The sequence below is a fragment of the Stieleria mannarensis genome, from assembly GCF_014154935.1.
GTDB lineage: Bacteria > Planctomycetota > Planctomycetia > Pirellulales > Pirellulaceae > Stieleria > Stieleria mannarensis.
In genome coordinates this window covers 1-115,343 of the sequence record NZ_JACEHH010000015.1, presented here as the reverse complement: position 1 = coordinate 115,343, position 115,343 = coordinate 1, and the positions used below count along the sequence as shown (strand labels likewise).

General features: G+C 60.3%; 79 protein-coding genes and 1 pseudogene (1 of these 80 running past the window's edge). 44 read left to right on the top strand and 36 right to left on the bottom strand.

Annotation, left to right across the window (positions count from 1 at the left end; genetic code table 11):
• A protein-coding gene (locus tag H1B37_RS12345) for an outer membrane protein assembly factor BamB family protein (RefSeq protein ID WP_182866963.1) crosses the window boundary here: on the top strand, positions 1-7 show its 3' portion. The gene continues 1,676 nt to the left of window position 1, outside the view; the window shows 7 of its 1,683 coding nt (coding positions 1,677-1,683); its start codon lies off the left edge, out of view; its stop codon occupies positions 5-7.
• Positions 8-371: 364 nt separating this feature from the next.
• Here the strand turns inward: H1B37_RS12345 and H1B37_RS12340 are convergent, their stop codons facing one another.
• Both H1B37_RS12340 and H1B37_RS12335 read right to left on the bottom strand, forming a co-directional pair.
• Positions 372-1,553, bottom strand: a complete 1,182-nt coding sequence (locus H1B37_RS12340) for a serine hydrolase domain-containing protein (RefSeq protein WP_182866962.1) — start codon at positions 1,551-1,553, stop codon at positions 372-374.
• Positions 1,554-1,906: 353 nt separating this feature from the next.
• Positions 1,907-2,800 (bottom strand): phosphatidylserine decarboxylase, encoded by an 894-nt coding sequence (locus H1B37_RS12335; RefSeq protein WP_182866961.1) that lies wholly within the window; start codon positions 2,798-2,800, stop codon positions 1,907-1,909.
• A 420-nt stretch (positions 2,801-3,220) separates the two neighbouring features.
• Between H1B37_RS12335 and H1B37_RS12330 the strand changes: the two genes are divergently transcribed.
• The 6 genes from H1B37_RS12330 to H1B37_RS12305 all read left to right on the top strand — a co-directional run bounded on the left by H1B37_RS12330 (position 3,221) and on the right by H1B37_RS12305 (position 11,357).
• Positions 3,221-4,063 carry an alpha/beta hydrolase gene (locus H1B37_RS12330; protein WP_182866960.1) on the top strand — a complete coding sequence of 281 codons (843 nt, stop codon included), beginning with the start codon at positions 3,221-3,223 and terminating at the stop codon, positions 4,061-4,063.
• Positions 4,064-4,145: 82 nt separating this feature from the next.
• Complete coding sequence (locus H1B37_RS12325) at positions 4,146-4,628, top strand: GTP pyrophosphokinase (protein WP_182866959.1); 483 nt, start codon at positions 4,146-4,148, stop codon at positions 4,626-4,628.
• Positions 4,629-4,789: 161 nt separating this feature from the next.
• Entirely contained in the window at positions 4,790-5,788 is a 999-nt protein-coding gene (locus H1B37_RS12320; protein ID WP_286177672.1) for a glycosyltransferase family 2 protein, read from the top strand.
• The gene (locus H1B37_RS12315) at positions 5,785-7,353 is read left to right on the top strand and encodes a hypothetical protein (protein WP_286177671.1); all 1,569 of its coding nucleotides are present in this window, start codon (positions 5,785-5,787) and stop codon (positions 7,351-7,353) included. The genes H1B37_RS12320 and H1B37_RS12315 overlap by 4 nt, the downstream gene beginning before the upstream one ends.
• 140 nt (positions 7,354-7,493) lie before the next feature.
• Positions 7,494-10,808, top strand: coding sequence for an AsmA family protein (locus H1B37_RS12310; protein WP_182866957.1), 3,315 nt, complete (start codon positions 7,494-7,496; stop codon positions 10,806-10,808).
• A gap of 183 nt (positions 10,809-10,991) precedes the next feature.
• The gene (locus H1B37_RS12305; protein ID WP_182866956.1) at positions 10,992-11,357 is read left to right on the top strand and encodes a DUF2200 domain-containing protein; all 366 of its coding nucleotides are present in this window, start codon (positions 10,992-10,994) and stop codon (positions 11,355-11,357) included.
• A 37-nt stretch (positions 11,358-11,394) separates the two neighbouring features.
• On the opposite strand, the gene H1B37_RS12300 is transcribed toward H1B37_RS12305, so the two are convergent.
• A complete protein-coding gene (locus H1B37_RS12300; protein WP_182866955.1) occupies positions 11,395-12,303 on the bottom strand; it encodes a diacylglycerol/lipid kinase family protein in 909 nt (302 codons plus the stop codon).
• A gap of 236 nt (positions 12,304-12,539) precedes the next feature.
• Between H1B37_RS12300 and H1B37_RS12295 the strand changes: the two genes are divergently transcribed.
• The 5 genes from H1B37_RS12295 (at position 12,540) to H1B37_RS12275 (ending at position 19,682) form a co-directional block, all read left to right on the top strand.
• Entirely contained in the window at positions 12,540-14,000 is a 1,461-nt protein-coding gene (locus H1B37_RS12295) for a BamA/OMP85 family outer membrane protein (protein WP_182866954.1), read from the top strand.
• Between the two features lie 77 nt (positions 14,001-14,077).
• Positions 14,078-15,730 (top strand): BamA/TamA family outer membrane protein, encoded by a 1,653-nt coding sequence (locus tag H1B37_RS12290; protein WP_182866953.1) that lies wholly within the window; start codon positions 14,078-14,080, stop codon positions 15,728-15,730.
• Positions 15,731-15,732: 2 nt separating this feature from the next.
• A complete protein-coding gene (locus H1B37_RS12285) occupies positions 15,733-17,037 on the top strand; it encodes an SMI1/KNR4 family protein (protein WP_182866952.1) in 1,305 nt (434 codons plus the stop codon).
• A gap of 310 nt (positions 17,038-17,347) precedes the next feature.
• A complete protein-coding gene (locus H1B37_RS12280) occupies positions 17,348-18,592 on the top strand; it encodes an SHD1 domain-containing protein (RefSeq protein WP_182866951.1) in 1,245 nt (414 codons plus the stop codon).
• Positions 18,593-18,803: 211 nt separating this feature from the next.
• Positions 18,804-19,682: a hypothetical protein gene (locus tag H1B37_RS12275; RefSeq protein ID WP_182866950.1), complete on the top strand. Its 879-nt coding sequence runs from the start codon at positions 18,804-18,806 to the stop codon at positions 19,680-19,682.
• Positions 19,683-19,742: 60 nt separating this feature from the next.
• Here H1B37_RS12275 and H1B37_RS12270 read toward each other — a convergent pair whose 3' ends face one another.
• From H1B37_RS12270 to H1B37_RS12255, 4 genes are all read right to left on the bottom strand, one after another.
• Positions 19,743-20,168, bottom strand: coding sequence for a hypothetical protein (locus H1B37_RS12270; protein WP_182866949.1), 426 nt, complete (start codon positions 20,166-20,168; stop codon positions 19,743-19,745).
• Positions 20,165-21,265: a hypothetical protein gene (locus tag H1B37_RS12265; protein ID WP_182866948.1), complete on the bottom strand. Its 1,101-nt coding sequence runs from the start codon at positions 21,263-21,265 to the stop codon at positions 20,165-20,167. Before H1B37_RS12265 ends, H1B37_RS12270 begins: the two co-directional genes overlap by 4 nt.
• A 1-nt stretch (position 21,266) precedes the next feature.
• Complete coding sequence (locus tag H1B37_RS12260) at positions 21,267-21,542, bottom strand: DNA-directed RNA polymerase subunit alpha C-terminal domain-containing protein (protein ID WP_147867038.1); 276 nt, start codon at positions 21,540-21,542, stop codon at positions 21,267-21,269.
• Between the two features lie 454 nt (positions 21,543-21,996).
• Positions 21,997-26,457 carry a DUF4332 domain-containing protein gene (locus tag H1B37_RS12255; RefSeq protein WP_182866947.1) on the bottom strand — a complete coding sequence of 1,487 codons (4,461 nt, stop codon included), beginning with the start codon at positions 26,455-26,457 and terminating at the stop codon, positions 21,997-21,999.
• 339 nt (positions 26,458-26,796) lie between these two features.
• Between H1B37_RS12255 and H1B37_RS12250 the strand changes: the two genes are divergently transcribed.
• Both H1B37_RS12250 and alaS read left to right on the top strand, forming a co-directional pair.
• Complete coding sequence (locus tag H1B37_RS12250) at positions 26,797-27,741, top strand: hypothetical protein (RefSeq protein ID WP_182866946.1); 945 nt, start codon at positions 26,797-26,799, stop codon at positions 27,739-27,741.
• A 78-nt stretch (positions 27,742-27,819) separates the two neighbouring features.
• A complete protein-coding gene (gene alaS / locus H1B37_RS12245) occupies positions 27,820-30,651 on the top strand; it encodes an alanine--tRNA ligase (RefSeq protein WP_182866945.1) in 2,832 nt (943 codons plus the stop codon).
• A 72-nt stretch (positions 30,652-30,723) separates the two neighbouring features.
• Here alaS and H1B37_RS12240 read toward each other — a convergent pair whose 3' ends face one another.
• Positions 30,724-31,416 (bottom strand): NAD-dependent deacylase, encoded by a 693-nt coding sequence (locus tag H1B37_RS12240; RefSeq protein ID WP_182866944.1) that lies wholly within the window; start codon positions 31,414-31,416, stop codon positions 30,724-30,726.
• A 45-nt stretch (positions 31,417-31,461) separates the two neighbouring features.
• The gene (locus H1B37_RS12235; RefSeq protein ID WP_182866943.1) at positions 31,462-35,010 is read right to left on the bottom strand and encodes a PPi-type phosphoenolpyruvate carboxykinase family protein; all 3,549 of its coding nucleotides are present in this window, start codon (positions 35,008-35,010) and stop codon (positions 31,462-31,464) included.
• A 443-nt stretch (positions 35,011-35,453) separates the two neighbouring features.
• On the opposite strand from H1B37_RS12235, the gene H1B37_RS12230 reads away from it, so the two are divergent.
• The gene (locus tag H1B37_RS12230) at positions 35,454-37,913 is read left to right on the top strand and encodes a c-type cytochrome (protein WP_353620825.1); all 2,460 of its coding nucleotides are present in this window, start codon (positions 35,454-35,456) and stop codon (positions 37,911-37,913) included.
• A 253-nt stretch (positions 37,914-38,166) separates the two neighbouring features.
• On the opposite strand, the gene H1B37_RS12225 is transcribed toward H1B37_RS12230, so the two are convergent.
• Positions 38,167-38,766: a DUF456 family protein gene (locus H1B37_RS12225; protein ID WP_182866941.1), complete on the bottom strand. Its 600-nt coding sequence runs from the start codon at positions 38,764-38,766 to the stop codon at positions 38,167-38,169.
• Between the two features lie 172 nt (positions 38,767-38,938).
• Here H1B37_RS12225 and H1B37_RS33785 point away from each other — a divergent pair, with 172 nt between their 5' ends.
• From H1B37_RS33785 to H1B37_RS12210, 4 genes are all read left to right on the top strand, one after another.
• Positions 38,939-39,061, top strand: a complete 123-nt coding sequence (locus H1B37_RS33785; RefSeq protein ID WP_286177670.1) for a hypothetical protein — start codon at positions 38,939-38,941, stop codon at positions 39,059-39,061.
• Positions 39,062-39,196: 135 nt separating this feature from the next.
• Positions 39,197-39,784 (top strand): flavin reductase, encoded by a 588-nt coding sequence (locus H1B37_RS12220; protein ID WP_220498174.1) that lies wholly within the window; start codon positions 39,197-39,199, stop codon positions 39,782-39,784.
• Positions 39,781-41,028 (top strand): M20 family metallopeptidase, encoded by a 1,248-nt coding sequence (locus H1B37_RS12215; protein ID WP_220498173.1) that lies wholly within the window; start codon positions 39,781-39,783, stop codon positions 41,026-41,028. Before H1B37_RS12220 ends, H1B37_RS12215 begins: the two co-directional genes overlap by 4 nt.
• Before the next feature lie 42 nt (positions 41,029-41,070).
• Complete coding sequence (locus H1B37_RS12210) at positions 41,071-42,084, top strand: hypothetical protein (RefSeq protein ID WP_182866939.1); 1,014 nt, start codon at positions 41,071-41,073, stop codon at positions 42,082-42,084.
• A 163-nt stretch (positions 42,085-42,247) separates the two neighbouring features.
• Here the strand turns inward: H1B37_RS12210 and H1B37_RS12200 are convergent, their stop codons facing one another.
• The 5 genes from H1B37_RS12200 to H1B37_RS12180 all read right to left on the bottom strand — a co-directional run bounded on the left by H1B37_RS12200 (position 42,248) and on the right by H1B37_RS12180 (position 48,327).
• The gene (locus H1B37_RS12200) at positions 42,248-43,210 is read right to left on the bottom strand and encodes a CHAD domain-containing protein (protein ID WP_182866937.1); all 963 of its coding nucleotides are present in this window, start codon (positions 43,208-43,210) and stop codon (positions 42,248-42,250) included.
• 455 nt (positions 43,211-43,665) lie between these two features.
• Positions 43,666-44,100 carry a globin family protein gene (locus H1B37_RS12195; protein WP_182866936.1) on the bottom strand — a complete coding sequence of 145 codons (435 nt, stop codon included), beginning with the start codon at positions 44,098-44,100 and terminating at the stop codon, positions 43,666-43,668.
• 65 nt (positions 44,101-44,165) lie between these two features.
• Complete coding sequence (locus H1B37_RS12190) at positions 44,166-44,780, bottom strand: Tll0287-like domain-containing protein (RefSeq protein WP_182866935.1); 615 nt, start codon at positions 44,778-44,780, stop codon at positions 44,166-44,168.
• A 62-nt stretch (positions 44,781-44,842) separates the two neighbouring features.
• Positions 44,843-46,276: a cytochrome c3 family protein gene (locus H1B37_RS12185; protein WP_286177669.1), complete on the bottom strand. Its 1,434-nt coding sequence runs from the start codon at positions 46,274-46,276 to the stop codon at positions 44,843-44,845.
• 2 nt (positions 46,277-46,278) lie between these two features.
• Complete coding sequence (locus H1B37_RS12180; RefSeq protein WP_182866934.1) at positions 46,279-48,327, bottom strand: FAD-dependent oxidoreductase; 2,049 nt, start codon at positions 48,325-48,327, stop codon at positions 46,279-46,281.
• A gap of 471 nt (positions 48,328-48,798) precedes the next feature.
• Here H1B37_RS12180 and H1B37_RS12175 point away from each other — a divergent pair, with 471 nt between their 5' ends.
• The 4 genes from H1B37_RS12175 (at position 48,799) to H1B37_RS12160 (ending at position 57,810) form a co-directional block, all read left to right on the top strand.
• Positions 48,799-50,136, top strand: a complete 1,338-nt coding sequence (locus tag H1B37_RS12175) for a L,D-transpeptidase (RefSeq protein WP_353620824.1) — start codon at positions 48,799-48,801, stop codon at positions 50,134-50,136.
• 102 nt (positions 50,137-50,238) lie between these two features.
• On the top strand, positions 50,239-50,796 hold the full coding sequence (pyrE, locus tag H1B37_RS12170) for an orotate phosphoribosyltransferase (protein WP_147867175.1): 558 nt from the start codon (positions 50,239-50,241) through the stop codon (positions 50,794-50,796).
• Positions 50,796-51,458 carry a DUF8091 domain-containing protein gene (locus H1B37_RS12165; protein WP_182866933.1) on the top strand — a complete coding sequence of 221 codons (663 nt, stop codon included), beginning with the start codon at positions 50,796-50,798 and terminating at the stop codon, positions 51,456-51,458. The genes pyrE and H1B37_RS12165 overlap by 1 nt, the downstream gene beginning before the upstream one ends.
• A gap of 331 nt (positions 51,459-51,789) precedes the next feature.
• The gene (locus H1B37_RS12160; RefSeq protein ID WP_182866932.1) at positions 51,790-57,810 is read left to right on the top strand and encodes a hypothetical protein; all 6,021 of its coding nucleotides are present in this window, start codon (positions 51,790-51,792) and stop codon (positions 57,808-57,810) included.
• Between the two features lie 389 nt (positions 57,811-58,199).
• Here the strand turns inward: H1B37_RS12160 and H1B37_RS12155 are convergent, their stop codons facing one another.
• The 3 genes from H1B37_RS12155 to H1B37_RS12145 all read right to left on the bottom strand — a co-directional run bounded on the left by H1B37_RS12155 (position 58,200) and on the right by H1B37_RS12145 (position 64,642).
• Entirely contained in the window at positions 58,200-59,678 is a 1,479-nt protein-coding gene (locus tag H1B37_RS12155; RefSeq protein WP_353620823.1) for a hypothetical protein, read from the bottom strand.
• A 107-nt stretch (positions 59,679-59,785) separates the two neighbouring features.
• Positions 59,786-60,511, bottom strand: a complete 726-nt coding sequence (locus tag H1B37_RS12150) for a hypothetical protein (protein ID WP_220498172.1) — start codon at positions 60,509-60,511, stop codon at positions 59,786-59,788.
• Positions 60,512-60,865: 354 nt separating this feature from the next.
• The gene (locus tag H1B37_RS12145) at positions 60,866-64,642 is read right to left on the bottom strand and encodes an outer membrane protein assembly factor BamB family protein (protein ID WP_182866930.1); all 3,777 of its coding nucleotides are present in this window, start codon (positions 64,640-64,642) and stop codon (positions 60,866-60,868) included.
• Positions 64,643-64,921: 279 nt separating this feature from the next.
• On the opposite strand from H1B37_RS12145, the gene H1B37_RS12140 reads away from it, so the two are divergent.
• Positions 64,922-66,352 carry a mechanosensitive ion channel family protein gene (locus H1B37_RS12140; RefSeq protein ID WP_286177667.1) on the top strand — a complete coding sequence of 477 codons (1,431 nt, stop codon included), beginning with the start codon at positions 64,922-64,924 and terminating at the stop codon, positions 66,350-66,352.
• 456 nt (positions 66,353-66,808) lie between these two features.
• Here H1B37_RS12140 and H1B37_RS12135 read toward each other — a convergent pair whose 3' ends face one another.
• A complete protein-coding gene (locus H1B37_RS12135) occupies positions 66,809-68,290 on the bottom strand; it encodes a hypothetical protein (protein ID WP_182866929.1) in 1,482 nt (493 codons plus the stop codon).
• Positions 68,291-68,765: 475 nt separating this feature from the next.
• On the opposite strand from H1B37_RS12135, the gene rbp reads away from it, so the two are divergent.
• The 3 genes from rbp to H1B37_RS12120 all read left to right on the top strand — a co-directional run bounded on the left by rbp (position 68,766) and on the right by H1B37_RS12120 (position 71,004).
• Positions 68,766-69,029, top strand: coding sequence for an RNA-binding regulator (rbp, locus tag H1B37_RS12130; protein WP_182866928.1), 264 nt, complete (start codon positions 68,766-68,768; stop codon positions 69,027-69,029).
• Between the two features lie 104 nt (positions 69,030-69,133).
• Positions 69,134-70,291: a zinc metalloprotease gene (locus tag H1B37_RS12125; protein WP_182866927.1), complete on the top strand. Its 1,158-nt coding sequence runs from the start codon at positions 69,134-69,136 to the stop codon at positions 70,289-70,291.
• A gap of 302 nt (positions 70,292-70,593) precedes the next feature.
• Positions 70,594-71,004, top strand: a complete 411-nt coding sequence (locus H1B37_RS12120) for a hypothetical protein (protein WP_182866926.1) — start codon at positions 70,594-70,596, stop codon at positions 71,002-71,004.
• Between the two features lie 239 nt (positions 71,005-71,243).
• Here the strand turns inward: H1B37_RS12120 and H1B37_RS12115 are convergent, their stop codons facing one another.
• The 5 genes from H1B37_RS12115 to H1B37_RS12095 form a co-directional block, all read right to left on the bottom strand.
• The gene (locus tag H1B37_RS12115; protein ID WP_182866925.1) at positions 71,244-72,392 is read right to left on the bottom strand and encodes a hypothetical protein; all 1,149 of its coding nucleotides are present in this window, start codon (positions 72,390-72,392) and stop codon (positions 71,244-71,246) included.
• Positions 72,393-72,528: 136 nt separating this feature from the next.
• Entirely contained in the window at positions 72,529-72,987 is a 459-nt protein-coding gene (locus tag H1B37_RS12110) for a DUF3750 domain-containing protein (RefSeq protein ID WP_182866924.1), read from the bottom strand.
• On the bottom strand, positions 72,971-73,996 hold the full coding sequence (locus H1B37_RS12105) for a DNA polymerase III subunit (RefSeq protein WP_182866923.1): 1,026 nt from the start codon (positions 73,994-73,996) through the stop codon (positions 72,971-72,973). Before H1B37_RS12105 ends, H1B37_RS12110 begins: the two co-directional genes overlap by 17 nt.
• Positions 73,993-74,574, bottom strand: a complete 582-nt coding sequence (gene rpiB, locus H1B37_RS12100) for a ribose 5-phosphate isomerase B (protein WP_182866922.1) — start codon at positions 74,572-74,574, stop codon at positions 73,993-73,995. The genes H1B37_RS12105 and rpiB overlap by 4 nt, the downstream gene beginning before the upstream one ends.
• A complete protein-coding gene (locus H1B37_RS12095) occupies positions 74,574-75,719 on the bottom strand; it encodes an L-threonylcarbamoyladenylate synthase (protein ID WP_182866921.1) in 1,146 nt (381 codons plus the stop codon). The genes rpiB and H1B37_RS12095 overlap by 1 nt, the downstream gene beginning before the upstream one ends.
• 234 nt (positions 75,720-75,953) lie before the next feature.
• On the opposite strand from H1B37_RS12095, the gene H1B37_RS12090 reads away from it, so the two are divergent.
• The gene (locus H1B37_RS12090) at positions 75,954-77,009 is read left to right on the top strand and encodes an NHL repeat-containing protein (protein ID WP_286177666.1); all 1,056 of its coding nucleotides are present in this window, start codon (positions 75,954-75,956) and stop codon (positions 77,007-77,009) included.
• 19 nt (positions 77,010-77,028) lie between these two features.
• Here the strand turns inward: H1B37_RS12090 and mdh are convergent, their stop codons facing one another.
• Positions 77,029-77,976 (bottom strand): malate dehydrogenase, encoded by a 948-nt coding sequence (mdh, locus tag H1B37_RS12085; RefSeq protein WP_182866920.1) that lies wholly within the window; start codon positions 77,974-77,976, stop codon positions 77,029-77,031.
• 308 nt (positions 77,977-78,284) lie between these two features.
• On the opposite strand from mdh, the gene H1B37_RS12080 reads away from it, so the two are divergent.
• The 5 genes and pseudogenes from H1B37_RS12080 to H1B37_RS34370 all read left to right on the top strand — a co-directional run.
• On the top strand, positions 78,285-79,778 hold the full coding sequence (locus tag H1B37_RS12080) for an outer membrane protein assembly factor BamB family protein (RefSeq protein ID WP_182866919.1): 1,494 nt from the start codon (positions 78,285-78,287) through the stop codon (positions 79,776-79,778).
• Positions 79,779-79,828: 50 nt separating this feature from the next.
• The gene (locus tag H1B37_RS12075; RefSeq protein ID WP_182866918.1) at positions 79,829-80,113 is read left to right on the top strand and encodes a hypothetical protein; all 285 of its coding nucleotides are present in this window, start codon (positions 79,829-79,831) and stop codon (positions 80,111-80,113) included.
• Positions 80,114-80,162: 49 nt separating this feature from the next.
• Positions 80,163-80,432, top strand: a complete 270-nt coding sequence (locus H1B37_RS12070; protein WP_182866917.1) for a hypothetical protein — start codon at positions 80,163-80,165, stop codon at positions 80,430-80,432.
• Positions 80,392-80,676: a hypothetical protein gene (locus tag H1B37_RS12065; protein ID WP_182866916.1), complete on the top strand. Its 285-nt coding sequence runs from the start codon at positions 80,392-80,394 to the stop codon at positions 80,674-80,676. Before H1B37_RS12070 ends, H1B37_RS12065 begins: the two co-directional genes overlap by 41 nt.
• 120 nt (positions 80,677-80,796) lie before the next feature.
• Positions 80,797-81,180 (top strand): annotated as a pseudogene (locus H1B37_RS34370) (protein kinase domain-containing protein); the annotation flags it as partial.
• 164 nt (positions 81,181-81,344) lie between these two features.
• On the opposite strand, the gene H1B37_RS33780 reads toward H1B37_RS34370, so the two are convergent.
• The 3 genes from H1B37_RS33780 to H1B37_RS12055 all read right to left on the bottom strand — a co-directional run bounded on the left by H1B37_RS33780 (position 81,345) and on the right by H1B37_RS12055 (position 84,632).
• A complete protein-coding gene (locus tag H1B37_RS33780; RefSeq protein WP_286177665.1) occupies positions 81,345-81,578 on the bottom strand; it encodes a hypothetical protein in 234 nt (77 codons plus the stop codon).
• A gap of 70 nt (positions 81,579-81,648) precedes the next feature.
• Positions 81,649-82,935: a hypothetical protein gene (locus H1B37_RS33775; protein ID WP_286177664.1), complete on the bottom strand. Its 1,287-nt coding sequence runs from the start codon at positions 82,933-82,935 to the stop codon at positions 81,649-81,651.
• 254 nt (positions 82,936-83,189) lie between these two features.
• Positions 83,190-84,632, bottom strand: a complete 1,443-nt coding sequence (locus H1B37_RS12055) for a hypothetical protein (protein ID WP_182866914.1) — start codon at positions 84,630-84,632, stop codon at positions 83,190-83,192.
• A 105-nt stretch (positions 84,633-84,737) separates the two neighbouring features.
• On the opposite strand from H1B37_RS12055, the gene H1B37_RS12050 reads away from it, so the two are divergent.
• The 3 genes from H1B37_RS12050 (at position 84,738) to H1B37_RS12040 (ending at position 89,960) form a co-directional block, all read left to right on the top strand.
• On the top strand, positions 84,738-87,803 hold the full coding sequence (locus H1B37_RS12050) for a hypothetical protein (RefSeq protein WP_182866913.1): 3,066 nt from the start codon (positions 84,738-84,740) through the stop codon (positions 87,801-87,803).
• 108 nt (positions 87,804-87,911) lie between these two features.
• A complete protein-coding gene (locus H1B37_RS12045; RefSeq protein ID WP_182866912.1) occupies positions 87,912-88,952 on the top strand; it encodes a tetratricopeptide repeat protein in 1,041 nt (346 codons plus the stop codon).
• 132 nt (positions 88,953-89,084) lie between these two features.
• Positions 89,085-89,960, top strand: coding sequence for a hypothetical protein (locus H1B37_RS12040; RefSeq protein ID WP_182866911.1), 876 nt, complete (start codon positions 89,085-89,087; stop codon positions 89,958-89,960).
• A 158-nt stretch (positions 89,961-90,118) separates the two neighbouring features.
• Here the strand turns inward: H1B37_RS12040 and H1B37_RS12035 are convergent, their stop codons facing one another.
• Both H1B37_RS12035 and H1B37_RS12030 read right to left on the bottom strand, forming a co-directional pair.
• On the bottom strand, positions 90,119-91,228 hold the full coding sequence (locus tag H1B37_RS12035; protein WP_286177663.1) for a hypothetical protein: 1,110 nt from the start codon (positions 91,226-91,228) through the stop codon (positions 90,119-90,121).
• 105 nt (positions 91,229-91,333) lie between these two features.
• On the bottom strand, positions 91,334-92,860 hold the full coding sequence (locus H1B37_RS12030) for an SDR family oxidoreductase (protein WP_182866910.1): 1,527 nt from the start codon (positions 92,858-92,860) through the stop codon (positions 91,334-91,336).
• Positions 92,861-93,292: 432 nt separating this feature from the next.
• Between H1B37_RS12030 and H1B37_RS12025 the strand changes: the two genes are divergently transcribed.
• Positions 93,293-98,101 (top strand): S8 family serine peptidase, encoded by a 4,809-nt coding sequence (locus H1B37_RS12025; protein WP_182866909.1) that lies wholly within the window; start codon positions 93,293-93,295, stop codon positions 98,099-98,101.
• Between the two features lie 54 nt (positions 98,102-98,155).
• Here H1B37_RS12025 and H1B37_RS12020 read toward each other — a convergent pair whose 3' ends face one another.
• Positions 98,156-99,055 (bottom strand): response regulator, encoded by a 900-nt coding sequence (locus H1B37_RS12020; protein ID WP_182866908.1) that lies wholly within the window; start codon positions 99,053-99,055, stop codon positions 98,156-98,158.
• A gap of 317 nt (positions 99,056-99,372) precedes the next feature.
• Here H1B37_RS12020 and H1B37_RS12015 point away from each other — a divergent pair, with 317 nt between their 5' ends.
• Positions 99,373-100,374, top strand: a complete 1,002-nt coding sequence (locus H1B37_RS12015; protein ID WP_182866907.1) for a protein-tyrosine phosphatase family protein — start codon at positions 99,373-99,375, stop codon at positions 100,372-100,374.
• Positions 100,375-100,458: 84 nt separating this feature from the next.
• On the opposite strand, the gene H1B37_RS12010 is transcribed toward H1B37_RS12015, so the two are convergent.
• A complete protein-coding gene (locus tag H1B37_RS12010) occupies positions 100,459-101,601 on the bottom strand; it encodes an alpha/beta fold hydrolase (protein ID WP_182866906.1) in 1,143 nt (380 codons plus the stop codon).
• A 160-nt stretch (positions 101,602-101,761) separates the two neighbouring features.
• Between H1B37_RS12010 and H1B37_RS12005 the strand changes: the two genes are divergently transcribed.
• The 3 genes from H1B37_RS12005 to H1B37_RS11995 all read left to right on the top strand — a co-directional run bounded on the left by H1B37_RS12005 (position 101,762) and on the right by H1B37_RS11995 (position 104,930).
• The gene (locus H1B37_RS12005) at positions 101,762-102,805 is read left to right on the top strand and encodes an N-acetyltransferase DgcN family protein (RefSeq protein WP_286177662.1); all 1,044 of its coding nucleotides are present in this window, start codon (positions 101,762-101,764) and stop codon (positions 102,803-102,805) included.
• A complete protein-coding gene (locus H1B37_RS12000; RefSeq protein WP_182866905.1) occupies positions 102,802-103,869 on the top strand; it encodes a dipeptide epimerase in 1,068 nt (355 codons plus the stop codon). The genes H1B37_RS12005 and H1B37_RS12000 overlap by 4 nt, the downstream gene beginning before the upstream one ends.
• A gap of 227 nt (positions 103,870-104,096) precedes the next feature.
• Positions 104,097-104,930 carry a universal stress protein gene (locus H1B37_RS11995; protein ID WP_182866904.1) on the top strand — a complete coding sequence of 278 codons (834 nt, stop codon included), beginning with the start codon at positions 104,097-104,099 and terminating at the stop codon, positions 104,928-104,930.
• Positions 104,931-105,266: 336 nt separating this feature from the next.
• Here the strand turns inward: H1B37_RS11995 and H1B37_RS11990 are convergent, their stop codons facing one another.
• Complete coding sequence (locus H1B37_RS11990; RefSeq protein ID WP_182866903.1) at positions 105,267-105,818, bottom strand: STAS domain-containing protein; 552 nt, start codon at positions 105,816-105,818, stop codon at positions 105,267-105,269.
• A 127-nt stretch (positions 105,819-105,945) separates the two neighbouring features.
• The gene (locus tag H1B37_RS11985) at positions 105,946-108,612 is read right to left on the bottom strand and encodes a c-type cytochrome (protein ID WP_286177661.1); all 2,667 of its coding nucleotides are present in this window, start codon (positions 108,610-108,612) and stop codon (positions 105,946-105,948) included.
• A 692-nt stretch (positions 108,613-109,304) separates the two neighbouring features.
• On the opposite strand from H1B37_RS11985, the gene H1B37_RS11980 reads away from it, so the two are divergent.
• Positions 109,305-111,818, top strand: a complete 2,514-nt coding sequence (locus H1B37_RS11980) for a polysaccharide biosynthesis tyrosine autokinase (RefSeq protein ID WP_182866902.1) — start codon at positions 109,305-109,307, stop codon at positions 111,816-111,818.
• 81 nt (positions 111,819-111,899) lie between these two features.
• Here the strand turns inward: H1B37_RS11980 and H1B37_RS11975 are convergent, their stop codons facing one another.
• Positions 111,900-112,280, bottom strand: a complete 381-nt coding sequence (locus tag H1B37_RS11975) for a hypothetical protein (protein ID WP_182866901.1) — start codon at positions 112,278-112,280, stop codon at positions 111,900-111,902.
• A gap of 279 nt (positions 112,281-112,559) precedes the next feature.
• Between H1B37_RS11975 and H1B37_RS11970 the strand changes: the two genes are divergently transcribed.
• A complete protein-coding gene (locus H1B37_RS11970) occupies positions 112,560-113,279 on the top strand; it encodes a hypothetical protein (protein WP_182866900.1) in 720 nt (239 codons plus the stop codon).
• 435 nt (positions 113,280-113,714) lie between these two features.
• Complete coding sequence (locus H1B37_RS11965) at positions 113,715-114,269, top strand: hypothetical protein (RefSeq protein WP_182866899.1); 555 nt, start codon at positions 113,715-113,717, stop codon at positions 114,267-114,269.
• A gap of 86 nt (positions 114,270-114,355) precedes the next feature.
• On the opposite strand, the gene H1B37_RS11960 is transcribed toward H1B37_RS11965, so the two are convergent.
• Positions 114,356-115,343 (bottom strand): AarF/UbiB family protein (locus H1B37_RS11960; protein ID WP_182866898.1); only part of this gene is annotated, 988 nt, incomplete at its 5' end.

Below are 115,343 nucleotides of genomic sequence, written 5' to 3'. Positions count from 1 at the left end.
GAAGTGAACGTCAGCTGTTGCAGCGGTAGCGGAAGCCGCCAAGGCTTTCGTTTCCAGGAGCGGACAAACCACTTGGTAGACTGTCAATTTAGTCTAATCACACGGCTGGATCAGCCGTGTCGCGCGAGCGGGCGGGCCTCAAACACCAAGAAGGCCTCCAGCACCAAGTAAACGTGCTAGCCCGTAGGCTTGCGCAAAACGGCTGATTCAATCGGTCCGCTTTGTGCTTTAGTGCTGCCGACAACTTTCGCCAGCCGCGGGCCCTCTCTGGCGTTTGCTTGCTGCGCAAACGCCGTCTCTCCCCGAGGGAGAGAATTCAGTTTGGTTTGAAACTTTTGGCGAGTTCCAATGCGATCGGCCCGCGAATCGGATCACTGCACCGCGTTGCTGGCGGCTTGTTGAAATGACTTGCGAACGTCGGATCCGTCGCTGTTGCCCATTTTCGTCCGCTGGATCATCAGCACGTAAATCGTCTCGGTCTTCGGGTCGACCCAGCCTTGCGTTCCGAACGCGCCGCCGTGTCCAAACGTGCCCGGCGACAACATCTCAGTCACACCTTGAGGTTGACGCACGATGCACCAGCCCAATCCCCAGCAGTTGCCGGGGGTGAAACCGGTTTCCAGATCCCCGGTTTGCGGCGACGTCATTTGGGCGACCGAATCGGCCGAGACGATTCGCTGTTTGCGAAGTTTGCCTTGATTGAGCACCATTTGATAGAAGCGAAACATGTCACGCGCTGTGGCGAACAAGCCACCCGACGGATTGGGCGCCGTCACGTCAGCCGGGTCGGAAATCCGGTTGCCGACCGCCACCAGCGATTTGCCGTCCTCGCTTGGACCGTACAAGGTTGCGATCCGCCGCTGTTGTTTTTGATCGGGAAAGAACGTCGTGGACGTCATCTGGCAGGGGCCGAAGATCCGCTCTTGAAGAAATTCTTGCAGCGGTTGCCCCGAGACGATTTCGATGATTCGGCCGGCCACGTTCAGCCCCGGGCTGTACTGCCACTTGGTGCCCGGCTGGAACGCCAGCGGTCGCTCGGCCAGTTCGTTGACCGCTTCCTCGAGTGATCCTTGAAACACTTGGTCGCCGGCCAGCCCAGCGGTGTGCGTGATGGCATCTTTGATCGTGATTTCACGTTCGGGGGCGGATCCATCCTTCAGCTTGACATCCTTGAACTCCGGGATGTACTTGCTGACCTTGTCATCGACGTTCAACTTGCCTTCCTCTTGCAAGATCATCACCGCGGTCGCGACGATCGGCTTGGTCATCGAAGCGATCGAAAACATCGTGAACGGCCGCATCTCTTTTTGCTTTTCGATGTCTGCCAATCCGACCGCCCCCAGATGAACGATCTTGCCTTGGTGGCCGACCAGGGTGACGGCACCGGAGAGGGTTCCTTGGTCGACAAAGGTTTGCATCGCCGCGTCGATCTCGGCGATCACCGGCGGTGGCGTGCGGTCGGCCTGCTTCGTCGCCGCTGCGTCTTGTCCGCTTAACGTCGACACAAAACTAAGAACCAAGGCCAAACAAGACAGTGAGGTGGTGCGAATCATCGGAGGACTCGTGATGGGGCGGAAGGAAGGTTCGTGGGGAAGGCTCCCGAACGGATCGACATTGTAGCCCGATGACGCGCGATGCGGTCAGCGGAGCGCTTCTCGAAAGGGAGGAGGTTTCTTGGTGTGCGTGGACCTGGGGTTACGCCCAGATTCGCTGGGGCTCATCCGGTCTCACCCCAGGCTAAGTTGTAAATCGCCGTTGGCGAACCGAGCGTAGTGATCTTTGATGACCCGCGGAACAAAAGCAACTGAATCCATCAGTAATACAATCGATGTCCCAAGCAGCGAGACGCGACCACCCGGAAGGGCCGTCGTACATCCGAAACGAGGTCCCATTAGCCGCGCGTCACTTACAGAATCGTTCCGAGGTGGTCGCCCATGCGGGCGTACAGCTCGCGTTGCTGGGCCGAGTTTCTCTGCAAATCGTCATCGAACACCACGCGACCGGGCTCGAAGATCGTGATGGTCGATGATCCGCCGAAACGGAAGTAACCCTTTTCGTCTCCCTTGGAAACCGATTCCCCTTCGGTGTACGTTTGACAGATCCCGCCGACGCAGGTCGCACCGATCTCCAGCAGCAAGACCTCACCGAGTGTCTTCGTCTTCAACACCGTGATCGCGCGTTTGTTGGTCGCCAGGATCTGGATGTTTTGGCACAGTGCGATCGGGTTGACCGAATACAGCGGTCCGTTGATCAAACGGGCCGGCCCGGGGCGGCCGCCGACGGGAAAGTGGAAGCGGTGGTAATCGACCGGGCAAAGTCGCGACAGCAGCAGGCTGCCGGATGCATACCGCCGCGTCAATGCCGGGTCATCTAGCAAGGTCTCCAGATCGAACATTTCCCCTTTGACAAACAATCCTTCGCACTTTGACAAATCGGGCACGCACAGGTGGCGTCCGTCGGCCGGGAAGACGATCGAGTTGGGCTGGGAATCGATCGGGCGCGCGGACGGTTTTAATTTGCGAAAAAAGAATTCGTTGAAGCTGGCGAATTCGTCGGGCGTGCGGGCGAATTCGTCGGCGTCCAAGCCGTATTCCGCGATAAACGGGGCGATCTTTTCACGCGTCTTGGCTTGGTCCATCCGCCAGCCATACCAATGGGAAAACCAGGCGCGTTTGACGATTCCCGCCAAGGCGAGTTTGCCGCCGATGGTTCCGTAGGTCCAGCGAAGTGCTTTGTCGCCATAGACTTTTTCGACGCACAATTCGTTTCGGTAGCGGTCGTGGTAGACGATTTCATCCATGTCGAATTTCGTGACGAGTAATTGAAGGAGAGCTGCATTCCGGCGGGAACCGTCGCGACAGTCGGTCGTGCGTTTTCTAACCGCTGAATTAACGGGAGTTTACGACTTCACCCTCCCTGGCAGGGAGGGTCGAAGGCGAGGGACGAACCTGAGGGGAGGAGCGAGCCAGGGATTGATGCGGCCGGTGGACGAAGATTGTTCGGTAATTCACCGTTCTACCTCCCCTCGCTGCGCTCGACCCTCCTGCCAGGAGGGTGAATTCCAAAAAACAGGGAAGCATCGCACGGATGCTTCCATAGGTTGACATGCCGGGGCGAGTTTGACGAGTCGGCGGGACAATCGTGTGTAAGATGGTGCGTCGGGCGATACAATCGCAACCGATCCTCCGCTTCCTTTCTCACTTCCCCACTGCGTTCTGTCATGAATCATCGCCCCTGGATCGTTGTCTGTTTGCTGGCCTTGTTACCGTCACCGCTGGGATTTGCCGCCGACGCCAAACCGCAGCCCGATGAGACGGTCGTCTACAAAACGATTGATGACGTCTCGTTGTCGATGCACGTGTTTAAACCGACCGAGTCGGACGCCGAAACGCCGCGCGCCGCGATCGTCTTCTTCTTCGGCGGCGGATGGAACGGCGGCACCCCCAGTCAGTTTTACGGCCAAAGTCGTGCGTTGGCCGACCTGGGGATGGTCGCGATGTGCGCCGAGTACCGCGTGAAAAAGACGCACGGCACGCCGCCGAAGACCTGTGTGGCCGATGGCAAGTCCGCCATCCGCTGGGCCCGCAAGAACGCGTCACGTTACGGTATCGACCCGAATCGAATCGCCGCCGGTGGCGGTTCGGCCGGCGGGCATGTGGCGGCGGCGACCGCGACCGTCGATGCCTTTGACGATCCCGCCGATGACACGTCGGTCAGCTGCCGCCCCGACGCACTGGTGCTGTTCAACCCCGTCTATGACAACGGTCCGGACGGCTACGGCTATGACCGCGTCCAAGACTATTGGAAAGACATTTCGCCGCTGCACAACTTAAGCAAAAACACGCCGCCGACGATCGTGTTCCTGGGAACCAAGGACAAATTGATTCCCGTGGCGACCGGCCGAGCGTTCAAGTCGAACCTTGACCAGCTGGGCGTCCGCAATGAATTGCACCTGTACCAAGATGCCGCCCACGGTTTCTTTAACAAAGGCGAACCGTATGCCGACACGTTGGCCAAGTCGATCACGTTTCTAAAATCGCTTGGGTTTGTCGAGGGACAGTGAAGGGTGCGGGTAAGGTAGGATGAGAGTGGGCCAGGTCCATCGAAATTCACTTGCAATCGGCTCATCAACCTGCTTGAAGACCATGTCAGCTACCCTGGAAGACGCCATCGCTTTGGCGGCCACGCACTTTGCCGGAGTCACCGACAAATCGGGACAACCCTACCTCTTGCATTGCATCCGGGTGATGATGGGGGTGGACGATTTAGAAGCGAAAATGGTCGGCGTGATGCACGATCTGGTCGAAGACACGGCGGTCACGTTGGATGATCTTCGATCCGCCGGGTTCAGCGCCGCCGTCGTCCGCGGAGTCGATCTGATGACGCACCGCAGCGAAGTGTCCTACGCGGATTACGTCGTTGGATTGAAACCACACGATCTGGCGCGTCAAGTCAAGCTGTCCGACTTGCGCGACAACATGTCTCCGGACCGAGTTCTGCTTCGCGATGAGAAGTTCTCCAGCGATCTTGGTCGAGTCGGAAAGTACATTTCGACCTATCGGTTTTTAACCGATCAATTCGACGAGGTGACGTACCGAAAGCTGATGTCCCAGACGGAGTCGATTTGAAGCTTGGGCCGTGCCGCTGCTTCGCCTCCGGGACGCTCTGCCATCGGTGGGGCTGATTCGTAGCGAGGTTTCGACAACGGGTCCCACGACAATCCCATCGAATTTCTGCTAGGATGCCGCGTTCATCATCCCCCAGGCCAGACGCGTGTGAGACAGCTTTGATGAACGGTTTTCCGGGATCGGCGACGTTCGTGATCCCCACCATGGACGAACAAGATACGGTGGAGACGTTGGTCGAAAAGATTGACGCCGCGTGTGGGGGCATCGGACTGCCCCACGACGTGCTGTTCATCGATGACGGTTCGACCGACCAGACGTGGTCACGGATCGAGGCACTCGCCGAGCAACACGATCACGTCCGCGGGATCCGATTCCGGCGAAATTTCGGCAAAGCGGCCGCGCTTTCGGCCGGGTTCGCCCAAGCCACCGGCGATGTCGTGTTCACCATGGACGCCGATCTGCAAGATGATCCGGTGGAAATCCCCGCGTTCATCGACAAACTGAACGAAGGCTATGATGTCGTCAGCGGATGGAAGCAGAAACGCAAGGACGCGCTCGACAAGACGCTGCCCAGCAAGGTCTTCAACTGGCTGGTCAGCCGGATGACCGGTGTGCACTTGCATGACCACAATTGCGGCTTCAAAGCTTATCGCGGGCCGGTCACCAAAGACGTGACCTTGTACGGCGAACGACACCGATTCGTGCCCGTGTTGGCCGCCGCCCGGGGCTGGCGAATCGCCGAGATCCCGGTCGTGCACCATGCCCGCCAGTTCGGCCAATCCAAATACGGCGTCTCGCGGTTGGCCAAAGGGTTCCTGGACTTGTTGTCGATCTTTTTCCTGACAACGTTCGGCAAACGACCGTTCCATTTCGTCGGGGCGATCGGATTGCTGTTCTTTTTGACCGGAGGCTTCGGGCTGGTCTACTTGGCGGCGATGTGGGTGATCTCGCGTCAATTGGAATCGATGACCGACGTCGACCTGCATGCCTCGGCACTGTTTTATTACTGTATTACCGCGCTGCTGTTGGGCGCCCAAATGTTCTTGGCCGGCTTGCTGGCCGAATTGATCGTGTCGTTGTCGGATCAATCCAAGACTCCGTACAGCATCTTGCAAGACACCCAGTCGTCGCGTGAATCGACCGAGCGGTGCCCGTCATGACGAACCACGACGACCAGGAATTTTCAGTTGCCACCGTCTACACGCTGTTGATCGTGATCGCGTTGTCGGTCGTCTCCGGCCGGATCGCAACCGTCATCAGCCGCGAAGGCGACACACCGTTTCTGAGTGCCAACGACCGGTCCCGCTGGTGCACGATTGCCGCGTTGGTCGAAAACGGAACCTACCGAATCGATCCGTTTCTAGAGCGTCGCGGGATCAAACAGAATCGCCGCCCGTGGGCGACGATCGACTTGGTGCGGCATCAGGGACGCGACGGCCAAATGCACTACTACAGCAGCAAACCGCCGCTGTTGCCGACCCTGTATGCCGGCGTCTACTGGTGCGTTTCCCGCACCGTGGGGATGTGGCTGAGCGATTACCCGATCTATGTCGGCCGAATCGTGTTGTGGTTGGTCAACGTCCCGACCCTGTTCGTATTCTTGCTGTGTACGATTCTGGCGATCGACCGGGTCACGCGGTCGATTTGGGCGAAGTGTTTTTTGGCCGCATCGGTCTGCTTTGGCACGATGCTGTTGCCATTCACGATCGCCCTGAACAACCATCTGCCGGCCGCCGCCTCGGCAGCGGTCGTGCTGTACGTCTTTGTTCGATCGCTGGACACGGCGACCGGGCACCGCTGGTGGTTGCTGGCCGGACTGGCTGGCGGATTCACCGCGGCCAACGAGTTGCCGGCGTTGTCGATGACAGTCTTCTGGGCCGGGCTATTGCTGTGGGTCCGGCGTCCGGCCCTGCCAGCCTACGGTGCCGGCGTGCTGGTCGTCGCCGCCGCGTTCTTTGCAACCAACTGGATCGCCCACCAAAGCCTGCGGCCGCCGTACATGCATCGCGGCGACGGAGACTTGATCGCGACGCTGGGCCCATCCGACCCGGGCGTTGAACAAGTGCGATCGGCGCTGCAGAAACAGTCTCTGGCGACCGAGCAATCGAACATCCAAATCGGCCCCTCTCGAGTGCCCCAGCGATCCAGGGTGGTCGTCGATGGGAAACAACAATTCGGCCTGATCCAAGTCGACGACGGACCGGCGCAGCTGCGGTACTGGGACGACTGGTACGATTATCCGTCCAGCTACTGGGTCGACGGGAAACGCCGCGGAGTGGACGTCGGCGAGCCCTCGCGGTGGGTCTATGCGGCCAACATGACGGTGGGCCACTACGGCATCTTTTCGCTGACACCGATCTGGTTGCTGATGCCGGTCGGATTGATGGGATTGCTAGCATCACGATCGAAGGAACAGCGTCTGTTGCTAGCAGCGATCGCGTTGGCGACGGTCGTGTGCGCGGTGTTTTATGTGTTGCGTCCGGAGATCGACCGCAATTATGGCGGCGTCAGCGTGTGTTTCCGCTGGATGTTGTGGTTCGCTCCGCTGTGGCTGTTCGCCATCGCCGGTCCTGTCGAGTGGCTCTCTGGCCGCCTTTGGGGGCGGTGGCTGGGGCTCGTTTTGCTAGCGGCCAGTGTGACATCGATGTCGATCTCGCTGGGCGGACCCTGGCAGTCTCCCTGGCTTTACCGTTTTTGGCACTATTTGGGCTGGATCGCCCCCTAAAACCCGGCGTACCATCGCAGGGTCGGACGGATGACGATCCGCCGACTCAGGATCGCTTGCTAGCTGGAGCTTGAAATTCTTTGAGCGGCACGGACGCCGAATCGAACCACCGCACACCATCCGGGAACTCCTCTCGATGGATGGTCGTTGCGCTATTGATTGCGGCGATCGTTTTCATATTTCGCTTCATCGCTCCCCAAACCGTCGGTGAACAGGTCCGGCGTCACGTCGAGCAGACGTTTCGCGATCACTATCCCGATCTGCAGATTTCGATCGGACGGGGTCGGGTGGAACCGAACATCGGATTGATTCTGGACGACATCCGCATCGCGTTGCCCGAGGCGTCGGGATCGGGTGTGGCGCGAGCGGGGCGGACGTTCAGCGAGCGTCTGGGGATCGCCACGGATGCGTCACGCCAGCTGGTCCAGATCGGCCAGATCGTGGTCGTGGCCAGTGCGGACGTTTCGAAGTTGTGGGAGCAAGAAAACCCACTGGTCACACGTCGAATTGTCGTCAGCGGAGTTCGCGCAAACGCGTGGCTGGATCGTGACGGCCACGTGTCGCTGGAATCGCTGTGGCCGTTGCCGAAGTTTGGCGAGGTCGCGTGCCCCCGGGTGGAAGTTCGCGACGCAAAGATCGTGTTGTCCAACGAATCGGTCGACGCGCGCCCGATCGAAATCGACCTCGCCCAAGCGGTGATCTTGAACCACGTCGATGACGGAACCAATTTGACCGCCGACGATCACGAGCGGAATTCGGGCGATGGGCAATCAGCGGGTTTGCCATCGACGACCATCAGCATCAACGGGTCGGCGGCGTTTGCCGAACATTTTGCCGCGCAGGTGACGACCCGCAACGGACAGACCGATGTGCGAGCGGAGGTGCGTGGCGGCAAGTTGACGGGGGATCTGATCGACCGATTGCCGGCGATGCTTCAAGCGAAACTTCGGCCGCTTCGTGGGCTGGAACTTGTTGCCGACACGACCGCGATCGCGCGGGTCCGGCCCGGCGAGCCGATCAATTTTGCCACCCGCAGCCGGATTCACGACGGTCGTTTCCGGCATCCGAAATCATCGATGCCGGTCAAGCAGATTCGCGGCGTCTTGAGCTGCCGACCGCAGGGGGCTCAGCTCGAATCGTGCCAAGCCTTTTGGGGCGATGCACGGATCAAGCTGGACGGATACACGGTCGGCTACTCGACGCCATTGGAAGCCCACTTGGACGTGTCGGCATACAACGTGATGTTGGATCAACGCTTGGCCGCCGTGATCCCCGAACGACTGGAAAGTGGATGGAAAAAGTTCGAGCCACGGGGATTGGTCGATGTCACCAAGGCGCACCTGGACATCCTGGGGGACCGAATCGAAACCACCGCCGAAGTGACCTGCAAGGGCGTCGATCTGAATTACGAAAAATTCCCCTACCCGGTCCGACAGATCACCGGCAACCTGACCATCGAAGATCACCGGGTGAAGACGCAATTGGTCAGCGGCCGGGTCGGCGGCCAGCTGATGCAATGCGTATTTGACCTGCCGCTCCGGCCGGAGACGAAACAACCACGCGTGTTTTCGGCGGCGATGGCAGGGCCGATCGCCATTGATGGCGAATTGCTAAACGCGTTGTCGCCGCGCGGCAGCGAGGTGACCAAGCTGGAACAATTCATTCGCTCGCTGAACCCGCTGGGGGCGGTGCATTTGGTCCGCGGCACGTTGCGAACCGACGCCGAGGGGGTCAAACACCAAGACGTGGAATTGAAAGTCAGCGATGCGACGCTGCGGTTCGACGGATTCCCGTACCCGTTGTACAACGTCGCCGGCGACGTGCGTGTGATCGACGACCAAGTGACGCTGTCCGGGTTTCAAGGCTCCAACGCCAACGGCGGGTTGATTCGCTGTGAAGGCGACTACCAGATCCCGCCCCGCGAGGGCCAAGCGGAGACCGGGCCACCGATGATGACACCCCCGGTGATGCCGTCGCTGGTCTTGAATTTCGACGCGACGCGAATCTCACTCGACGAGGCGCTGCGGAGTTCGCTGCCGCTGCCGTCACAACAAACCTGGGACGCCCTGGCACCGAGCGGTGTGCTCGATTCGTTAAAAATCAAACTCGTCCGTGATGCCCCCAAGGGACCGCTAAAACTGAACGTTGCCGCCCATCAATACGATGCCAAGCGGATCGGATCGGATACCCTGCGATTGCAACCGATTGCCTTGCCGTACCGGTTGGACATCGTCGAAGCGGCGGTTCGCTACGAAGGCGGCCGGGTGATGATCGATGCCGTGCGCGCCGAACACGGTCGGTCACAGGTTTCCGCCGACGGCGGCTGTTGGCGGCTCGACGACGGACGCTGGTTGCTGAGCGTCGACGTCCACAACGGCAGCCGCTTGATCCCCGACGCCGAACTGATCAACGCGCTGCCGCAGCAGATGCGTGGTGCGATGCGGGGGCTGAACCTTCGCGGACCGGTCGGCGTCAGCGGGCTGACCGAAACGCTGCTCAGCGACGACCGCCATCCCGATCCGGTCTTCGGCTGGGACCTGCAACTGCAATTGGAAGGCAACCGGATCGGGGACGTCGGTCCGGTGCACGGGCTGAGGGGAGAATTGTCGATCAAGGGCCGCAAGGACGCGCGAGAAATCGCCGCCGAAGGTCAGGTTCGGATCGATTCGTTGCACGTCAATGATCTGCAAATCACTCACCTGCGAGGACCGTTCCAAGTCCGCGACGATCGGCTGCGGCTAGGCGGCATCGGCCACGACGGCCAATTCCAACACCCGATCGAAGGCCGCTTGTTCGACGGGACGATTCGTATGGACGGTGACGTGACGCTGTCCGATGCCAGCTTCAACGTCCGCCTGGCACTGATCCAAGCCAAGCTGCCCGTCCTGTTGGCCGAATTGGGGCACGGCAACAGCGATCTGACCGGGACACTTGTCGGCAGCACGAACCTGGAAGGCGTGCTGGGAACCACCGATCTGCTCCGCGGCCAAGGACACGCCGTCGTCACCGATGCCAACCTGTACGAGGTGCCCGTGCTGATGCAGCTGTTGAACGTGTTGTCGATCACGCCGACCGAAGACGTTGCGTTTACCAACGCCGACGTTTTCTTCCGGCTCAGCGAAAACGAACTCTATTTCGACGACCTGAAACTCTGGGGCAGCTTGATCGCACTACACGGCAAAGGAACGCTGGATCGACGCCGCGAGTTGGACCTGACCTTCAACACCCGAGTTTCGCCTCGCAATACCTTCACGCGTATCCTCCGACCGCTGATGGACCAACGCTACACCTTGTGGACGGTCGACGTGTCGGGACCGCTGGATAACCCCAGTATCGAACGCCGTGCCCTGGACGGCGTCGGCCAAACCATCGAACGGCTGTTCCAAGGCATGAACGGCTCGCCGGACGCCAACCGCCAGGACCGCTCCGCCGGCGTCGGACGGATGCTGCAGTAGTGGCATCCGGGGAGCCGGCGAAATGATTTCGCCGTGTCAGCGGGAATCGCGGAGTGAGGTTTCAAGTTTCAAGCTTCATCATTCTGCCCCGAATCATTCTGCCATCCCTCCGCTGGTTTCCAGAATTGCTCTATAAACGGGATCCGATGTGTGTGGTCAATCCTCATTGAACGAGAACTCCAGATGAGCAACAAAGGCAATCAGGACGAGCGAATCGCAAAGATGACGTTCGCTTCGGTTTACCCGCACTATCTGGCGAAGGTTGAAAGGAAAGGCCGGACGAAAGAGGAGCTGCATCAGGTGATCAAGTGGCTGACAGGGCTGAACGAGCGGTCGCTGCAAAAGCACATCAAGGACAAAACGAGTTTTGAGCAGTTCTTTCAGGCTGCGAAGATCAACTCAAACGCACACCTGATCACGGGAGTGATCTGCGGACACCGCGTGGAAGAGATCGAAAACCCGTTGACGCAGCAAGTCCGGTACTTGGACAAGTTGGTCGACGAACTGGCCAAGGGGCGAAAGATGGAAAAAATCCTTCGCGGCACGTAGGCTTCGGTTCGCTTTCAGAGAGCGTGAAACCTGAAACCTAGAACGTGGAACTCGGCACCAACACCCTCACCCGTCGGGGCAAGACCTTGATTTCCAGCGGCAGACGTCCGGCGTAGTCTCCGTCCAGTTCATAGGCGACGCGCTGGTCGGATTCGATTCGCAGGTGTGTCGCTTGGTGGTGCTCGACACCGGCGAACCGTCGGTGCCGACCGGAGGCGACGCCGAACAGATAGCCCAACCCGCGGATCAGGCCGCGCCCGGCGAAGGTGATCAGGTCCAGGGTTCCGTCGTCCCCGAGCGCCGCCGGATGAATTCGCAGCCCCGCGGCGTAACAAGGCAGATTGAACGCCATCGCCCATCCGACCTGACGCTGGTGGATGATTTCGCCCGATTCGTCCAGAGCGGTGACGCTCAGCAGCGGAAATCGGTAGGCCCGACAGGTTTGCCAGATCGGTTTCAGGTAGCTGGCACGCCGGATGTGTCCCTTGCGTCGCAAATGCAAGCGGCGGACGACTTCGGCGTCGAACCCGGCCGTGGCCATGATCAGGAACAATCGCCCGTTGGCTTGTCCGGCATCGAATTGGATCGTGCACCCGTTGGTCAGTGTTTCCAGAACCGCTTCGGCCGCGTTGGATTGGCCCAGGTATCTGGCCAACAGATTCTCGGTCCCCATCGGCATCGGCAGCAGGGGCGTGTCGGGAAACGTGTGCGATGCGACCAGACTGATCGTCCCGTCACCGCCGGCGGCGATCACGGTGGGTTGTGAAACACCGGTTTCACGGCGGCCGGCCACCAGGGAATGCAACGTATGGGAGCACGAGAGGCTTTGACACCTGATCCCGGCGGCGGCCAGCATTTCGGCCAGTCGGGGCAGTTGTTCGCGTGCCGCACCGCTGCCGGCTTTCGGGCTGGTAAACAAAATCACGTCCGATGTCGTCACTTTCACTGCTCCCTTCGTGTGGAGTTCCCCGTCAATCGACACTCTTTGTCGCATCATTCTTCGCCAATTCCTATCAGATTCACGCAAGATGCCGGGGGAATCTGCCTTGTCGCGGCACTCGCGACATTGGTACCACCCTTTCAAGCCACGAATCGCGCGAGCTGTAAAGATTTCGTGTGGTGGTCAACTGACGCTCCACGGATGGATCGCGTTTTCCTCGTCGAACGGTTTGCTTTCGTCTTATGACACTACGATTCACTACGCACGGACGCCACCAGAGAGACCATCGGGCCGGCCAGTCCGCACCGGTTGCGACGGCGCCCCTGATCCTCGCCTTGATCGCCGGATTGGCGTTTTCGCTTCCCGCCGCGGCTCAAATGGGCGGCGGCATGGGGGGCATGGGCGGCGGCGGAGGCCCACAGAGCGGCGGCCCGGCCGGGCCGGCCGAACGCCCCAAGTTCCGCGACCACGTTCACAACCAAGACGCCTTGCCGATCGGCCGCGAACACGGCGACAAGGTCGTCAGCAGTGTTCGCATCGTCGGCAACCGGACGCTCAGCGAACATGAGATCCTGCAGAAGATGCAGACCAAGAAGGGGCGTTTTTTCAGCCGTGAAGTCTTGCTCGGCGACGTCCACCGGTTGAACGAAATGCGTTCCTTCGATCACGTCACCTTTAAAACCAAGGAGACCGACGCCGGAGTCGACGTCTCGTTCATCGTCCATGAACGCCCCCTGATCACCGCGGTTGCGTTTCATGGCAACAACCGAGTCAATGACCGTGACCTGAAAGGCCGCGCCGGATTGGAAGTCAAAGATCCGCTCAGCGAGTTCTCGGTCGAATCGGCCCGCCGGCGTCTGATCGATTACTACAAAGGCGAAGGGTTCAACCAAGTCGCGATCACAACGACCATCGGCTACAAGGACAAACCGGGCATGGTGATCTTTCGGATCAATGAAGGCCCCAAGGAACGCATCAACAGTATCCGCGTGATCGGCAACACGTTGCTGAGCGAGGCCCGACTGAAAAAGCTGATCAAGAGCCGCGGCCCGTTTCTCAAACTCGGCTATTACACCTTCAACGTCGCCGACATGACCAAGATCGATCGCGACGTCGACATCCTGGCGGCGACCTATCACAACCTGGGCTACCTGACCGCGACGGTCGGCCGCCGGATCTCGTACAGCGAAGACGGTAAGTGGATCGACGTGACCTTTGTAGTCAACGAAGGCAACCGCTTTAAAATCAACAGCGTGCAATTGATCGGCAACCAGTTCGTCACCGAAGATTCGCTGCGTCAACGATTGGAACTGAAGGCCGGTGACATGTTCGACGGCACGATCTTGAAACGTGACGTCGGCGAGATCGTCTACGGCTACGGCGAATTGGGATTCATCTACGCCGATGTCCAACCCAAGACGGTGATGCGTGACGAAGAGAACACGGTCGATTTGGTTTACCAGATCGAAGAAGGCGATCGCTGGAAGATCGGCGAAATCCGCGTCAACATCGAAGGCGAACCGCACCTGATGCGTGAAACCGTGATGCTGAACATGTTGGAGATGCGCGAAGGCGACTTCATCGACCGCCGATTGTTGGAGATCGGACGCCGCAGAATGTCCAACAGCCAATTGTTGGAAACCAATCCGCAAATCGCCGACCCACCGGACATCATCGTCGACCCGCGGGAGGATGCGTTTTGATGAAACGGCCTTTTCCCCCTGAAACCGACGGCATCCTTTCACGACCTACACCGACACCCGCAATCGAATCACCCCGAATGGAATCGAACGATTTGCCGAAACGATTGGCTCCACGAGCCGTCATCAACGTTCCGATGACGCGCGGAGTGGCGGCGCGGTTGACGGTGCTCGCCGGCATCCTGCTGATCAGCGCATCACCAGCGGCGGCGCAGTACAACCCGTACGGAACCGGCGCCGCCGCGGGAACCTACACGCCCACGCAACAGGCGTATGCGACACAGCAACCGGGCTACGCGGGTACCCAACAAGCTTACGCGGGTACCCAACAAGCTTACGCGGGTACCCAACAAGCTTACGCGGGTACCCAACAAGCTTACGCGGGTACCCAACAAGCTTACGCGGGTACCCAACAAGCTTACGCGGGGGCGCCACAAGTCGCACCGCCGCAAGCCACCGCCACCGGGCAACCTGTCCAACAGACCTCGTTTCCGCCGACTCAATTCGGACCGCGACAACGAACGCTGATGCCCGGCCAATCGGTGCCCGGCAGCGGCACGGCGTTTCCGCCGATCGGCACCGACCCGGTGTACACGCCCAACGTTCGGGTCGCGGACTTGATCGTCAACGGTTTCCCCGCGCGGACCGGACGGATCATGTTCGGCGGTGCGGTCAACAGTGACGCGGGCGTCACGGGGCAGATCACGATCGACGAACGCAACTTTGACATCATGCGTTGGCCGCGGTCATTCCGAGACCTATTCGGCGGGACGGCGTTTCGCGGTGCGGGACAAACGTTTCGCTTGGAAGCGGCACCGGGCAGCGACTTCGATCGCTACAGTCTGCAGTTCGCCGACCCGAACCTGTTCGGTTACCTGCCGATCAGTTTTTCCGCCAGCGGCTTTCTGTACGACCGCCGCTACGACGATTGGGACGAAAACCGTCTCGGCGGCCGGCTTTCACTCGGCTACCGAATCACGCCCGACCTGTCGCTGGCGGTCGGAATCAGCGGCCAAAATGTCGACCTGAGCAACATTCGTGCACTCAACACCGGCATCCTGTCCCCCGGCGATGCGGCCGAGTATCAAGAATTGACCGATGCCCAAGGCGACAACGAACTGTACAGCGGCAGCATCACGTTGACGCACAACACCCGCGACAGCCCGATTCAGCCCAGCCAGGGACACTACTTTCAATTTCAATTCGAGGAGACGTTCGGCGATTACGACTACTCGCGAATCGAGCTGGAGTACCGCAAGTACTGGTTGCTGGCATCGCGAGCCGACGGAAGTGGGAAACAAACATTTTCTTACAGCACGCAAATCGGGTTCAGCGGCAACGACACGCCGATCTTTGAAAACTTCTTCGCCGGCGGTTATGCGACGCTGCGAGGCTTTGATTTTCGCGGTGCAGGCCCCGTGGTGGGCGGTACGGGCGGAAATCCCTTCATTGGCGTCGGTGGTGAATTCCAATTCCTCAATTCCGTCGAGTACATGTTTCCGATCACGGCCGACGATGCCTTCCGTGGGGTCGCATTTTGTGACTTTGGTACCGTCGAAAGCAGTGTTAAACTGGATTCCGACTCGTTTCGTGTCGCTCCCGGTTTGGGATTGCGTGTCGCGATCCCGGCGCTCGGGCCGGCCCCGCTCGCGTTCGACTTCGCCTACCCGGTCAACAAGTCAGACTTTGATAACGAGCGTGTGTTCAGCTTTTACATGAGTATGATTCGCTAACCTTGCCACCACTTTCTCAACCATCCGCCGCCTCGGGGTCTTGGAGCGACCAGATCCAAGCGAGGTTTCGATGCGTCCTGTCCGACGACTTGGTGCGATGGTTCGACAACGAAATCTGGCGTTTCGCAGACGGCAGCGGCGGGAATCGATTCGCATCGGCGATCGCGCCCGCCGAGCTGATCGACGACGCCCCGTCGGCGATCTGGCCGGCGCTGATGCCCTGCGATTTTCTGCCGATCCTGACCAACACGATGGGCGACTGGCTGTGCATCCGCATGGCCGCCGACAATACCGCGGCGCAGGTCGTTCACTGGTATCACGGCGGTGGCGACTGGATCCCGTGGGGAGACTCGTTGGCCGAAGCGATTTATTTCGACCACGTCCGGCACCGGCTTCCCGGCAGCGGCCGCGACCACGCGATCTCCGCGGGCTCTGCGGTCGATGACGACGATGGGGCCTGCGAGCAACTGAACCGCTGGGCGCTTGGCCGATTGGAACACCGCTCGGTGCGCGAGCTTGAACCACTGCGTGGGGCCGAGTTGGCCGACGAAATGGTCCGTCGCGGCATCTGCCAGCCCGCGGTGCTGTGCCAATTGGTGATCGACGCGCTTGAGAATCCGTTCCTAAGCGACGACGCCGTTCGAGCCTTGAAGGTCGACGATGCCGAACAAGTCCAACGGGCGTTGTTTGACAATCGACTGATGGACCGGCAATGGATCGATCAGTTGTTCACGTCCGACGTCTCGCACCAACAAGTCCTGGATCAACAAAACTGGGACGCTGTCGCCCAGCATTGTCGTCGCGCGATCCAGATCGCACCGGATTTGGGATGGGGCTGGGATTTGCTGGGGTACAGTCAGGAACGATCCGGGAATCTCGCCGCGGCGATCGAGCATTACCGTCGCGGTCTAGAGTGCTCCATTTTCACCGACCAGACCGTGCGTGTGCGGACTCACGGGTTTAGCGGCGAAGGCCAAAAATTCGCCGCCGCGCGACTGATGAAGCTTGGCTACCAGCCGACCGATCCGATCGAAAAGAATTATTTCCAACGGCTAGGCATCGCGTGTGCCAGCGAACGACGCGATCAAATCCGTGAGCATTTTGCATCGCTCGCCCGACAGGCCGCACCGGCGAAAGCCCATGAGCTGTGGGTCCGCGCGGGGTGGGACATGGGCGCCGAACCGATGCTCGCCTTCGCCGAATTGCTCGAACAGATCGCGATCAGCGCCGACGCGGCCGGAAGGGCCGCCCAAGGCGAACTGGCTCGAACGCACCGCAATTGCTTCCGCGACCGCTACGGGATCTGAAGTGGCGATATTCTCTCCCTCGGGGAGAGACGGCGTTTGCGCAGCAAGCAAACGCCAGAGAGGGTTCGCGGGGCAAGTGTCGCTTGCCGAGAACCGACCCTCCCCTCGCTGCGCTCGACCCTCCCTGCCAGGGAGGGTGAAGTCTTAACTCAGCGTCTGTCGTGCGATCAAACGCCGTCCAGCCCCCCTGACGCCGTTTCTCCTATAATGGCGCCCCGATCGTCGCTCCATCCGGCCTGTCACTCTCGTCCCGGCATTCCGCGTGGTTTGCGATCCCGCCATTTCCGCTCTCAAAACTTAGCGACTCACCATGAAGCGTCCCCTTCCTTTGCTGTTCGCACTGCCACTGTTCCTGCTGGCAATCCCTCAACACCTCCACGCGGAAACCTGGACGGACAACACCGGACAATTCCAAATCGATGCCGAATACGTGGGTGTTGAGGGCCGGTCGGTCGTGTTGAGGCTGGCCGACGGTTCGACCAAAAAGGTGCCGATTGACCGATTGAGCGACGCCAGTCGCAATCGAGCCAAGGAGTTGTACGAGGCGGCGAAACAAAACCCGGCGGCGGCCAAGCCGGCGATGAACGCGACGCCAAGTGCGACGCCCCGATCCTCGTCGGCCGCCAAGCAACACGACTTCGCACCCGCCGTCCCATCCGTCCCGCCGATGCCGGCGTTTCCCGAAAACGGATCGCTGCAGCAGACCGTTGATTTCGTTGTCCAGCAGGTCCTGGCCGGACACCCCGAAGTCATCTGGTACGCGTTGCCCGCCGATGTTCGCCGTGAAGTCGATAGTGCCGAAGTCCGCACGGCAATGCGTCCGAGTATCGAAATGCAGGTGCAGGCTCAAAAACCGATCGAGGACGTGGCCAACAAGGTCTGTGAAATCCTGATCCGCAAGAAACCGTTCATTCTCAACACGCCGATGTTGAAGATGGCGCCGCCGCAAGTGATGCAGATGGTCCAGCCGCTTTATGATCCGGCCACTGGCTTGATTTACGAACTGGTGCAGTGTGCCTTTCATTCACAGATGGCGGTCGACCAATCGGTCACCGCTTACGTCGATCACTACGGCCCTCGGATCGGCGGCCACCTGCACGCATTGGTCCAATCCGCCCCGCCCGGGATGATCGAACAATTCACCAGCAAGATCGTTGTTGATCAAATCGATGATTCCAGTGGAACGATCACCGTACCCAAACAGGACGGCGGCACGACCGTCGTTGAGCTGGTCGCCTACAACGGACGTTGGGTGCCGAAGGAGTTCGTGGCAAAGTGGAAAGAGAAGGGCGGCACGATGGCCGAAGGGTTGGCTGAAGAATTCGAGAACAATCAGGAGGCACTTCAAGCCTCACAACAACAGATGGCCCAGGCGACCGGAATGATCTCGGCGATGGCCAATCAGTTCCTCCAGCCCATGCTCGACGCGACGAATCAACAAGAGTTCGACGCCGCGCTGACGCAAGCCGTGATGACCGCCACCATGATGCAAAATCAAGCCGCCCCCGGCCTGGGCCCCGCCCCCGGAGCCCGCAACCCGGCATTCGGGCAGTAGCAACCGTTTCCGAATATGAAGTGCGACTCACCCGCCGCCGACTGCGGGGCCGCGGATCGTGCGCCTCATGGGACCAAGAGGGCCTCTCTGTCGTCTTCGTCCTCTCTGTTCGATCGAACAATCCTTGCACTTCGTTGGCGAACCGACTACAAAATAGACGTAACGCCTATTTTGACAGTCCTCCTTTGATCCCCCGATCCGGAGCGTGACGATGTCGCCGAGAATCCAAACGCTGCTGTTGCTCGCCATGATCCTGACCATCGCGCCGGTGGCCGGGCAAGTGGCGGGCCAGGACGACGTGCCGACGTCGGATCAACGGGAACGTTGGGCCGAGGTGTACCGCGAAGAAGCCGCCGCGTACGAGATGATTCGCCGCGGTGACGACGCGGAGGTGTTGCAGCTGGTCCCAACGCCCATCCTGACCTTCACCAACCCGGTTCGTGTCCGCGACACTCATGGGGCGGCGTTCGTCTGGACCAGCGACGGGCGGCCGGAGGTGGTCGGTGCGATTTGGTCGGTCGTCTCACCGGACGATTCGACGCGGCGGCGATTGTCGCATGAGTTCCATTCGTTGTCCCTGGCCCCGATTCACTCCCAGCACGAACGGCGTCAAAGCCCGCGCGGGATCGTCCCGGACTGGATCACCGAGCAACCGGGGATCCGTCCGGCAAAGATTCCCGGCGGCCCACCACCGGCACCCTCGGTGAACCTGCGATTGACGCAGATGCGTCGGTTGGCCAGAGATTTTCAGGCGATCATTCCGTCGGGGTTGCCCGATGGTCAAGGATCGCTGCGATTGCTCGCTCAACCGCTTTATCGCTACCAGAGCCAGCGACACCAGGTCATCGATGGGGCGGTGTTTGCGTTTGTGATGGGGACCGACCCCGAATTGATCCTGTTGATCGAAGCGGTCGAGTCGACCGAGGGGCCGCAGTGGCGTTTCGCGGCGGCACAATTGAGCAATTTACCGCTCCAGCTCGATTACAAGGGCAGCCGGGTCTGGGAGTGTGACCGCGCCGTGCCGTACGTGGGAGATCAACCGCACTTCATGTATTGGGGTGTCTCGTCGCGCGAGCGCGTGATTCAATAAGAGGCGGTCGGGGCGTTTGTGCGGCCCGTGAAGGTCCGCGGCCGAAGACTTCAATGCGTGCTACTTTCCGGGCCGGCTCCGTCGTTCGTCGCCGACGACGATCGCGGTGCCGTTTTGGATCGAATTGGGTGCGACCAGGTAAAACGGCTGGTCGGTGACGATCTCGCGTCCGTCGTTGAGGAACAACCGCATCCGGACACACCAACGCAGTCGGATCAGCCGGCCGTGATAACTGAGCGGCGTGGCCGGCAGCAGACAGACCAAGGGATGCTTGTCGGCCAGCCCGAACCGCCGGATCTGCTCTGCTTCGTAGCGCTGGAAATGATGCACGTGCAGATCCGTGTCGCCCTTGCCTTCGGTGTACCACAGTACCGAGACCTCGATCGCATTGAGCGCATCCAGGGTGACCCGCGAGACGCGCCACGTCGCGGTCAGTTCCCGTCCACCTTCGTAGATGCCGTCCTCGCGGCACAATGAAACACTCACCGCGGGTTGCGTTTCGGAGGCAAGCCGGGTGGGTGAACGACGACGGGATAGCTTCGGCAGAACGATGGCCACGGACGGGCTTCTCCAGAGACAATCACTTTCCACCTGACGGCATTGTGCGAGGCGACAAAGGAATGCATCACATTGGATGGAAGGTCTAAAGTGAATTGTTGTTCCCAAGGTGCCTGCGGGTCAACTCGTACATCGCGTTCGGCACACAATTCTTGCGTGAAAACTTCGTAACGCTCCACTCGGACATCCGTCCCCTGACGGTACACCGTTTCTTCCTCGCAGGCGACGCGCACGTGCAGTCGACGCAGTCGCAAACGCCCCGATTGGGACACAAACAGGCGATATTTGCAGCCTGGGTAGAGTGGGTGGTCGCTGATTTCAACGATCGTCGGCCCGATCCCCGCCGAGCGACGCAGTTGAGCCAAGAAGTAGCGAAACGACCAGTAACCGATCCCGCCGAACGGAATCAGCAGCCCCGTCAAAATATAACGCGGGCTGGAATGCCAAAATCCGAGCACCACGACGGCCAGCAAGACGAACCAAACCGCGTTCCAGAGCAACGCCAACAGCGCCGGCCCGACCAAGTCGTTGCCCGACGTCGTCTCGGCCGCCAATCGGTACGTCAGCCGCTCGCCCGGACTGTCGGTGAGCGCGTTGCCGCGCGGTACCGATGGCATCTTTTCGATGTCAGTGGACGAGGGGACGATGATCTCGATCGACGAAGCCCGTTTGGCCAGTGCCGAGCGCCGCTCGTTGCTGGCCCCCACACGCACCAAGCGGTAAATCAAACCGCCAGCCCCCGAACCGATCGCGGCAAACCCCAGAATGCCAAAAATCCAGCTCGCCAGTCCGCCGCCCTCAAGCTCCGGCGGCGTGACATCCTCGGGCTGGATTTTCGTCAGCTCTTTGAGTGTTTCCAGCTGGTCCCAGGACGACAGCTGGCTGATCACCACCAACGACACGACAAACACGCCGACCAAGAAAACGCCGCTGTAAAACGCGGTTTCCCAAAGCAGGCTGCGGAGCTCCGTGCCGATGAAACGCTTTCCCCGTTTCTTGCTCCAGGGTCGAAGAAAGCGCGCCATATCAGCGGGGTTGCTGTGGTCGACGACTCGGGCGATAGAATCCCAATTCTTCCAACGCCGCATACACCTCGCCGAGTGTCTTTTCGCCGAAATTACTGATCGACAGCAACCGCTTGGGCGTCGCGCCCAACAGGTCACGGACCGTCAAAATTCCGGTTTCTTCCAGACAGTTCGTCGTGCGAACCGAAAGGCCCATCTCAGCAATACTCAAATCCAAACGCTCTTTACGCAGACGAGCTTCCTCGTCGGCACGGCTTAGCGGAATTCTGGTGCTCATTCCAAACTCCTTTTGGTCGGGCAAATGAAGGGTGGCAAGATTTGCCGAGAGCGTAAGCGATGATCCGCCAGTTGGCAAAGAGTTGTGATCGAAAATTCACCGTTTTGCGGGAATCACTCGCGCAGCGTGGCAACCACTAAATGCTAGCATCTGGTCGGCGCGGAAGTCGCCACGGCTTTCAGCGCGATGTAGCGGAAGTCGCCAAGACTTTCGGCACGGGCGAGATCAGAACGAAACGCTTGGCGCGTTCCGCTACGGGCAACTGGCGGCAGAACGAAACGCTTGGCGCGTTCCGCTACGGGCAACTGGCGGCAGAACGAAACGCTTGGCGCGTTCCGCTACAGGCAACTGGCGGCAGAACGAAACGCTTGGCGCGTTCCGCTACAGGCAACTGGCGGCAGAACGAAACGCTTGGCGCGTTCCGCTACGGGGAGGCCATTTGACCGCACAACACCTACGCGGCCACCAACTCTCGGCTAAGTCCGGCGTATTGAACCCACTCGGTGATCTCCTCCAGATCCGGCAACTGTCCGCCGCGGAGGATTCGCTGGCCTTCGTTGCTGCGGGCGATCGGGTCGATCAACTCCAGCAGGTCGCCGGGGTCATATTCGGCGACTTCTTCGGGCGTCGTGATGTCGGCGGCGACCAACAGTTGTGCATCGTGTCCACGCAGCATGGGGATCCGGCACACCAGGATCGCTTGATTTTGCCAGGCCGTGATCACGTCGGCGTCGATCCGGCGGCGATTCAACCGCTCGGCCAACTCCGCCGCGTCGGCACAAATTAAATCGTCGACGGTCAGGATGTCGACCGCTTCCAGCCGCTCGGCCATCCGCGACCCGATCGACGGTGCATCCACGACCGGGCTTTCACGCTGGAGGTAAAAGCGAAGCTCCAGTTCATCGGCTTCGGTCCGCTGCGATCGCGATTCGCGTCGGCTTTGACGCTGCGAACGTGTTTCATCGCCAGATCCGGTTGCGGCCGAATCATGTCGCCGTTCCGATCGACGTCGCTGACCCGATGACCTTTCCGATGCAGCCCGAGGTCCGCTACGGCGTGAGCGCTGGGGCGCGTCGTCACGCCGGCGGCTCGAGCGCCGTCCGCGGTCCGACTCAATGTCGCTTGCCGAATCCTCGTTGGCTGCCCGCATGCCGTTACCGACGCCATTGCCACCAGAGCGACCAGCCAGGTTTCCCCGACGCTCGGATCGGCCGGCCGAACGTCGCGTGGATCGGTTTCGATTGGAACTGGCTCGGACCACTTGGCCGTGATCATCGACGAATTCGTATTCGTAACGATCGTTATCCAATTTTTCCTCGATCGCTTTCCCGTCGCGGTGTTGGCGGACGACGCGACCGTTGACCGTTTGCCGGTCCGCCATCACACCGAGCGGATTGTCATCGGTGTTCACGTTGGCTGCCGCAATCCAGCTGGTGATACGCGAAAGTTCGTAGCTTGTCCCGCTGAGCAGGATCCGCTGTCCGCGTTCGGTCGCCAGAAAGGCCTCGACACGATCGAGCAGATCGACCGGATCGATCGACGACAGGTGGCCGGCGTCGGCGATTCCACATCCGACCAGCACCCGCGCGTCAAACCCACGCAGCTGGGGAACGTGGCAAACCAGACGGCTTTCCGCCTGCCAGCGCCGAATCGTTGCCGCCGTCACGCCGGCAAGCCCCAGCGAATCGGCCAGCCGATTGGGGTCCTGGTTCATCAAGTGGTTGATGTGAGTGACTTGCAGTCGGCGGAGACGTGCCGCGGCGACCGCATCGATCGAGGGTGCTTGATCGATCGGACTGTCGACGGTCAGGAAAAACGGCGACGCCGCAGGTCGCTGACCCGATTGCATTTTGGAACCGTCTTTCGCCGGTCGGGGACCGCGGTCATTCGCGGCCGGCATCGAATGTGTCGCCGGCGCGGTGGTGTACGAATCGGCAAAGTAATAGCCGTCGTGCCAGTGCCCCGAGTCGGTCCCCGATTCGATGAAGGGCGGGCGCGCCGCAGCGGGAAATCCGGCAGCGGATTCGGGACCGGCACCGTATGCCGCTGCATGCACTGCATGCGCTGGGTGAGAGGCAGCGTAGGTCGCCACATCGGCGTAAGGCGAGATCCCGTAGGCCTCCTGCCAGATCGTGTCCAGGTTGCGATTGATATCGGCCAGCGATGCACCGATCGGCAACTGATCGAAATACTGGTCGTGATAGCGATCGACAAAGGCGTCGCTATGGGGCAGTGGGTCGGATGCATCCGGCGGCAGGTGCGACGTGGCGTGCGGCCCGGTGTAGCCTTCCGGCGAAAAATGTGGACTCCACAGCGGGCGGTGTTGGTGTTGAACCCGTTGCCCATGAATTGTGAACACTTGGCCTCCGTGGCGTCCCACTTGATCTGCGAACGCCGAATCGCTGGCCAGCAAAATGGCTTGCCGACCGTTTTTGGTGAAGTCGTCCAGGGCCGCCAGTACGGCAAGGTTGATCGGCTGGGACGCGTCGATGCCGTGGTCGCCCATCGGTTCTGGCACCAATTCGCGTGGCAATTCACGCACCAATTCGCGCACCAATTCGCGCACCAATTCGCGGTGCAGTTCGATCACCAGCGGGATCGCCCGACCGGTTCGGGCCAGCAGATCGGATGCGGCCATGCGAAGTGCCAACGCCGCCAACGCGCGGTCGACGGCGGGGCAGGCCGCTTCGTCGCGGCCATCGATTTTGGCAAATCCGAGGTGCGACGCGGCGGCGACTTGATCAGGAGCGGTGGTGAAATCGGCGTTGCTCCAATCCAATCGCGCCAGTCGGCCGCCGGAAAGTCGCACCAGCCACTGACTCGCCTCGTCGGCCAGTGGTGACCCGGAACGGGCCGCGGCATGGGGCACGCCGAGTGTCTTGATCAATTCGGCACGTCGACGTTTCAGCCATTGCACGCGCGGCGATTCGGTCGCCACCGGCACCGCAGGTTGCTCCAACATTCGTAGTTCCGCCAGCGTGGCGTCGATCACCGCTTGCAGCCGGACCGGATCGGCCCCGAGACCGCCGAGCGGAAGTTCACCCAGGTCGGGTGATCCGAGCACGGGATCCAGCGCGGTGCCGACGTTCGGGGCGGCGTCGAATTGGTGCACCGTCTGACGCCGCAACTGTGCCGCACGGGCCAGACATCGATCCAGTTGCGCGGTGACTTGCTCCAATTCTCGGCTGCGTGCGAGCGATTCGCCGTCAAGGTGGTTGATGTACCAGGCCGACCAGGTTTGCCGGTGGTAGGTGTCATCCAACCAAGACGGATAACGCACCAATTCGGCCAGCTGGCGGTTGCGAACCAAACCTTCGCGATAGGCCAGCAACCGCTCGATCGTCGCGATCACCCACTGCTCGCTGCGTCGCAAGTCGTACACGTCGTGTTCTCGGCGCATTGCAATCGCCCGTTCTGCGGCACGGGTTTGTTCGACGTGTGCGGCAAACCGGAATCCTTGGCGGCGAACATTTTGCAGGTCTTCGCGAATCGCACGCAAGGATTGCACCAAGGATCCGCCGCCGCGATAGGCCAGATCGCTCGGCAGGTCGCGATACCAAGCCGAGGCGGGCGAATGCGGTTGATCGTAGCGTGCGGCCAGCCAATCGACTTGTCGCACGATTGCTTCGATACGCAGGTCGATCTCGTCCGGCCAACGCGTCGCGCGGCCGTCGGCGGCAAACGCGCCCCATAACGGCATCATCGACGGATCGGCGGCATGGTGGTCCAGCGTCGACAGAAAGTGATGCATGCGCTGGCGACGCAGCACGTGCTCGGACATCGGCAACGTGCCCGGTTCGGCGTACGCTCGGCTAAAATCCCCGCGGAGTGCATCCGAAGTGATGACCTCGCGCAAACCCGACAGCTCGGTCATCACGCGTCGCCAACGCGTGATTTGGGCGTCGACATCGATCAGCTTGCGACGCAGTTGGGCATCCATTTCAAACGCCGTGGCCGGCGTGACCGCCGCAGCGCCGGCCAGATCGGCGTGGGCATGGCGGGCATAGGGCGATGCGGTGATCGGCGCGGTGTAGCGGCCCCGATTGCGATCGGATTGCAGGTGCGCAAGCCAGCGAGAAAGCTCGCTGTGGCGGACACGCAGCTGCCAGATTTGATCGTGAAGCTCGGCCAATTCGCCCTCGACCGGCCAGCCGGTGGCAGTCGGCTGTGTCGAACGCAGTTGTGCGGTTCGCAGCTGTTCCAGCCGCGACTGCAGGTAGCGGCGGCGGGCCGCGATCGATTCTTGTTCACGCGGATCGACGAATCCGGAGGCGTTCCCCGAGCCGTCGGTGGACAGTTCCAGCGAGGCCAATTCCGTTTCGATCCGTGCCAATTCGTCGCGCATCGCCCGCCGCGACGTCTGTCGGTCGGCGGTTTCGGCTGGCGAGAGTCCGCTGACGGCCGATCGGCCGACCGGCAAACCGGCGAACAGGGCCGGGTCGCCGAGTCCGCTGCGCAGACACGCGCTGATGACGCGTGAAACACTGGTCACGGCGGTGTCGGTCAGGATGCCGTCGACGATCGACTCGGGAATCCGAATCGATTCCAGGGCACGCGTCGCATCGGTCGAGTCGGCGATCCCGTTGATCCAGCTGCCGTGCAGCCAATCGAATCGGTGTGCCGATTCGCCGCGGGATTCGAATTCGATCGTGCGGCGTCCGCTGGAGGTCCCGTCGTGCTCGCGGCGGCAGTGGATTTTTCCGTTGCGATCGGCCCAGACCACGCGGCCGGCCGAAGAACTCATCATGCCCAGCGGGTATTCGCGACGAATCAACGAGTCGCGAACGAACCGGACGATCGCGGTTTTCCCAGACCCCTCGGGGGCGCAAATCACGTTCAACGATTCTGAAAACGGCCCCAGCTCGACACGAGTCAGGGGGCCGTGGGTGTCGATATCGATCCGGTCCAACAACATGGTCGGGCTCCTCCTTGGCCACAGCAACAATACAGTTTCAGTTGCCCGATCGACGTCCAAATCTCATTTCGGCGATTGCGGGGATCAAGCAGCTGGGATGCGGGATCGGGGAACTTTAGTGAAAGTCGTGTTTCACGAAAAGAGGAATCTGCCGCGGGCTTGGGTTGACGCGGATACCGGAAAAATCGTAGTCCCGAGGGCGTGAAACGACGTTTCGCCTTGGCCGCCAGCGCCGCCCCGAATCGTTTGTGGAGCTCAATCGGGTAATCCGTAGTGGACGACGCGAGGAGTCCTCGCAGCTGGCAATCCGAATCCGCCATTTTTTGCCCCATGCCGCGAATGTCCACTTTGCGACCAATTCGAATTCCTGGCCCGCATCGCCGAAGTCGCCATCGGAAGTCCTGCCGACGTCATTTTCATCTGGCAATCCCGCTGATTTTCGCCCTCGCGATCCTGCCGGTCGGATGCGCGTCGTGGTCCAGCTGGTCGGGACATGACGATTCCCGTTCGTCGGACCGTGGCGGCCCCGCGCTGCCGCTGAAGAAAATCACCCGTACGATCGAGCTGGAAACCCGTTTCGTTCAGATCCGCTTCGATCCGGCCGATCCCGACCAGCTGCAATCGATGTGGCAATGGGTCGACGAGACCGTGTTGTCACCGGAGACCCGAACGGTGCTTCGCCACAACGGTCTGCGGATCGGCAAGGCGGCCCAGCCGGAGCGTCTGGTCGGCAAACTGGACGCGTTGCAATCGGCCCAGCCGCCCGACGTCGTGGCCGATTTCCTGAGCTCGGTGGCGGTTTCCAGCCATCAATCCGAAGGCACCAAGACGATCCCGATGCGATTGGGAAAACGCTATGAATTGCCAGTGCGGCTGCCGGTCCAGGGCGACCAAGTGGTCATCGTCCATGATGATCCCCAGCCGATCGGCCGGACCCTGCGCGACCCCCAGTTCTTGCTGGCCGTGAGGCCCCAGTCCGGCGGGGCGGCCTCGCAAATCCGTCTGCGGGTGCGTCCGGAGATCCAGCACGGGGACATGCGACAGGATTGGGTCCAAGGCGACGCGGCGTTGCGGATCGATGTCCGCCGTCAATCCTGGTCGCTCGATTCGATGGAATTCGAGCTTTCCGGCGGCGAAGGCGACCTGTTTGTCGTCTCCGAAACCACCGACCGAAAGGGGCTTGGCAGGGAGATGTTCGGGGGCAAAAACGTCGATCAAATGGAGCAACAAACCGTGTTGCTGATCCGGATCGCCAACGTCCCCACCCCGGCCGAAAAGCTGTGACGCTCCGGCTACGAGAAATCGGGTCCATCCGATATCATCGGCAGCACTGCACTCCTTTCTATCTCCGTGCGTTGACCCATGAAAACCGACGAACTCCGCGAAAAATATCTCGAATTCTTTGAAACCAAGGGCTGCGTCCGGAAGCCCAGCGACGTCTTGGTCCCCACCTGGGACCCCTCGGTCCTGTTCACGCCGGCCGGGATGAACCAGTTCAAGGATCACTTTTTGGGCAAGGTGAAACTCGATTTCACCCGCGCGACGACCTGCCAAAAATGCCTCCGCACCGGCGACATCGACAACGTCGGACGCACCGCCTTTCACCACACCTTTTTCGAAATGCTGGGGAATTTCTCCTTCGGCGACTACTTCAAAAAGGAAGCCATCGCGTGGGCCTGGGAGTTCCTGACGGCCAAAAAGTGGCTGGCGATCGACCCCGCCAAGCTGTCCGTGACGGTCTACAAGGACGACGACGAAGCCTACGGGATTTGGAAGGAATCGATCGGGTTGCCCGATGACCGCATCGTCCGCATGGACGAAGACGAAAATTTTTGGCCCGCCTCGGCTCCCAGCGAAGGCCCCGACGGGGTCTGCGGCCCGTGCAGCGAAATCTATTATCACCTGGACGACGGCAGCGACGTCGAAATCTGGAACCTGGTGTTCACCCAGTTCAATCGCGTCGGCGATCCGCCGGACAACCTGAAACCCCTGCCCAGCCAAAACATCGACACCGGCATGGGCCTGGAACGAACCGCCAGCGTGTTGCAAGGCGTTTCGACCAACTTCCATATCGATTCGCTGCGGCCGATCGTCGATGCCGCGGCCGATGTCGTCGGCGTGCACTATGACGCCGACAGCGACAACGGACGACGGCTGCGTCGGATCACCGACCACGCCCGCGCCTGTGCGTTTTCGATCCACGAAAACGTCTACCCGGGACGCGACAAGGCAAAGTATGTCGTCCGCCGACTGATCCGTCGCGCCGTGCTGGACGGTTACCAAATGGATCTCCGCGAACCGTTCTTGCACAAACTGGTTCCCGCGGTCGCCGAGGCCAGCCATGCGGCCTATCCCGAACTGGGCGAAACCATCGCGCGGGTCAGCGAAGTCATCGAGTCCGAGGAGAAAGCGTTCTTCGGGACCATCGACGGGGGGATGAAACGCATCGGACAACTGTTCGAGGAAATGAACGAAGAGGACGCGGTGATGGTCCCCGGCAAAGAAGCCGCGGAATTGAACACCACCTACGGCGTCCCGCCGGAACTGTTGCAGACCCTTGCGGCCGAAAAGAATTTCACCTTCGATTGGCCGGGCTATCGCGACGCGATGCACGAACACGCGATCGCCAGCGGTGCCGGCCAAGTCGAATTGTTCCAAACCGGGCCGCTGGAAACGCTCAAAGAAGCACTGCGGGAAACCCCGTTCGTCGGTTACGACACCACCGAAGCGACCGCGACGGTCAAAGGCATCATCACCGGCGACGGTAAAGACAAAGATGATGAAGGACAATTGCTCAGCCACATCGGCCGCCCCGGCGACGCCGAGTTCCGCCTGGTGCTCAGCGAGTCGCCGTTTTATGGCGAATCCGGCGGCCAGATCGGCGACACCGGCGTGATCGAGTCGGATGATTTTAAGTTCGTCGTCCACGACACGCAAAAACACGGCGGGTTGATCGTCCACCACGGCAAGCTGGCCAAGGGTGAAATCAAAGAAGGCGCAACCTGCACGGCGACCGTCGATTCCGAGCGCCGCGGCGCGCTGGCTCGCGCCCACTCCGCAACCCACATCCTGCACCACGCCTTGCACACCAACATCGGCGACCACGCCCAACAACAGGGCAGCAAGGTCGAAGAGGATCGGCTGCGGTTCGATTTCACCAACCAAAAACCGATCCCCGACGACGTGCTGGTCAAGATCGAAAGCGACGTGATGACGCGGATCGGTGAGAACGCCGCGGTCTCCTGGCAAATCGTGCCGCTGGCCGAAGCCCGCAAGGCCGGCGCGATGATGCTGTTCGGGGAAAAGTACCCCGACCCGGTGCGGATGGTTTCCATCGGCGATTACAGCAAGGAACTGTGCGCCGGCACCCACGTCGCCAATTCCGGCAGCGTCGAAACATTCGAATTGATGGCCGAAGAAAGCGTCTCGGCCGGCACCCGACGGATCGTCGCGTTGACCGGAAGCCGCGCCCTGGAGCATCGTCAGCAAACGCAGACATTGCTCAGCGAGATCGCCGAGCGACTCGGCACCGATGCCGCCCATGCCGGCGGCGCGGTCGAGCAATTGGCCGGTGAAATCAGGCAACTGAAAAAAGAACTCACCAGCGGCAAACCCACCGAGCATGCCGAAACGTTCGCGGTCGCCAAAGACTGCGCCGCCGGCGACGTCAGCGACTATCCGGCGGTGCGGGCCAGCGTTCGCGAAATCACGCGTCGGTTGAACGTGTCGCAGGAAGAAGTGCTGGGGCGAATCGATGCCATGTTGGCCGATCGCGCCGGCTTGATCACACAGCTGAAACAAGCGACCGCCGGCGGAAAGATCACCGCGGACGACTTGATCGGCAAGGGCGAAAAGGTCGGCGAGGACTTGATCGTCGTCGCCGAAGTCCCCGGGGCCAACCCGAACGTGATGCGTGGCTGGATCGATCAAATCCGCAAGAAGTCTGCCGGCGGTTCGGCCGTGTTGCTGGGAACCGTTCAAGGCGACAAGGTCGTGCTGGTCGGAGGGCTCAGCCACACGCTGGTCGACAAGGGCTTGAAAGCCGGCCAGTGGGTCGGAGCGGCCGCCAAGATGGTCGGCGGTGGCGGCGGCGGTCGACCCGACATGGCCCAAGCCGGCGGTAAAGACCCCAGCAAACTGCCCGAGGCGCTCGACGCCGCCAAGACCGCGATGCGAGAGCAGCTGGGCGCGTGATCCGAGGCCGCGAAAAGCGAGCAGGAATGAATGGCACGGGCTTAAGCCGTCTCGGCCTCGCGGGCGGGAAACCTACTCCAGCGATTCCAAGAATTTCGGCACTTCGATCGACGCCTTGCCCCGAATGGTCAAGTCGAATCGATCGCTTTGGGGCGTGTGATCGAGATTGATTTCCACCCGTCGGCAATGCGGATCGGTGGCGGCGACGATGCCGGCCGCAGGGTAAACGACGGCCGAGGTGCCGATGGCCAGGAACAAGTCGCAGTCTTCGGCGAAGGCGGCGATGCGTTCCAGTCCCAGCGGCATTTCACCGAACCAGACGACGTGGGGCCGCAGCGTGCCGACCAAGTCGGGCTCTGTCGGATGAGGCGTTTGGACACTCAAATCGCCGCGCCAATCGAACAGATCACCCGTCAGCATGCAGCGCGCTTTGAGCAACTCTCCGTGCATCGGCAACACGTTTCGGCTGCCGGCACGCTGATGCAGGTCATCGATGTTCTGAGTCACCAGCAAGAATTCGCCGTCATGACGTTTTTCGAATTCCGCCAACGCGACGTGCGCCGCGTTGGGTTGAACCGATTCGTTCTGCAAAGCCTTGCGTCGGGCGTTGTAGAACTGGTGGACCAGATCCGGGTTTCGCGCAAACGCCTGCGGCGTCGCGACGTCTTCGAACCGATGGCCTTCCCACAACCCGTCCTCACCGCGAAACGTGGGGATCCCGGATTCGGCGGAGATCCCGGCACCGGTGAGGACCAGAACTTTCATCGTGGCAGTTTCCTTGCGTGACAGGTTGCTTGCCTGACCGGGCCGTCAAACGCCGGCCAGGCGATCGGCCATGACGGGATCGTCTGCGGCCACCCGCATCGGATCGGCGCCGATCGTTCCGACCAAGCTGTCCAGGTAGGTCGATGATTCGGCTTGGGCCAGTCGCTCTTTGGCGTACGCCAAGCGTTCATCCAGATCCAGATTGATGCTGGGGCGGTCACCGTCCAGGCTTTCGATGGCCCCTTCGATTCGGTCGATGCAATCGGTCCAGTGTTGGATGTCGCGTTGTTGTTGTTCAACCAGGCGACGTCGATACCAGTCGCTTTGCAGCATGTTTTCCAACGTGAACAGGTTCCGGACCTCCGGATCGTCGATCGTTTTCCCCTCGTATTTGCCGGTGGCCAAGATGCTGACGATCGCGCGGAGCGGCGGGCATGCCAGTTCATACCCACCGTCTTCCATGTACACCTTGGCGACCCTGGCTTGGGCTTCGGCGATGTGCAGGATTCCGTCGGCGAACGAATCGGGATCTTGAAGCTCCGGTTTCAGGATGTCTTCGGTAAACACCTTGCTGGGGTTGTCGAACACGCGCGCCATGTAGGTGCGGACGAATCGTTTGGTGATTCGATAACCGAGCCGGCTGGCGGGAATGTCCACGCCGTTGTGGGTGAAGTCTTCGACCGGTTCCAGCATCCCGTTGTCGATCATGTGCTGCGGGGACCGCTCTTCGGGGGTCAACCGGCACCAGACTTCGGGAACCAGCAACGAGATGTCGTGTCCGACTTCGAAACGCGGTCCGATGTGTCCGGCCGCGGTGCTGAATCCCCCCAGCCCGGTCAGGATCATCGACACGATCATGTTGTTCATGTCGGTCGACGGCATCAGTGCGTTGAAGGGGCCCTTGGTCAGCGCGCCTTCGCTGCCGGCACCGGTGGTGCTGGGGCTTTTGCCGGTCAAGGAACAGAGGTAATCCATCACCAGCTCGGGCAGCTCTTGATAATGCAGCGGCGAGTAAACGGCCAACGATCGGATCCGTTTTTCCGGCTCCGGCGGATTGTTTCGTCGTCCGCCCAGGACCGCTCCGACCGGAATGTGAATCGGTTCGTCCGGTCCCAGGCCCCGGTTGAACTGAATGCCGCGTCGGGCCACATAGGTATCGCGGGCGAACACCATGTCGGGGCGGTCTTGCAAGTAGCGAGGGTTCTTCGTCTGTTTGCCGTCGACCAGTCGCGGGTTGGAGGTGCTGACGACATAGCTGTCATCTTGCTCATAGGCTTTCTTGAGCAGATCGGCCATCGGTCCGGTGAACTTGTCGAACTCGATCGCGTCACGCACGATCTCGCCGACTTCGCTGTGGGTCAGCGGCTGGAAATTGCTGATGAAGTTGGCCGGGCGAGACAAATCCCATTCGGTTTGTTTGTCCAATCCGCGGTGGATGGCATCGTCCGGGCGTTGGAACAAGCGGTACTCGCAGTTTTCGATGAACTTGTAACTGGTCGCCGGCACGACACTGTCACCGAGGTTTTCGATCATGCGAGCCGGGACGACGGTGCTGGCGCTGATGTCGTCTTCACGCTGCACCTTTGCCGCCGGCAGGAAATCCTGGCGCACCTTGAAGGTTCGCCAACGTTTCTCGTCCAATCCCACACGAAGGTAGGTTCCCACCAGGGCTCGATCGCCGATCTTCAGTTCGTGGCCCGGGGATCCGTTGACGATGTCCACGCCGAATCGGTCTTTCCAATTGTCCGCTTCGCCTTCCTTGGTGAACCGTTTGATGATCAACGCCATCGAATAAACACGCTCGGGGATGTCCCGGAGCCACTGATTGTACTGGTCGTTGTAATCCGGCGACGGGGTCAGCAGTTTGATCACGCTGCCCAGACTACGTGCCGAACTCAACACGCTGCGGCTCGGTCGATCGGTATAGTCGGTCCGCCCGGTGTAGCTGTCCGACCAGCGGTTGGAATAATCTTTTCCGAAGATCTCGTCCAGTTTCGCAAAGTCATCGTCGCGGTCGCCGACGAAGATCGGCCCGTACAGCATGTAGTCTCGCAAACTCTTGCTGATCTCGCTTTTACCGCCACCACTGACGGTGCAGGGTTTGTGGCAGAAAACGCCTTCGCCGACCGTCCCGACCAACCGCCACGAAGGCGCGTTGGGGTGCTTTTCCAGCCGGATCTTGTAACCGCTCGGCGCGATGTAGATCTGGTCGGGCGACAAGGGAATGCGGTGCTCCTGGTCGTCACGCGTCCATTTGATGCACCGCTCTTCCAACGTGACCTTGGCGTTTTCGGGAATGTAGATGATCGAATCGTCATTGCGATCGACGCCGTAGCCCTCGGGTTTGGCGTCGACAAACTCGGCATAGTCACGGGCGACGTCATCAAACGTCCGCCCGTTGTGACGCTGGCTATCGATTTGGAATTCTTCACCCAGCGAATACGACGCGAATGCGAGTGCACCGCCGGCGTGCTCTTCCTCCGATCGCCCCATCAGGTTGCAGGCATAGCTGATTTGGGTTTTGACCTCTTTCTTGCAATACCCGTAGTAGTTGTCCGCGATCAGCGTGACGACCACGCCACGACGGTCGCGGCAAGTCAACTTGAACGCCGTGCCGTTGTTGTAGCATTCCGATTCGTCGCTCCAGCACATGCCGTCGCGGCGCTGACGTTCCGATGCGCTGCTTTCGTGGGGCAGGCCGAGTTCCTTTTTGGTGATCTTGGTCAGGTGCGGCGCCAGGATCACGCAACCGGTGTGTCCGGTCCACGATTTCACGTCCAGCCCGGCGTCGTTTTCGGGAATCAGCGGGTCGCCACCGTTGCCGAAAATCGATTCGACAAAGTCAAGGTTGCTGACCAGACTGGCCGGCGCAAAGAACCGTGTCTCCATCGTCAACGCGTTGGTGAACCCGGGGACGGCCGGGCAGACCAGCGGACGCATCAACAGCGAGACCCAGGTGTGGGCCGGATGTTTCAGCTGGCTGGTGTAGGGCAGCAGCGTCAGATCCTCCGGCGGTGACATCGCCGCACGGAACAATTTGACAAACACGCCTTTGGGCACCGCTCGCTTGTCACCGGGGATCGGCAACCCGCCTTGGACGACATGAAATGTCCCCGCCGTCGTGCGGCGATCGGCACGCGGGTTGTTCAGCACCCCGTTGGTGCAGCGATACGAGCTGACCAAGTCTGTTTCGAACGAGTCACCGTTGATCGGCAAACTCAATTTGCGCGCCATCCCATGACGATCCAACGTCAGCGTACGCGAGGGCAAATGCAGCTGGCCGCCCCGAAGTTCGTCGGCAAAGTAACCGTTGAGAAATGATTCAATGCGCGTGTCGACGGGAACACGATGCGATGCCAACAGACGCGACTTCTCACGGATGCTTTCCAAAATCCCGCTCGAGAACTTGGTCATCGCATTGCCGAGTTCATCGTCCACGCGGAGCAACCCGGCCGCCGCCAGTTGCAAGACCAAGTACGTGCGCAGATTGTCGCGCTCGGCCGGGTCGGTCGCGATCGACTTGTCCCAACCAACGGCACGTTGCAATTGATCAACGTCATGAAACAGAGAGAGATTTTCACGAAGAAGAGACATAAAAATCTGGGTGGTTGGAGACATTACGGAGACACAACACCGCAAGCGTAGCTTATGCGTAACTGCTCACTTTCGGTGTCAGCGACACGAACCGACCGCGCCTGTACATCCTTAGCCTGGGTTTGACAAGCTGCACGTCAATGCCCGTGCTTCCTAGCGTTGCCGAACCGACCGTTGTGCCGCTATGATGGCGTGATAATCGCCTCGCGCCCACGGGGGTGCAGCCTCCACCCGCCTGGAAGCTGTTCACAAGATGTGTCGGAACTCGGATGGCGTGCGGACGGAAATGCCGACGGTGCTTGCCCCCTGATGATCCGCGGTCCAGGCGGTTGCTTCCCCACCCCAGCTGTCTCCCCTCATTTTGGATTGGATTGACCGTGATGTTCTTCACGTCCCGCGTGTGCCCGACCCTCGTTGCCGCGGCAATGATTCTTTGCTCCGCTGTGTCCCCTTTCCCACACGTCGCCCGGGCGGATCTGGGGGTGACGCCGCCCGATCAATTCAGCGTCCCGGCCGGGTTTGAGGTTCAATTGGTGTACGAAGTCCCCTTCGACACCCAAGGATCGTGGGTCAGTTTGACTGTCGACCCCAAGGGACGACTGGTCGCGTCGGACCAGGAAGGCAGCCTGTATCGAATCGACGTCTCGGCGGACCAGCCGAGCGTCGAGAAACTGGAGGTCGAAATCGGATCGGCGCAGGGGCTGTTGTTCGCCTTTGACGCCTTGTACGTCAACGTCAACGGACGCCCGCAAAACAAGAACGGTGTCTATCGGTTGACCGACACCGATGACGACGACCAGTTCGATCAAATCGATTTCGTCTTGCCGCTCCCGGGTGGTGGTGAGCACGGTCCGCACGCGTTGATCCTGTCCCAGGACGGGAAACGGATCATCACCTGTGGCGGCAACATGACCAAGTTGCCCACGACGATCGCGCGCAGCCGTGTCCCCCAAGTCTGGGACGAAGACCACTTGCTGGGACGCATGCCCGACGCGCGCGGTCATGCGGCTGACCGCATGGCGCCCGGCGGCTGGATCGGGTCGTTCCTGCCCGACGGCAGCGACTTTGAATTGATCGCAACCGGGTTCCGCAATGAATATGACATCGCGCTCAACGACCAAGGCGAACTGTTCACCTATGACGCGGACATGGAATGGGACGTCGGCACGCCCTGGTACCGTCCCACGCGGATCAATCACGTGATCAGTGGCGGCGAGTTCGGGTGGCGAAACGGAACGGGCAAGTGGCCGGAATACTACCCCGATTCCTTCGGTGCGGCCGTCGACATCGGCCCCGGTTCTCCGACCGGGATCTGTTTCGGATATGGAACGAAGTACCCGCCCAAGTATCGCGACGCGCTGTTCATCGCCGATTGGAGTTATGGCAACATTCACGCGGTTCATTTGACTCCCGACGGCAGCTCCTACACCGGCAGCTATGAAACCTTTGCCACCGCCGCACCGTTGCCGGTGACCGACATGGTCGTCCGGCCCCAAGACGGCGCGTTGTACTTTGCCGTCGGCGGCCGCAAGACCCAAAGCGGTTTGTACCGGATCGTGTACCGTGGCGATGCAGACGCATCCGATCGGACCGATTCCCGCGACGAGAAAACACAGCGTCTGGTCGCGCTGCGAAAACAACTCGAATCCCTGCACGTCGGTAATGCCGACAAGAAAGCCGTGGGATTGGCGATTCGAAACCTCGCCCATCAAGACCGCGCGATTCGATTCGCCGCCCGCGTCGCATTGGAACATCAACCGACCATGCGTTGGAAACGACGAATCGCCAAGATCGGGCAACCGCAAGCCCGCGCCCTTGCCGTCATCGCCCTGGCACGAACCGGCACCCCCGACGACCAGACGCTCGCCTTTGACGCCCTGGCCGAGATCGACTGGGAGGATCTATCGGTGGAGGGTCGGATCGCGCTGCTGCGTGCCTATTCCCTTGTAGCGATCCGCCTGGGTGAATTCGACGAAACACAGGCCGATACCGTTCGCGGGCAGATCCAAGGCGTCTTTCCGACCGGAAACGATCACGTCGACCGAGAACTGGCGCAGATGCTGGTGTACCTTCGATCGCCGGGATCGACCGGGAAGATCGTTCAGGAAATGCGGCGTGCCCCCAGCCAAGAGAATCAAATCTTCTATGCGTTGACGCTTCGCGAAGCGGACCAGGGCTGGAACGAAGCTCTGTACCGAGACTACTTCGGTTGGTTCAACGACGTTCAATCGGCGCGTGGCGGCATGTCCTTTGGCGGTTTCATTGCCAACATCAAATCGGCCGCGTTGGCCAATGTGCCGGCAGCGGTGCAAGAGAAACTGGCCGAGGTTTTGAAACCCCAGCCGGTCCAAAGCGTCCAGTCGGAGCAACGCCCGCTGGTCAAAAAATGGACCGTCGACGAATTGTTGCCCGCCGTCACCGCGTCGGACCGAACCCCCGATTTCGAAACCGGCAAATCGGTGTTCGCATCGGCCCAGTGTTACAAGTGTCACCGCATGGGCATCCAAGGCGGCATCCTGGGACCGGACCTGAGCGGAGCCGGCGGTCGGTTCTCTCCCAAAGACCTGTTGACCGCGATCATCCATCCGGACCAAGCGATCAGTGACCAGTACGGCGCGACACAGTTCTTGACCGACGACGGCAAGGTGATCGTGGGCCGCGTGGTCAACATGTCCGGAAACAAGCTCCGCGTGATGACCAACATGCTGGACCCATCGTCACTGGCCGAAGTGAATCGCGACGAAGTGGAACAAACCCAGCCGAGCAAAGCCAGCATGATGCCGGCCGGGTTGCTCGATTCGTTTCACGCGTCCGAGATCGCCGACCTGATCGCATACCTGCGCGCCGGCGGAAAGGCCGAGCATCCGATCTATCGCAAGACGGTCGCTGCCGCCGCTGAGTGATCGGTCGCCGAAGAATCGCGACCCCACTCGGCCCAAAACGCCGCGTGAGGTCGTGCGGTTTGGTGCCACGCGTTGACGCGCGTCATCCTCATCGGCTCGACTGGGCGTTGTGGCAGGGCGGAGAGGGAGGAAGATTTTGGAGATAGGAAAATTGGCGAGATCGAAAGGAGGGTGCATTTCATCATTTTCTCACCTTCCAAATCTTCTTACCCGATTCCCGCCGCCCGATCCCAAATCAAGTTTCGGCGCAGCACTAGACCAGGATTGCGGCGATCACCAGGATCACGATGAACAGTCCCGCGACGACTTTGCCGAGCGTCCCGAACGTGCGGCCCCAAAACGTCGAATGCCCGACCGACCAGTTCTCTTTCCACGTCCTTCCGTTGGTCCACTCGCCGTACATCGCTCCGGCGGCCGCGCCGATTCCGCCGAACAGGATCGCCGCGATGACCGATCCGATCACGGGCACAGGAACGCCGACGATCGCGCCGGTGATCGCACCGGCCATCGATCCGATAATCGAATACAGCGTGGATTTCCGACTCGCCCCGGCGCGTTTGGCACCGGCCGCACCGGCGAGAAACTCGAACAATTCACCGGCTAACGCCAACACGAATCCTGCCAGCACCCCGCCATAGCCGATCGCCAGCCGGCCCGATGCCGGACCCAGCCAGGCATACAGCGCCAGCAGCAGCACACAGAACCAGTTGCCGGGCAGGGCGATCAGGTTAGTCGCCCAAGCGACCAGGCAGCCGATCACCAACAGGATCGCCAGCACGACAACGCCGCTGGTTTCCAGCCACGGCGCCCATCGGCCGGCATGTTCGGCAAGCAACAAAACAGCAGGTAACATGAAACCTGATGACCAGGGAAGTGAGGGCAGGATAATGCTTCTCGTGGGGGGCGAGGTTTCTGCCCGCGGTCCGCGTCAGCAGCTGCAGATTTCGTCTCGTACGACCGACGCGGTACATTGGTTGCGTCTAACCCCTCGTCCGATCGGCACAGTTTACACCTCTGGGAGAGCCATGTTGACCGCGAACCAAGGCGAGCAAAACGTGAACGTCACGGATTCGTCCAATGACGACAAGACTGCGATCAACCTGGTCATCGCCGCGGACGGATCGATTTCATCCAGCAGAATCGTTTGAATGCCACCCCAATGGCACGCCGCTTGCACCTCCTGCCTGCGACGTTTCGACAGAATTCGCGTCGACTTAGAATCCGAGGTAGGGCCGGTGGAGCGTTCGACGAATCAACAACCTGACGATTGGGTCCGCCTGGACGTGAGCGTTCCGATCTGGGGCCGTTTCTTCACCGTCGCCCCACTGATCGTGATCGGAACACGCGAGCCGGACGGCCGCTACGATCTGGCGCCGAAGCACATGGCGACCCCGCTGGGCTGGGAGAACTACTTCGGGTTCGTCTGCACGCCCGAACACGCGACCTATCAAAACATTCGCCGCGACAAAGTGTTTACGGTCAGCTTTCCGGCCGCCGACGCAGTGGTCCTGGCCAGCCTGGCCGCCTCGCCCCGCTGCGGCGACGATTCCAAACCCGCCCTGACCGCGCTGCCGCGGTTCAAGGCGACCACCATCGATGGCGAATTCCTGGCCCAGTCGACCTTGTTTTTCGAATGTGAACTCGACCGCATCGTCGACGGCTTCGGCGCCAACAGCCTGATCGCCGGTCGCATCGTCGCGGCGATGGTTTCTCCCGCGGCACTACGGTCGATGGATGTCGATGATCAGGAAGTGATCGCCAACTCCCCGCTGCTGGCCTACCTGGCCCCGACACGTTACGCGACGGTCCACCGCAGCCAGTCGTTCCCGTTCCCTGCCGGATTTCAAAAGACCAGGGATCCCGAATCGTGAACAAGGCAACCGCAGGAAAGATCTTCCGTTGGCTGGCCACCCAGCAGGATGCCATGGTCGCCCTGATCCGCGAGGCGGCGCTGATCGAATCGCCGTCGGCCGACCCGAGCACCCAAGGCCCGGTCTTTGATCTGTTCGCGAGCGAATTACAGGCGATCGGATTTCGCTGTCGCCGCTACCGCGGCACAACCTCCGGCGGTCAACTGTTGGCCCTGCCGGCGGTGACGGGGGCTGATCGCCACCGGCAGCTGTTGCTGGGGCATTGCGACACCGTTTGGCCGGTCGGGACGCTCAAGCGGATGCCGGTCCAGTCGCGCGACGGTCGACTGCACGGACCCGGCGTTTACGACATGAAAGCCGGGCTCGTTCAAGCCTTGTTCGCGATGCGTGCCCTGAAAGATCTGGGGATGTCTCCGACAGTCACCCCCGTCTTGTTCATCAATTCGGACGAAGAAATCGGCAGCAGCGAATCGGCGTGGCGAATCGAGCAATTGGCCCGCTGTGTCGATCGGGCGCTGGTGATGGAGCCGTCACTCGGCACCGAGGGACGACTGAAAACGGCTCGCAAGGGCGTCGGACGATTTGTGATCACGATTTCCGGACGGGCAGCCCACGCCGGTCTGGACCCGGACAAGGGAATCAGCGCGATCCTAGAGCTTTCCCACGTCGTTCAAGCCCTGCATGCGCTCAACGATCCCGAAGCCGGGACCACGGTCAATGTGGGGACGATCGATGGCGGCGTGCGGCCGAACGTGGTCGCCGCGGAAAGCCGCGCGGAAGTCGACGTGCGGGTTCGGACCGAAGCGATCGCACGGCAGGTCGAACAGGCCATCTACGCGATCAAGCCGACAGTGCCTGGGACACAGATCCAGGTCAGTGGAACGATCGGCCGACCGCCGCTGGAACCGACGCCACGTAATCAAGCCTTGTGGCATCGCGCCCAAGCGGCCGCCGATGCACTGGGGATTGAAATCGACGAAGGCGCCGCCGGCGGCGGATCCGACGGCAACTACACCAGCCTGCACACCGCAACGCTGGACGGCCTGGGCGCGGTCGGTGACGGTGCCCACGCGCTGATCGAACACGTCATCGAAGACAAATTGCCCGAACGCGCCGCGCTGTTGGCATGTTTGTTGTTAGAGAAACCGATCGCAGATCGCGACCCGCAGCGGAAGGATCAAGCATACGATCGGTCGCCGTTGATCTGCTCGACCGACGGTGGCACGCAACCCGAAGAAACCTGAACGAACTACTCCGCGACATTTCCCCGCGACGAGGTGCGACCGATGTGCGAAACCAAGTTGACGTTCGGATCGCTGACTCGAATCTCGGATCTCGCTGAACAACCGTTCGATGTGGAATTGCTCTCGCGCGACGTCTGGGCGACCGGCGATTACGTCGTCGGTGAAGTCACGCAAACCTCGCCCAGCCGCAGGATCGAACTGGGGACGGGCCGGATGATCGAAGTTTCCCTGGGTGACTGGATCGTCGGCGCGTTCGGCTTTCGCGCCGCAACGCTCGAATCGGTCGGCAGTTGGCAGGAAATCCCCTACGACGGGGCGATGCATGCGATGACCGCGGCCGGATTGATCGGACGCGTGACGTCCCGCTCCAGCTTTGTCGGTGAACCGATCCACCTGGTCTATCGCGGCCATGTCAAACGGAACGGCGAAAAAGTGACCATGCAAGACTTTGTCGCCCCCGTCCCGACGGCAAAGCTGCAGTGCCCGACCGTGCTGTTGATCGGGACCTCGATGTCCTCCGGAAAAACGACGTCGGCCAAAGTCATCATTCGGCGTCTCAAACGTATGGGCTTGCGCGTCGCGGCCGCCAAGTTTACCGGTGCCGGACGCTACCGCGATATCCTGTCGATGTCCGATGCCGGTGCCGATGCCGTGTTCGATTTCGTCGACACCGGACTTCCATCAACGATTTGCGAAGCCGACGTCTATCAACAGGCCTTCGACGCCCTGGTCGGCCGGATCGCACAAGTCCGCCCCGAAGTTCTGGTCGCCGAAGCGGGCGCGTCGCCGATCGAACCCTACAATGGACAAGTCGCCGTTTCGGGGCTCAGCCATGGCCGGCGGTTCACCGTCTTGTGTGCCTCGGACCCTTACTCCGTGATCGGCGTCACCAAAGGGTTCGGTTTTTCACCCGACCTGGTCACCGGAGTCTGCACGAGCACTTCGGCGGGCGTCCAAGTCGTCCGCGGGCTTGTCCAGGCCGCGACTTTAAATCTGACCAACCCGGAGACCCTGGAAGAATTGGACCGACTGCTCAAGGAAAAACTGGAGCTATAGATGGCAAGCCATGATTTTACCGCGGCCGACATCACGTGCACCGCTTGCCGGTCACCGATCAAGGCGTATTGGTGGGCATCGTCGCGACCTTCGATCTGGCACGGCTGATCGCCGACGGCCGACTCTGAATCGTGCAAGCGCCGATCACCCGATGCATTGGATGCTAATGCGACAGTCCATGCAGGATGCGTTCGACCGACTTCTCCAGATCGTCGCGAAAGTCCGGCGTCCACCAGAGATGGAACTTCAACTGCGTTTCTTCCATCATTCGCTGTTCTTTCTTGGCGAGTGTTTTCAATCGCTTGATGCGACGCGGCTTGATCTCGCTGTTGGCCAGTCGCTTCATCCGGCCGCGGGCGATCGCGTGATCGTTCAGTTCCCCCAACACGTCTTGGACTTTGCAAACGACCGGATAGATCTCCGATCGCACTTCCGCCGGCAAGACGTCACCGAGCAGTTCGATGGTGTAGCGGAGGCGTTTGGATTGGATCCGAAAGCGGTGCAATCGATCGACCCGTTCAAGATCACTTCTCGACTTTCGGAAGAATCGCTCCGATTGATCGGCGAGCTGCGTTCTGGCGAATTCGTCCAAATCGATGTCCCGCTTGCAATCGATCGAATCGAGCAACTTCTTCGCACGTCGGGGCAAGCGATCTTTTTTCATCAAGTCGTGATCCAGCTGCATGATCGCTTTGCGAGCCTCGCGACGTAGCGGTTTCAGACGGCGTGCCAACCGCTTGTAGCTTCGCGGCTGGGTTTCGCGATAACGCATCAACAGCACGTCCAGATCGCGTGCGACACCGGCGACCCGGCGGATCCGTTTCATCTGAACTGCCATCCGATCAGCCCGCTTGCGCGGGATCACGTCCTGGTACAACTCCAACGCCGCAATCACCCGGCGCGTGCCGACACGCAGTTGATGCACGTGTTCGATCGATGCATCGTCGCGTCCCCCGGCCCCGGGCAGATGGTGCAGCACCACGGCCAGACGCGACGCGAGCGTGATTCGAGCGGCAGTGGCGACACAGCCCCGGGCGTTTTCCAAGCAGACCCACTTCCCCAGATCGGCGGAACCCAGATTGGTCGCAGACTCCCCGGCTGTCGTGTTCTCGCCCTTGGAAGCCATCGAGACGTCGAATCCTGCCAACAAAAAATTGCGTTTGGTATCAGACCTTCGGCATCCATTCTAATTCATCGTGCGACACGATTGGCAGGTGGATCCGTGTTGGTGTGCAGGCGTTAGCTGCCGACGGTCGCCGCGTAGCAGGGAAAGAAGGGGCAAACAGGAAAAAAACGGTCAGGACCCGAATGGCACGGGCTTCGTGAGCCGATGTCGCTAGCAGCGGTCATTGATGCGCCTTTAACATGGCGGTAAGGACCGAGGCTAGCGGCTACGGCTCAGCGTATTGGCTTAAGCCCGTGCCATTCGCTCCTGACCCTTTTTCGCTCAGTCTGTCTCTTGGCAAAAGAAAAACACTCTCGTCGGTCCCCCACCTGTCCGCGCAGCGGGACGTCCGCGGCATCCGGTCAGCCGCGAGCGGCTGAGGGGGGAACAATTGAGACAAGGGTTCGACACTGTCTTTAGCTCGCTTTCGCGGTCGGCGCGTCGCCTTCGTGGGCGGCTTCCAGCATCACGTTGCTGAGCGTGACGTAGGTGATCGTCCAAGCCTGTTTGACGTCGTCGGTGAACGCTTCGGCCAGGCCTTGCTGGAGTGTCCAGAGCAGGGCTTGGCCGACCGTTTGGTAACTTTCATCCGGCACGCCGTACTTCACGTGGCGGCGGCCCAGGTCTTTCACCGCCGGCAGGATGTCGTCCAGTTTGGTCAGGGACGTGACGGCCAGATTCAACGTCGCCATCAGCTTCTTGCCCTGCTCCTTCATGTCGCCCTTGAACAGCGGTTTCAACGAAGGGTCCAGTTCAAACAGACGACCATAAAACAACTCAGCGGCTTGTTCGGAAATCGGTTTGACCTTTTCCCAAGACGACTGGACCAAATCAATTTGTTCGGGAGTCATGATTCATTCACTCAAGATGGTGGAAAGAGAAACAGGAGAGTTGGAATTGAAAGTGTGAGCGACCTTTAAAGCGGGATTCGCACCAGCACGCCGCCCATCACGTCGTCTTTGGCAAATTCCGGGTAGTCATCGCCGCGATTGGGGTGGTCGTTGTGGCACGACCAGCACGCCTCGGCAACGGCACGGTCGGGGTAGACGGCGACGAAGTACTTTTGGTCGCCGAGTTCTTCTTCCCCGTAAAAGTTTTCACCGGGGTTTTCGCTCAGGAAATCCAACGCCTTCTGCTCCAATTCGGTCTTGGCCTGGTGCTGTTCATTGAGCGGCCATTTGCTTCGCAAGGAATACGTGAAACCGGCTTCGGGGTTTTCATCGACCAATTCGGCGCCCATGCGGAACATTTGGGCCGGCAACGGAATCGAGTTCTCGGTGTCTTCCCAGTATTCGAACGCTTTGACCGGCGCGTCTTGCTTGTTCAAATTGGTGACGACGTGGGTGGCGTACACGGTCCGATCGGCCATCATCACCGCATGCACGCCGTCGGCGAATTGTTGGGGCGTGATGCCACCGGACGGCGTCGAACTCGCTTCACTCTCGCTGCACCCCGGGAGCGTTGCCAGGGGCAACAGCAGGCACACGGTCGCGGCCGCAGCGGCAAGTCGTTGTTGAAGACTTCGTTTCATCAGATCAATCTCTTGGTACAAGTGGCAAAGAAAAGAAAACATCGATCGTTCAGTGGTTCGGATCAGCGGTTGTTCCGCCGCGCGGCCCGTTTGGCCTCTTGCTGCTGGAACCATTCATGCGCCATCTGCACACTTTTGATTCGCTCTGTCGGGGCCTCGGCGAAGCAGGACGCAACCGACTGCGGGTCGGCCAACGCGCTCAGCGAGTACTCCAGTCCGTGGCAATGTGTGCAGACCTGGCGCGCCATCGTTTCGTTCGGACGCAAATTCGCGTTTTGGTCGTGATTGACCCAAATCCCGGAATCACCGTCCAGTCGCGGCAGGTGACACGTCGCACAGGAAACGCCGCTGCCGGCCGGACCATTGCCGGCCAATTCCTCGCGCCATAGTGCCGCGTGCGAACTGTCGCCGTAGGCCAATGAATGGTCGTCGGCGTGACACCGCAGACAGGCATCGGTGGCGGCAAATGGTGTGTCAAAGCGATGCCCGCTGTGGCAGGCGCTGCAGTCGAGTTCCGCGTGGGCTTGACCGGCGTGCATCGGCAGACGCGCTTGTTCGGGCGTCATCGGGGACAACCCGGCGGCCAATCGCATGCCGTGTTTGCCGGTCATGAAGCTTTCGACCTGCCGCTGATGGCACTGCCGGCAACGTTCCATCGCGACTTGCTCGGACCACGCCCCATCGTCGCTGGTGGAATCACCGTCGCCGCGGTGACAGTGCGAGCAGTTGACGCCGGCCATGGCGTGCGCCGTTGTCGCCCAATCGTTGAGCAAACTGTCGTCGGTCGTCCACGACGGTGGGTGATCGGCATCTGCAACTGCCAGCGGCTCTTGGACGCGAATGGCACCCGAAAGCGTTTCCGCGGTCGAACGCCGTGGCAACGCGGCAAGTTCTAAATGGTCGCTTTGGCCGTGGTGATCGTCGAGATATTTTTCGTACAGCGCGCGGTTGTCGTGGTAGTTGTGACATCCAGCGGTCGCACAACTGTCATAGGCCATGCCGCGGTGGCTGGGCCGCGAATCGGCGACTTCTTGATGGCAATGCCAACAATAATCCGCCGGCATGGTCAGCCCCATCGCGAGCGTTTGCTCGGGGGCGTGTTCCTGGTGACAGGTCAAACAGTTTTGTGCGTCCAGGATCTTCAGCCGTTCCGCGTTGGTCGGGTCGCGGAACTTCTTTGCCGGATGAGTGTCCTTGGCAAGGTCCAGTTGCTCGCCGTGACAACGAATGCAGGCATCTTGCATGACGTCCGAACTGCTCGGTCCCTCTGACGATCGCCCGGGATCATGACAGGCGTTGCAATCCAATTCGATCTGGTAGTGGCCGTGAGTGGTTTCCCCGGGCAGCCAGACCGTTTTGTGACTCGATGCCGGAGCGACCAATCCGTAGCCGAAGTACGCCGCGATCGACAGATTGATCGCCGCCCACGTCAACCATTTCGGCCCGTGCGGGGATTCGCGAAACGCGTTCCAGATCGGTTTCAGTTGAATCATCATGCTCAATCGCGAAACCAATAAAAACCGAGCACGTGAAGGGCGATCAGAATCGGCAGCGGCCATGTGACCCACAGGTGGATGCGACTGAGCCGCGGCCGCCAGCGACGAATCCACATCCCCAGGTTTCCCGCCGCCCGGCTTTCCAAACTGCTGGCAATCCCCGCCACGGCGCCCAGTGCCGCGGCGGACAAGAAGCAAACGCCCAACAAGAAATTCAGGTTGTGCCCCAGCCGCATGCCCGTGTGAACGGCGACGCCCATCAAGACGGCCATGCCAAGCACCCCGTGTGCGGCGCGCCAAAAGCCGTAGGATCCCCAGCGGAACCAGGCGACGCGTTTGCGCAGTGAAAAGACCAAACCCAGGGCCGTCAAACCGACCAAGGTGAAACCGCTGAGTTGGCGTCCCAGATTGCCCCTGTAGACGGTTTCGATCGTGCGCCAAGATGATTGCACGCTCTCGGTCAGGGGAATCGGTGGCAGGATCAACCAAGCCAGTGTGGCAACGAGCGCCATCACGCTGGCCGCCAGCATGGCCCTTGCGCCGGGAACCACGACCGGTTCGACCGCGCCGCCGGCCAGCTCCGCAACCAAACCGCGACAGCTGCCGCAGGCCGTCGACGCGCCACAGACCTGCGCGATCTGATCGACCTCTCCAGCGCCGTCGTCGATCGCCTGGACGATGGTCGATTTGCTGACCGACAAGCACGAACACACGACCGCGTCGGCCGGCCAGTGGGTGACGGGCATCGCGCCGCCGGGAGACCACGGGGAACCGGTTTGCAAGAATCGTTTGCGTTGCCACGGCCATAACCGGGCCTGTTTAGCGATCGCTTGACGGATCTGTGGCAGCTCATCCCAGGGACCGACACAGGATGCACCGACAATCCTGCCACGCTCGGTCAACAGTTTTCGATAGCCCGATTCATCGTGATGCGTGACCACGTTTCCGCCGGGCGATTCTCCGATCGCCAAACCCAACGTCGCGACCTGGACCCCCATCAATTTCAGTTCGGCCGATTCGTCGGCTCCGTTGAACGTCACCTGTTTTCCGGCCAATCGCTGGGCCAACACGTCGGCCATGCGAAAGCACGGTGCCGCCAGCCCGAAGACGTGGTCGCCAAACGAAGCGCACTCGCCGATCGCGTAGATGTTCGGATCGCTGGTCTGCAATCGCTGGTCGACCTTCACGCCGCGTCGGGGGCCGATTTCAATCCCCGCCGACTCTGCCAACGTGTCGTTGGGGCGGACTCCGGCGGCGATGACCAGCAAATCGACATTCAGATCGCTGGCGTTGGCAAACCGGACTTGGATTTGTTCATCGACGACGCGAATCGATTCGGTGCGGCGCACGAGTTGGATCTCTACGCCAAGATCTTGGATCTTCTGTTTCAACAGTCCCGCCGCGTCGGCATCCAATTGCCGCGGCATCAAACCCGGTGCCATCTCGATCACGCTGACCGAAAGCCCCAGGTCCATCAGAATCTTGGCAGCTTCCAGGCCCAGCAAGCCGCCACCGATCACCCCGCCGCGACGCACGTTTCGCGACGCACAGTGCTCGCGGATCGCTTCCAAGTCGGCGATCGTGCGGTAGACAAACACGCCTTCGCTGTCACAACCCTCGATCGGGGGCACAAAGGCGTGGGACCCGGTCGCCAAGACCAGCTGGTCGTAGCCGTAAACCGAGCCTTCGTTGTCGACGACGCATTGCCGGTCGCGATCGATCCGCTCGATTCGACGGCCTGTTTTGAGTTCGATGCGATGTTGTTGATACCAGTCCCGCGGCGCGAGCAACAAATCCTCCGCCGAACGCCCCGAAAAATAGCTGGACAGATTAACGCGATCGTACGCCGGTTGGGGTTCATCGCCGATGATCGTGACGTCGTACTCATGGATCGCGCCGCTGCGGACCAATCGATCGCAAAGGCCGAATCCTGCCATCCCGCCACCGACGATCAACAAACGCGGGCGTTGTTTCGTCGCGCCATCGGCGTCCGAGACCGTCGGACGGACATGCTGGCGATTGGCAAGCGGGGCGTTTAACGCGGCAACCATATCAGGCGGCAACCAGAACCGTGTGGAGTTGGAACCGGGGGGAATCGTTGGTCGAGATCGCCGCCTACGAATCTCGGTGGCCGATCTGTCATCGCCGGCCGGGTCACCACCGCACGCAACCGCCGCGCCAATCCGCACCCCTGTCAGCACTTGGCGGAAATTCGACGCCCCTCTTTGCCACAGGCCATGGCGAAGGCCAGTAAAATACCCCTTAGCATGTAGAATTGTTCGTGTCGGCGTGCCGGATGGACGTGCCCCCCAGCGCGAATCACGCGCACGGTCGCACCGCCCTGCTCAACGGCGCGGCATCGGCACGTCTATGCGGGGGCGTCTGGCGGGCCGTCGATTCGGCGATGCTGGAATTGAATTCTTTCAAACTGACCTGGAAACGGTCGTGAAGATTTGACTAGACGTGACTCTTGATTGTTAACCCGCTTGATTCTTCGCACGAATCCGTCACGGAGGACTGTCGTGCAAACGATAAAAACTGCCGCCATCGTCGTATTGATGCTCACCGTCCTGTACGGCGGTTATGTCTCCTTGACCACTCCACCGGAGCCGCTGCCCGATGAGATCGAGGACATCTTGGTGATTGAGGACGCGGGCAGTGGAGCCTTTGGGACCGATGCAGCGGTCGCCACCGGGTTGCAATTGGACGAACCGCCGGCGGGCGTTCTTTCGCCGTCTCAAGGATCACCGGCTGCCGACTCGGCCAGTTCGCCGGCCCCATCGCCGACACCGAATCCTGCGTCGACGGCAACGGCTGCAGCGGCGTCGCCAACGTTTTCCAATCCCGGAACGTTTGGAAGTTCGTTCGCGGACTTGCCGCCCAAATTGGAACCCTCCGACGATCGCCAAACCGCGGTCGCCAACACCATCACCAAACTGCCGGCGGTCGAACCGGGCGTTCCCGGCGTGACGCCCGGTCCGGCCGACTCCTACGCCTCCACGCCGGGTGAGTTCCGCATGCCGGACCCTTCCGATGCGGCATCGACGTTTGATCCGTCGCGTGGGTCCGCGTTTAACGCTGGCGGAACCGGATTCACGATGACCGACGAGTCGCCGTCGACGGCGACCGAGGCACTCGGTGATAACCCGAACCCCCGCGAAAACCGTGGGCTGATCAATGCGATTGCGACCGCCGACGCGATGTTCGCCAAAGGCCAATTGAAAGAGGCCCTGGCGACGTTGAGTGTCTTTTACGGGATGCCGGATCTGTCCGAGGACCAACGCCGACAATTGCTCAGCCGGCTCGATCCGCTGGCCCGCGAAGTGATTTATTCGCGCCGCCACCTGCTGGAACCGCCCCGCCGCGTGACCGCCAGCGAAGACCTGGTGCAGATCGCCAAAGAATACGACGTCCCGCCGCAATTGCTGGCCAATATCAACGGCGTGGAAGATCCGGTCATGGTGCTTCCGGGAACGGAATTGAAGATGGTTCGCGGGCCGTTTCGAGCCGAAGTCGACTTGACGGGGCAGCAATTGACGCTGTTTTTGGGCGACCTGTATGCGGGCCGATTCGAAATCGGTGTCGGCAACGATCCGACCCCGACTCCCGGGACCTACACCGTCCAAGAGAAACAAACGTCGCACGTCTACTACGACCGATCGGGCGTTCCGATCCCGGCCGGCAGCCCCGACAACCCCTACGGCAAGATGTGGTTGGATCTGGGGGGACAAATCAGCATCCACGGCAGTCCGAACACCGTCCAGCCCACCCAAAACGGCTGCATCAGTGTCGCCGGGGACTACGCCGACGACGTTTATGGGATTCTTAGCCAGGGTTCCTCTGTCACGATTCGCCGATAACAATGCCATGCTTTGATGATTCATCCTCCTGATGATTTCGGCGAGTTCCGCGACCGAAAATCCGGCGTTGATGAAACATTCCGAAACGTAGGGATTCATGGCATGACATACAGCAAACAAGCATTGATTGATCTGTTGGGCAGCGAAGCGCTCCAACGCGGCGAGTTCACTTTGGCCAGTGGCAAAAAGGCATCTTATTATCTGGATTGCCGGCGGATCACCTTGCACCCCAAGGGTGCCGGTCTGGTCGCCGCAGGAATGCTCGCCGAAATCCAAGCCTCTGGTCCCCTGCCGGCCGCTGTCGGCGGCATGGCGATCGGTGCCGACCCGATCACCGCGGCGATCGTCACGATCGCCGGCCAACAGGATTTGCCACTCAAAGGGTTCATGGTCCGCAAAGAACCCAAGGGTCACGGCATGGGCAAACAGGTCGAAGGGCCGGTCCAGCCCGGGCAGGAAGTGGTGATCGTTGAAGACGTCATCACCAGCGGCGGCAGCGCACTCAAGGCGGTCGAGGCGGCCGAAGCATTCGGTTTAAAGGTCCGCGAAGTCATCGGTATCATCGACCGATTGGCCGGCGGAGAAGCCGCGTTTGCCGCCCGCGGATTGAAACTCAAAACGTTGACCACCATTCGTGACTTCGGGATCGAGCCGGAATAGTGGAAACGTCGCTGCATCAACAACTGAAACTCCACTACGCCTGTGACGCCTCACAAACCGAAGTGGTCGTCGGGCGTTACCGGATTGATGCAGTGCGAAGCGATGAATTGATCGAAGTGCAGTGCGCGTCGCTGTCGGCGATCAAAACCAAGATCCGTGCCCTGCTTGATCGCCACACCGTCCGGGTGGTCAAACCGATCATCCTGAGAACCCGGATCGCGAAGAAAAAAAACGCACGGGGCAAAGTCACCTCGCGGCGGTTGAGCCCCAAACGTGGCGACACGTTGGATCTGTTCGAAGATTTGATCTACTTCACACGCGTCTTTCCGCACCAGAACCTGATCTTGGAACTGGCCCTGATTCATGTGGAACAAACGCGTGTCCCCAGTCGCCGTCACCGACGTCGCTGGCGCAAAGATTACCGCGTGACGGATGTCTCACTGGAGCGGATCGAATCGACGATCGAGCTTCGCAGCGCCGAAGACCTGTTTGAAATGGTCGGGCTCGATCGCGATTGCGACTCGTTTACGACCGAAGACATCGCGCGGGTGACGGGACGACCACGCTGGTTCGCCCAAAAAATCGCCTACGTGCTCAAACACACCCAGGCGATCGAGCCGATCGGACGCAACCGATCCGGCATCCTCTACCGCGCCGCGTAGTGGACCTCCGGCATGCGATGCGTGCCCACCGATTTGCTGCTGATTTTCATCCGCGGGTACGCTTTGCCATCCGTGGTTTCAATCGTCCCAAGATTCCCTTGATCGCCAGACCCACGGGGAACACGCCCCCAGCGAGGGCGTTCCCTCCTAGACCGCGAAAACCACTGCGAAAACCACTGCGAAAACCACCGCGGTGAAATCTCCAACGGTCAGAATTCGCATCCCTGGGAAGAAAAGCGTATGAAATAGGGGTAATCGGCGTGGAAAAGTGGGCTCCTTCCACCCTGTAAGCAACGTTTTTGCTTCCACGGTACCGTCGAGCCCCACCGCGATGTCTGTTTTTATTGCACTCACGATCGTCTGGATCATTGTCACGCTGGTCGGGCATCTCTCCTGGCTGGCCCTGGCGGCACTGTATCGGGCGATCGCCGGGACGGACGGTCCGCCGGAAATCGTTGACCGAAACGACGATGCCCGGGCGGCCGAGCGGGTGATCAGCCGGCTGGCCGAGCAACGGCTGATCAGCCCCGCCGAAGCACGGCGGCTGAGCAGCAAGATCGAAGAACTGGACGAAGTGGCGTGGCGTATTCCGGCAAAACGCGATACAGCCGGGGCCGGTCTCGCCGCGACGCCTGCTGCTGGATCGAATTCCGCCGAGGATCAGGCGCCCGATCAGGCGCCCGATCAGGCGCCCGATCAGACGCCCGATCAGGCGCCGCAAGATCAGCCGCACGCCGATGCGACCGGGCGCCGGCAAACGCTGGATGAATTTTTGGCGCCACGGCCCAGCGTCGTCGCTGCGACAGCCGTCACCGGCCCGTCCGAGACTTCCGATCAACGGGCTGCCACCAGCCAGCCTGCTACCAGCCCGGTTGTTACTGCGCCGGTTGTCACCTCGCCACGCGCCTCGCTGGGGCAATCGCTCGCCGAGTTCTTGGCCGCACACAACATCCGTTGGGGGGAATTGATCGCGGGGGTGCTGATCGTCGTCTGTTCGATCGGTTTGGTGATGAGTCTGTGGACGACGATCACGCAAATGCACCGCGTGATTCCCTCGTTGATCTTTTTGACCGGCAACACCGCGATCTTCGGCGCCGGGTTGTACACGCTATTTCGTTGGCGGTTGCAGGACACCAGCCGGGCGACGTTGGTGATCGCGACGCTGCTGGTTCCGCTGGGAATCCTGACCGGATTGTCGACCGGCGGTATCGACAACGCGTCGGTGTTGTTGAACGATCCGATCACGATCGTGTCGATCCTGGGGGCCGGCGCGATCTATCTGACCTTGATCTGGCACTCCAGTCGCGCGTTGGTCGGGTCGTCGGCCGCGCTGCCGATGACAATCGGCGTTGCCGGTCCGGCTGCGGTGCTGCCGTTGGTTCCCGCGGCGGTCCGCACTTGGGAGGTGTCTGCCGGGGTCATCGTGTATGCCGGGTCATTGGCCGTTGCCGCCGCGGTCATGATCTTGATTCCACGTCACGCCGAGGGGCAAAGCAGATCAAGCCTGAAGGGGAACGCGTCGTGGCGTCGAGCGCTGGTGATCGGCGTCTCGACGTTTAGCTTGGCGGTACTCACCGGCTATGTCGCGTTCATGTTGCGTGCGTTCGATGCCGGCTGGTTGCGGATCGCCGTGTCGACGCTTCCCGGCATCGTGCTGTTGGCGGCCGCGGCGGGATCGCTGGTCGCTGACCGCCGACGCCCGAAACTGGCGCTCGCGGGGACGGTGATGGCGTCGCTGGGGTTGCTCGCCGGCGGCTCGTTGTTGATCCCGATGATGACGTCAGCCGGCTGGCTTTGGACATGGGCGATGACGTTTTCTGTTTCCGCAGGCCTTGCGGCACTGGTGTTGCGGGATCATCGCTGGACGGTGCTGTCGACCGTCCCGGTTTCGATCGCGTTCCTGTTGACTTCGCCGTCATGGGCCAGCGATCTGGCTTGGAACCAACTGCCGCTCTGGAAGCGATTGATCGGCGGCGAACCCATGCTGGCTTCGATGGGCATCGGCTTGATCACGCTGGGGATCGTCTGGGTGATGCGATCGGCCGATCACCGCAAAGCGATGTTGTACACGTCCGGGGCTTGGTTGGCTTACGCGACGGTCAACGCCGGCTTGTTGACGGTCGCCCCGGCCAGTTGGATGGGGGCGGTTCCCGATTGGATCCTGCCGGTGTTGTTGGGAACGGCCGTGGTCGCAATCGTCATGGCGGCACAGCGATTGCCCATGGAAACCAATGCCAACCTGGTTGCCGCCGTGGGCAGCGCGGTCAGCTTCGCGTTTTGGTTGTCGCTATGGAAACCGCTGGTGATCGGGCAACCGTTTCCGGGATGGTTGCCGGCCATGTGGACGTTGCTGGCGACCGCGGGCACGGGGATCGTGGCGGCGGAGTTCTTGCGGCGGCAAAAGGCGACCGCGACGGCGTTTCGGGCAATCGCGTCCGGAGCCTTGCTCGGTGCCGCGGCAACATCGATCGTCTTGGTGATCGATGCGACCGGAGTGGCGGCCATCGATCGCTCCAACACTGAAAAGGCGATCGCGGTGTTGTTCGTCAGCGTGCTCGCTTGGCTGTGGATCGGACTGACCGATCGCAATCCGCCGCATCTGATGTTCGCCCGGGTGTTTCTGGTCGTGATGGCTGTCATGGTGGGCCATTGTTACTTCCATGATTCGCTGATGACCGTGGCGGCGTGGCGCAGTGGTGAGGCGTTGTGGGCCTGGTCAGCGCTCGGTTGGTCGGTGGTCGCCGCGATCGCCAGTCGGGATGCGGGGCTCGGCTGGATCAGAAACCGTCGTGGCGTCGGTCCGGTCGCGTCATTGGTTGATCGCCTGAAGGGGTACGATCCGGCCAAGGAGTCGTGGGACGTCCTGTCTCGGGGCCTGTTGATTCAAACGTCGACGGTGTTGCCGGCCTTGGCAGCGGTGATCGGGTTCGGATCGTTGGTGGTCGGCGTCGGCAGCGATGCCACGGCGAGTCTCTACAATCTGCTTTCCCTGTCGATCGCGGTGCTGTTGGCCGGCGGGCTGGTGTTGCATTGGCCCAGACGCGGCGAAGAAGCGTTCTTCGGTCAGCGATGGATCTTTCCGTGCCTTCACCTTGCCAGTGTGTTTGTCTGGGGCGGATGGCAGGCCGGGATTCGCATGTTGGTCGACCCGGCGGAACAACTCGTCCTGGCGACGTCGTTGGCAGCAGCGGGTTGTTTTGCGATCGATTTGATGCGTCGTGGGGCGAAATCGGATGAAGGCGTCATCTTGTGGGGTGGATCAACCGGCGCCGGCGTCTTGACCGCGACCGGGTTGGCACTGATCGGGATCTCGTCGGTCGCACTGCTCAGCAGCGGATTTTTCCCGATGGTGCAGCAACGGCTACGTCCAGACGTGTTCACTGCGGTGTCGGTCGCCCTTTGGTGGACGGCCGGCGCGATCATGTCCGCGTGGCTCGGGCATCGTTATCGTTCGACGGTCCTGGCCGTTGTTTCGGCGTTACTGGTCCCGGCCGTGGTCATCCTGTTGATGCCGTTGTGGTTGCCGACCCAGTGGTGGGTTTGGATTCAAACCGCAGCGATCGCCAGTGGAGTGTATGCGGTTGCGCTGCGTTTGTTGCCGATTCGTCGAGGTCAGGAGTCTGGTCAAACCATTTTGCCCAGTGCCATCGATGTGTCACTGATTGGATGTCTCGGCATCGCCGTGATGACGTGCATGGGATTGATCGCGGGCATCGTTTTGCGCGAGCCATCGTGGATGCAATTGCATCATCCGGCTGGGCTGACGTTGTCGGCAATGGCCGCGCTGTTGATTGTGTTCTGGGATCGCGTCGCCGGAGCGGGGTTGCGATCCGGACCGGCGATTGGGTGGCCGATCACGCTTAGTTTGACTTCCGGTCACACCGCGATTGTGCTGTCGCAATTTGTCGCGTCGTCGCTGTCGCCGCAGCAGTGGTTGCCGATGGTTTGGACGGTGGTCGCGGCGGTTTCGATCGTCGAAAGTTGTCGCGTCGCGTTGGAGCAGACGCAAGCCGCTCGTTTCGCCCGCTGGCACGCGGGCGTGCTGATCATCGCGGCGTCGCTGTGGTGCGTGTTTGATGGTTCCGGCAACAGCGAATACACGATCGGACTGGTTGCGAGCATCGTCGGCGGAATCTTGGTGACGACACGGGCGGTTCTGGCGTCTTGGGAGAATCATCGCGGATTGCCGGTTTCCAGACGATCCACGGTGGTCACGCGGGGATTGAGTTGGTATGCGGTCGCGATCGGGTTGGTGTTTGTCTTTCAATTGGTGGAAACGAATTCGCGATCGGAATTCCTGCTTTGGACGATGTTGATGACCTGGGTGGGATCCTGGGTGATCGTTTGGCGGCTGGCCTGCCCCGATCGAGCGGTGGAAGCATCGATCGGTCAACGCTGCCGCGGGATGCTGGGCGAGAGCGAGTTGGCAGTCATGATCTTGGCGGCATTGTCGCTGGAAACCCTGGGCGTGATGGCTTCGCCGCCGGACTTCGCGCCGCTGGCGGTCATCGAAGACCCGTTGCTGTGGCTTCGGTTGGGCATCGGTCTGGTTGTCGCGCTGTCGGTCTGCGTTCGACACGGTCGTCGCTTGGTCTGCGAGGTGGCGGTAGCAACGGTGCTGGTGTCGGTGACGTTGTTGGGGATCCGGATCGCCGTGGGACAATTCGCACGACCGCAAACGTTGATCACGGTGATTTGTCTGGTCGCACCGATGTCGTTGGCCGCGATGGTGTTTTCCGCCGCGGGGATTTGCCGCGTGATGAATTCGGCGGCTGCCTCATGGAAGGGGCTGGTTCCGGCGGAACAGTCCGCGGTTGTTCTTTCAGTCCGACAGTTTGCCGATGTGTTGACACGTGTCACCGCCGCAGTGGTGGTCTTGGTATTCGGACTAGTAGTTTGGTTGTTGATCGACAGCAACTCCGACCGCATCGTGCCGGTGGCGATCTGCGGCGTCGCGTTGTTGGCCGCCGCGTTGGCCGAATTGGCCGAGCGGACGGGGCGGGGCATCATCCGTCACCTGGCCGTGTGGGTCGGCCTGACCTCGGTCGCGCTGTGGGCCAGCGTGAACGTGGACCAGACCGCATTTCCGATGGTTTCTCTGTCGACGCGATGGTTCGTCGGTTGGGTGTTCATCGCGGCCGGACTGTCGTTCGGTGTGCCGAAGTTGCTCGGGGCGAAGGTTTTGCAGCGCTGGCGGGACGCGATTCGCAGCGGGTTCGTGTTGGCAATCTCAATCGCCATCGGATCGCTGGTTGCGACGTTGGTCCAAGAAGGCTTCGTCCGTGTCGCCGGGCAAACCGATCAATTGGTCAAGTCGCTGTTTTTGGGAATGGCGGCGACACTGGCACTGTTGAGCGTGCTGTCGACTGTGGCGGGGATTTTCAGCGGACCGGGTTACTCCTACCGCGATGCCTGGAAACTGTCCGACCGGCACCGCGCCGCCCTGATCGTCGCGGCGCAGGTGTTTGGCGGATTGACGTGGTTCCATCTGTTTCTGTGCAAAAGCCCGCTGGCCAGTCTGGGGCTGCGAGCCTATTGGCCCTACGTGGTGATGACACTCTCGTTCGCCAGCGTGGGGGTCACCGAGTGGGCTCGGCGCCGTGGCGACGAGGTGCTGGAAAAGACGCTCAAGCAAACCGCATTGTTCTTGCCATTGGTTCCCGTGATCGGGTTCTGGCTCAGCGGCGCGTGGGTGACCTCCCTGTTCGGACAGTCCGACGTCAGCGGATGGACCTACATCCAAGGGCGCGTGTCGTACCAGGCGTTGCTGGTCGCCGCGGCACTGTACTATGGCGTCGTTTCGTTCCTCTGGAAAAGCGGTCGGGCGCGGTTGGTTTCGATCATCATCGGGAACGCAGCGTTGTGGGTGATCTTGGTTCAAACGCCGAACTGGGACTTCCTGTCCCATCCACAGGCCTGGTTGATACCGCCGGCGGTGTGTGTGTTGGTCGCGACGCATTTTCAACGGGAATCCTTGGGGACGCAAACCGCAGCGGCCATCCGTTATGCCGCGACGCTGACGATCTATGTGACCAGCACCGCGGACATGTTGATCCAAGGCGTCGGTTCGACGATCCTGGGACCGATCGTGCTGGTCGCACTGGCATTGGTCGGCGCCGGGGCCGGGGTGGCATTGCGTGTCAAACCATTCTTGTACTTGGGCACGACCTTCGTGTTGATCGGTGTGACCAGCATGGTCTGGCATGCCCAACAACAGATCGACGCGGTGTGGCCGTGGTGGGTGTTCGGCATCAGCACCGGCGTGTTGCTGATGATCGGATTGATGGCGATCGAAAAGAACAAACCCAAACTGCACCGGATCGCAACGGCGATGCAGCAGTGGGATGCGTGATCTCAGTAGAGATCAGCCAATTTTCCTACCTCCAAAATCTTCCTGCCTCTTGCCCCCGCCATGACGTCCTGTCGCGTCCGCGAGAATGATCGTGAAATGCCCCCAGGCGGTCGATCTCTTGAGCCTTAGAATCAAAATTCCCTTGAGGATGAGGTCGTGCGGTTCTTAACCTCTGATATAACAGGCGTTTACGACTTCACCCTCCCTCTGGGAGGGTCGCGGAGGAGTGAGCGACGACGCGGGGAGGGTTGGTCCACGATTTGGCGCGACCGGCGGACGAATGCTTGTCCGGCGATTCACCGTTCGACCTCCCCTCGCTACGCTCGACCCTCCTGCCAGGAGGGTTAATTTGAAAAACCGCACGACCTCGGATCGTGCCGTTGCCGCCACTACTGGACCAACGATCCCGATTCGGCTGCGAGTAGTGCTTCGTATTGGGCGATCCTTTCGGCGTCCCCGAGCCGCCGCAGGTTTTCGGCCAACAGCACGTTGTCGGCGACTCTCAGGAATCGATCGAATTTGACGTTTCGTTTCGTCGGATCCGGCTTGGGGCGGTCGGCCAACTCGCGATACCGTTTGTAATCGCGGTGGTTTTCAATCGCAGCGATAAACTCTTCACTTCGTGACGTCATCAACTCGACCGAAACGGGATTGGCAACATTTGCCAGTGGTGGCCATTTGCGTTTCAGATCGCCGGCGATTTTACGCCGCAGCGATTCTGACGACGGCCCTTGGTTTCGTCGGCGGGACCGTCCGCGTCGGCGTCCGTCTCGCAGTGCGTTCCAAGCGTCGACCAGGCGGTCGTTTCCCTTCAAATTCAGCTGTTCGGAAAGGCCTTCGAGAATCACCCGTTGGGTTGTGGTGGCCAGCCCCAAGACGACGTCGTACGGTTCTTCGTTTGAAAGTAGCTTTGCATCCCCGTCACCGAACTTGCTGTACTGGCTGAGGAATTCCCCGGATGTTTTGATGGGCAGGTCGATCGTGTCGGCGGTCAAGATCGTGTAGGCGTGCGCTTCATCAAACGAAACGACGCCGTCATCGTTGTAGTCGGGCAACGGGATCGGATCACCGGTCCGCGACCGGCCGGACAATGCGGCCCAGAAATAGGTGCTGTATTCGACGTAGCTCGATTCGTCCACTTCTGGCGTGCAACCCGCTGCCGGTCGATCGTGAACGGTTGCAAAGAATGCACAACGTTGCTGCGGCGATAGTCCCTGATCGGGATCACCGCCATTATAGATCAATTTGGCAAATCCGCCGGAGTGGCACTGGACCATGATCGCCACCACCTTCACTCCGACCGGCAGCCCATCGAGCAAGTCCACAAACTCGCGCATCTTGATCGACGAATTGTTCCACGTTGCGATCGTCGTGTTGTAGGGATCTTCCGAATCCGCACTCTTGTTGCCGTGTGCCGTGACGAACAGCAACAGCCGATCCCCCGATGCCATCGTAGTGCCGACTTCTGCGAACCAGTTGCGAATGTTGTCCGGTCGCGTGCTGCCGCGCACATTGGGGACGCGATGATTTCGATAGGACAACCCGAGGGAATCTTGAGTGCCGAAGAACTCGGCCATCAAGCGATTGGCTTTGGGGACCGACTGCGGATCCATCACCTGCAGGTCGGAACCCTCAGAGGTGCCGTCTGCGAAATAGACGTCATTGTGGGTCTTGTCCAGTTTCTGTTCGTCGAGCACCCGCTGGAAAAACAAGACGTTGTTCTCCAATGACGCCTGATTGCCCGCCGGTGCGTATCCGCCACCGATCGTCAGAAAGTAATCCGACGCCAATCCCATTCGCTCCGTCACGAACATCAATCCGATCATGCCGCAGAACAATCGAATCGATCGCGTCAATGTTCGTCGCATTATCTGGCTGCTTTGCTTCGGTATGGGAGTTGGACCAGCCCGTAGCAAAGGTTGCAGGGGCCGATCAATTGTAACCCGTGTCGATCACGAGCGACGAATCTCAAACATCAACGAATACCGACGTCGGCATCGTGTCCGAGCGGAACGATCTGGATCGCGTTGAACATCGAATAGCTGCTGCCGTCGCGATGGCTGATGAATTTCACGTCGTTGCCCTGCCAGACGTCGAAGTCGAATGTAACGTATTGAACGCCTTCGCTCATCGGCTGCTTTCGGTAACCACCGGTGCCGTCATTGGCGGTCGCCTTTTGTCCCAGACTTTCCGCACCGACCAGCAGTTCAATTCTGGCGTTTTGATCCGGGGCGTCGCCGTGCGCGTACACGTAGGCCCGATACCGTCCGGGTTCTAAATCCAACAGCGTGACGTCCAGGTCCTTGCAGCGGCAATTGTCGTAGATGTAGCCGTGAAAAATCCCCGATTGACCGGCGATTCCCCATGCTCCGTCGTGCCGAGCGATTCGCAATCTCGCTTTGCTGGGACGTCGATCGCTGAATCGCATGAAGTCCTTGGCCGTCGTGCCGACACTGACAAAGTTCCAGATGTCGCCCGGTGCGCCGACAACGCCGTCGTAGTGCCCCATGCCGGGGTCATGGGCAAAGCCGATGTTCAACATCCGCGTATGCCGAGTCGGCTCGGCCGGTGGCCACTGTAGAGCGTGTTGGCTGAGAACTTCTTGCCGGCCCTGCGCCGTCGCGGCGACGCTACAGGCCAGTGACATGAAGATCGCGACACCGAACTGCAGGCTTCTGTTTCGAACGTTTGGAGAATCCATGGTCACACCATTTAACAATGAGGAAAGGCAGGGAATCAACGCTCCGAGGTCGTAATTCGCACGGCGGGCATTGTGATGCATCATCAGCCCCGTTATCGGGATCAAACACCGACAACCAACCCGACGCTGTGACGCCTCGTAGCCGGAATTGATTCACCCCACGGATGGCGAGGCGTACCCACGGCTGTCAAACAGCATGGGATCCGTGGGAATTGATTTTCGTTTTTCCGCCCCGAAGACGGCGTCGATCTGAATGTACCGGTCGGTGTGGCCATCAGTAGACAACACGCGACACGTCGCGGTTGGACATGAATCGGCGGAAACAGAAAGCTTTTACATTTGACCGGTCACCGATCAGCGGCGCCGAAGCTGGATTCCTGACAGGACGGCCATGCCCTGTTTGGGGACAAACCGGACGTTCAAATCGTTTTGGACCGAAACGCTCTTGAGCTCGATCGTCGCGACGGCATGTTCGACATCGCCACCAATTGTCACGTTTTCCGCGACACGATCATCTTGAACATAGACGTCGAAAACCCGGACGTTTTGATCGTCCGGTTCGGGATCGGCAAAGATCAGTTCGACGTCGTACTCGTGCATCGTGCCGTCCGCGGTCGACCGACCCGCCTGGTCCTTTTCGCCTTGGATCGTCATTCCCAGTCGCAAGTCGGTGATGCCTTCGGCTGCCGACGCGATCACCCAGGGGCGAGTCGAGGACACGGCGGCGGAGGAATGGCGTGCGACGAAGCGGGTTTCCGGATTGACCGCGATCGCCAGCGGCGGTGATTTTCCAGCGACGACCGGGTGTTCCAGCCACAAGGTGCCGTCTTGGTCACGGCGATCCCCGGGAGCACCAAAGTTGATCGCCAGATTTTGAATCGATTCTCCAGGCGACAAGTTCGCCACCCCGTTGTGGACACTCCACATCTCGATTTCCGGCATATGGACCAGTGCCAATGAGGTTTGGTTTTGGTAGGCACAACTGCACGTCCGGGTGTAATCGGGGGCATTCAAAACGCCATTTGCGACGACCAAATTGGATGTGCACCCGGACTTGAATCCGCCCAGGTTCCCGGTCCCGGAATGGGTCAGCAAATCGTAAAACCCGGCGGCGCCGGAGCGAAACGTCAACAGGTTTTCGCTGGCGATGATGCTGTTGCAACCGTAGGCCCGCGTGATTTTCCAAGGCTGCATCTCGCCGGTTAGCGGGTTTTCGACCAACTTTGGCTCTCCGGTTTCCAAATAAAACGCTCCCGCCGATTCGGAGTAAGAATTGGAGTTGGTGATGATCAGATCGTTGTGCAAGATACAGGGGCCGGAGTACTTCAGCGAACGATCGCTCCATTTCACGTGTCCATCGCCGGCGTGGTAGACCGTCATGCCCTCGGCGACTTCATCGGCCAATCGGTCACTCGCCTTGGCACCGGCCTCGAGCAGCAGATCGTATTGTTCGGAATAGCCCAGCCAGCTGCCAAAGATATTCTCTTGGGACTGCCACACCTGCCGACCGGTTTTGAAGTCGAACGCCACGATGCGATAGCTGTCGCTACGTGATCGACCGCGGCGTAGCAGCGCATCGGCGATTTGCTTGGGCGTGCGATCCAGGCAATAGATCTTTCCTCCGCCGGCGACGATCCCGTTGTGCCAGAAACTGTGCTCGGCGTCGACTTTCCAGAGCTGTTTGCCGCTATGGCGATCAAAGCCGACCAATGCAACGCTGGCCGCGCGATCATAGCTTTTCGTTCCGAAACCAGCTTTGTTGCCTTTTAACTTTTTGTCGCTATCAAACGTCAAACTGTTTCGACCGCGGTACATTGCAAACCCCAGGCCGCCGATCAGCACGTCTTGATAAACGCCCAGATAGCCCCATTGTTCCTGTTCACCGTTGGCCGAGGGCGGAAGCTGGAAATCGGCAAGCAACTCGCCCGTGGCCGGATCGAGTGCGTGACAAACACTTCCTTCGACAATGTAAACGCGGTCCTCGGTAACGACATAGTTGGTACCGCGAGCATTCGCGCCGGGGATGTGCACCTGGTTGTACTTGGGGTTCAGCGGCAAATTCTCATAGGTCTGGTCGTAGTAGACGTCAAAGGTTCCCAGGTCAGCGAACTCGCGTTTCCAAAGCACCCGTCCGGTATAGACGTCGCGGGCGCTGAGCGAGTTCATTCCCTGGATGAACAGCCGGCCTCCGACCACTTGTTCCGGTGGCCCGTGCCCGTGACGCGGCAACACATCCATGTTGCTGCTGCCACCGAACCACAGCACGCCCAGCGGCAATTTGACTCGGGAGTCGTTTGATTTGACGGTGTTGGCGACGTTGCCGTACTGGTGCGTCCAGTCGGCCGATCCCGGCAGGGCACCGGCGCGCCGCACGACGACGCCATGTTTGTCGCGGTTGATGACGGCTTGTTCCAAGTTCATCGCAGCGACGCGTCGGGCCAACGCGTCCTGGTGATCCGTGCCGATCAGCACCATCGCGCCGCCGTAGGGACGCACGCTTTGATAGACGGACGCGATCGCAGCGTCATCGAGTCGTTGGGCGTCGTCAATGAAGACCATGTTCGCCGCGTAACGGGGGCCTCGGAACGAACGGGGATCGCTGTGATGGACCGTGACGCGGCCGTAGAGCCCCAGGGCATCGAGTCGACGGCGCGCGGGATCGATCGCCGAGGCGTCGGAATCCACGATCGCCAACTGGTCGAACGGTGATGCGGACGCCAATGCCATCGCCACCGGGTGATCGCTGTCGCCGAACCAAAATGCGTAGCCCGTTGCATCGCCGAGCGCCAGTAAGTTGTCAGCCATCTGTCGCGTCTGCGTAGGAACAGGTTGCGGGCGAGGCGGAACGATTTTTGTCGGCTCCTCGGATTGTCGAGGGCCGTATGCGATCAGATACCCGTCGATCGACACGGCAAACAGTTTTCCATCAGCGACAATCAAACGTTCGATCTGTTTGTCGGTCGGGATTGTTTTGACGACCTTGGCATCTGCATTTTCTTTCGGCAACGCGATCAAGGTGAGTTGTTTCTTTCCGGCGGCGACCAAGTGATCGCCCGCGAGAATCAAATCGCCGCTGCCGTCGGCTTCGATTTCCCAAGCGAGTTCTTGATCGGCTCGGTAGGCGCGAACAACGTTTCGATCCTCTTCGGATTCGGCCGAATACACCCAACCATCGTGCAGCACGGGCTCGTTGGGCATGAACGCTGTTTTGACGCCGTCTTTCAAATGAAATGCGCGGGTTCCCTTGTAACGGGTGTGAACATAAAAGTGTTGATCGTCGGCGGCGACAAAGGACCCGCCCGTTCCTTTTCCGCCGGCGTTCAATTCAAAGTAACGCAGGTCGCCGTTGCCACGTTCGAAAACCGCCGGGACCGAGCGTCCGCCCGGCACGATCAACAAGGACTCGGTTGCGACCAACGCCCCCTGTGGCGCCACACCGGCGAATGACGGGGCACTGTGCGGTTGTTTGATGTATTGCGATCCGGTGCGATCGTTGACCCAGCGGACTTCACCGGTCCGGGCGTCCAACGCGTAAATGAACGTTCCCATGAACGGCCAAATGCTGGCGGCAAAGTACACGGTGTCGTCGCGAACGACCGGGCCGCCACGGGCCGGCCAGGCCGACGTCAACCGCCGATTGCCGATCGCGTGCTGCGAACTCGGCGCGGCGCTGAATTTCCACTGCAGCTCTCCGCTGGCCGCATCGACGCAGTACAAGTGGCCGTCGTCGCTGGTGAAATAGACGCGGTCGCCCGCTCCTGCCGGTGGCATTCGCACCGGGGCTTCGGTGTAGAACGCCCACAATTCCCGGCCGCTCGTCGTGTCCAACGCCACCACTTTGTCGCTGTCGTTGAAACCCAGGAACAAGCGTCCGTCGACGACGATCGGTTCGAACACACGATCGTAGGTCATCAGGTCCAAGTTCAGCGGGTCGTCCCAGGCCTGCGATCGGGCGGTGAACGATCTTTCCCACAACAAGCTCAAGTCGTCGTTCAACCCGTTCGGGCTGGCCGCCGAACGCTCGGCGTCGTAGCGCCACATCGGCCAGTCATCGGCGGCGATCACGGGCGCCGTCAACAAGGTGAGCGTGGCGAGAAAACAGAGCGGGTTCGCGATCCTGCGAGCGATCATCTGGGTTCCTGAACGGTCGATTGGCGAAGGCGTCGGGGTGGTGACGCCGAACTTGAGACGACTCCTCCGGTGACGAGCTGCTCGCTCACCGCAGGATCGAAGGGGCGGGTAGGAAGTTTTTGGGGGTAGCAAGATTTTAGAGACTGAAACCGCCTGGGACAGCCGATTTGGCGTGCTCGATCAGGTTTTCTTGTCGCCGATCACCCACAACGTCCTCAAGATCGACTTGGCAATCGGGCCGAAACGTTAAGAATGAAGGCGTTCACCTGTCCGAACCGGATGCCTTTGACACCCGATGCAATCCCGCTGATGATTTTTTCAAGAATAATTCTGCCGGCCGTCACGTTTCTCGTTTTTTGCCCGCTACCGCTGTGTGCCCAAACGGACGGCGATCCATCCGCCGCTCCGGCCGAGCCCGCGGTCAAGATCAGCGATCCGCAAATTCCGATCGATCAGCTGGAAATCATGGTCAAACCGATGACCAAAGCGGAACTTCAGCGTGAGGCCGATGCCTGGTTTGCCCTGCTGCGGGCCAAAGGCGGAGAAATCGCCGAAGCCCGGCTGGGCGTGAAACGAGTGATCAGCGACCAGGAGTCCACGGCCGCCGCGGGAACGACTGACGACGCCACCGCTGCGGCGGAACCGAGCGACGCCACTGCCGAACAGGAAGCCGCCGAACAGGAAATGGCCGAGGAGAAACAGACGCTGTTGGACGACGTCAACGTGCTCCAAGACGAGCGAACGGCGCTCAGCGATCGACTGGAAGTCGTCCTCGATTCACTGGAGCGCAAAGGAGGCGAAGCCGAAGAGTATCGCAGCTACATCTCCGCGGTGTCGGGGATCGAACTCGACACCACCGATGTCCAATCGGCGTGGTCGGGGTTTGTCGGCTGGCTGTTGTCCAAAGAGGGCGGACAGCGTTGGGCATGGAATCTGATCAAATTCCTCGTCATTTTGTTGATCACTTGGATGGTGGCCAAGATTGTCGCCACCAGCGTGAATTGGCTGCTCGACCGCAAAGTCAAACTGTCTCAGTTGGCGGAACGATTGATCGCCAACTCGATTAAAAACGTCGTGTTTGTGATCGGATTCGCCGTCGCGTTGACCGCTCTGGAAATTGACATCACGCCGATCGTGGCGGCGATCGGAGCGACCGGTCTGGTCGTCGGTTTGGCGTTGCAGGGAACGCTCAGCAATTTCGCCAGCGGATTGATGATCCTGGTCAATCGCCCCTTCGATGTCGGCAACGTCGTCACCGCCGGCGGCATCACGGGAACGGTCGACAAGATGAATTTGATCTCGACGACCTTCCGGACCTTTGACAATCAAACCATTCACGTGCCGAACAACTCGATCTGGAACAACGTCATCACCAACATCACGGCCAACGAGAACCGCCGCGTCGACATGGAATTCGGCATCGGCTATGGCGACGATTTCGAAAAAGCCGAACAGATCATCTTGGAAGTGGTCAAGTCACACGAGTTGGTCTTGGACGATCCCGCCCCGGTGGTCGTCACCCATGCCCTGGCGGATTCCTCGGTCAACATCGTCTGCCGTCCCTGGGCCAAGACCAGCGATTGGTGGCAGGTGAAAACCGACATCACCCGCGCGGTCAAACAGCGATTCGACGAAGCCGGGATCTCGATCCCCTTCCCCCAACGCGACATCTACGTGCATCAGGTCGCAGCGTCAGCGGAGAAAGCCTAGCAACGCATCTTCCAGTACGATGGCCCTTCCGGGTCGTCGGGAGTCTTCCATCCAAGCCACCAAAAGGTCTCGGGGTCCACGCAACTACCAATGGCGCCCTTCTCCCCCCCGGCATTTTTTGGAGGGAGACGGGCTGGGGAGGAGGGGATTAGCGGCCGGGAATCTGGTCGGACATTCGGCCCCTCAAACCCAAACTGGCCTGAAGAAAAGTACGTGGCGTCGAAAACTGGTGAACCGGCAACGATTGAAAATTGCAAAATGAACAGTGCAAATTGCGAAATGATTTGAGCGACGATTCCCGGCAAATTTGAATTTTGCAATGAACAGTTTGCAATTTGCAATCGAGGGATCCAGCAGAATCGCTGAACGTCCCCGAACCTACCCAACGTTCCAAGTTCCATTGATTTTCGCCAGCCCACCCCCAACCCCTCTCCCCAAAGAGGTCTTCAGCCAAGTCTAAATCCGACCCTCAGGCGAGATCTGGGTTGCCAATTCGGCAAACGATTTCGTTTTCAATTGCGTGTACATCGCTTCGGGAACGTCGGGAAGCGATTTCAGAAACGCCTGCCGCGTCGAATCAAAAACGTTTTGTGTTCCCTCGGTCACCGACCAGCCGGAGCGGATGAACACGTAGTACCGCGCGATCATTCGCAAGTTCTTCAATTGTGCCCGCATCAGTCGATCGCTCGATGGATCGGGGCCAGGTTGATGAATCTGGGCAATCAAATTCAATCGCTTCGCGTCATTGCCAAACCGGACGACGTCGCGACGCAACGTATGATTGACACCGTCGGCTTGTTCGTGTCCCCAAATGTCAAACCGTTGCTCTGACTGATCAGGTCGGATCCGCTGTTTCAGCAAGGCGTCCGTGATCTCGGTCGCCAGAGCAACCATTTCCGCAGACTCTTTTGCCGTCACCGAATCGGGGGCGATTCGCACAACGGCCTTCAGCGCAGCTCTGGCACCCTTTGGGTTGTGCTCAACGCCTCGATAGCCGCTTTGCCCACGCTCGGCAAAGGTTCTCAATCGTTCCAGCAACGGTTCAGCGGTATCCGTGTATGGAGTGCGATCGGCACGCTGGAGCGCGACGTCGACAAACCAGTCGATCCCAGGGCCGTCGGGCGCCGATTGCTCGTACTCGCGCAGCACGTGCATGATCCGTTGGCTGCCGGCGAGATCGGGTTGGTCGATGATCTGCACCAATGCGTCGGGCAGCATGCTCATTAAATGACGCGCCGTTTCTGCTTGGTCTTCACGCGGGTTCTTGGCGGCGTAGTCGCTGACCGTGTCTTTGAGAGTTAGCCCGAAGCACCGTCGGCGCAGTGCATCCAAGTCGGCACTGGCGATCGGCGATGCCGTGTACGGGCGGCGACCGGAGATCGCCGCTCGGTAGAACGCGTCATCGCTAGACAATTGCCACGTTGCCGTTTCGCCATCGACGGTCGCGTCGACATGGTGAAAAATCTCGTGGTGAAACGTCAGTTCTAATTGCCCCTCGCTGTAGAACGCCGCGGCAATGGCGCTCGAACCGTTGTAGACGCCGAAGTACCGGTAACCCTGGAGTTGTTTGTCGTACGGACGGCCCGGGTCGCTGGTTTGCTTGGACGCACAAGCCGCGAAGACTCCGACGGTTTCCAGTCCGACTTCGCGAAAATAGTTCGGCGGATACAGCTTTGCCTCGCGAACGCAGATCGCCGCCGCGCGTGCTTTTTCTGAGTCGTCGAGGGGTTTTAGGACGTCGTGATATCGCCCGGGCGGGAGGTCGTCGCGGTGGAAGACCAACTGGGCGCCGGAGTACTCGTGGAAGGATTGCAGCAGTGTGTCGAGGCGGGGACTGCTGGCGCTCGCCGAATGTACCACCAGCGTTGCTGCCACGAACGTCGCGGGAACGAGGATTCGATGCATCGTCGAGAAGAATGGCGAAAACGGTAGGAACATTCAACGTTTTCCTCCAGTGCACGGTCAATCCGCAAGAAATTACACACGCATTAGGATACCCCAAATCACGCCTGTGACAGCTGTTGCGACGACATGCACCAGCCATTTTAACATTACCGGTAGATTCACGACCGCAAACGGCCGATAGACCGCTATAGTGTTGAGTGTCGTGATTCATGGCGAAGGCCGACGTGCGTTGATGCACCTCTTTCCCCTCCACGACGAAGGACGATTGAGAGAGCTTTGGAAAAGTAGTTTCGGATAGTTGTTGTTACGGATGAGTTGGATTTTCGTTCCGGGCTGGGCTTTTTAAAAGTTCTCTGTGATTGATCGTTTCGATTCTTCTGGCGCTCGCGGCTGGAAATATTTGGTGCACCGCACCCTCCTGCGTTGGCGATCCATCGATCGCGAACCTCTCTTTTGACTCCTGTCCTGTTTCCGTCACCACGGAATCACCTTCAATAGGAGTTCGAGTATGAACATTTACGTTGGAAACCTCAGTTTTGACGCAACCGAAAACGATGTCGAAGCAGCCTTCGGCGAGTACGGCGACGTCAAGTCGGTCAATGTGATCAAAGACCGCGATACCGGCCGATCACGCGGATTCGGGTTTGTCGAAATGAGAACCCGCGAAGCCGGCTTGGAAGCGATCAGCGGGATCGATCAAAAATCGATCTGCGGACGTGACGTGACCGTCAACGAGGCCAAGCCGCGCGAAGAGCGTAGCAACCGCTGGTAACGGCCACTGTCGGATTGAGGATCGAGTTGTCGTCGCCCGTCGATCACGTTTGTTAGAATCGGTCTCCCACAAGAGACCCTTTCGCACTCGTTCGATCGTTCGCGATGACAACTCCGATCCGATTCCTACCGCGCCGGTCGTGCAGGAACCACAACAACCACAACGCACGGTGGATTCCAGCGCTTTGCCTCACTGGGTTCATCACGGCACTCGGTGCGGCCAACGTCGTCGCACAGAATCACTCGGTTCCCCAGGCACAGATCGTCCTGTTCACCCCGAGTGATATTCAACCGCCGCGATCGGACTTTCGCAAACGGCTAGACCAATTCGGTCGTTACGCCGAGCAATTCTTTCATGCCGGTCTGACCGATTGGGGATACACACCGGCCCGGAAAGAGATCTTCAATCGGGGCGACGATGGGAAGATCTCGGTGATTCACGTCAGAGGCGATTTGCCGGCCGCCGGCGGGGCCTATAAGAAACAGTGGATCAGTCGGCAGGTATACGACAAGCTGAGGAGTGAACACGGCGTCAAAATCGCCGGCAACCTGTATTGGATCTTCGTCTACGTCGGTGATCCGCCGGCCAAGCACGACAACTATCGCGGGTCGGGCAATTCCAAAGACGGCGGCTGGGCGGTTCTGAATTACACCAATTTGCCGGGGACGATTTCACCGCGCAGCGAGATGGTCACGCCGCTCAACGACAAACTGACGCTTAAGGGTTGCATTCACGAATTCGGCCATGCGCTCGGCTTGCCGCACATCGGGCCGAAGGTGGAACTGGGCAAGGGCAACACCCTGATGGGACCGGTCAACCGGATCTATCGCTATCACAAAATGCCCGATCGAACGAAGGCGTACCTGTCCGAAGCCGGTGCCGCGATCCTTTCCACACACCCGGTGTTTACCGGCAATCCGGCGTCGCGAAGCAAACTTCCCCGAACCGAATTTCAACGGCTCACCGCAGACTATGACCGCAAGACGCACACGATTGTCGTTGACGGGAAACTGGAGTCCGATTTCCCGATTCATCGCATCGTGGTGATCGATGATCGCGACGACAAGATCGGAGGCTATTGGGTCAAGGGATTTGTCGCCCAGGTCGACCCCCAGTCTCGGTTTTCTCTGTCGATTCCGACACCGGGACGCAAGGGACAATTGAAAATCCTTGCCGTGTACGCCAACGGAGCCTTCACCGGAGATGGCCGGAAACGCGGGATTGAGAGTGCAACTCTGGTTCCGTATTCGTTTGGTCGCTGACGTGCCGTGACGCTGCATCGGTGCATCCAGCCCGGCGACTTGGTCGTCGAGAGCCTCCAACGATGCCTGGTGCTGGCGGAGTTTTTCATTCCGCAGCGCGACACGCAAGCTAAACACTGCGACAAGACCGCAAAGGGGATTTCATCGGGTGGCTCCGAAGGCTGTTGCGTTGTATGGCTGCGCGCGGCTGCGGGGCAATTTAGACGCCCTGTCTTTGCAAGGGGGGGCGCGGGCGGTTACGTTGGACCGAACGCGACCGATGTATTAGCGGCACGATTCTTCATAACCACCAGAGCCTCGACATGATTTCATCTTGCCGGCAACGATTCTCAAAAACAGAATCCGTGTGGTCGGGGCTTGTGCTGGCCGTGTTGGTGTTCAGTTGCGGGCATGGCGCGATGGCCGAAACGCCCCAAGAAGACTCGTCGGCGACCGGTGATCGCGTTCATCAGACCCTGCGGATCTCGACCCAGGCGGCACGCCAATACGAATTCGAAGTCGCTGGTACACCGCCGCGGAAACTCGATTTGCACCCCTCGTCAATCCTGAATTGGTCCAACCCGGTCGCCGGAGAAATCTATGGGAACGTGTTTCTGTGGACCGATCGGGGGCGTCCTCACGTCATCGGATCGATTTTCCAGTGGTACTCACCGATGACACATCGAGAACCGTTGGTTCCTAGGCTTTGTCCCTCCACCCGGCAAGGGTCGTAGGTGGTAGCGGAATTCGCCAAGAATTTCGGCTTTTTCCGTGTGGACTGATGCGAGTCGAAAGCCTCGGCGGCTTCCGCTACGGGTTTAGCGACAAAGCCTAGCTGCTAGTCCGAGACCGCTACGTTGAGCATCGATTAACTTGGGTTGGGGCGGGTCGGCCAATGCTAAACGGCTGAGTTTCCATTGATCAACCGGTTCGCGCCGGCATCCGGACCTGCTCGCTGCAGCTACGTTGCTCTTCACGGGCTGTCGTTCGTTGGACTCCGCGTCTCGGACTTCCAGGAGTAGTTGGTGTGAACGCCTCCGACAGTGAAAACACAGGGATCGGCGATCGGGAGTTTTGAAAAGGCCCCCTCATGGCGGAGTTCAATCAACGTTTCGCGGAGCATCGATCCGATGTGTTTATCATAGGCTTCGCCATCCGAATCGGATCCAATGACGACCTTGCTTCCGTCCAGCAACGTGATCGTTAACGGAAGGTTGTCGCCGGCAAATCGCTCTGTGCCTTCGTACCAGTGAAACAGGTCGAGACGATCCCCCGTGTCCTCAACAAACTCATCTGCCTCCGCAGCATCGGGGCGAGTATCAAAGACCAGGTCGACGAACCCTTCGTACTCGAGATCAAATTCGAGCGAAATCCTCCCGATCGGGTCGCCTGGATCACCCAGTGCAGGCGATGGCGACTTGGCGTAGCTCTTCACCCGCTTGGTAATGTACTTGCGAATCTTGCGTTGGTCCGTCTTTAGATTCAGCCGAGACGTCTTCGGTCGACTGAAATCTCTCAGGACTTGATTCAGGCAATCCACGTCCCCCTGTTTCAGGTAATAGTTGTACCGTTGGTGTGCCTCGTACCGCTTCGATTCATCCCATGAATCGAACGCCTTCTTGAAGTTCTGAAGCTGCTTGCCGGCTGTGTTGTAGAACGCGGTCTCGAAATCATTTGGTGGATGGTTCGTCCGCAGCAAGACACTGAGTTCGGATTCTTTTGCTTGCATACAAACGTGGACGAGCCGTTGCAGTGCGAGAAACGCGGCATCAGCGTCCGCGGGTGTCGAATCACCGAGTTCGGCCCAACGAGAAGCGATCGATTCGAGATCCCGATTTGCCAGGGCCGCGATTTCGTCACGTACTGCATCCGGGATCGCGGCAAGCGTCCGTGTCGAGATCACTTCGTGAGATGCAAAGCGGGCGTAGACCTCGCGTCGAGTTTTCCACCAGGCCGAGCGATCGTCGAGAAGATCTCGATGAATCGCGACGATCGAGACGACGTCGTCGATGTTAACGTTTCCCTGCGGCGTGACATCCAACTTCATCGCATTGGAAACGTCAGCAAGTATCGCGTCAAAGGAGTCTAAATTTGCGACGATGAGATCTGTGGTCGAGTTCATAAGCGTGATCGTGTAGTCATGTATGCTTGCACCTACCGGAGCATCTGGTTTCGCGGCATTTCAAATATCGCCGCGCCAATAGAAAGACCTGCTCATGCAGGGACATGATACAGACGCCGCACCATTTTTGACCAACCTATTTTTTGACCACTTCCGCCCGCCCCGCGGCACGTCGTGCGTAGCCGGCTCCGACGCTTCTCCAGGACAATCGATAGCGGTCTTCCAGGCACCACTGGACGAAGGTGTTGCTGTTGGGGCCGGGGACGTAACGGTAAAGCCCGCACCAGGGATACGAGTTCGGTGCGTCTTCGATGCGGCGGGCCAGATGATCGGCCGGCTGGCCGTGCCACTGGTGCAGCCAATACGCGGGGTGGTTTCGGATACCGGCCGTCGGGGCCAACAGGTTGCGATGCACGTGCCCCCAGCTTTCCCCGCCACAGTCCGCGTCCTGCCAGACCTCCCAGCGGTCGACGTCGTCGCCACGACGGACTAGCAGCCAACAGTGTTCGGCAAAACGAAAGGGGCCGGGCAAGCGGGCCGCCCAAAGCTCCACGGTGACCGACGGCGGCGTTGGCGATTCAGGAACCGATTTCACCCCGGTCACCGGTTTGGCCTGAGGCGATGTCGGCGGCGAAGCAATCGATCAAGGTCGAGACGTTGGCCATACGGTCCAGCTCGCGGAGTGCGCGAATGCTGCGGTCGAGTCGCGCCAGCGTGGTCGGTCGCGGCGAGGCGGCAAAGGCTTCGTCACGCATCGCTTTGCGGTAGTGCCCGACGGCCATGGAAAAAACGTCGCGAAGCACGGCGCGTTTTTTCGGGGCGTCCTTTCCGGCTTCGTCCACCCGCGTCGTGACAATCCGTCGGATGGCGATCGGATCGGGAAAGGGACCGGAGAGCGCACCGATGAAGGCCTCGCGAAAGCGGCTGGAATCGCCACCGAGCAACCGCAGCGCCGCCGGGATGTCTCCCGCGGCGATGTCGACCGCTCGCGAGATCTCCGCCGCGTCGGCCTGGACCTGATGAACCTGGCTGATCAATCGCACGGCGTCCTCATCACTCAGTGGTGCGAAGCGGATCACCTGGCAGCGAGACCGGATGGTCGGCAATTGTTTTTGTTCGCTGGTCCCGACCAAGATGATGACGGCATCCGAGGGCGGTTCCTCAAGCGTTTTGAGCAGGCAGTTGGCACCTTCTTCGTTCAGAAAATCGGCGTCCTCGAGAATCGCCACCTTGCGGCGACCGCAATAGGGGCTCAAGCGGACGTCGCGACAGAACCCTTCTTGCATCCGCACTTCCGGGCGGCCGATCAACAGGTCGACGGGGATCACCGTCTTGTCGTTCGGTTTGCGAACACGAATCAGATCGGGGTGTGTTTCGGCGTTGACCTGCACACAGGCTTCACAGACGCCGCAGGGCTGCATCGACTCGGGCGGGTTGCGGTTGCACAGCAGCGTGCGGGCCAGCAGCGTGGCGACACTGCGTTTGCCGATGCCCGGCGGGCCGACCAACAGAAAGCTGCCGCCGAAGCGTTGTTGTCGGATCGAGTTGCCGAACCAGGATTCCAGATGGCGGTTCCCGATCAAATCGTTCCAGGACGCGATCATGTCGCCGATGAATCCGCAGCGGCGGGGTGACCGTTGGCGCTGGCTTGGCCGTTGGCGCTGGCTTGGCCGTTGGCGCTGGCTTGGCCGTTGGCGCTGGCTTGGCCGTTGGCGCTGGCCTGGCAATGCCGCTCGTTCACGTTTTCCTTTTCGATCTTGTTGATCTTGGCGATGCGTTCGGCGTGGCGTCCGCCATCGAAGTCGGTTTGCAGCCAGCGGAGCACCAGGTCGTCGATCGACCGTTCACCGATCAGGTCACCGGGCAGACACAGTACATTGACGTCGTTGTGTCGCCGGCTCATTTCGACCATGACTTCGTCGTAGCACGGTGCGGCGCGGACGCCGGGAAACTTATTGGCGGTGATGGCCATCCCGATGCCGGTGCCACAGATCAGGATGCCGCGTTCGGCTTGGCCGTCGCTGACGCGTTTGGCCACCACTTCGGCAAAGTCTGGATAGTCGACCGAGGAGTCGCCGTAGGTGCCTTCGTCGAGCACCTCGAACGAGTTGGCGGTCAAGGATTGGATCAGGCGGGCTTTGATCTGCACGCCACGGTGATCGCTTCCGAGTGAAATTCGCATTACACAGACTCCTCCTTGTCTCCGTCGGAGACTTCAGGAAAAAAGTCGTCGTCGAGACGTTCAAACCATTTTTCCAGTTCGCCTTCCATTTGGTCGGCGCACTGCCGGTACGCATCGACGGGCATCCCGATCGGGTCGGAGATGTCGCCGCCGTCATGACGCAAGGTGAACACACGATCGTGCATGTCCGGCCAAGCGGCCAGGATGGCGGCACGGTGGGAACGCGTCATGGTCAACACGAGATCGGCGACGTTCATGATGTCTTCATTGAGCGGTTGGCTGGCATGTCCGGTTAAGTCCAGTTTACGCTCTCCCATCACCTCGATCGATTGCGGGCTCGCGCTTCCTCCGGTCGACGCGGCGACCCCTGCTGATAAAACCCGGACCGCGTCTTCCCGGCCCATCTTTTTTCGCAGTAATTCACGCATCAAGGTTTCCGCCATCGGGCTGCGACAGGTATTGCCGGTGCATACCATTACGATAACGGGTTTGACGAATTGGTTCATGGCGGCTCGCTCGATCACTCCTTCTCGCAACAATTCCCAGCGGTTTCCGATCACGCGGACCACCGTGGACGCCCCACCATAACGAGTCGGGCCGTCGTCGAGCAGCAGTGGTAACGTCCCGGAGAGTTGTTCCAGGACACCCTGGGCGGTCGTTTCGGTCGGTTTTCCGCTCAAATTGGCACTCGTCAGCACCAGCGGGGCGGCCATAAATCGGTGAATCGCTTCCAAGATCCGGTGGTCCACCACGCGGAACCCGATTCCCCCGCCCGGGCCGGTGATCCGGGCACGAACCGAAGCGGGCAACTGATGAACGGCCGAATGGTCGTTTTCGCACGGGGTGACCAGCGTCAGCGGTCCGGGCCAACAACGGTGGCTCAGCCGCCGAGCGACCGGAGACGCCTCGCAGAAAAAATCTTCCGCCGCCTGCCGACTTCGCACCGAAATCGCCATCGGCTCCTCGCCTCGGCCTTTGATCTGGACGATCTTCTCCACCGCCTGTTCATTGAGCGCGTGGGCGGCGATCCCGTACACGGTGTCGGTCGGAAATGCCACCACCTGGCCTTCGGTCAACGCCTGGACGGTGCGGTGGATGATGTCGCTGGGGTCGTCGGTTTCGCGTAGGTCAAGGACTTTGGTCATGAATACCGACGGATCAGGCTGTCAAAAAGGGCACACACGGAACGGTTCGCAGCCAACGGATCGAATTGTCGGGGCAACGATTGCGAGCACTGGCGGAGTGGTTGCCGCTATTGTACGAGCGGTAAAAATAAGTCGACAACCGGACGCTTCGGAAAAGGCCTGTAGAATGGTTTCGCCGCCCGCAAAACCCTCATCGCGGCGCACCAATCGATCCCACCGTCGTCAATCAGACACATGAGAAAACCGGCCCCGCGACATTCCCCCGCAATGCCCCGCCGCGACAATCCGCCTCGCAAATTGCCCCACGAATTTGGCCGCGACGCCATCCCGCGTCGCCAGATGCTGCGACAGACCGGCTGCGCCGCCGCCGCGGTCGTCACCGCGGCCGCGACGGGCTGCGTGCCGGCCAGCGGGCACGGTCAAACTGAACTGGTCTGGGGACGCCGAGGCCAAAGTTCGGGGCGGTTTCTTAAACCCCGCGCGATCACGATCGACCGCAACGATCATCTGTACATCGTCGATACGACCGGCCGCATCCAAGTCTTTGACCGCGATGGGAATTGGTTGCGGGAATGGAAAACGCCGCAAACCAAAAACGGACGGCCGACCGGATTGGCGGTCCAGCACGGACCGACACCCGGCGACGACTTGTTGCTGGTCGCCGACACGCACTACTACCGCATGCTGGTTTACACCCTGGACGGACAGCGGGTCCAGGACAAGGAGATCGGTGGCCAGGCCGGTCGCGCACCCGGCCAATTCGCGTTCGTCACCGATGCCGTCTCCGACCGCGACGGTTGCTACTACATCGGCGAATACGGCGATTCGGATCGGATCCAGAAGTTCGATCCCGATGGCAATTTCATCACCCAGTGGGGCGGCACGGGACGCGAGAAAGAAAAATTCGTCCGGCCGCAAAGTCTGGTGATCGACGGCGACGTGTTATGGATCGCCGATGCCTGCAATCATCGCATCCAACGTTACGACATCAGCGGCCCCCGGCCGCGCTGGATCGACGTCTGGGGCCAGCAAGGCAACCAGCCGGGACAGTTTCACTATCCCTATGATCTGGCACTGCTGAGCGACGGGGGCGTGTTGGTTTGCGAGTACGGCAACCAGCGGATTCAGCGGCTGGCGGCCGACGGCACCCCGCAGGCCATCTGGGGGGCGCCGGGATTCGAAATCGGCCAGCTCTATCAGCCTTGGGGGCTGGTCGTCGATTCAAAACAACGCATGCACGTCCTGGACAGCAACAATCATCGCATCCAGCGGACGCGCTTGCCGGCCTGAACGCCAGCCGGCCTGAACGCTAACCGGCCAGCAATTCGTCCATCGACGCGACCAGCCCCTTGACCGCGTCGACGCTTTTTTGGAAGTCTGCGGTTTCGGAATCGGTCAACTTCAGCTCGATCACCTTTTCGACTCCGCCGCTGCCCATGATCACCGGCACGCCGACGTAGTAGCCTCCGACGCCGTACTCGCTTTCGCACAGGGCGGCGACCGGGATACAGCGTTTCTTGTCTTTGACGACCGCTTCGACCATTTGGGCACAGGCCGCCGCCGGTGCGTAGTAGGCGCTGCCGGTCTTGAGCAGGGAGACGATTTCCGCACCGCCCTTGCGGGTTCGCTCGACGATCTCTTCCAGCCGTGCCGGATCGATCAGCTGGGTCACAGGGATCCCGCCGACGCTGGTGCAGCTGGGGATCGGCACCATCGTGTCGCCGTGGCCGCCCATCAGCAGGGCGCTGATGTCTTCGACGCTGACGCCCAGTTCCATCGCCAGGAAGGTGCGGTAGCGCGCGGTGTCCAACACGCCGGCTTGTCCGCAGACTTTCGCGCGGTCAAACCCGGTGACCTTCCACATTTGCTGGACCATGGCGTCCAGCGGGTTACTGACGACGATCACGACGGCGTTGGGGCTGGATTTCTTGATCTCTTCGCCGACGCTGGTGATGATCCGTGCGTTGGTGGCTAGCAGGTCATCGCGGCTCATCCCCGGTTTACGCGGGATCCCGGCGGTGACGACGATCACGTCGCTGTCGGCCGCATCGTCATAGCTGGTCGTGCCGACGATCTTGGAGTCAAAGCCCATGATCGGCGACGACTGCATCAGGTCGAGTGCTTTCCCGGCCGGCATGTCTTCGGTTTGCGGGATGTCCAACAAGACGATGTCACCGAGCTCCGCAGCGGCGCACCAATGTGCACAGGTTGCTCCGACGTTACCAGCTCCGATGACGGTGATTTTTGCGCGACGCATGGTTGTTTCTTTCAAGGAAGGGAAGGGGGCGAAAACGGGATAGCCTGACAAGCGTCCATCGTCTCCGACCAGCCGCCGCGGTCAAGTAGAGGCAGGTTCACGAAGCTCAGCCTGGCCCAGAATTTCTGGTCGCTCGGTGCGTCCCGCTGCGGCCCCGTCAATCGGAATCAAGCGGCCGGAGGCGACCGCCCCAGGAATTTCACAAAAAAACTTCCCGCGCGGCGTGATCCGTCGCGGTCGGCGCGCCTTTCTATGCAACCGGCCAGTCAAAGCAATCGAGAACTGAATCCGCCGCCGAAGCGAGGTCAATGATGGGACGTATCCGCACATCCAACCGCATGTTCACCGCTGTGTGTCTCAGCCTAGGCGCTGCGGCCAGCGTCTGGAGCCACGCTGCGGCGATCGAACCCGGCGATTGGGCCCAGTACAACTACGACAATCGCGGCTGGCGTTTTAATCACGCCGAACAGACTCTCAAAGCGAGTAACGTCGCGACGCTGGAGGAGAAGTGGCGGTTTCCGACCCGCGGATCAACCGAAGAGATCGGCGTCGTTCATGCGACCCCGGTCGTCGTCAACGGCTACGTCTACTTCGGTACGACACGAACCCAACCCTCGTTCTACAAACTGACACCGGATGGAAAGCTTTGTTGGTGTCACGAGATTGAATCGATCGTGACGGCTGAACACGGCGATCCGTACATCGAGCATGGTTTGGATGCCACCGTTGACGGTGTGATGAATTCGGCGTTGGTGGACGACCAGCGCGTCTATTTCGGCACCTTTGGCGGACAATTGATCTGCTTGGACCGATTCAGCGGCAAGTTGCTTTGGAAGGTCAACACAAAACGGGAGCCCTTTTCCGCCGCACACCCGTCCAACACGATCATGTCGTCACCGATCCTTGCCGATGGCAAGTTGATCGTCGCCGGCGGCGGATTCGAACACGCACTGGGGGCGATACCGGATTATCCCTGCTGCTCCGGACGCGGGTTCGTCGCCGCATTTGATCCGGAAAGTGGCGAATCGCTTTGGGGCTACACGGTCGGTCCCGAACCCGAGCGATTTGATCCTCTGGTCGCCATCGAGTTTGACAACGGCAACCGCATCGATCGGGCCGGCGGCGAGATCCTTTATCAAACACCGAAATACCAGGGGCCGCCCGTTGCCGACATGCGGGCGTCCAAAGACACCCGCATCTTGGCCCTGCCCAGCGCCTTGGGCGGATTGCAAACCGGATGCGGATTCGATGGTGAGCGTGTCTATGCCAACGGAACGGACTGGCCGGGACTGGCGATTGCACTACAGGGCGCCGCTAGTTCCAGAACCAATCCGATCATTCCCCCCTCGGCGGGACGCGTCACCGCCATCGCGCCCAATACCCTGGTCGAGCATTGGCGGCACGAGCGACCGCGTTTGCATCACACCAACCTGGATGACGGCGAGAAATTTACCTGCGGCGATCCCGTTGGGTCCGGTGTGGCGTTGACTGACGAACTGGTTTTTTTCACCACCACCCTAAGCGGCGAGCTTACGGCGCTTGATTCGCGTACTGGCAAATTGCTCAAAACCATCCCCATCGGGCCGGTGTGGTGCGGCCCCTCGGTCTCCAACGGCAGAGTCTATGTCGGATCGGGGTCGGACCTGTTCACGGCATGGAGCAGCAAAGAACAGGCCAAAGCACGCGTCGGGTTTTCGCTCCCGACGACAGAGATCGGGGCGGTCTACTGTTTCGGATTGCCCGACGACGACGGGGCTCAGTTTTCGCAGCAAGAAAACTGCCCGCAACGTAAAACCGACTGATTCACTTTTTGCTTCCTCCTTCTCTCCCCCCAATGAACTCGGAGCCATCCATGCCCGTTCGACACCTCGTGCCCCTCCTGCTGTTCGTCTTCGCCCTCGCCCCGTCAGTCCCCGCTCAGCAAGCTGCTCAGAACAAACCGTTGCCGGACGAAATCGACAAGCACTTTCAGTATTTGACCGGAACATGGGATTACAGCTATCAGGAAAACGGCGAAACCTATCACGGCGTTTGGAGTGTGCAGCGGAGCGAAAACGGTGCGGCGCTGCTGAGCCATTTTCAAGAGGTGGGGCCCAAGGGAAAGGTGTCTGGAAACTATCTGCACGGTTGGAATTGACGCTGCCAAGTCCGAGACCACGATGATTCCGGCGAGCGTCAAAGCGCGGATGGCAAGACAAGTCGGGATGTGGACGACACATGGAGTGCGAAACGAAAAACCGTTCGAAGGTCTGTATCTTGCACGCTGGAACGATGCCGAGACCGGGTTGATTATTGTCAGCCGCGAAGGGCACCACGTCATGAACGGATTGAGTTATTGGGACGACAAGGCCGCCGAGCTGATCGAGGTCTGGGCGACGCCTTCGGGGAGTGCCGTGTTGCATTTCAATCGTCGACTTGGACTGGTTGGCAGAGTCGCTGGCGTCGTCGGACCATGAAGTTCATCGACAATTCGACGTCGAGCACGATCGCTACTTGCTGACTCGGTTATTGGATTCGGTCCGTTCGGATTTTGCCCCGACGACGATCAATGCATTTTGCATGACGGCACTCCAAGAGATGTCGCCGGCGGACGTCGCCGATCGGTTGGGGACGACCAAGGCGGCGGTGATCGCGGGGCGATCCCGAGTGCTGTGTCGTTTGCGTGAATCGGCCGGGGCAATTTTTGCCGACGATTCTTGACTCGCGTTCGCGGGTGCGTCGAAACGATTCGGATCCGCCAGAGAGGTCGACTTCGATGCCATCACCCAGCTCAGACTCACCCCGCTCAGACTCGCCCCGCGAACATCCGACGCGTGACGAATGGAAACGGTTTGTCTCAAGCTGATGATGTCGTTGTGCGATGTGGTGCAGTACGCGCACCGCAACGGCGTCATCCACCGCGACCTGAAACCGTCGAACATCCTTTTGGAACGAACGACTGATTCGGACGCGCCCGCGATCGAGCGACCCCGAGTCATCGATTTCGGCATCGCAAAAAATCTTGACAACAACGCCCCGGCGATGACCGGTTCGCAAGAGATGGTCGGCACGCTTCAGTACATGAGTCCCGAACAATTGAGTGAGAACCCGCAGTGCGATACGCGAAGCGAAGTGTATGGTCTGGGGCTGATCTTCTATGAACTGCTCGCTTTTCGTTTACCGCTGGAGACCGCGGAACTGCGCGAGCAGCCCCTGGATGTGGCGATCCGCCGTATTCGAACCGAAGACCCGCTGATGCCAAGTCGATCGTTGGCGGAGTGCGAAACCGGCAACGAGGATGGCAGGATCCGATCGCGAATTCGTCGGCTGCGCGGTGACCTGGATTGGATCGTGATGAAGTCCATCGAGCGTGATCCGGACCGCCGCTATCAGTCCGCGGCGATGTTGGTCGACGACATCCGACGGCACCTCGCCGGCGACGTGATCGCTGCGGCGCCACCGTCGCTGAGAATCAAGGCCGGAAAATGGATCCGCAAGCATCGCGGCTGGTGTGCCGCCGGCGCATCATTGGCGTTGCTGATGGTCATCGTCGGAGGCGTGATCGTCTGGCTCTTGAGTCTGACGTTGACGGCAAACCGGGATCTGGCGCTACGGACGTACATCGGCGAGATTCAAATCGCCGAGGATCGTCTCCGGCGAGGACACACCGCCGAAGCGAGCGAGATGGGCCAATCACTCGAGATCGATCTTGACCGATTCGTAGGCGTTCTCACGCACCTTGGCGTCTTCTTTGGCGTTGCGGCGGGTCCACCAGATCGTGGCAAGGATCGCCACGACGATGGCAACGGCCAGGGCGTAGCCGATCACCTGGACCTCGTCGTTCTCGTCAGTCGGCGGCGCCATCGATTGCCAGGCCGACACGACCACCAGCGGACCGACCTGCTTGCCGCCGCCTTCGCGGGTCATGAATTCGTTCTTGTAACTCCACAACCGGTAAAAGAAACCGTCGATCGATACGGGATGGCCGACCATCGCGACGACGGCGTCCTTGTCTTTGAATTGCTCGCTTAAAAAACTCGGCAACGTTGCCGAGACCAGCGACACGGGATACGTGCCGCTCATCAAGATCGGATCGCCGGTTTCACCTTCGCCGCGGGCCAATTGGATGATCGTGTTGCCCAGATCGCCGCTGGCATCGATTTGGTAGTAGTGGTCTTGCCCCAATTGTTGCTGCCGCGCCGGGTCGGTCACGCTGATCCGGGTGATGCGGACCGTCGATGCATTCATGCGGATCCACTGGCCGTGGTAGTCTTGCGGTGATTGCAGCAAGGCGACCGGCTGGACCGCCAACGGTGTCAAGGGATTGGCCGGATCAAAGGGCTCCGTGTTCAAATCTTTGGCCGCGGCGAGCATCGAATAAAACGCGTCCCCGTCGGCGGCCTCCAGCGAGCGACGGTTTCGCGACGCCGCTTCGGCGATGCGGCTCAAATCCACACCCTGGCGGGCCAGCAATTTCCAACCGACGCTTTCGGCCATCGACGGGAACCAGGCGACGCGTCCGGCCGCAAACACCTGCTCGGCACTCGATGCATCGATCACGACCGCCATCGCTTTGACGCGATCGCCTTGGGAGATTTTACCGACCAAAGGGGGCGCGAAAACAGAGATCGATTCTTCCGAACCGGGCAGCGCCAACACCAGCTCTTGAAACGATTTGAGATCCAAGAATTCGGTCAACGATTCGGGAACCTCGTACTGACGCACCGCCGTGATTGTTCCTTCCACTTCGACCGCATCGCCGGTGGTCAAGCCGGCCGCCACGGATTCATCGCGGATCGGTCCTGACGATCGCGAGGCCAGCACGTCCTCGTCTGCCTTTCGCAACCGATACAACAGACGCGACATTTCACCGGCCACCTCGGAATCGCTGACGGGGAAACAGCCGCCGATCCGCACCGCATCGAAACCGCTGAGCAGATCGACGGCGGATGCTGCCGTTGCGCGCCCGCCGAAGCACATGCCGAAACACGCTGTCGAGACGGTCAGCGCAATCAGAACAAACGCGCTGGGTCCGTAGCATCGGTCCCTACCGCGACCTAGGTGGCCCTTTCGCTCACGAGCAGTCGTCGATCGATCACCCGACGTAGCTACCGTCGCCAGAAGGTGGATCCCCAGCGTCCTCCACGCTCTGGCGAGCATGGCTACATCGAAGCCGCGTATTCCAGCATGGCTAAGACCAACATCACCAAACGTTTTGGCCACCCGATTGGTCATCATGATTGTGTTCCTTCGTGTTTGGCATCGTGGTCGGCCAGGGTGTCCAGGTCCAGTTTGACGTCTTCTCCGGCATGTTGTCGCAAGGACCGCGATCGTTTGGCATCCAGGGCGCTTCGGTACATCAAGAATCCCGCCAACGCGATGCCGCCGACGATCGCCAGCAAGACTCCCACCAGCCCGGTCAGGTCACCGCCTGCCGCCACCGAATCGCCAGCCGCATCGGCGTCTGCTTGAGCGTCGGACGTCGACGCAATGCCTTTGGCGCCGACCACGCGACCGATCACCACCGGAGCCAGGTCGGCACCGATAGACGATCGGTAGGGCAACCGTTTGATGAATCGACCGACCGCGGCGATCTTGCCGTCCGGATTGTCGGGGTTGGATGGACGGTCCCATTTTCCATCGGCGGTCAGCGAGTCGGCGATCAAACCGGGCAACTGCCGCGTCATCAGGATCGTGGGGCGGATCCCACCGTCGGCCGGGATGATCCACAGTTTCCAATAGCTCTCCACACCGGCTCGATTGGACTGCGCCGTCTTCCGCTCGGCCAACTGCAGCGTGCCGACCAGGCGGATCATCTGGCCGCGGTAGATCTCGGGTTGTTGCAACAACGGAAGCGTTCCGGTCGTGACGCCACCGCCGGCGGGCAAGGCGTCCGAACGAACGAGCCCCAGGTAGAACGCGTCGCTATCGGCGCTGGTCCAAAAGGTGCCGTCGGAAACACGTCGGATCGCCGCGGTTTGCAACGCGTCCAACAGCGGGGCGGCAACCGACGCGATGCGCCCCCACACCCCCGGCGGGCAAGCGTCGGCCGCGGCACAATCCCGAAGCGTCTGGATCATCGCCAAGACCTCGTCGAACGTTTCGTTTTCCTGTTGCACGGATGGTTGTCGCAGCAACTCGGTCGCAGCGTCGATCTGATCGACCGTCAAGCCGCTCCAGGCCGTTGACGTTTGTGCGGAGCCGGACCGGATTCTGATCAGTGACTCGGTCCAGGATCGTTGCAGTGACACGTCCATCGCATCGACCCACCGTGTGGCGACAGGTCGAACCGCTGCGGACAATGTCTCTTCGGTCGGAGTCTCTTCGGTCGGAGTGCTGGCCGTCGGATGGCTGGCCGGCGCGTCGTCATTGGTTGCGGCAATCCGATTGGCGATCCGATTGGTGGGGGCCCCCGTTTGGGCCAGCGTCGACGTCGGGTCGGCCGGTGGGGCGATCGGGATCCAGTCTTCTTGCGGGGAGTCAAAAAACGTCTGGTACAGGTCGGGGCGACGGGCTTCGCGCATCACCACAACGACCAACAACAACACGACGCCCAGTCGTATCAAGCGTCGTCGGCTGCTGGCCGCGCCCGGGATCGAGCGGTGCTTTTTTGACTTCGCATCCCCTCGCCTGGGGCGATAAAGGCTGGAATCGTTAAATTGCGATGGGATTCGCATGACTCGTCGGACCGAAAGGGGGCGTGCGCTTGAATGACCGCTAGCACGACTTTACGCTAGATTAACCTCTTTCATCAATCTGATCACTTTTCGACAAATCCCGGTATGACGAACTCTTTGCGCCACGGGCGGCCGAAGTCGTGTTTCCACAGGCTGATCCATCCAGCGAGTCGCCTGTCGCTCATCACGGCCAGTTTGCTGCTGGTGTTGGTGATGTCACAAGACGCATCGGCCAAGGGCGAACCGGCCGAAGCCTTCGTCAAACAACTCCGCAACGTCGGTTATTTTGACACCGCGATCACGTACTTGGAACGGGCCGAAACGATGGCCGGGGTGGAGTCGTCGTTCGTCGCGGCGATCCCGCTGGAGAAAGCCCAGACGTACATCGAATCGGCGCTCCATTCACGCAATGCCGCCGACCGCGACCTGGCGCTGGCGAACGCCGAATCCGCACTCCGCGATTTCCTGGGCGGGGAAAGCCATCCGCGGCAAAGTGAAGCTCGTCTGCAACTGGGCAAGTTGCAAATGATTCGCGCCGCGCAATTGCTGGCCGGCGAACCGGTCGAAACCGAAAAGCAGCAAGCGCGCGAGTCCTATTTGGCGGCCGCCAAAACCTTTGACGGCATCGTCAGCGATCTGCGTGGCAAGCTGGAATCGATGCGCGGCCAAAAAATCGATCCCAAGGCGGACCCGGAGGCGGCGGCGCTGCGCGATCAATACCGATTCGAATTCCTGCAATCCCAGCTGAACGCCGCCGACGCGATCAAGCTGGCCGGGAACACCTACGCCGACCCGGCCAAAGAGGGCAAGGCACAACTGGAAGACGCCGCCAAGCGATTCGAGGAACTCAACAAAAAGTATTCCGGGTACTCCCCCGGCGCGATCGCGCTGTCGCATCTGGGCGAGTTGAATGAAACGCTGGGTAAACCGGACGTGGCGCTCGACCATTATCTGCGGATGCTGGAGGAACCGAGCGTCGACCAGCTCCGCGAAGCCAAGTTCTCGTCCGCGGCGGGCGTAATTCGGATCAAACTGGCGTCAAAGCCGCCGGCTTATCAGGAGGCACTCGACCGCACCGCAGGCTGGGCCAAAGAGATCCGCCCCAACGAAGAATCGCTACCGATCGTCCAAGAGTTCCGCATCCAGCTGGCCAAAGCCTACTTGGCCAAGGCGGCTGACGACAGCTTGAAAAAGGGCGAAATCGGTCGTGCGAAATCCGAAGGCCGCGAGCTATTGCGGGCCGCCAGCAAGGTCCCCGGACCGCACGTCGAACAGGCCAAAGCGATGTTGGCCGACTTGGGGATCGAGCAGGAAACCGAAACCTTGCCGACGGCCGAGCCCCCGTCCAGTTTCGACGACGCGTTGGAGAAAGCGACCCAGGTGGTGACGGTGACCAGCGACCTGGAAGAAGCACTGAAGGTCATTCAAGGGCAAAAGGAAACGCCGGAACTGAAAAAACAAATCGCCGACATCGAAAAACAGATCCGCGAATCCTACTTCGTCGGCATCCAAGTCTTGCGGGGCGGTTTGGCGATGGTCACCCCCGACACAAATGTCGAATCGCTGAACCAGGCTCGTCAGATCCTGGCGTACTTCTTGTACCAAACCAAACGTCTGCGCGAGACCGTTGTCGTGGGCAACTTCCTGGCGCGCAACGCCCCCGGAACCGAACTCGGGCTCAAAGGCGGGCTGATGGCGCTGACGAGCATGCAATTGTTGTTGAACGAAGTCCCCGAGGATGCCAACGAAGGCTTGATCCGCCAGCTGGAATCGCTGGGGAACTTTTTAGCCAAAACCTGGCCGGATGATCCCAACGCCGCCGCCGCACAAGGATTGCAGATCCGGCTGTTGCTCAAAAAAGATGACTTCGACGGGGCGCAAGCACTGATTGATGAGATGAGCGCCGGCAATGAACGAGCCTCCTTTAAACGGCTGCTCGGCCAACTGCTGTGGAACGAATCGATCGTCGCTCGGACACAAGAAAACGACGACGCCAAATCCGACGCGCTGCTGGAACGTGCCAAATTAAACCTGCAATCCGGGCTGGATGAAATCGAAGGCAATTTGGTCGAAGTCGAAGGGATGCAGGCGGCCACCGTGCTGGCCAAAATCCATCTGATGAAAGACGACAGCGCCGCCGCCTTGAAAGTGCTGGACCATTCCAAATACGGCCCGCTGCATTGGATCGGCAAACTCGGCAGCCCGTCGGAATCGTTCACCGGTGAACTCTACAGCACCGAACTGAAGGCGTTGGTCGGCCGAATGTTGGACTCCGACACGCCGGAAACATTTCTGGATCGAATGACCGCCACGATGGAAAAGCTTCGCGGCGCCTACAAGGGCAAAGAGTCGCAAACCAAGTTGACGCAGACCTACATGCGTTTGGCGAGCGACTTGAAGGAACAGCTCGATACCGCCACCCCGGCCCGAAAGGTCAAACTGATCGAAGCATTTCGCGTGATGCTGAAGCGGATCTCCGATGCGACCGACGACACCGCGACGCTCCGCTGGGGCGGCCAGACGCTGATGTCGATGGGCGAAGCGTCGATGGAACCCGGTCAAGTCAAAGCGGCCGGCCAGGCGGCGGATCTGCTGAACCAATCCGTCGAAACCTTCCAATCGCTGCCCGACCAGAACGACCCGACCACGGCGTACCTGCTGGGCCGCGCCCAGCGGTTGGTCGGCGAGTACAAAGCGTCGATCGACACGTTTGAAGGTTTGTTGAAGGCCAAACCCACCATGCTGGAAGCCCAAATCGAAGCCGCCAAAGCATACGAGGCCTGGGCCGGCACACTGCCGCCCAACATCGCTTACAAGGCCTACCGTGCCGCGTTGGAAGGGGCACGTCCGGGTGAGAACAAGAAGAACACGATCTGGGGTTGGGCCGAAACCAGCAGCAAGACCAGCAAGCTGATCAACCGCAACGAAAACTTCAAGGAGAAGTTCTTTGAATCCCGTTACCACGTCGCGCTCTGTTTGTACCTGATGGGCAAAGCCGCAAAACGAGATGCCGACATGCGAAAGGCGATCAAGGTGATTCGCGAAGCGGCGACCTTGTTCCCCGAACTCGGCGGCCCCGAACGACGTGCCGAGTACAACGCGTTGATGAAGGAAGCTCAACGCTCGGTCGGTGATGATCCGGTCGGGATCGCCCAACCCGGTCCCAACTAGGTTTCGCCGTTGTGGCCGGACGGTCGGTCTTTCCGCCCGCCCCCTCCACTGTCGCCTGCCCCTATTCACAACATCCTTCACCACTCGCGTTTCAAAAACCTCCGATTCATGACCCAACCCCGACTCCTTCGCCTGGCCCTCGCCGCCGCCGTATTCAGCTTCGCCCTGGCAACCGATCGTGCCCAGGCACAACTCGATCGCGTCTACACCCACGATTCCGGAACCGCGACCACCGGCACCATCACGTCGGTGACCAAGAACGGCATTCAATTGAAGGTCGGGGCGAATACCAAGAACTTTGTGGAAGACGAAATTCGCAAGGTGGCTTTCCAGGGTGATCCGCCGCCGCTTTCCCGAGCCCGTGAATTCGCGATCGATGGCCAGTACGAACAGGCGCTCGATGAATTGAAAGGGCTGGACCTTGGCACCATCTCTCGCGATCTGGTTAAAGTCGACGCCGCCTACTATCGGTTGCTCGCCCGTGCGAAACTGGCGCTTGCCGGCCAGGGCGATCGCAAAGCCGCGACGGCCGAAGCGATCAGCTTTGCCGGCCAGAATCGCGACTCGTTCCACTTTTACAGCGTCGCAAAGCTGCTCGGCGATCTTGCGCTCGCACAAAATGAGCATACCAAGGCGTTGCAGTTTTATGGTGCCCTTGCACAAGCACCGTCGACGGAATCGAAGATCGAGTCACGTTACTTGATCGGCGTCACGATGCTGGAACAAGATGACCTCCCGGGAGCGGAAAAAGCGTTCTCGGACGTCGCGTCGGTGGAGGTCAATTCGACCAGTGCGCTGCGTTTGAAGACGCTCGCCAAGGCCGGGCAAGCGGTCGCGTTGGCCAAGGGAGGCAAGGGCAAGGAGGGGCTGGAGCTTGCCGACACGCTGATCAGCGAACTCAACCCCACCGACATCGAAATGTCCGCCAAAATCTACAACGCCCAGGGAGCCAGCTACGAAGCGGCCGGTGACATCGAAGGCGCCATCCTGGCCTATCTGCACACCCACCTGATGTTCTCCGGCCAACCCGACGCACACGCCAGCGCGCTCAGTCGGCTGGTCGAACTGTGGCCCAAGGTCGGACGTACCGAACGCGCCGCCGAAGCCCGACAAGAGCTGCAAACCCGCTACCCCGGCTTCGTGAACTAAAGTGGGATAGGCTTCCAGCCTGTCAACTCCCAACGGCGAAGCATCAAGTCAAGAAATAACTCTCCCGTGCACGGGAGGGTCATGCGTAGCGAGGGGAGGGTTCCCACCGATCATCACCTTACAAGCACGCCGATGAACCATCCAATCCATCACCGTCGACTTGGCCTGGGTGTTTTCGCACTCGCCCTGCTGACCGGTCTCACCTGGAACCACCGCGTTTCAGGCAACGATTCCACCAATGTTTCGGCGAATCAAACCACCGTCCAAATCGCAGATCAATCTATCACGCTGCCCGCACCGACGCTTGCTGAGGATCTGGATGCCGACGCCCAGCAACGTCGGATTACACCGTTGTTGCGTGGACTGAGCTTCAAACAGTTCGCCCGCGATTCCGTTGTCGCGCCAGTGCGAATCTACCTGCGATACATCACCAGCGACGCCGGAGACCGAGTGGGCCATGACGTCCACATGATCTTCATCATCCACGAAAGCCTGCAGACGTTTTCGGACCAAAACATCGCGAACCGACTCGGCGGGGAAGCCGCCGAGGACTCCACGGAGGCAACCGCGGCCGACGTCCCCGCCGAGACGCTGCAGCGTCTCGGCATCGACGATGCCGGTCCCGACATCCGCTACCGGCAAGTTGATTTCGAGTTGCTGGACAAGATCCGATTGACGGGGCTTTTGCGGATCGCACAACAATCCTCCGAAACGCAGAACCGGATCGACGTATCGCTGGTCGAAGCCTTTGACAATCGCTGGCAGTTTACCGATGGCCCCGACACCAATTCCAGCGCCGGCGGCGGCGATTACTCGGGGTTCCAGGGTTGGCTGACAGCGACCTCGCTGGACGCGATGGATGCGGTGTTCATCGAAGCACGCTTCGTCATGCACGAACCGCCGCAATGGTTCGCCGGATCCAACTACGTCCGCAGCAAGCTGCCCCTGGTCCTGCAAGAAGCCGCCCGCGACCTGCGGCGACGCCTGAAAAAAGGGGACGGGGGTTGATTCGGCGTCTGCGACGAAAATAGGACCGAGAGGACACATGCGACCGATAGGTCCCCTATGTCCTATTGGTCCCATGACGCGCGGCCCACGAATCGTTGCCTGCGGTCGGTCCCATTTTCGCAAGGAAGCCCTCGTCGATCACTGCGGCAGTGTCTGGCTTAATAACGAACGATCAATTCGGTTTGCAGACGACCTTCGATAACATCTTTGAATTCAGTCAGCGGAAATTCGTAGGCGATGCCCCATTCCGTCTTTCCGTTGGGCTTGAATTTCAAGCCGACATTTTGCGTCACCAGATCGTTGCCGGTCACGTCGCTGGTGGACAGATTGAACAGGTCCTGACCGGCCACGCCCAACGCGGCACCACCTTCGGCACTGTCGATCCAATGCCACCAGGCGACTTCGGTGACGAAGTACGTTTTCTCGGTCAGCTTGAGGTCAAAGTGGTTGGACCAGTGGATCGATTCGGATTGCAAGAACCCGTCGCTGGGGACGCGCCAGCCGAAGGCCGACATCAAGTGGGCGTTGCCACCCATCAAACGCTGACCACCGGTGGCGAACAGATGAAATTCACCATCGGCAACGTCTTGCAACGAGTCCCGGCTGCCGGGCAAGTCATACGTTCCGCCGATCGATGCGATCGTGCCGCTTTGCGTATCGCGGAGAAGGTTGTATTTCAAGCCCGCCACGACCGACGCCCAACCGTCATCCAATAACGTGTCGAGCGCTCCGTTGGTGTTGTCCCAGATGTAACCGTCCTTGGTCCCGATCAGGCTGAGTCGTTCGGTCAGCGCGATGCGGAATTGCATGGCGAGCACCTGGATCGTTCCGCCGGCGGGAATGTTGTTGCCGATCCGCTCGGGCACCCAGTGGTTGACAAAGATCGGACGGAGTTCGGTGACCGTCCGCGGGTCTTCGAAGTGGACGAAGTTGATCATCGGGCTGACAAAGTCGTCAAAGCAGCGATCGCTCGGTTTGATCAGCCCGCCTAACAATCCGGTGTCGCAGCCGCTGATGCAGCCGTCACAGCCCACACTGCCGCAGTCGGTCGCATCGCAACACAAGGGCGAACCGCAATCGCTGTCGCATGGCATGACATCACCGAGGTCGGCCGCGCACCCGGTGTCGCAAGCGGATCGGTTGAACAGCCCCAGCCCGCCCGCGTCAGCATCCTGTGTTGAAGCGGTTGCCGCGACCGTCAGTCCGATCAGGAAGGCCGCAATTCGGGGGCGAATGGATTGGGGAGAAGATGGTATTAAACGAGTCATGGCTGGCATCCGTGAGAAATGTTCCGTCGATGGATTGCAATCTTCGGAAAACGCACACCCATTCACATGACACATTGTCCGAGGGGCTCACTGAATCCCCATCCCCTACATTTTGTCGTCGCCAACCACAATACCCGCACGATCCGTCACTGCCGGCGAGGCTGGATCACGATGATTCGTGACGTCATGACACACTTCGGCGTCACGTTTGATGCCACGCAGCATGACGGGGAACACCAACCCGTGCAGCGGCAGGACGGCGTACCAATAGGCCAATCCCAGTAAACCGCTGGGACGAAACCGAGCGGTCATGGTGACGCGAGTCGATTGATCATCAATGGAGCTCACCTGGAAATCGAGTTCGGCGTCCCCGGGAAGTTTCATTTCCGCCCTCAAACGCAGCCGTTGGTTGGGTTGATGAGCCGTCACCCGCCAAAAATCCACCGCTTCACCGAAATGAAGTTCGTCCGGGTGTCGACGTCCACGTCGCAGCCCCGGTCCGCCGACCAGTTGATCCATCCAGCCGCGGACCCGCCACAGCCAGCCGGCACCCCAGTAACCATGTCCGCCTCCGATCTGTTCGATCACGGCAAAGACTTGTTCGACGGTGGCGTTGACGACGACCGAACGCTCGTCCGTTTTGGTCGTTCCGCCGGCCCAATCGGGATCGCCCGGCATCACCCCGGCAGTCGACCAGCGTGTTTCGATGTCGTGGTTCTCGATCTTTCCCAGTGCGGCGTCGAGGGCTTGTTTCACATCGAAGAGTGTTCCCGGCATCAGTTCCCTGGCCAATTCGTTTCGGCACACGGTGCGATTGCGTAGCCCTTCGGCGAGCGGTCGCCCGATCTCGCTGCCGACCGGGGTGACCAACGAAATCCACAGCGAACTCAATCGCGGCGTCAACACGGGAACCGGAACGATCACGCGCCGCGGCAATTCGATCGCCTGGGCCATCGCTTGCATCAATTCGCGATAGGTCATCACATCCAACCCGCCGATGTCGAGCGTCTTGCCACGGGTCTCGGGCACACCGATACACTCGACCAAATAACGCAAGACGTCACGAATCGCGATCGGCTGAGTTTCGGTGTTGACCCATTTGGGCGTCACCATGATCGGCAGTCGTTCGACCAGATAACGCAAGATCTCGAACGATGCCGAGCCGGAACCGATGATCATCGCGGCACGCAGTACGGTGACCGGCACCGTGCTGGTTCGCAAGATCTCGGCCACTTCACGCCGGCTTCTCAGGTGGCGGCTTAGATCGGGGCCGAGTTCCCCCAGCCCTCCCAAATAGACGATTTGGCGGCAGGGCGATTGGTCGACCGCCGCAACGAAGTTTTCAGCCAGTTCACGGTCGCGCTGTGCGTACTTGTCACTGGCGGCGATCATGCTGTGCACCAAGTAGTACGCCACATCGATTCCCTCGACCGCCGCTGCAATCGCCTCAGGGTCTTGCAGGTCGCCTTCGTGGACTTGCAGTCGGGCGTTGTCGCGCCAGCTGAATTTGGTCAGTTTTTCTTTGTTTCGGACCAGACAACGCACCGTGTGCCCCTCGTCCAACAACATCCGAACCAGACGTCCACCGACGTACCCGGTCGCTCCACACACAAGAATGGTCAATGAGTTCATGGGATACGTGCGCTGTGGGCAAAAAGCAGGAGGACGGAGGTAGCTACGCTCGCCAGAGCGTGGCACTCCCAGGAGAACAGTTTCTGGTGAAGAGTTGACGCGTCGCAGAAAGAACGGGAGCGTTTGCAGTGTAGACGGGAAACAAGGCCCACGGATGGCAGGGCGGACCCACGGATGATCACGCCTGTCGCTCGCATCCCGCACAGTCGACCGATCACCCGTCAATTCCGCGACACTAAAGTTTTACCAATCCCCGCTGAGGCTCCGTGGAGTTCCGATGAACAACCCCGCAGCGACTAAACTCGTTATTGACCGGAGTGGTTTTTGGGTTCGTGTCGATCAGCGAGGCAGGTTGAAATGGGAACTCTACGACGAAGTCGCAAACCAAGCATCGATCATCGGACGCGGTGCCAAAGACAGCAGCGCCGAAGAGTGCGGTCCCGAAGGCAACGGCTAGAGATCCTGGAGGCACGTCACCTGTTGGACGCCGCCCTGGCATTCGAGACGTCTTTGCCGGACATCGACACGGCGGGGTTTGATTCCGCCAGTGTGCTGGTGCGGTACCATGCCGGCGCCGCGAATGCGTCAAGCAATCCGATCACCCAGTTTTCGTCCGTGCCGGGACTCCGGCAAGTCGAGCTTCCTCAAGGGTTGGACGTCGATCAGTCGCTGGAGTTTTATCGGCATCACCCCGGCGTTCTCTATGCCGAACCGAATTACGAGATCCAGCTTTCGGCGATCCCCAACGACCCTGACTTTGATCGGCTTTGGGGACTTCACAATACCGGGCAAACCGGTGGCATTGCCGATGTCGACATCGATGCGACCGAAGCGTGGGACGTCACGACAGGCGATGCGGGGACGCTGGTCGCCGTCATTGACACCGGCGTCGATTACCTGCATCCCGATTTGGCGGCCAACATGTGGTCCAACCCGGGTGAAATCCCCGGCGACGGGATCGACAATGACGGAAACGGCTTTGTTGATGATGTTCACGGCTACGACTTCGTTTCCGGTGACGGTGATCCGATGGACGATCACAACCACGGAACGCACGTGGCGGGGACGATCGGTGCGGTGGCGGACAACGGGGTCGGTGTGGCCGGTGTCAGTTGGAACGTCCAGATCATGGCGGTCAAATTCCTGAGTGCCTCCGGCAGCGGTTCGATCGCCGCCGCGGTGAACGCTATCGAGTACGCGGTCGACAACGGCGCGACGATTTCCAACCACAGCTGGGGATTCAACGGCACCGCATCTCAGGCACTCGCCGACGCCATCGAATACGCACGGCTAGCCGATCATGTCGTGGTCGCCGCGGCCGGCAACGGTGGGGCAGACCAAGTGGGCGACAACAACGACTCGCGGCCGTTCTATCCGGCCAGTTTTCCCCATGGCAATCTGATCGCCGTCGCGGCAACCGATCATGACGACGCGTTGGCGTCGTTCTCCAATTTCGGCGCAACCCAAGTCGACCTGGGGGCGCCCGGCGTGGGCATCTACAGTACGACGCGCAACAACACCTACAGCACCTTCAACGGAACGTCGATGGCGACGCCGCATGTCGCCGGCGCCGTCGCACTGTTGCGGAGCCAACATCCCGATTGGTCTTACGCACAGATCCGTGATCGACTTTTCGACACGGTCGATCCCGTCGCCGCGCTCGATTCTCGCACCACGACCGGCGGACGGCTGAACGCCGCCGCCGCGGTTGCACCCGATGAAACGGGTCCGGCGGTGATCGCACAGGTGCCCAGCGGCGATGTGATGAAGGCGCAAGACCGGATTCGCGTCCGCTTCGATGAACGCGTCGATACGGCCACGTTCACACCCCAGGACATCGTCGCATTCCAAGGGCCGCTTGGTGAAATCACGGTCACGACCGTCACGCCGATCGCCGGATCCGCCGGACGCGAATTTGAAATCACGTTCCCGGCGCAGACGGCGCTGGGGGACTACGCGATGACCTTCGGCCCGGCGATACTCGATCCGTTTGGAAACCCGATGGATCAAAACGTCAACGGCATCAACGGCGAGTCCGTTGCAGACCGATTTCTCGCAACCTTCACGATCGTGCCCGATACGGTCGGCCCATTCGTCGTTGCGGCTTCTCCGGACGATGCCGTGGAAGGTCCGGTTGACCGCGTCCGTGTCACGTTCGACGAACCGATCGCGGCCGAGTCGTTCACGACCGATCGCATCAGCGAGTTTGTCGGGCCTGGCGGTCCGATCATCGTTTCCGACATCGAGACTGTTTCACCGACAGAGTTCGACATCGCGTTCCCGACGCAGGATGTTCTTGGGACGTACCGCCTGACCGTTGGCGGTGCGATCACCGACCCGGCCGGTAATTTGCTCGATCAGGACCAAGACGGGATCGGTGGCGAGGCGGACGAGGATCGATTCGAGATTCAATTCACGCTTCAAAAGTGGCTGTACGCCGACGAAGTGATCGATTTCAGTTCGCAGTACACGACGACGGCATGGGCGGCCGCCCAGGCACTCGGTGCTCCGAACACGTTCAGCTACGGGGATCTGCAAACCGCTTGGGCACCGCGATCGGAGAATGGGACGGAAGAGTTCTTGACGGTCGGATTCGCCGAGCCGTTGCTGGCCAGCGGCGTTGTGATTCGCGAAACGTTTGGCAACGGATTTGTCCGAACCATCGAAGCCCGTAACGCGACGACGGGAGAATTTGTCACCGTCGCTCAACCGCAAGACACCAGTGCCCCTGACGTCCCCTTTGATTTCCTGGTCACCTGGCCACAAACCACTTTCGGCGTCGATGCGCTTCGGATCACCATCGACACCAATCACAACCTTGACGCCTATGAAGAAATCGATGCGGTTCAGTTGCGTGGCGTGACCGTTCCGGACACCGATGGCGCTCGGATCCTGGACTCTTCGCTCCGTGGCGGCGTCAACGGTCCGGTCGACCGAGTGGAGTTGACGTTTGACGAACCGCTTCTCGATGGAACCTTCACGCTGGACGACGTGTTAAGTTTCGATGGCCCCGACGGTGCGATCCAGGCCACCGCGGTCAATCGTTTGACCAGCACACACTATGAAATCCTGTTCCCGCCGCAGGACGCATACGGTGATTACTCGCTGCTGATCGGCCCCGACCTGCTGGATCTGGATGGCCGCCCGATGAATCAGGATCAGGATGAAATCGACGGCGAGCCACTGGACGATTCCTACACCGTGCAATTTGCCGTCGAGTTGTGGCAGTTTGCCGATTCGGTGATCGACTTCAGTTCCCAGTACAGTCCGACGTCGTGGTCGGCCGAGCAAGCGTTGGGCCCGAGCGACACATTTGTTTACGGCGATTCACGCCAGTCCTGGGCGCCGCGCACGGCCAACGGCACCAGCGAAACGTTGACGGTCGGGTTTGCGACGCCGGTTCAAGCCAGCGGTGTGATCATCCGTGAAACCTTTGGCAACGGGTTTGTCCGGTCGGTTCACGTTCGTGACGCCGACACGGGCCTGTTCCATCTGGTTTCCGACGCACCGGACGACAGCCAACCTGGAACGCCGGTCGATCACAACGTCGCCTGGCCGACGACCAGCTACCTGGTCGATGCGGTTCGAATCACCATCGATACGGATCATTCCCTGACATTCGAGGAGATTGATTCGGTGCGATTGCGTGGCGTCGTGCCGCCGGACCTCACCGGTCCGCGCGTGATCGGCTGGTCACCCGACGCCGGGCATCCCGGGCCGGTCGATCATGTGGAAGTGACGTTCAATGAACCGATCGACGCCCAGAGTTTTACGTTGGCCGATGTCGTGACCTTTGAGGGTCCAAGCGGACCGATCGCGGTCGACGCAATCGAGTCGCTTTCCCCGACGGTCTCTCGCATCGATTTCGCATCCCAGACCACGTGGGGCAGGTATTCACTGGTCCTGGGGCCCGATGTTTTTGATCTGGCCGGCAACGCGATGGATCAGAACGGCGACGGCATCGCGGGCGATCCGTCTGCCGACACGGCCGAATTCTCGTTCGATCTGGAACTCTGGCAAAATGCGAGTTCGGTCGTCGATTTCAGTTCGCAGTACAGTGCGACGTCCTGGTCGGCCGAACAGACGCTGGGGTCGCCGGACACGTTGGTCTATGCCGACAGCCGCACCGCATGGGCCCCGCGTTCAGCCAATGGAACCACGGAACACTTGACGGTCGCGTTCGCGACGCCGGTGCGGTCGACCGGGGCAATCATTCGCGAAACCTATGGCAACGGGTTCGTGCGAATGGTGGAAGCCCGGGACAGCGAAACGGGAACGTTCCACGTCGTTTCAACGGAGGTCGACGATAGCCAACCCGGCACGCCCGTCGATTACGTCGTCTCCTGGGCGATGACCGTTTACGACGTCGATGCCTTGCGGATCACGATCGACACCAACCACGCGTTGACGTACGAGGAAATTGATTCGGTGCGTTTGCGCGGCGTGGTCGCTCCCGATACGACCGGGCCGCGGGTCATCGCGACCGCTCCGGACAGCACACACTCCGGTCCGATCGACCAGATCGACGTGACGTTCAACGAACCGATCGATCCGGACAGTTTTACAGTCGAGGACGTCGTCACGTTCACCGGTCCCGGTGGAGCGATACCGGTTGATGACGTTGTGCAACTGAATGACGACACCTATCAGATCCGGTTCGCCACGCAGACCGAATTTGGTGTTTACGCCTACTCGATCGGACCGGAGATTCGCGATGTCGCCGGAAACCTGATGGATCAAAACGCAAACGGGATCGGGGGAGAAGCCTCCGGGGACGCGTACTCCTCCTCGTTTGTCGTCGAGCTATGGCAAGACGCATCGACCGTGATCGATTTCAGTTCCCAGTACAGTCCCTTCGGCTGGTCGGCCGCCGACGCCCTGGGCCAACCGGACACGTTCGTCTATGGGGACGCGCGCACGGCGTGGGCACCGCGCTACGCCAACAGCGGTGACCAATCCCTGACGTTGGGCTTTGACACACCGGTTCACGCCTCCGGCGTGATCATCCGCGAAACGTTTGGCAACGGATTCGTGCGAATGGTCGAAGTTCGTGACTCGGTCAGCGGACAGTTCCACGTGATGCCGATCGGTCCCGATCCCAGTCAGCCCGGCGCACCGGTGGACTATGAAGTGTCATGGCCGCTGACCAGTTTCACCGTCGACGCCGTTCGCATCACGATCGATACCGAGCATACGTCTGGTTACGAAGAAATCGATGCGGTGCGTCTGCGAGGCGAGTAGGGCATCGAATGCACGTCGACTCGCAATGCCTTTGTACCAAGTGGCGCCGTCTGGCTAGTTTTTACTGACCTTGATCAGCGTCAATTCATTGCCGGCGTCGTTGTAACGGACGTTGTCCATCAACATGCTCATCAACGCGAACCCGAACCCGTCGCCCGTTCCGAAACAATCCTTTCGGCTGAATCCGCGGGCGGACGGCGGTTGGTTTCCGCTGCCACCGTCACAGATGACGAACCGGGCGGTGCTGTTGGTGACGTGGACTTTCAACACGATCTGGCGATCACAGTAGGCCGCTTGCGACCGACGCTTTGAAATCAGCTCTTTGAATCGATCCCAACCGGCGGCACGACAGCGGTCCAGTTCGTCGCTGGTCAATTCCAAGTTGCCGTGCCAGATAGAGTGCAACAACGCCTCTTCCAACGCCACGCCGACACGAATGTGTTCCGTCTCGTCACTCAATTCCAACCCGCCGATGATCTGCTGGACATAATCCAACAGCGCCGGGACTTTGTCGGGATCATTGTCCAAGTAGAAAGTCGCTTCGACCTTGCCGTAAAACTTGGTCGTCTTGTTGCGGTTGCGGTTGGCGTGGGCTCGAGCCAACACGCGGTAGACGGTTTCGCGAAGCCGTTCCACGCGTTTCGCCTTGGGAACATAGCTGGCGGCCCCTTCGTACAAGGCGTCGACGGCCAGTGATTCATTGCCGTAAGCCGTCATCAACACGACCGGGACCTCGGGGAATTCCCGTCGCGAGGCCCGCACCAATGCCAAGCCGTCCATTTCAGGCATGACAAGGTCGGTGATCACCAGGTCGGGCGTTGAACGCCGCATCGCCTCCAACGCCTGGCACCCGTCTTCGGCAAACGCGATTCGAAACCCCGGCTGATCGGCGAGCAGGTCACGGGTGAAAAAACGGTCCACCGGAGAGTCATCAACAATCAGGATCTCGGTCATTGAATCCCGCCTGTGTGGTTTGAAAACTGCCCCGGACGGACCGTCAGAACGGTCCGCCCCATGCCGCCATTTTAACGCCAGCAGCGATGGCGATGGCGTAAAAAGTTTTGACTTCGATGGGTTCATGAAATGCTTTGGATGCCTTCACCAAATCGACCGCCATGCCGGCTGAATCCGTACTCTTGCAGTGTCCATCGGCACCGACAACTGAACATCTGCCCAAGCCAAATATGTTGCGGAGACAGAACACCGGCGCGGCAGACTTGGTACAAAGACATGCTTTCGAAATCGCCAATTGACGCCCCAAGGAAACTGTTTTGCGCCGATTTGTCCTACTTTACCTGGCCGCATTTGCCACCGCGTGCGGGGCAGACGGAGCGTCACCCGATCCCGCTGGCCAGCCGCCGACGCAAGCAGCCAGCGATCAGCAGGACGTGCCGTTTGAAAGATTGTCGTTGGATGCCCTGCCCAATGCGATTCGGATTCATCCCCGAGTCATTTCCGGGGGCCTGCCCGCCGGTGAGACCGGATTTCGCGAACTGCGTCGATTGGGCGTCAAAACGGTGATCAGTGTCGACGGTGCCCGACCGGACGTTGAACTGGCCCGCCAACACGGACTGCGATACGTGCATCTGCCGCATGGCTACGACGGCGTGCCCGAACAGCGTGTGCGAGAACTGGCCCTGGCCGTCCGCCAGTTGGACGGACCGGTGTATCTGCATTGTCATCATGGCAAGCATCGCAGCCCTGCCGCCGCCAGCGTCGCCTGTGTCGCCGCCGGGTTGATCCCCAAGTCGCAAAGTCTGAAGGTCCTGCAACTGGCCGGCACCAGCCCGCACTATCGTGGGCTGTATCACGCCGCCAGAGACGTCGATCGGATCGACGATGCCCTGCTCGATGCTCTGGAGGTCCGCTTTCAATCCACGGTCGACGTTCCGCCGATGGCAGAAGCCATGGTCGCGCTGGAGCAAACCCATCATCATCTGCAGCAAATCGCTGCCGCCGACTGGGGCTCACCTCCCGATCACCCCGATCTCGATCCGCCGCACCAAGCGCTGTTGCTCCGTGAGCACTTCAGCGAACTGCTGCGGACCGATGCGATCCGACAGGAATCCGATCCGTTCATCCAGATCATGCGTCACTCCGAGGAAACCGCCCGATCACTGGAGACGACGCTGCGACGGTGGGACGCGGCAACGACGCCGCAGCCGCCCGCCGTTCTGAATCAACGGTTGCGGCAAATCACCTCCGATTGCAAATCCTGTCACCAACGTTTTCGTGACGTTCCATTGAGTGAAAAGTCGTCGAGGGGCGAATGATCGAGTGGTCAGACAATTGAATGGTCAAAAAATGAGGACGCCATCGCCTGCCCCCCATCATTCTCCCCATCTCCCCATCTCCCTTCAGTTCGCCCCACCGACCTCGAACGTCCGGACCAAGAAATCGATCTGCATTTGGCGGATTTTGGGTTCGGAAAACTTCGGCCCGCCGTGTCCGGCCCCGTCGATCACGTGCAACGTGCTTTCAACCTTGGCCGCTCGCAGTGCCTGGTGCATCAATTCACTTTGGTTCGGTGGGACCGTCCGATCATCACTGCCGTGAATGATCAGAAAGGGGGGATCGTCTTGGTCGACGTAGGTGATCGGATTGACCTGCTTGATCCCCTCCGGCTTGTTCAGTACTTCGCCGCCGCCGAGTAGTTTTGATTCCGGCGACCCGTCTTGGTTATGACGCTCATATCCCGGCGTGGTGACAAAGGTCTTGAAATCGGTCGGTCCATACAGATCGACGACGGCCTGGACGCGACTGGATTGGTCGGCCCATCCGCCGCTGCCTTCGAGGTCCTCGACACCGCCGGAAGTCCCCAGCAGTGCGACCAAGTGGCCGCCGGCGGAGCTTCCGCCCACGGCGATGCGGTCGACGTCCAGGTTGTACTTGGATGCTTGGGCGCGCAGGTAGCGAATCGCGCACTTGCAATCCTCGATCTGAGCCGGAAAGGGGGCTTCGCCGGTCAGTCGATATTCGATCGTCGCCCCGACAAAGCCTCGTCGGACCAGCGGAACGACCTGACGCACGCCGCCCTCTTTCGTGCCCCCCTGCCAGCCTCCGCCGTGAACCCAAACATACAGCGGCAGCGGCTTGTCGCTCGGTTCCTTTGGCAACACCAGATGCATCGTCAAATCACGCCCGCCTCCGCGGCCGAAGACCACGTCGCGGAGCACGGTGACATCGTCCGGCACGGCTGAACGATTCGCGCCAGGCCGATTCGCGCCAGGCCGATTCGCGTTTGGGCGTTCGCCGATGGCAAAGTCTTCGCGGGTCAGCACACCATCGTCATTGCGATCAAGTCGCTCGAACAATCTCACCGCCGCCTTGAATTCCGCCTTGGTGACTTTCCCATCCCCGTTTGCATCCTCCCGCCGTAACACTTCGGCAAAGGGGATCCGCGGGGGCTGTTGCCGGGGCGATTGGGCTTGCAGCGGCACGGCTGAACCGCAAGCGGTCAAGCAGCTTAGGACAGTCGTCAACAGAAGAGAGTTTTTCATGGATCACCTGTGGTCGGTACATCGGCTAACATACGAACCCGCCAGGCCCGCTGTTGTTCCTTTTTTAAACCAAATCTCGCGTTGTTTTATGTCACTTGATCCGAATTCACAGCCCCATGCTTGCGATGCATCTGCGTCCGATGGTTTGGGGACGTCGCTGATGACCCATCGTCGCATCGCGATTCTGACCGACGGTTATTCGACACCATTCGTGGCCAAGACCGCGATCAGTCTGCTCCGCTATCGGACGCAAGACGTCGTTGCGGTCATCGATGCGACGGCGGCGGGGTCAACGACCCAGGACCTGTTGGGGTGTGGAGGACAGATCCCGGTGGTGAAGACGTTGACGGAGCTGCCGGACGTGGACGCCCTTTACATCGGCATCGCACCGCCGGGCGGCAAGCTGCCCGACGAGTGGCGGTCGATGATTCTCCAAGCACTGCACGACGGGATCGACGTCGTCTCGGGACTGCACGATTTTCTGACCGAAGACGCCGAGTACGTCGCGGCGGCGGAGCGATCGAACAGCCGTTTGATCGATGTCCGTCGCAATCGATGGAAGGTGACGGCCGAGTGCCACCGGTTCCGCCCGGGATGCACCCGGATCCACACCGTCGGCCAGGATTGCAGTCTGGGAAAGATGGTCACGTCGCTGGAAATTCATCGTGGCTTGGTCCAACGCGAGTTGAGTTCCAAGTTCCTTGCCACCGGCCAAACCGGCATCATGATCTCCGGCGACGGCGTGCCGATCGATTGTGTGGTGGCCGACTTCGTCAGTGGTGCCGCCGAGCAGCTTGCCCGCCGCTACGAGCATCACGATTACTTGTTGATCGAAGGCCAAGGCAGCATTTCGCATCCCGCGTTTTCCGCGGTCACGTTGGGCCTGTTGCACGGCAGCGCCCCGCACGGTCTGGTGTATTGCTACGAAGCGGGCCGGACGCACGTCAAGGGTTTGGATGACGTGCCGTTGATACCGATCAAGCAACAAATGGACGCTTATCTGGTTGCCGCGAATCTGCGTCATACGTGCAAGTTCGTGGGGATCGCGATCAACACACGCAACCTGAGTGCCGAGGAAGCGGAGGCGGAAATCACGCGTGCCGAATCGACGTTCAGGCTGCCCGCCTGTGACGTCTATCGTACGGGGGCCGATAAACTGGTCGACGCCTGCATCGGACTGCGCGGCGAGGTGCTTGACGGATGAAATTGACCGTTTACCGATTAAGTTTGCCCCTGAAACACGCCTTCACGATCGCTCGCAATTCGATCGACACCCAGTCCAGTCTGCTGGTGCAACTGGAACACGACGGCGTTTGTGGCTATGGCGAAGTCACCGAGGACTCGTTCTATCGGCACAGCTTCGATTCGATGTTGCAATCGCTGCGCAAGATCCGCCCCGACACACTCGATCGGTACGCCAGCGAGTCTCCGTCAGAACTTTGGCCCCTGATGCACGACCAGACCCAGGGGGACATGTTCGCGCTGTCGGCGCTCGACATGGCGGCGCACGATTGGCACGGCAAACGTCAGGGGATGCCGACTTGGAAAGTTTGGCAACTGCCGGGCACCGATGTCGTCGATTCCAGTTTCACGATCGGAATCGATAGTCCCGAGAAGATGGTGCAAAAGTTGCATGAAGAACCGGGGTGGCGGGTCTACAAGATCAAGCTGGGCACCGAGCGTGACATTGAAATCGTGACCGAGTTGCGACGTCACTCGGACGCGGTGTTTCGTGTCGACGCCAATTGCGGCTGGACGGCTGATCAGGCGATCGACCATTCCCTGCGATTGGCGGCGCTGGGGGTGGAGTTCATTGAACAACCGCTGCCGATCGACGCATCGCCACAGGACAAGCGACGGGTGGTTCGCGAATCGGCGCTTCCGATCATCGCCGACGAGGATTGCCAAGTGACCGCTGACATCGAACGCTGTGACGGTCTGTACCACGGCGTGAATGTGAAACTTTGCAAGTGCGGCGGTCTGTCGCCGGCGCTGCAGATGCTCAAACAGGCCCGCCAACTCGGACTCAAAACGATGATCGGCTGCATGGTCGAAAGCTCCATCGGCATCAGCGGGGCGGCACAGCTGTTGCCGCTGTTGGATTTTGCCGATCTGGACGGGGCGGTCTTGTTGGCCGGCGAACCCTGCGTCGGCGTGCGGATCGACAAAGGCATCGTCGTTGCGTCTCCGCTGGCCGGCTGCGGCGGCGACATCGATCACGATCGCCTGCCCGAGTTCCTGGCGTCGCCGCCGCTGGTCGTCGCGTAGCGAGGCGGTGCGTGCCCCTCGCCGGTGTCTCGCCATCTGGGACCTTCCAGCTTCGGGCGATCGCTTTTCGCAAGTAAATCTGACAAATAAAAACGCGATTCGATTCAAACCCCCGAACCGAAATGGGCAGGCAAAGGCATCCCGCGTCAACTAAACTGCCGCGATTGATCGTCCGCAAGGACTGCCCCTATTCCATCTACGCGTTCCATTGACACGGCGAGTGAATCGTGAGTGCCCCAGCCCGTTACATTTTGCATCCGACCGACTTTTCAGCCCAGTCGCACTTGGCATTTGCCCATGCCTTGCGTTTAGCGCTCAGCAACGAAGCAACGTTGTCGCTATTGCACGTCGGCGACGATTCCTACGAAGAATGGGATCGTTTTCCGGCGGTACGCAAGACGCTCGGCCGCTGGGGGCTGATCGATGAAGATGCGAAACGGCGTGACATTCAAGCCAAGCTGGGCGTCGGCGTGGAAAAGGTGATCGCCGAGCAAAAGGATGTGGTCGAGGCGATCACGGGCTTTTTCCAACAGCGGCCGGTCGACTTTATGGTGTTGGCCAGCGGTGGTCGCGATGGTCTGGCGAGCTGGTTGATGCCGTCCAAGGCAGAGAAGATCGCTCACCGGAGCCACGTGCCGACGCTGTTTGTTCCCGCCGGCGGACACGGCTGTGTTTCGCTGGAAACCGGCCAGGTCCAGATGGACCGGGTGATCGTGCCGGTCGATGCATCCCCCTCGCCGGACGAAGCGATCGAGCGCGGACTGCGTGCGATCTCTGCCCTGGGCAGCGAAAACGCCACGCTGACATTGTTTCACGTCGGCGCGAGCGCCATGCCTGACATCAAAATCCCCGACGGTCCCTGGCATGTCGAACAAATCGTGACCCCGACCGGTGACCCGGCGACCGAGATCATCAAGCTGGCCGAGGAGAAAAAGGCAAACTTGATCGCGATGGTGACCGACGGCGCCCACGGGTTCTGGGACGTCTTCCGCGGCACGACGACCGACAAAGTCGTCCGCCACGCGCCCTGCCCGGTCTTGGCCATCCCGATCGACAGTTGAGTGCGATTGCGACGAAGCAGACGAGAAGGCATCGGAGATGCAAGTGCGATCAGGAGTCATCTGGCAGAAAAAATCCGGCGACAGGATCGATCGTGCCATCCTATCAGGATCGTCGCGGGAGGCTGGCGGATCGGGCAGAGTGAAGAAGGCAGAATGATGGGGCAAAACGATGGGGGCAAAACAATAGAAGCAAGATGATGGGGGGGCAATGACAAGGCGTGTGCCGGTTCGCGCAAAACCAATTGGTTCAGCCCCGTATTATTCTGCCATCGCGAGCCCCCATCGTTTTGCCCCCATCGTTTTGCCCTTTCTCCCGACAACGCGGCCCCCACAGGTTCACGGTCGCGGCGGGGGCGTCACGACGGCGGTGTCGAACAGCATTGAATTGTCTTGTTCCTCTTCCTCTTGCTCCAGGTCGTGAGCGAGCTGTTCGGCGATCCGTTTGAACACGGACGCCGATGGGCTGGGGAGTTCTCCCAAGACTTCATGGGCCTCCTGCATGTGTCGCCCGAGTTCTTGTTTGGAGACCTCGTCGGGTTCGATCCGCAAAAACGTTCCGGTGGACTGGGGGGCTTTGGAAAGCAGCGTCAGATACTTGTCCACGCACGTGGCGGTCAACAACCGGGATCGCGCGGCATCGTCGGCGACCACATGAAAGCGTTTTGCCGTGCCGGTGCGCTGCAGTTTCAGCAAACAGCCCAAGAAGGTGCTGTCCAGGTACTCACACCCCAGCAGGTCGGCCGTCACGGTCGCCGCGGGGTCTTCGACCAGGCAGCCTTTGACGAACGCGGCAAAGGCGGGGCTGTGGGTCGCGGTCCCTTTGCCTTGGATGCGGACGATGAACCCATCGTTGGTTCGTGAGACACAAAGATCACAACGTATCGTCATCGGGCCCACCCTCCGCCAAGGATTCTCAACCGGCTCTGGCAATCCAACAAGCCTAACAGAGTCCTTGGCGGGTCGCAAATTTCCCCGCCGCGCCGGGGGGGCGCGGCGAGTGTATCGACCGACCGTGCTAGTTCTTAAAGAACGCGTGGTTCGGATCGCCGGCGCTGATCAGGTAGGCGACCAGGTCCAGAATCTCGTCCCGGGTCATGCGATTGAACAGTCCTTCGGGCATCGCCGACGTCTTGGAAACCATCATCTCTTCGATCGTCTTGCGGTCGATGTTGACGCGCGCGTTGGGGTTGGTCAGGTCGGTGTTCAGCGTCATCGAATCGCCGCTCAGATTGACGACGACGCCGACGTGGATCCGGCCGTCGTCGGTCAGCACTTTGACGGCCGAGAATTGGTCGTTGATCACCTTGCTGGGGTGGATCACCTGGTCCAGCAAATCGTGTGGCGAATAACGTCGCCCGGCCGAGGTCAGGTCGGGACCGGTCATGCCGCCCTGGTCGCCGAAGCGATGGCAGGCGTAACAACCGCTTGCGGCGAACATCTTTCGCCCGCTTTCAAAATCGCGTTGCTTTAGCCCCGTGCGTGCGGCCGCGGAGAGTTCTTCCAACGTCCACTTGGTTTCCGGACGGCCCTCGAAAATCTGTCCCAGATTCTCCAACGCCGACTTCTTGACCGGTTTGCGGGCCAACAGTTCTGCCATCTCCGCCTTTTGGGTTTCGCTCAATGAGGCGACCGCGTCGTCGCGAATGAATTTGATGAACTGATCAAAACTGGCACCGCCCTTGTAATTGGCCGCCTTTAAAAACCACTCGAAGTAGGCGGTGTGCAGCTGCGGAGTCCAGCCGGATTTCAACATCCGAATCGATCGGGCGTACTGCATCTGTTCCTCTTGCGTCGGTGCCGCCTGAATCAGGGCGATCGCTTTTTCGGCCACCGTCGGCGATTGGAGCCAAGCGAGTGTTTCACAGAGCAACCAATTCAGCTCGGGCGATTGCGCCGGGAACAGCGGGTCGAAGCTGGCGATCAGTTTTTCGATCGTCGCGTCACTCGGTCGTCCGAATCGGTTCAAGATGATTTGCGTCGCGCGATGCAGCGTCAGCTGTTGCGTTTCGGTCAACCCGGGCACATCGATCGACGTGACCGCGGCCAAAAGCTTTTCCCCCATGGCGGTGTCGATCGGCGGAGTGTCGTCGCTGCGGTGCTGGGGACAGACACCGGTGACGCGCGCCAGGGCCAGCAAGGCTTCGACCTGTTTGCCCGGATCGGACTCGCTCAGTGCCTTGTCCGCCCACTGTTGGACCGGTTGGTGTTCGATCGCGGTTCGTGCGGCAAAACGGATGAAGCGATCTTGATCGTCAAGATAGGGCCAGGCGACGGAGACCGCCTTGGGATCTTGTTGGCCGTGAAAGGCTTCCAGCATGTGACGTGTCTCGCGGGCCTCGTTTTGGGAAGCCTTGGCCTCTGCAGGCTCAGTCGACTGGTCGCCGGTGTACGTCACGCGATACAGGCCGGATTGCACCCGCCGTCCACCGATCGTGAAGTACATCGCTCCGTCTTGGGGACGAATGATCGCATCGGTGATCGGCAGCGGGGCGCCGGTCACAAACTCCTCCTTGGTCGCGGTGTAGGACGATCCGCTCGGTTCCAGGTGGATCGCATACAGCTTTCCCCAACTCCAATCGAGTGCATACAGCGCGTCTTGGTACTTGGCGGGGAACTTGGCACCATAGCCGAACGTCATGCCGGTCGGCGACCCCGGGCCGATGTCGAGCACGCCCGGCAGGTTGTCGGCATAAAAGGGCATGCGTTTTCCCGCCCCGTTGCGCCAGCCGAATTCGGCGCCGCTGGTGACGTGGCAAATGCGCGTCGGGCGATACCACGGCGTGTTGAAGTCGTACTCCATGTCGGCGTCGTAGGTGAACAATTCACCGTCGCGATTGACCGCGGCGTCAAAGACGTTTCGAAACCCCGACGCAAACGCTTCGAAGGTCTGCCCGTCGGGAGAGACGCGATAGATGATTCCGCCCGGGGCCAGGACGCCGCGATTGTGCCCTCGGCCGTCGGGCATGCTGGGCAACAGATGGTCTTCGCCCCAGACCTGACGCACCGGCGAACTGTCCGCCAGCGGCGGCGGGGTCGTGTTGTTTCCCGTGACCAGATACAGCGCCTTTCCATCCGGCGTCGGCATCAATGCGTGCACCCCGTGATCGCTCTTGGAGTGGACTTCGTGAAGCAATTCGACCTTGTCCAAGTGGTCGTCGCCATCGCTATCGCTGACTCGGTACAAACCCGAGGGGATTTTTTGTTCGTAATCATTGACGCCGACGTACAAGGCACCGAACGCCCAAACCATCCCGTTGACCGCGCGGATGTCTGCGGGCACTTTCTCGATCGTCGTCGGATCCAGCGGTTGTCCCGCCGGCGGAGGCGTGATGCGATACATGCCGCCGAACTGATCACTGACCAGGATCCGCCCCTTGTCGTCGGTGCACAGATTCACCCACGAGCCCTGCTGGTCGCCCGGGACCGAGTACAGCAATTCGACCTCGAACCCCTCGGCCGCCTTGATCCGATCGATCGGGGTCGCGGTGTTGCCACCGACGGCCGGGCCGACCTCCGTCTGACGCGCCCGTTTGCGCGGTTTGGCTTTGGCGGCCCCGTTTTGGGCGTGCACCTCGGGCGCCGACAGGGTCAAGCAACAGGCCGACAACACGATCGCAGCGACGCGACGCCACGCGGTCCGACTGACACGGGAAGAGATTGATCCTAGAAACACGGTTTTCATTTCGGGGGTTGTAGAATGGAATGGAGAGCGATTCATGAGGTGAAGGTCATGAGGTGTTGGGGGGCAAAGGGCCGCTTGGCGACCAGGCGGGCGGCGGCGTCGAGACGATTCACCGGGGCAGGTATATTACACCGTCGGGCTTGGCATCACAGTCCGCAGCACCCCAAGTTTAAACGCTGACGCCAACACTCCCACGCCAGCCCCCAGGCAGAGAAAGGTTTCGAGAAAATTCCTTATTTCCTGCTAGGGAGAAGGCAACGTTGCTGGATTGCGCCATTGGTTTTCCTTTTCCCCCCTAGTGTACGGTCTTTTCGTTGTGCCAAGGGATGAATGAGGAGTGCTGGGTTCACCCTGGGCGACCACGTTACCGACGTCGCGTGTTTTGCCGAGTGTGCTCTCCGTGATCCGCCCGAGACCCTCGATTGAGCCCCGCGTGGGGCCTTCGTTTGATCGTGCAGCTGTTCATTTTTTTACCTCCGATATCTTCTTACCTGACTTTTCGAAAAGCGGGACTGCACCGACGAACCGCGGATGTCAGCTGTGCTTCCCACCCCGGTCGGATTGGTTGAGGGCAATCGGACAGGCAAGTGCGGCTGGGATCGTCGTCGTTTTGACGAATCCTGCCCTAGAGTGGATCAGGAAAATCCCCCTGCGATCCTCCCGCCTTTCTCTCGCCCACCTGCCACTCACCGATGCTGGATCAATCGACGCCGCACCTCCATTCGCACGCCGGCCGGTTGATGGACCCCGAAACCGAACGGCCGCAGGGAGAGACGATTGCGACGGTGCTGTGGCGTTACAAGTGGCTGGTCGGCATCCTGCCGCTGCTCGGGACGCTGCTCGGATATTGGGTCAATCGTCAGAAGCCGACGACCTATCGCGCGACAACCAAGTTGATGCTCAAGAGTGACACGCCGCTCACGCTCGACACAGCCAGCGGTGTTGCCCGAGGCGGAATTCCCAGCGGAAATTTGATGCAGTCGCTGATCAATTCGGACGCGATTTCCGGACGCGTCGAACTGGACGAGGAACTCCGATCGATTCCCAAGCTTCGCGATCTTAGCAACGATCAGTATGTCGCGTTGGTGCGGGGCGGGATTCGATTTCAAACGATGACCGATTTGAAGGATTCACGCGACCGTATGATCGCCGCCCTGCACTTTGACGGGAACGATCCGCAAGTCTGTGTCGCCGCCGTCAATTCCGTTTGCGATGCGATCGGAGAACATTTCCAAGAAGAACGCCAGCAGCGGGTCAACGAGTTCGAGCAGCTGGTCAGCAGCGCCCAGGAAAAGTTGTTGCCGCAGCAGGCCGAAGTGGAAGAAGCCTACAAGCTGTTCCGCGAAGACGCGCCGCTGGAATGGGATCCCGATGGGCAGGTCATCAATCCTCATCGACAACGGCAGTTCCAACTGCAGACGTTTCGCGACGAATTGGAACAAAAGCAGCGTGAATTGGATTGCGAGTTGCGATTTGCCGAGAGCATGAAACGACGCCACAAGAACCCTTTGATGGTCGCGTTGATCATCGGACAGCTGAGCGACGTCTTCGAAGACTCGCGTTTGATGCTCAAAGGGGAATCGCCGGCCGATCTGACGACCGACGATTTGGAACTGCGGAAGATCGAAGTGGAAAAGAAGCTGATTCCGCTGGAGATTCAGCGGGAGCAATTGGAACTGGCGTACGGTCGATCGCACCCGGAGGTCAAATCGATTGCGATGCAGATCGAAAGTTCGCAACGTAAATTGAACGAGCTGATCGCCCAAGTCGATCGACGCCGCCGAGAGCTGAGCGAGCAAGGCCAGCGGATCGCCGGTGGAGAAGGGTTCCAAAAGGCACAAATGAGACGCGCCGGTGAAGCGGTGGATGCCTACATTCGTGGCTTGAGTGAACGGTTACGCGTGGCCAACGAAGACTTGAAGGTCATCGATCAAAAGATCAACGTCGAAAAGCAGGCCGCCGATGAACTGAAGCGGTTCGAAGACACCGACGCCTCCTTCCGCCGGCGGATCGCCAGTATTCAGGGCATGTTGATTCAACTGGAACAGCAACTTGCCGCGTTGGAATTGATCGATATCGACGGCGGAATCCTGGTCCAACCGCTGTTGGCGACCGGCAAGGCGCATCGGACGGGACCGGATTTGAAGAAAGACCTGGCCGTGTTCGCGATGTTGGGACTGGGATTGAGCGGGTTGCTCGCCCTGCTGTTTGAGACCACGGCAAAAACCTTTCGCAGCGCCGAGGCGATCGAGCGTGAATTGCAATCGCCCGTGCTGACGCATATCCCCGTCGACGCCGCACGCAAACAGAAACCAGGCCCCTTGCCTGCCGGTTCGATCGCCAGACTCGATTCAAAACTCGCCGTGATCCATCGACCACACTCCCCGGCTGCCGAGGCCGTGCGCGCGGTCCGAACCGCGATGTTGCTGGATCGACGACAAAACGACAGCAAGGTCTTTCAGATCACCAGTCCCCTGCCGGGAGACGGGAAGAGCACGCTGGCGGCCAACGTCGGTTGCTCCATCGCCCAGTCCGGCAAACGCACCCTGCTGATCGATTTGGACCTGCGAAGCCCCAGGTTGTCGCTGCGTTTCAATCTGGATACCAATGTCGGTCTGGCAAACGTGCTCAACGGAGAATTGACCGCCGATAGGGCGGTGCACCCGACCCCGATCGAGAACCTGGACATCCTGCCCTGCGGACCGCTGCCGGCTAACCCCGCCGAAGCGCTGACGCTGGCCGAACTGGCCGATGTTTTTCAGTGGGCTCGGGATCACTACGACTTTATCATCGTCGACACCCCGCCGCTGTTGATGGTCAGCGATCCCGCGATCGTGACCACCTACGTCGACGCCGCCCTGCTGGTCATTCGCATCCGACGTCGCTGTCGACCCAACGCGAAAGAAGCCGCCGCAATGCTGCGTTGGTCCGGTTCGCGAGTGATGGGCGTGGTCATCAACAAATTCACCGCGACCCACTCCACCGCCTCCTACCAGAGCAGCGCCAGCGGAAGCTACCAATCGATCGGATACGGGTACGGCGATCGCTATCGGCGTCGGTATCAGCGCGAAGTCAACGCGCAGGACACCTACGTCGTCACGGGAACGAAACACCTGGGGCGTGTCGACAAGGTCGACGCCGACGCAGCGACAACGCTCGGTAAACCTCACCTGCCCACCGCCCAACCGACCGATTCCAACGCCTAGCCGTTCTGGCAACGCCCAATCTTTCGCACCGGTGCAGCTTTCGCACCGGTGCAGCGGCGGTCGCCGGACGGCGATTCGGGATCATTGACGGCGGAGCAATTTGTGGCAATTGACACAGCTGTGGGTCATTTGCGTGTACGACAGTGTGGCGCCGTCGATATTCTTGTTGTCGGCCGCCATCAATAGGGTTCCGGTGGTAAACCAAAACACTTGGTTTTGCGTCCGGTAGGCCGCCGATTCGTTTTCGATCCATTTACGTTTTCCGAATTCGTTCAGGGACCGCGCGCCCTGACGGATCTTTTCAAAATCCTCGGTGACCAGTCCGTCCAGGATCTGTTTCGAGTACTCCAGTTTCCGCTGCATTTCACGTTCGAGCGGCTCGGATTCTTCGCTGAACGAGCGAACCGCCGGAACCACGACGGCGGTGGCCAGCAGCAGTGCGGTGATGATCAGCAAACGCATGGGACAGGCTCCTGTAAAGACCAATGGGGGACCGGGGGCCGGCAGGACGACGGGCCTGATTGGGTGCAATCGCGATGCCGGCCTCATCACCGGATGCGGCGGAATCAGAATTGATCACAAAGCGTGCGTCTTCGCCCAATGCGGCACAGGCTTTGCTTCGCTGACGGCCTTCACGGACAGCAAGCGGTGCTGTCACGCGAGGGGGCGGCCGAGTCGCGGCGATGGAGCGCGCTGGGCCGAACCGATCATCGCATCAAAATGTTGCTGAGGAGCTAACCAATGACGTTTTCCGACGAGAGCTACAACCTTCGAATCGAATTGGACACCAAGGGCTGTGAACTGTCGGCCGAAGAGATTGAAGACATGGAACTCGATCTGCACACCTTGCGAAACCTGGTGGCGGATTTCCCCGTGTCAGATCTGCACATCACCGTCGTGCACCACCAAAAGGCTCGTGATTACCACGTCAAAACCAGCCTCACGCTCTCGGGGAAAACGCTCTTTACCGGCGAGCGTCACAGCAAGGTGCACCCGGCCTTTGAAAGCTGTATCCGAAAGCTGACCAAAAAAGTCCGCGCCTACAAACGTCAGATGCGGGTCGGCGAGGACGCGGAGAAACACGCGGCGGGAACCCGACACGATGTCGCCCCGCTGGGCGAACTCGACGTCCAAGCGATCGTGCAAGCGGTTCAAGAGGATGATTATCACCGGTTCCGCCAGGAAATGGATGTGTTCGAGTCCTCTTTGGCCTCGCGGATCAGCCACTGGATCGAACGCTATCCGGAAATCGGTTCGCGTCTGGAACACCCGTTCCAAGTGTCGGACATTGTCGAAGAAGTGTTCCTCAACGCCTTCGATGCCTTCGACCAACGCTCGCATGACATTTCGCCAGGCCAATGGCTGGAAAGCCTGATCGATCCCTCCGTCCAAGCGCTGCTACAGTCTCCGGACGAAGAATACGAACGGATCCAATTCGCCCGGATGGCCCTGATGGACTGAGCTGATGGACTGAGCGACCACCCTCAAGCGCGCGTCAACGCACGCCTTCGTGAGCGACGTTTCCGAAGGCGTGCTGATAGGCGCGCTATTGCCCTGCCGACAAAGGTGAAATGGGGAGTGAGGTTCGACCCGCGTTGGGCTGGTCGGGCGACGTGTCTTAGGCCCGAAGGGCCGGCAGACACTGTGCCAGCCCTCCGAGGCTTCATCGGGACGGTCCATGGAAAAGAGTGCTGTCAGGGAGGTGGGATTTTCCACGGCCGTTTCAATCGAGTGCATTGGCCGTCAGCGGCGATGGCTGAAACTGTCGTCGTGGCCGAGTCGCGAGAACCATTCGCCGGCGGGGGCAGGCCTGGAGTTGGTGGCAATTGAAAAAAAAATGCGTCCGCCGCGTGTGTGGTGGCGGTGGATGTTTTGTCGTACACGAGGGCCTGGATTTTGATTCGTTTCGCACTCTCTGCGTTTTTCGCATTGTGCGCAGTTTTAACGTTTTACAAATCGTTCAATTGGCCACGTCGTGTTCTGGATGATTCTGCACTGCAGTACACAACTCCCGGTGTTCCGCCCGAGTTCGATCGTGAAGTCACCTACTTCTCCATGGTCGAGAACCAAGATGTCACAGTCGATGGGGCGGCGTCGTACTTACGCGACCATCATTGGGGCTGGAAGGAGTGCAGGAAATACTTCATTGAAGACGCAACCTTCGAGGGGCAGACGCTTTGGAATGCCCCCGAGCAGAACCCAATGGTCCCCGTCAATCTCATTCACGCTCCTGGGCATAGGATCGATGCCTTTCGTGATGGTTGGCAGCGGTGTCAGTACCAGATCAAGCAAGAGTTGAAGACGACTTCTGAATCGAGTTTGCGACAAGCTTTCGTTGTTCCACAAACGCGTGCAATCGCAACACTCTGCGCACTCGGAGTTGCATTCTGCGTTGTGTCCGTTGCGACGTTGGTTGGGCGGTTCGCGGGAAAGAATGACAGGACCGGATGATCCGTGTGAGGCCCCGAGTAGAGTTCGCTGCAGTGGTCCGTATTTGGGGCTGGTGACCGCCACCGGGATTCGGTGCCGACGCCGGGTTAATCGTCGTTGTTGCGTGTCAGGTGACCGCTGCGGGCGATCGCCAATAGCAACCACAGCATCACCGCAATGCTACCCAACATGCCGATCAGCCCGAACACGCTGATCGGCTCCAACGTGGTGACGTAAAGCGGGATCGAGACCAGTGGAGTGACCTTCTGTGCGAGCAACAGGGACGACCCCAAGAACACCGCACTGGCCATCACGCCCAACACCAGTCGGTTGACCGACGGGCCCAGCCGCTGGTGCTCCAGCGTGATTCGGGTTTCTCCGCGGCGGACCATCTGCAGCAGCGAGACCACTTCGTCGGGCGCCGATTCGAGAAAGCTTTCGGCTTCCAAGTAGATTCGCCGCGCTTGGCGGAAGCGACGTTGCGGGCTCAACCGGCGGAGCATCGTTTTGTGGGCCAGCGACCGAATCACTTTGAGCGAGTCGAAACTGGCGCCCAGTTCGGACAGCGTGCCTTCGAGCGAGATCAGCATTTTCAGCAACAAGGCGGACTGGTTGGGCAGCTTGATCGAATGTTTGTGCAGCAATTCGGTCAGCGCCGTCAGCGCCCCGGCCAGATCGAACTCGTCCATCGATTGCTGGCCATAGGTTCCGATAAAATCGGCGACGTCGATCGACAGCGCCGACTCGTCCAGCGTCGGAGGCGTTTCACCGACGCGGCGGATCAGACGGGTCAGACGGTTTTGATCGCCCGAGGAGATCGCGACCAGCATGTCTTCGATATTCTCGCGCAGCTTTTCATCGATTCGCCCCGTCATCCCGAAGTCCAGGATCCCCAGTCGGCCGTCTTGGAGCAGAAACAGGTTGTCGGTGTGGGGATCGGCGTGGAATTGGCCTTCTTCAAAGATCATCGCCAAGTAGACGTCGGCGATGGCATGTCCGATCGCTTCGCAGCGTTCCTCGTCCAGCGTGATCGTGGCCGATGAACCGGGGCTGCGGGCGTCGCCGGGCGGTTGCCGTGTGGCGCCGTTGCCTGCG

Bases quoted from the DNA above. Each gene is read 5' to 3' on its own strand.
- H1B37_RS33785 (WP_286177670.1), top strand. From the start codon at position 38,939: ATGTTGACCGCGAACCAAGGCGAGCAAAACGTGAACGTCACGGATTCG.
- H1B37_RS12290 (WP_182866953.1), top strand. From the start codon at position 14,078: ATGGAATCGAACGATTTGCCGAAACGATTGGCTCCACGAGCCGTCATC.
- H1B37_RS12255 (WP_182866947.1), bottom strand. From the start codon at position 26,457: ATGTTGTTGGACCGGATCGATATCGACACCCACGGCCCCCTGACTCGT.
- alaS (WP_182866945.1), top strand. From the start codon at position 27,820: ATGAAAACCGACGAACTCCGCGAAAAATATCTCGAATTCTTTGAAACC.
- H1B37_RS12140 (WP_286177667.1), top strand. From the start codon at position 64,922: ATGCCTTTGACACCCGATGCAATCCCGCTGATGATTTTTTCAAGAATA.
- H1B37_RS12335 (WP_182866961.1), bottom strand. From the start codon at position 2,800: ATGGATGAAATCGTCTACCACGACCGCTACCGAAACGAATTGTGCGTC.
- H1B37_RS12200 (WP_182866937.1), bottom strand. From the start codon at position 43,210: ATGGCTTCCAAGGGCGAGAACACGACAGCCGGGGAGTCTGCGACCAAT.
- H1B37_RS12330 (WP_182866960.1), top strand. From the start codon at position 3,221: ATGAATCATCGCCCCTGGATCGTTGTCTGTTTGCTGGCCTTGTTACCG.
- H1B37_RS12145 (WP_182866930.1), bottom strand. From the start codon at position 64,642: ATGATCGCTCGCAGGATCGCGAACCCGCTCTGTTTTCTCGCCACGCTC.
- H1B37_RS12045 (WP_182866912.1), top strand. From the start codon at position 87,912: ATGACCCAACCCCGACTCCTTCGCCTGGCCCTCGCCGCCGCCGTATTC.
- H1B37_RS12195 (WP_182866936.1), bottom strand. From the start codon at position 44,100: ATGACTCCCGAACAAATTGATTTGGTCCAGTCGTCTTGGGAAAAGGTC.
- H1B37_RS12180 (WP_182866934.1), bottom strand. From the start codon at position 48,327: ATGGTTGCCGCGTTAAACGCCCCGCTTGCCAATCGCCAGCATGTCCGT.
- H1B37_RS12035 (WP_286177663.1), bottom strand. From the start codon at position 91,228: ATGACTCGTTTAATACCATCTTCTCCCCAATCCATTCGCCCCCGAATT.
- H1B37_RS12055 (WP_182866914.1), bottom strand. From the start codon at position 84,632: ATGCGAATCCCATCGCAATTTAACGATTCCAGCCTTTATCGCCCCAGG.
- H1B37_RS12315 (WP_286177671.1), top strand. From the start codon at position 5,785: ATGACGAACCACGACGACCAGGAATTTTCAGTTGCCACCGTCTACACG.
- H1B37_RS12030 (WP_182866910.1), bottom strand. From the start codon at position 92,860: ATGAACTCATTGACCATTCTTGTGTGTGGAGCGACCGGGTACGTCGGT.
- H1B37_RS12305 (WP_182866956.1), top strand. From the start codon at position 10,992: ATGAGCAACAAAGGCAATCAGGACGAGCGAATCGCAAAGATGACGTTC.
- H1B37_RS12280 (WP_182866951.1), top strand. From the start codon at position 17,348: ATGAAGCGTCCCCTTCCTTTGCTGTTCGCACTGCCACTGTTCCTGCTG.
- H1B37_RS12210 (WP_182866939.1), top strand. From the start codon at position 41,071: ATGTGCGAAACCAAGTTGACGTTCGGATCGCTGACTCGAATCTCGGAT.
- H1B37_RS12265 (WP_182866948.1), bottom strand. From the start codon at position 21,265: ATGGCGCGCTTTCTTCGACCCTGGAGCAAGAAACGGGGAAAGCGTTTC.
- H1B37_RS12160 (WP_182866932.1), top strand. From the start codon at position 51,790: ATGTCTGTTTTTATTGCACTCACGATCGTCTGGATCATTGTCACGCTG.
- H1B37_RS12155 (WP_353620823.1), bottom strand. From the start codon at position 59,678: ATGCGACGAACATTGACGCGATCGATTCGATTGTTCTGCGGCATGATC.
- H1B37_RS33780 (WP_286177665.1), bottom strand. From the start codon at position 81,578: ATGTACGTCCGTAGCGCCAGATCCCGGTTTGCCGTCAACGTCAGACTC.
- H1B37_RS12235 (WP_182866943.1), bottom strand. From the start codon at position 35,010: ATGTCTCTTCTTCGTGAAAATCTCTCTCTGTTTCATGACGTTGATCAA.
- H1B37_RS12135 (WP_182866929.1), bottom strand. From the start codon at position 68,290: ATGTTCCTACCGTTTTCGCCATTCTTCTCGACGATGCATCGAATCCTC.
- H1B37_RS12010 (WP_182866906.1), bottom strand. From the start codon at position 101,601: ATGAAAAACTCTCTTCTGTTGACGACTGTCCTAAGCTGCTTGACCGCT.
- rbp (WP_182866928.1), top strand. From the start codon at position 68,766: ATGAACATTTACGTTGGAAACCTCAGTTTTGACGCAACCGAAAACGAT.
- H1B37_RS12000 (WP_182866905.1), top strand. From the start codon at position 102,802: ATGAAATTGACCGTTTACCGATTAAGTTTGCCCCTGAAACACGCCTTC.
- H1B37_RS12070 (WP_182866917.1), top strand. From the start codon at position 80,163: ATGGCAAGACAAGTCGGGATGTGGACGACACATGGAGTGCGAAACGAA.
- H1B37_RS12295 (WP_182866954.1), top strand. From the start codon at position 12,540: ATGACACTACGATTCACTACGCACGGACGCCACCAGAGAGACCATCGG.
- H1B37_RS12320 (WP_286177672.1), top strand. From the start codon at position 4,790: ATGAACGGTTTTCCGGGATCGGCGACGTTCGTGATCCCCACCATGGAC.
- H1B37_RS12125 (WP_182866927.1), top strand. From the start codon at position 69,134: ATGACAACTCCGATCCGATTCCTACCGCGCCGGTCGTGCAGGAACCAC.
- H1B37_RS12020 (WP_182866908.1), bottom strand. From the start codon at position 99,055: ATGACCGAGATCCTGATTGTTGATGACTCTCCGGTGGACCGTTTTTTC.
- H1B37_RS12250 (WP_182866946.1), top strand. From the start codon at position 26,797: ATGTCCACTTTGCGACCAATTCGAATTCCTGGCCCGCATCGCCGAAGT.
- H1B37_RS11990 (WP_182866903.1), bottom strand. From the start codon at position 105,818: ATGACGATACGTTGTGATCTTTGTGTCTCACGAACCAACGATGGGTTC.
- rpiB (WP_182866922.1), bottom strand. From the start codon at position 74,574: ATGCGAATTTCACTCGGAAGCGATCACCGTGGCGTGCAGATCAAAGCC.
- H1B37_RS12325 (WP_182866959.1), top strand. From the start codon at position 4,146: ATGTCAGCTACCCTGGAAGACGCCATCGCTTTGGCGGCCACGCACTTT.
- H1B37_RS11985 (WP_286177661.1), bottom strand. From the start codon at position 108,612: ATGAAAACCGTGTTTCTAGGATCAATCTCTTCCCGTGTCAGTCGGACC.
- H1B37_RS12105 (WP_182866923.1), bottom strand. From the start codon at position 73,996: ATGATCGCGTCCTGGAACGATTTGATCGGGAACCGCCATCTGGAATCC.
- H1B37_RS12115 (WP_182866925.1), bottom strand. From the start codon at position 72,392: ATGAACTCGACCACAGATCTCATCGTCGCAAATTTAGACTCCTTTGAC.
- H1B37_RS12005 (WP_286177662.1), top strand. From the start codon at position 101,762: ATGACCCATCGTCGCATCGCGATTCTGACCGACGGTTATTCGACACCA.
- H1B37_RS12075 (WP_182866918.1), top strand. From the start codon at position 79,829: ATGCCCGTTCGACACCTCGTGCCCCTCCTGCTGTTCGTCTTCGCCCTC.
- H1B37_RS12050 (WP_182866913.1), top strand. From the start codon at position 84,738: ATGACGAACTCTTTGCGCCACGGGCGGCCGAAGTCGTGTTTCCACAGG.
- H1B37_RS11975 (WP_182866901.1), bottom strand. From the start codon at position 112,280: ATGCGTTTGCTGATCATCACCGCACTGCTGCTGGCCACCGCCGTCGTG.
- mdh (WP_182866920.1), bottom strand. From the start codon at position 77,976: ATGCGTCGCGCAAAAATCACCGTCATCGGAGCTGGTAACGTCGGAGCA.
- H1B37_RS12150 (WP_220498172.1), bottom strand. From the start codon at position 60,511: ATGGATTCTCCAAACGTTCGAAACAGAAGCCTGCAGTTCGGTGTCGCG.
- H1B37_RS12040 (WP_182866911.1), top strand. From the start codon at position 89,085: ATGAACCATCCAATCCATCACCGTCGACTTGGCCTGGGTGTTTTCGCA.
- H1B37_RS12225 (WP_182866941.1), bottom strand. From the start codon at position 38,766: ATGTTACCTGCTGTTTTGTTGCTTGCCGAACATGCCGGCCGATGGGCG.
- H1B37_RS12340 (WP_182866962.1), bottom strand. From the start codon at position 1,553: ATGATTCGCACCACCTCACTGTCTTGTTTGGCCTTGGTTCTTAGTTTT.
- H1B37_RS11970 (WP_182866900.1), top strand. From the start codon at position 112,560: ATGACGTTTTCCGACGAGAGCTACAACCTTCGAATCGAATTGGACACC.
- H1B37_RS12310 (WP_182866957.1), top strand. From the start codon at position 7,494: ATGGTCGTTGCGCTATTGATTGCGGCGATCGTTTTCATATTTCGCTTC.
- H1B37_RS12080 (WP_182866919.1), top strand. From the start codon at position 78,285: ATGATGGGACGTATCCGCACATCCAACCGCATGTTCACCGCTGTGTGT.
- pyrE (WP_147867175.1), top strand. From the start codon at position 50,239: ATGACATACAGCAAACAAGCATTGATTGATCTGTTGGGCAGCGAAGCG.
- H1B37_RS12260 (WP_147867038.1), bottom strand. From the start codon at position 21,542: ATGAGCACCAGAATTCCGCTAAGCCGTGCCGACGAGGAAGCTCGTCTG.
- H1B37_RS12095 (WP_182866921.1), bottom strand. From the start codon at position 75,719: ATGACCAAAGTCCTTGACCTACGCGAAACCGACGACCCCAGCGACATC.
- H1B37_RS12120 (WP_182866926.1), top strand. From the start codon at position 70,594: ATGATTTCATCTTGCCGGCAACGATTCTCAAAAACAGAATCCGTGTGG.
- H1B37_RS33775 (WP_286177664.1), bottom strand. From the start codon at position 82,935: ATGTGCTTCGGCGGGCGCGCAACGGCAGCATCCGCCGTCGATCTGCTC.
- H1B37_RS12275 (WP_182866950.1), top strand. From the start codon at position 18,804: ATGTCGCCGAGAATCCAAACGCTGCTGTTGCTCGCCATGATCCTGACC.
- H1B37_RS12240 (WP_182866944.1), bottom strand. From the start codon at position 31,416: ATGAAAGTTCTGGTCCTCACCGGTGCCGGGATCTCCGCCGAATCCGGG.
- H1B37_RS12190 (WP_182866935.1), bottom strand. From the start codon at position 44,780: ATGAAACGAAGTCTTCAACAACGACTTGCCGCTGCGGCCGCGACCGTG.
- H1B37_RS12090 (WP_286177666.1), top strand. From the start codon at position 75,954: ATGAGAAAACCGGCCCCGCGACATTCCCCCGCAATGCCCCGCCGCGAC.
- H1B37_RS12185 (WP_286177669.1), bottom strand. From the start codon at position 46,276: ATGATGATTCAACTGAAACCGATCTGGAACGCGTTTCGCGAATCCCCG.
- H1B37_RS11980 (WP_182866902.1), top strand. From the start codon at position 109,305: ATGCTGGATCAATCGACGCCGCACCTCCATTCGCACGCCGGCCGGTTG.